Here is an 85454-nt window from a genome sequence, read left to right on the forward strand (position 1 = left end):
GTTAACTAACTTAGGTATAACAAACGAAGTTGTCAACTAAATCCAGTACAGTACAATCCTTACGTAGAAACTGTAGTGTCCCGCCTTAGAAACTCTCGTTTCCTGCCGTGGAAACTGTAATTTCTAATGCCGGAAACGACAGTTCCCCGCTTGGAAACGGGAAGTTAATGTATACAATAAACTTTTGCCCTCCTAGAGAATTGGCTTATGTAAGGTTTATACTGTGTGGCAGATACTTTATCTGCAACCTATCTGCCGCAGGTATCTGCAACGCTCCAACTATTTATCAACTAGTGCATTACACGCGTTTGGTTGCAGGTGGCAGATGTTTTCATGTTTTTTCAACTTTATAGTAGGAGGATTACGCATCAAAATTATACTCACAACCGTAAGTCATAAAACAGATTCACCTCTGTGCCCTCTGTGTACTCTGTGGTGAAAACAGTGCAGACATGAATAAGATTCACTTCTGCGGCCTATATGGTGAATAAATTCAGAACGTTATAGGAAAGTAAAAGAATAACTTCCACGCGAGTGAAGGTTTTCTTTTACTTTTCTTTTTTTATAATAGTTGAAATCATAAAGTAGCTTACTTTTGTTCTTTCTCTTATATTATATAATCTAAAATAACTAGTGATGCAAAAAATGAATAAAAATGGATTTAGCCAATGTGCCGGAGCGTACATTGAGCGTTTGCGAAAAGAAGGGCGATATTCTACCGCTCATGTTTATAAGAATGCTCTTTTTTCTTTTAGTAAGTTTTGTGGAACAGGTAACATATCGTTCAGGCAAGTCACCCGGGAATGTTTACGATGCTATGGACAGCATCTTTACGAGTCCGGGTTAAAACTCAATACGGTTTCTACTTATATGCGTATGTTACGTAGTATCTATAATCGGGGAGTAGAAGCGGGAAGTGCCCCTTATGTTCCCCGGTTGTTTCATGATGTCTATACAGGCGTGGATATCCGGCAAAAGAAAGCATTGCCTGTGACCGAATTGCACAAACTACTGTATGAAGACCCGAAATCCGAACGTTTGCGTCGTACGCAGACGATTGCAGCTCTGATGTTTCAGTTTTGTGGAATGTCATTTGCGGATTTGGCGCATTTGGAGAAATCGGCTTTAGACCGGAATGTGCTTCAATATAACCGTATCAAGACTAAAACACCTATAAGCCTGGAAATTCTGGAAAGTGCAAAAGAGATGATGAATCAGCTTCGAAGCAATAAAACTGCTCTTCCTGATTGTCCCGACTATTTATTCGATATTCTGCATGGTGATAAGAAGCGGAAAGATGAAAAAGCATATAAAGAATATCAGTCTGCTCTTCGTCGTTTTAATAATTCTTTGAAGGATTTGGCGAGAGTGTTGCGCTTGAATTCGCCCGTCACTTCATATACCTTCCGACATTCTTGGGCCACTACTGCTAAGTATCGCGGAGTTCCGATTGAAATGATTAGTGAATCGTTGGGACACAAATCTATTAAAACCACACAAATATATCTGAAAGGCTTTGGATTAAGAGAACGCACAGAAGTAAATAGAAAGAATTTATCTTACGTTAGAAATTACAATGTAAGTAGGTAATAGATAGGCAAAACTTTAATAATCAGTATTTAAATGTATCTGTTACTTCTTAGGTAACGGAATCAAATGTGACGCAAAGATATACAAAAATATAAATAGCAAACAAATATTCCCCCATTTTTTTTCGTTTTATCTGATGCATACGGCAAAAAAAAATCCGAACATGAGATAATCATATCTTCATGCCCTCTGATTTATATGTCCTGTCTTAAAAAGAATTTTCCCCTTCGCCAAAGGCAAAAACTCTTCTATTACTGTAATTGTCGATGTTTTTCTCTATTCTCATTCCGATTGGTCTTGGTTGTGTGTTTACTGTTACCTAAGAAGTAACAGAATTATATAAGGTAAAAATAGTGGATTAATCAAAAAAGTTTTGAGAATATCTCTATTTAAAAGTATAACATACAAATAAAGATGAAACAAACTAAAGCGGCTTTTAGGAATAAGCCATTTATTTCGTTAAAAGGTAGTATTCTATTTCTGATACTCATTCCGATGAGCGGTCTGGTTCACGCGCAATATTCCATGGGAACAACGGGGCAGTTGATGATACCTACCGCTGAAATGCAGGAGACCGGTACATTTATGGGAGGAGTCAATTTCTTGCCCGAGCAAGTTACTCCATCGGTTTTCAGTTTTCCTACCATGAACTATTTTGTAGATATGACTCTTTTCTCTTTTATCGAATTCACTTACCGGATGACATTACTCAAAATGACAACCGGTACAGGCAGAACGGGTTATCATAATCAGGACCGTTCTAATACGATTCGTATTCGTCCGCTAAAAGAAAGTCGCTATTTCCCAGCTGTTGTGATTGGTGGAGATGATCTTTTGACGGAGAAGAAGACTCCGTATTGGGGAGCTTATTATGGTGTGTTGACAAAGACTATCGGGTTTCGTTCGGGAGACCAATTGGCTGTAACGGCCGGATGGTATATTCATCAAGGTGATTGTCGTGTATTTAATAAAGGACCTTTCGGAGGTGTCCGCTATACGCCTTCTTTTTGCAAAGAATTGAAGTTGATGGTGGAATATGATACGCGTGGATGGAATATGGGTGCTGCCATGCGCTTTTGGAAGCATTTGTCCGTCAATGTGTTTACTCGTGAATTTACATGTGTTTCCGCCGGTCTGCGGTATGAATGTACATTAATGCATTAAAAGAAGATGAAAAGGATTGTTAGTGTGACCGCTGTTTTTCTCTGTGGTATTTCTTTGTTACAGGCACAGCCTGTTCGTGTGAGTGAGACACTGAAAGAGTTGGATATGGAGAATATTTCAGTTGTGGAGAAAAGGGACACGATAACTGCGGCTTTTGAGACCTCTGCTTATAGAGGTATTTATAATGGAATCGGTATTGCCATACGCCATTTGGTTATTATACCGGAAATACCGACTTTGCAGCTACTTATATTAGATAATGCCTTACCACAATTATGCATAACCATCCCTGCAGAATTGATTCAAAAATATCAGTCCGGTGAATGTGCGTTGGATGAAGTGTATCGTAAGATGGGGATAACTACTTCTACCGAAACTGCTGTACGGCAGCTGAAAGGCGTAAAACGAAAAGAAAGTTCTTTCGGTAAGGTCGATTTGGTAGTATATCCCAACGTGATGTTAGTCAATAATGTAACTTATAAGTTGTATAAAGCGGCTCTCGAGTTGCAACCTGCCGTGGAAATGCAATTATGGAAAGGCGCCTCGCTACGGATGCAGGTTTCTTTGCCTATTGTAAGTAATGAAGATGGCAAGTGGAACTGCGTTCGCCTGGGATACATGACTTTTCGTCAGGATTTTCGCTTGGCTAATCATTGGAAAGGATACCTCACAGGCGGTAGTTTCTCGAATGACCGTCAAGGACTTGCAGCAGGCATCGGCTATTTTTCAGCAAATGGTCGGTGGACGGTAGAAGGTGGAGGAGGAATAACCGGCTCTGCTCATTTCTATGGTAGCGAATGGAAAATGAGTCAATGGAAAAGAGTCAATGGACAAATTAGTGTAGGATATTATATTCCGGAAGTGAATACCTTGGTGAAAGTAGAAGGAGATCGCTTTATTTATGGCGATTATGGAGTACGCGGAACTCTTTCACGCTACTTCGGCGAATATATTGTAGGTATATATGGTATGTATACAAATGGAGCAACGAATGCAGGATTCAACTTTTCTATTCCATTACCGGGAAAGAAACGCAGGCGACATCTGCTACAGGTAATGCTTCCCGAATATTTTGCTTTTCAGTATGATATGCGTAGCGGAAATGAATATGCCCATCGTTCGTTGGGCGAAAGTTATAGTGTTGAACCTAAGTCGGCAGAGAATTCACATTTCTGGCAGCCGGATTATATTCGATATTATTTGATTAAAACGAGTGAGAAGTGAAACATGATTGATATTTTAACTAGTATTTTTAACAAATTTGAAACATTATGAAAAGTGTAAAATGGTTTTATGTGGGTGCCATGGCAATAGCCTTGGGTATGTTAACTTTTGCGACAGTAGCCTGTCACGATGATGATGACGATCCGAAACCGGCAGAAGGGGAAGTAATTGAAACTCCAAAACCGGTAGTGGAGTATTACATTATGGGTACGGTGACTTCCGGAGGAACAGCAATGAATGGGGTAAAGGTAAAAGTGGGTAGTAAAAATTACACAACCGACTCGAATGGTAAGTTCTCTGTTACAGAAAGTGCTACAGGTACTTATAGTATTGAAGCGTCTTCTAATGGATATCTTTCACAAAAAACGTCAGTTGTCATTGCAGACAATGCGGAGAATCGTAGTGTGGTAACGGTAGCTTTGGCTTTGACAAAGGAGAGTCCGAAAGAGACTGTGTCGATAACGGCAGCAGAAGAAACTAAGGTAGAGGATAAGAGTGAATCGAATCTGGCAATTGAAGAGCCGGGAGAAGTTGCTCCGGAAGAAGTGGTAGAGGATAAACCACTCGTGAAAGTCGAATTGGCAATACCGGCAGGTGCAATTGAGGCAACAGGAGACAATGCAGAAATTGTTAAAGATGGTAAAGTAGACATCAGTGTAACAACCTTTGTTCCTGCTCCAGAAGAAGTGACTACTGAAGTGAAGGCTGAGGACGTGAATCAAGATGTAGCTAAAAGCATACCTTTAGCTGCTGCTAAATTTGAACCGTCTGGGTTGAAATTTACAAAAAAGGTTACGATTTCTATTCCTAACCCTATCCCTGGAATAACATTCGCTGATGCTGATATGATACTTACTTATCAGAATCCAGATACAGGAGAATGGGGAGATGCAAAAGATAATAAGGGAAATGTAATTAAAAATATATCTTCTACTACAGAAAATGGAGCTGTCACTGCATATACAGCCGATGTCGATCACTTCTCTGCTTATGCTATAGAGAATAAAGTATACAGCAAGATTAGTAATGAAACTGTGACAACTAATATTCTAGGACAAGCTAGTCGTGATAATAGCGAGAATGCTAAAGCGGTGACTGGCATTGAATTGAAATATAAGGAAAAGTCTGGTTGGGACTATGATAAGAATGATGCTGCTCTTGTTGCTGAAGTAAAATCGCAATTAGGAGCTGGTGCTAGTGCTGAAGATACAAAAACGGTGAATGCAATGGTTGCTTTCATGAAAACTCGTATGTTCTCATTAATGGGATCGGTATCTGGCATTACGGAAACTGAACGTGTTTATAACACTGTAAATGTAAACGGATACACCACTATGAGTTATACTTGCTATGCAAAAGCTCGTACTACCACATTGACGGCTAATGTAAAGTTTAATGGTCAAAACAAGACGGTTTCGATTACAGCAACTCGTTATACCGGAACGGATCATCAATATAAGACGGTTACTTATAATCCGACACATAGCGGCGGTAAGGGTGGTAGTATTTAAGATGTTTTATAGTAAGGGGCTTGGATTCGTTTGTAGCATTGAATCCCTGCCTTAGCCGATTAGGAAAAAGTACAGAGGTACATCTTTACCTAATCGGGGCCACGCATCAGATTTTATTTTGATGCACATTTCCCTGAATATCAACTGTCTGTGAAGATCGTTGATATGATTTGAAACGATTCATTGAATCGATATGTAATATTTTTAATAAAACCCTTTTGAATATGTTCCTTTTTTAATAAACCCTTTGGGGCATGTTCATATAGAGTATAGAGGGAGGAGATCACTGTGAAGCGGTCTCCTCTTTTGCTTTTTGAAAATATTGTATTACGCGAAGTAGTATTGCTAAAATCTGTCTTCCTTGGAGTGTTATTATATTCTTTTTGACTAGATTTGACTAGAAGTAATACCCTAAATTCACAAAACAACTTCCTTTGTCCGTCTGATTGGAGTATCCCAACGATATTTCCAATGGTCCGAAGATGCTGTCCATTCCATAACCTGCACTAACACCGAATAATTGCTTGCCTTTCAATATATCGAAGAAATTACTATCCGTTAGCCCGTAGTTACCCGTCAGCGTGAGATAATGAATGGCTCCCATACGTTGTCTGAACTTAATAGACGCAATCATGATGGTGTTATCCATCAATTCCAGATTGGTGACCCCGGCAAATGGTAATTGCTGTGGAATATAGAAACCGGGTACGTCACCGCCAATGGCATTTTGCAGCGGATAAGGAAAATCTCTTCCGATCAGGATACGTCCATAAATGGAAGGAATGACGGAGAAACGGCGGGTCACAGGGATGACACTTGCCCACGAAGCATTCAATGCTGAAAATGGAGCATGGTCGTTGTATTGTGCCATGTTATCCGTATAAAGCGAATAGGCAGCTCTGAAGTCACTTCCTTTAGAAGGGAAGCGTCCTTTATCGTATGTATTATATTGCACTTGGGCAAAATAACTTAGAAAATGTTCCGATTCCACTTTCAGATCGGAGATTTCAGGTTTCTTGAACAGGAAATCTTTGTACTTGTAGTATTCAAAACGCAGACCGAGTCCGAAGCGGAAATTCTTGTACCATACATCGGAGAAACCGAATTCTGCCAGATGATATTTATACGTTGTATTATAGGCACGGTCACCTTCCTCGTAAATGTTGATATCGTTGTATTGGAACATATACGAGAAGTTGAAATTACGTTGCTGCATCGGTTCTAGCGTATAGTCTATGCGGGCAGCATATCGTTTACCCAATCGACCGGTAAGAGCCAGGCGGGAAGGAATATGAGTTTTGAGGTCTGCCGTTGCATTCACCAACAAAGACGCGATTTCTTCCGAATCGAAACGGATGCCCAGATTGATTCTTCTTTCGTATTTTTCCTGCAACAGGAAGTTGAGGTGATAACCTTCAGGAGTCTCTTTCAATGTATAGCTGGCACTGGAATAGGATTGGCTGCCACGTAATTGATACAAGGCCTGTTCTATTTGTTGAGTGGTAATGTCACTGTTTTCTTTCAGATTACATTTCTTCATCAGCCATTTTTTATCATCCACCTCTACACCGGAAAATGAGATGTCCGTCACATAAACTGTGCGTGCATTGGAAAGAGAAGAATAAGGGCCATGTTGCTTCGGAGTATAATCTTCGGCTATTCCTATCTTCTTTTTCAAGGCAAGCAACGAATTCCATTGTTCTTTAGCCGCTTCTTCGCCTCTTCGCATCAGAGTGTCGATGGCTGCCGGGGTAAAACTGGCAGATGAATATCCCTCCACATTGACACGGATATAAGTGTCTGTGAGGTCTACATTCTTTTCGTGGTTAGACTGGCAGGTGATGTCTACAATCTGTCCCAGAATATCGGGGACGCTGTTGAGCTTGTCAGCCTTCTTCAAAGCATTCTGCACGTCTACTCCGATAATAATATCGGCTCCCATGGCTTTCACAACATCTGCCGGATAGTTGTTTACAATGCCGCCGTCCACTAATACCATGCTGTCTTGCCGTACCGGAGTGAATACACCCGGAATAGCCATACTGGCACGCATAGCGGTTGAGAGTATTCCGTCATGGAATACAATTTGCTCTCCATTGACAACATTGGCTGCCACACAAGCAAAAGGAATGGGAAGTTTATTGAAGTCGATGGAGTCATGATACCCCACAGTGAGATCTGAAAATAGGTTAGCCAGATTTTGCCCTTTCATGAGTCCTCCGGCAGCAGCATCCTTGGGAGTTTTGGTGAAAGGGATAGAGACTGTATATTTTTCAGACCGCTCACGATCAGTCAATGACATGGCACTTCGTTTGATACGGTCGCTCAACAGGAATGTCCAATCTTGTTTTCGTACCATGCTGTCCAATTGTTCCGTAGTATAACCGATGGCATACAGACCACCTACGATAGCTCCCATACTGGTGCCGGCTATATAGTCAATAGGAATTCCGGCTTCCTCAATTACTTTCAGTGCTTTGATGTGTGCCATTCCTTTGGCACCGCCACCGCTTAGAACGACACCTACCTTTTTCCTTTGCTCTTGAGAATGCAAAGAAAAAGGCAATAAGATGCCAATTGATAAAACTAATGTTGAAAAGATTTGTTTTTTCATTAGGATGTGGTCTAGTGTTGATGTTTAATATAATACAAATGTAGAGCATAATTTGTTTAGTTGTTGAAATAGGAACTAAAAAAAATGTTCCAAAAGTCGGAAATGTGGATTTTTTCTACACCATACAGTGAATTTCCACACTTTCTGCAAAACGAAGAAATATCTAATGCTTTGATTTTAAGCAAATAATGCAGCTAACGCATTTTTGGTATATGAGTTGTAAATAAGGATATAGAACAAACATAAGTTAAATTAAATAATAAGATTCGATATGAGATTATTCTTTTCGAAACATGAGTTGAAACTGAGGAGAAAGAGAACCATTGCTGCTATTATATGTATGGTAGTTGTGTTGGGTGTGTACTGGATACTGACCCGACCTCAGAAGGCTGCGCCGGAAATGCCGACAGTCATTGTTGAACCGGTAGTGAAAGACGACGTAGAGATATACGGGGAATATGTGGGGCGTATTCGTGCCCAACAGTTCGTCGAGGTACGTGCCCGTGTGGAAGGTTATCTGGAAAATATGCTTTTTGCCGAAGGTACATATGTCAATAAGAATCAGGTTTTGTTTGTAATCAACCAGGACCAGTATCGTGCCAAAGCAGATAAAGCCAGAGCACAATTGAAAAAAGACGAAGCGCAGGCTTTGAAAGCGGAACGTGATTTAAAACGTATCCGTCCGTTGTTTGAACAGAACGCTGCAAGCCAGTTGGACTTGGATAATGCGGAAGCTGCATATGAAAGTGCCGAGGCAACGGTAGCCATGAGCGAGGCGGATTTGGCACAGGCTGAACTGGAATTGGGTTATACCATTGTTCGTTCGCCCTTATCGGGACACATTAGTGAAAGAAATGTGGACTTGGGTACATTAGTCGGTCCCGGAGGAAAATCATTGCTTGCTACCATTGTGAAGAGTGATACAGTGTTGGTGGATTTCAGTATGACAGCACTCGATTATTTGAAGAGTAAAGAAAGAAACATTAATTTGGGACAGCAGGATTCCACCCGTTCCTGGCAGCCGAATATTACCATTACATTGGCGGATAATACCGTCTATCCATTTAAAGGATATGTGGATTTTGCCGAACCGCAAGTCGATCCTCAAACCGGAACTTTCTCTGTACGTGCAGAAATGCCGAATCCGAAACAAGTATTGTTGCCGGGACAATTTACAAAGGTAAAGTTGTTGCTGGATGTTCGTGAAGGTGCACTGGTTGTTCCGATGAAAGCCGTTACCATCGAAAAGGGTGGAGCATATATTTATACCATGCGCAAAGATAATGCGGTAGAGAAACGTTTTATCGAATTAGGACCGGAAGTCGGGAATAATGTGGTGGTAGAAAGAGGACTGGCAGAAGGAGAAATGGTGGTTGTAGAAGGGTTCCATAAGTTGACTCCGGGCATGAAAGTACGGGTCAGTGATCCGGAAGCCGAAGCTGGGGACAGTATAACTACGACAAAAAATGAAGTGACCGGAGTAAAAGAAAACACTACCGGAACGAAGGATAACGCGAAAGGAGAATAAACGATGAAAGTTACTTTTTTTATAGATAGGCCGGTCTTCTCGGCTGTAATCTCCATCGTGATTGTGATTGTCGGCATTATTGGTCTGACGATGCTTCCGGTGGATCAATATCCGCAGATTACCCCTCCGGTGGTGAAGATCAGCGCATCCTATCCGGGTGCCAGCGCACTTACCGTGTCGCAGGCGGTAGCCACTCCGATTGAGCAGGAAATCAATGGTACGCCGGGTATGCTTTATATGGAATCAAACAGTTCTAACTCCGGAGGTTTTTCGGCAACGGTCACTTTTGACGTATCTGCCGATCCGGATTTGGCAGCTGTTGAGATTCAGAACCGTGTGAAACTGGCGGAATCCCGTCTGCCGGCGGAAGTCATTCAGAATGGTATTTCGGTAGAAAAACAGGCTCCCAGTCAGTTGATGACGCTTTGTTTGACTTCTACTGATCCGAAGTTCGACGAAATTTATTTGAGTAACTTTGCTACTATCAATGTGCTCGATGTAATTCGCCGTATTCCTGGGGTTGGACGTGTATCTAATATCGGTAGCCGCTATTATGCGATGCAGATATGGGCGCAACCCGATAAGTTGGCAAACTTTGGACTGACCGTGCAGGATTTACAGAATGCATTGAAGGATCAGAACCGTGAATCAGCGGCCGGTGTATTGGGACAACAACCGGTGCAGGGACTGGATATTACCATTCCTATTACGACTCAAGGACGTTTGTCTACCGTAGGGCAGTTTGAAGATATTGTAGTGCGTGCCAATGCCAACGGATCTATTATCAGGTTGAAAGACGTGGCGCGTGTATCGTTGGAGGCTTCTTCTTATAACACGGAAAGTGGTATCAACGGCGAGAATGCCGCTGTTCTTGGCATTTATATGTTGCCGGGAGCAAATGCGATGGAAGTAGCCGAGAGAGTAAAAGAGGCTATGGATGAGATTAGCAAGAATTTTCCGGAAGGATTGAGCTATGAGATTCCGTTCGATATGACGACTTATATTTCCGAATCTATTCATGAAGTATATAAGACGTTGTTTGAAGCGTTGGTATTAGTTGTATTGGTGGTTTATCTATCCTTGCAAAGCTGGCGTGCAACGTTGATTCCGGTAGTGGCGGTGCCTATTTCATTGATCGGTACTTTCGGATTCATGTTGATTTTCGGTTTCTCGCTGAATATACTGACATTACTAGGATTGATTCTTGCCATCGGTATTGTTGTGGATGATGCGATTGTGGTGGTGGAAGGCGTAGAACATATCATGGAAACGGAACATCTAAGCCCATACGAAGCAACGAAGAAAGCGATGAACGGACTTGCTAGTGCTTTGATTGCCACATCACTGGTATTGGCGGCAGTGTTCGTTCCGGTTAGTTTTTTAAGTGGGATTACAGGGCAGTTGTATCGCCAGTTTACGGTGACGATTGTGGTGTCCGTACTTATTTCTACGGTAGTGGCTCTGACATTGAGCCCGGTGATGTGTTCATTGATTCTGAAGCCGGATAACGGAAAGAAAAAGAATATCGTTTTCCGGAAGATTAATGAATGGCTGGGTATCGGTAGCAATAAATATGTGGCTGCTGTGACTCGTACGATCAAGCATCCTCGCCGGGTTTTGAGTGCTTTTGGTATGGTGTTGATCGCTATTATGCTGATTCACCGCATTATTCCGACCAGTTTCTTGCCTGTAGAAGACCAGGGATATTTCAAAATTGAATTGGAACTGCCGGAAGGAGCTACTTTGGAACGTACCCGTATCGTAACAGAACGTGCCATTGCTTATTTGGAGAAGAATCCATATATCGAATATATACAGAATGTAACGGGAAGTAGTCCGCGTGTCGGAAGTAACCAGGGACGTGCTGAACTGACGGTGATCCTGAAACCTTGGGAAGAGCGGAAGAGTACCACTATTGAGAAGATTATGGATACGGTGGAAAAACATTTGAGGGAATATCCCGAATGTAAAGTCTATCTGTCCACTCCTCCGGTTATTCCGGGACTGGGTAGCTCGGGAGGTTTTGAAATGCAATTGGAAGCTCGTGGAGAAGCCACTTTCGATAATTTGGTAGACGCGGCAGATACATTAATGTACTACGCATCCAAACGCAAAGAGCTGGCTGGTCTGTCATCTTCTTTGCAGTCGGAAATACCACAACTCTATTTCGATGTAGACCGTGACAAAGTAAAGATGCTGGGTGTGCCACTGGCTGATGTGTTCTCTACCATGAAGGCTTATACCGGTTCGGTGTATGTGAACGACTTTAATATGTTCAACCGTATATATAAGGTTTACATTCAGGCGGAAGCTCCTTACCGGGAACACAAAGACAATATCAATCTGTTCTTCGTGAAAGCCTCCAATGGAGCGATGGTACCGTTGACTTCTTTAGGAAATGCCTCCTATACCACAGGACCGGGAAGCATTAAACGTTTCAATATGTTTACTACGGCCGTTATTCGTGGAGCAGCTGCGCAAGGATATAGTTCCGGACAGGCAATGGAGATCATGGAGCAGATTGCCCGTGACCATCTTCCCGATAATATCGGTCTTGAATGGAGTGGCCTTTCTTATCAGGAGAAGCAGGCGGGAGGTCAGACAGGTATGGTGATGGCATTGGTATTCCTGTTCGTTTTCCTTTTCCTTGCTGCGCAATACGAAAGTTGGACAGTGCCTATTGCCGTGTTGCTTTCTTTACCTGTTGCCGCTTTGGGGGCCTATTTAGGAGTCTGGGTTTGCGGATTGGAGAACGACGTCTATTTCCAGATTGGTCTGGTAATGTTGGTGGGACTTGCCGCTAAGAACGCGATTTTGATTGTAGAGTTTGCAAAAGTACAGGTAGATAAAGGTGAAGACCTGGTGCAGTCGGCTATCTATGCAGCCAAATTGCGTTTCCGTCCGATTTTGATGACTTCTCTCGCATTCGTACTCGGTATGCTTCCGATGGTATTGGCAAGCGGTCCGGGGTCGGCAAGCCGGCAGGCAATCGGTACAGGTGTATTTTTCGGAATGATATTTGCCATTGTATTCGGTATCATTCTTGTGCCGTTCTTCTTTGTGATGGTGTATAAAACAAAGTCGAAAATTTTAAAACATAAGAAATAATGAAACGAAAGAAACTATATATTGCTATCCTGTTACTTGCCGGAGTCTTGACTTCCTGCAAGGTAGGGAAAAGTTATGTCCGTCCTGATCTTCATTTGCCCGACAGCTTGGAAAGAGCGCAAGACTCGATCAGCTTCGGCGACCAGGACTGGAGGGATATTTATACGGATGCTACCTTGAGAAGCCTGATAGAACGTGCACTGGATCATAACAAGGATATGTTGATTGCCGCTGCCCGTGTGAAAGAAATGGCAGCACAGAAACGTATTTCCACCGCTGCGTTACTTCCGGATATCAAAGGAAAAGTAACGGCAGAACGTGAACTCGAAAATCATGGAGGAGATGCTTTCAAGAGATCAGAGACCTTTGAAGCACAATTTCTCGTTTCATGGGAACTCGATCTTTGGGGAAATCTGCGCTGGGCACGTTCGGCCAGTATTGCCGAATATCTGCAATCTATCGAGGCGCAACGCGCATTGCGGATGACGATTGTTGCTGAAGTGGCACAGGCTTACTATGAATTGGTTGCTTTAGATACAGAACTGGACATCGTAAAGCAAACATTAAAAGCCCGTGAAGAAGGAGTACGTCTGGCACGTATCCGGTTTGCCGGCGGATTGACTTCCGAGACTTCCTATCGACAGGCACAGGTGGAATTGGCGCGTACGGCAACTTTGGTTCCTGACCTCGAACGTAAAATCTCCCTGAAAGAAAACGATATTGCTTATCTTGCCGGTGAATATCCTAATAAGATAGCCCGTTCCCGTTTGCTTCAGGAATTCAACTCTCCAGAAACACTTCCTGTTGGGTTGCCGTCTACATTATTGGAACGTCGTCCCGACATCCGTCAGGCAGAGCAGAAATTGATTGCTGCCAATGCGAAAGTGGGAGTGGCTTATACAAATATGTTCCCGCGTCTTGCCCTGACAGGTGGTTTCGGTAGTGAAAGTACTTCTTTGTCGGAACTCCTGAAATCTCCATACGCAGTGATGGAAGGAGCTTTGCTGACTCCGATTTTTGGTTGGGGAAAGAATCGTGCGGCATTGAAAGCAAAAAAGGCAGCTTATGAGGCTGAAGTACATAGTTATGAAAAAGCCGTACTGGAAGCTTTCAAGGAAACACGCAATGCGATTGTCAACTTCAACAAGATCAAGGAAGTGTACGAACTTCGTGCCAATCTGGAACGTTCGGCCAAGAGCTACATGGACCTGGCACAACTGCAATACATCAATGGGGTTATTAATTATCTGGACGTATTGGATGCCCAACGTGGATATTTTGATGCACAGATTGGGTTGAGTAATGCTATCCGTGACGAGTTGATTGCGGTAGTTCAACTCTATAAGGCTCTTGGTGGAGGCTGGGAACAAAATCCCTAGAATTATCATATCGATTCACTCATTGAAGAAAACGTAAAGGCTATCTCCTACACCGGGAGGTAGCCTTAATTTTTCTTTCTTCTTCCTTTTGTCTTAAAAACAACAACAGAAGAATTTTCATAATTCGGAAAAAAGTGCGAAATTTGCAACGCTTTTCAAGTTTGACAAGAAACTTACTAACACCTTTAAATAAAAAAATTAAAGAAAATGACTAAAAGTGCATTGCAAATCGCAAGGGCTGCTTACCAGCCCAAACTTCCGAAAGCATTGGCATCAGGAGCTGTTAAGGCTGTAGCAGGTGCTGCTACTCAATCTGTAGCCGATCAGGAAGCTATCAAAGCATTATTCCCGAACACGTATGGAATGCCGTTGATTACATTCGAAGCTGGTGAAGCTGTTGCTCTTCCCGCTATGAACGTAGGTGTAATTCTTTCCGGTGGTCAGGCTCCGGGCGGACACAATGTAATCTCCGGTTTGTTCGACGGTATCAAGAAATTGAACCCGGAAAACAAATTATATGGTTTTATCCTGGGTCCTGGTGGTCTGGTAGATCACAACTATATGGAACTGACTGCTGATATTATCGACGAATACCGTAACACAGGTGGTTTCGATATCATCGGTTCCGGACGTACGAAGCTGGAAGCTGAAAGCCAGTTCGAAAAGGGATATGAAATCATCAAAGAACTTGGCATCAAAGCATTGGTTATCATTGGTGGTGACGACTCTAATACAAACGCTTGTGTATTAGCTGAATACTATGCTGCTAAGAAGTATGGTGTACAGGTAATCGGTTGCCCGAAAACAATCGACGGTGACTTGAAGAACGATATGATTGAAACTTCTTTCGGTTTCGATACAGCATGTAAGACTTATGCAGAAGTAATCGGTAACATCCAACGTGACTGTAACTCTGCACGTAAATACTGGCACTTCATCAAGTTGATGGGTCGTTCGGCTTCTCACATCGCACTGGAATGTGCTTTGCAGGTACAGCCTAACGTGTGTATCGTGTCTGAAGAAGTAGAAGCTAAAGATATGTCTTTGGACGATGTAGTGACTTACATCGCTAAAGTGGTAGCTGACCGTGCCGCACAGGGAAACAACTTCGGTACTGTATTGATTCCGGAAGGATTGGTAGAATTCATTCCTGCCATGAAACGCCTGATTGCTGAATTGAACGACTTCCTGGCTGCTAATGCTGAAGAATTCGGTCAGATTAAGAAATCTCACCAACGTGATTATATCATCCGTAAACTTTCTCCGGAAAACTCTGCTATCTACGCAAGTCTGCCGGAAGGTGTTGCCCGCCAGTTGACTTTGGATCGTGACCCGCACGGAAACGTTCAGGTATCACTGATCGAAACAGAAAAACTGTTGTCTGAAATGGTAGCTACTAAGTTGGCTGCATGGAAAGAAGAAGGCAAGTATGTTGGTAAATTTGCTGCTCAACACCACTTCTTCGGTTATGAAGGACGTTGTGCTGCTCCGTCAAACTTTGACGCTGACTATTGCTACTCTCTGGGTTACACAGCCTCTATGTTGATTGCTAACGGTAAGACTGGTTATATGTCTTCTGTACGCAACACAACTGCTCCTGCTGCCGAATGGATTGCTGGTGGTGTGCCTATCACTATGATGATGAATATGGAACGTCGCCACGGTGAAATGAAACCGGTTATCCAGAAAGCATTGGTGAAACTGGATGGCGCTCCTTTCAAGGCATTTGCTGCGCAACGTGATCGTTGGGCTATCGAAACGGATTATGTATATCCGGGTCCGATCCAGTACTTCGGTCCTACAGAAGTTTGCGACCAGGCAACTAAGACTTTGCAGCTGGAACAAGCTAAATAAATACACTTCAGAGCAGTTGTTGATGTAACAGTTGCAATAACAGCTGCAATGAAAGATTCTTTCAGGCACGGATTACACGGACTACACGGTTTATAAGAAATAACTAAAAAACCGTGTTAATTCGCGTAATCCGTGCCTATCTCTAAAAACATTGATCGTTTAAAGTAAATGCCGCAACGCAACAACCCGATGTCTGCCGTACAGAAGAAAAGAACCGTTTCCACTACCAAGAAAAAGGGAACGACCTCTTCTTCCAAAACTTCCCGTACCTCAAAAAAGGAACAGATGAAGCATCGAACTGTGATGCCTGTCTGGATTCGTAACATTTTGGCAGTGATGATTGTTGGTTGTTTTTCCATTGCTTTCTATTATTTCTTTATCCGTCCTTATGCTTATCGATGGAAACCTTGCCATGGCTTAAAGGAATACGGAGTTTGTATCCCTGATGGATATGATATTCATGGTATTGACATTTCTCACTACCAGGGAAAGATTGACTGGAAAAGACTGTTGCAGAATAAAGAGACGGCTACTCCTTTGCATTTCGTTTTTATGAAAGCTACAGAAGGAGGAGATCATAACGACACAACCTTTGAGGCGAACTTCGCCAATGCCCGTAACCATGGATTTATCCGTGGTGCTTATCATTTTTATATTCCTGGTACGGATGCTTTGAAACAGGCGGACTTCTTTATTCGTACGGTGAAACTGGACACGGGTGATTTACCTCCCGTACTTGATGTGGAAGTGACCGGGCGGAAGGAAAAAAAGGAATTGCAGCAAGGCATTAAACGCTGGCTAGACCGGGTGGAATCTCATTATGGAGTGAAACCTATTCTTTATACTTCTTATAAATTTAAAACCCGTTATCTGGACGATTCCATCTTCAATACATACCCTTACTGGATTGCCCATTATTATGTTGACTCTGTAAAGTATCAGGGGAAATGGGACTTTTGGCAACATACTGATGTAGGAAGTGTTCCCGGTATCAAAGAAGACGTAGACCTGAACGTGTTCAATGGCTCGTTAGAGGAACTTAAAAAGCTGACAATTAAGTAACAGGTATTTCTTTTCCCAACAACTTATCTCTTCTCTCATTTGTTATAATCGTATTATTACTAAAAAAGATACGATTATGAACTTTGATATAGCTATTATTGGTGGTGGTCCTGCCGGGTACACAGCTGCCGAACGGGCAGGGGCCAACGGATTAAAAGCCGTTCTTTTTGAGAAAAAGGCAATGGGTGGAGTGTGTCTCAATGAGGGGTGTATTCCTACTAAAACTTTGTTATATTCTGCTAAAATACTGGATAGCATCAAAAGTGCTTCCAAATATGGCGTTTCTGCCGAATCTCCTTCGTTCGATTTATCCAAGATTATGAGCCGCAAAGACAAAACAGTGAAAATGTTGACGGGTGGCGTGAAGATGACTGTGAATTCTTACGGAGTGACGATCGTGGAGAAAGAAGCTTTTATAGAAGGAGAGAACGAGGGGATGATCCGCATCACCTGTGATGGAGAAACCTATTCCGTGAAATACTTGCTGGTATGTACCGGTTCCGATACAGTGATTCCTCCCATACCGGGATTGTCGGGAGTCAGTTATTGGACTTCCAAGGAGGCGTTGGAGATAAAAGAACTTCCCAAAACGCTGGTTATTATTGGCGGTGGAGTGATCGGGATGGAATTTGCTTCTTTCTTTAACAGCATGGGAGTAAAGGTGCATGTGGTAGAAATGATGCCGGAGATTTTGGGAGCGATGGATAAGGAAACGAGCGGTATGCTTCGCGCCGAATATGCCAAACGGGGAGTCACTTTCTATTTGAATACGAAAGTAGTGGAAGTGAACGCTCATGGAGTCGTGATAGAAAAAGAAGGAAAAGTTTCCACTATTGAAGCGGAGAAAATCTTGCTTAGTGTAGGCCGTAAGGCAAATTTATCCAGAGTGGGGCTGGACAAGCTGAATATAGAATTGCATCGGAACGGGGTCAAAGTAGATGAACATCTGTTGACTTCGCATCCCCGTGTATATGCTTGTGGGGATATTACAGGTTATTCTTTATTGGCACATACCGCTATTCGTGAAGCGGAAGTCGCTATCAATCATATCTTGGGAGTGGAAGACCGGATGAATTACGATTGTGTTCCGGGAGTTGTTTATACCAATCCCGAAGTGGCAGGAGTGGGAAAGACAGAAGAAGAACTGATAAAATCAGGACTTTCTTACCGTGTGTCCAAATTGCCGATGGCTTATTCCGGTCGGTTTGTAGCCGAGAATGAACAGGGAAACGGCCTTTGTAAACTGATTCAGGATGAAGAAGGGAAGATCATCGGTTGCCACATATTGGGAAATCCGGCGTCAGAACTTATTGTGATCGCAGGTATTGCTATTCAGAGAGGCTATACGGTGGAAGAATTTCAGAAGACTGTATTCCCGCATCCTACGGTCGGAGAGATTTATCACGAGATTATGTTTTAACTCTTATTCTGTCTGACCTATGATTCGATGTATCTATACTCCGTTTACTGATATTTACTTTCACTTGGCTGCAGAAGAATATCTGTTGAAGCAGGGAAATGAAGACATTTTCATGCTTTGGCAGGACACTCCTTCTGTGGTAATAGGGAAGCATCAGCGGTTACGGTCGGAAGTCGATCAGGAATGGGCGGAACGGGAGCAGGTACATGTTGCCCGTCGTTTTTCCGGTGGGGGAGCAGTGTACCATGATTTGGGCAATGTCAATCTGACTTTTATAGAAACGACTCCCCGCTTGCCGGAGTTTGTCACGTATTTGCAGCGGACGTTGGATTTCCTGAACTCTATGGGACTGATGGCAACAGGAGGCGAACGATTGGGGATTTATCTGAATGGATTGAAAATATCAGGAAGTGCGCAATGCCTGTACAAGGATCGGGTATTGTATCATTGCACGCTATTGTATGATACGGACCTTACAGCGTTGCATCAAGCATTGAATCCGGAACCGATGGTCGATGATGAAACGTTGTCGTCTGTATATGCTGTTCCTTCCGTTCGGAGTGAGGTAACTAATATTCGCAGGCATTTGTCGGTGGGGACTGTCACTGATTTTAAAGGAAAGGCTTTTCAGTATTTCAGTAAGTCGCAATCTGTCAGTGCTTTCACTAAGGAGGAGATAGAAGCCATCAATCAGCTCCGGGAAGAGAAATATATTCAGAAAGAGTGGATATATAGCCGTTGATGTACAGTTTGTACCGATTGGCATCCGGTTAAAATTTACTTAACTTAAAACTTTCTATTTCAGCCCATTGTTGTAATATATCTAAGGTTGAATAATAAAATTATTGTCTATGTCAAAATTCGAAATAAAAATGCCTAAGTTAGGCGAGAGTATAACCGAAGGGACCATTGTCTCTTGGTCTGTAAAGGTGGGTGACATGATTCAGGAAGACGATGTGCTTTTTGAAGTGAATACTGCTAAAGTAAGTGCAGAAATCCCTTCTCCCGTAGCGGGAAAAGTGGTGGAGATTTTATATAAGGAAGGTGACACCGTTGCTGTAGGAACAGTTGTCGCTATTATTGATTTGGATGGCGAAGAATCATCCGGTACGGAGCCGGCAAGCGAAGGTGCCACAAACGAAGGAGCTGATGCCAGTCAGGTTGCCGCTGATGTTTCCGGAACATCACAATCAGCAGCAGACATTGCTAAGAGTCAATCAGTGAATACTGCATCAACCCCCGTTGATACATCGAAACCCGTTGCTGTTGAGGAAGAACGTTGGTATTCTCCTGTTGTGATTCAGTTGGCGCGGGAAGCTAAGATTCCGAAAGAAGAGTTGGATGCTATACAAGGTACAGGTTATGAAGGGCGATTGAGTAAGAAAGATATAAAAGACTATATTGAAAAGAAAAAAAGAGGCGATATGGCTGAACCGAAGCCGACCTCTGCTGTTGCTGCTCCGGCTGCAAACAAACCGTCGGTGGTTGTTGCTCCCGAACCGATAACTCCGAAAACGTCTCCGGCTGCATCTGCCCCTGCTGCACAGTCGGCTGCTACTTCATCCAAATCGTCTGCTCCTGTTGCCATGCCTGGAGTTGAAGTGAAAGAGATGGATCGTGTTCGCCGGATTATTGCCGACCACATGGTTATGTCTAAGAAAGTATCTCCTCATGTAACCAATGTGGTAGAAGTAGACGTCACCAAACTGGTGCGTTGGCGCGAAAAGAATAAAGATGCTTTCTTCCGTCGCGAAGGAGTGAAGTTGACTTATATGCCTGTGATAACCGAGGCCGTAGCGAAAGCATTGGCAGCCTATCCTCAAGTGAATGTGTCGGTAGACGGATATAACATCCTCTTTAAGAAACATATCAATGTAGGTATTGCCGTCTCTCTGAATGATGGAAATCTGATTGTGCCTGTGGTGCATGACGCCGATCGTTTGAATCTGAACGGCCTGGCAGTTGCCATTGACTCTTTAGCCCTGAAAGCAAGGGATAATAAATTAATGCCGGAAGATATTGATGGCGGTACATTTACTATTACCAATTTCGGAACGTTCAAGAGCCTGTTCGGTACACCGATTATTAATCAGCCGCAGGTTGCTATTTTGGGAGTAGGGTATATCGAGAAGAAACCTGCTGTGATAGAAACACCGGAAGGCGATACGATTGCCATCCGTCATAAAATGTATCTGTCTTTGTCTTACGACCATCGGGTAGTAGATGGAATGTTGGGAGGTAACTTCCTCCACTTTATAGCCGACTACCTCGAAAACTGGCAAGGCTGATAACTGATTGTTTCACTCATTAAGAACTTCATTCACTATGAAAAAGAAATATGATATAAAAACGACAGATGTAGAAACCCTGAAAAAGTGGTATCATCTGATGACATTGGGGCGTGCTTTGGATGAAAAAGCACCGTCATACCTGCTGCAATCTTTGGGTTGGTCTTATCATGCTCCTTACGCGGGGCATGATGGTATTCAGCTTGCCATCGGTCAGGTATTCACTTTGGGCGAAGACTTCCTGTTTCCTTACTACCGCGATATGCTGACTGTACTTTCTGCCGGAATGACTCCGGAAGAAATCATCCTGAATGGTATCTCGAAAGCGACAGACCCGGGTAGCGGCGGACGTCACATGTCGAACCATTTCGCCAAACCGGAATGGCACATCGAAAACATTTCTTCCGCTACGGGAACGCATGACCTTCATGCGGCAGGTGTGGCGCGGGCAATGGTATATTATGGACATAAAGGAGTCGCCATCACTTCTCACGGAGAATCTGCCACTTCCGAAGGATTTGTATATGAGGCTATCAATGGCGCCAGCCTTGAACGTCTTCCTGTGATTTTTGTGATACAGGACAACGGATATGGTATCTCTGTCCCTAAATCGGAACAGACAGCCAACCGCAAAGTAGCCGAGAACTTCTCCGGTTTCAAGAACCTGAAAATCATCTATTGCAATGGAAAAGATGTATTCGATTCGATGAATGCCATGACCGAAGCTCACGAATATGCAAGGGAAACCCGTAACCCGGTGATTGTGCAGGCCAATTGTGTTCGTATCGGTTCCCATTCCAACTCGGATAAACATACCCTGTACCGGGATGAGAACGAACTGGAATACGTAAAAGATGCCGATCCGCTAATGAAATTCCGCCGGATGTTGTTGCGTTACAAACGCCTGACGGAGGAAGAGTTGCAACAGATCGAAGCTGACGCAAAGAAAGAACTGTCGGCTGCCAACCGAAAAGCGTTGGCTGCTCCCGATCCTGATCCTAAGAGCATCTACGATTTTGTGATGCCCGAACCTTATCAACCGCAAAAGTACAAAGAAGGTACTCATGAAGCAGAGGGCGAAAAGACCTTCCTGGTAAATGCCATTAACGAGACATTGAAAGCCGAATTCCGCTACAATCCCGATACGTTTATCTGGGGACAGGACGTAGCAAACAGAGAGAAAGGCGGTGTGTTTAATGTCACCAAAGGGATGCAGCAGGAATTCGGCGAAGCCCGTGTGTTCAGTGCGCCGATTGCCGAAGATTATATTGTAGGCACTGCCAACGGAATGAGCCGCTTTGATCCTAAAATCCATGTCGTGATAGAGGGAGCGGAGTTTGCTGATTACTTCTGGCCTGCCGTAGAACAATATGTAGAATGTACGCATGAGTATTGGCGCAGCAATGGTAAGTTTGCCCCGAATATAACGCTGCGGTTGGCTTCCGGAGGTTATATCGGTGGAGGGCTGTATCACTCTCAAAATATAGAAGGAGCTTTGACTACATTGCCGGGAGCACGAATTGTCTGCCCTTCTTTTGCCGATGATGCAGCCGGATTGTTACGTACTAGTATGCGCTCTAAGGGATTTACTTTGTTTCTTGAACCGAAAGCATTGTATAATTCGGTAGAAGCCGCCACCGTGGTGCCGGAAGACTTTGAAGTACCTTTCGGAAAAGCACGTATCCGCCGTGAGGGTACGGATTTGAGTATTATCACATACGGAAATACGACCCATTTCTGTCTGCATGCCGCCGAACGATTGGAGAAAGAGGGTGGTTGGAAAGTAGAAGTGATCGATATTCGTTCTCTGATTCCGCTGGATAAAGAGGCAATATTTGAATCGGTCAAGAAGACCAGCAAAGCATTGGTTGTACATGAAGATAAAGTATTCTCCGGTTTCGGTGCGGAGCTTGCAGCAATGATTGGTGAGGAAATGTTCCGTTATCTCGACGGACCGGTGCAGCGTGTCGGTTCTACGTTTACTCCCGTCGGTTTCAATCCGATACTGGAAAAAGAAATTTTGCCGGACGAAGCTAAGATATACGAAGCTGCACGGAAATTATTGGAATATTAAAAGATAAGAATGATGAAAAAGATAGGTTTGTTTTATGCTACCAAAGCCGAAAGAACGAGTTGGGTGGCAGAGAAAATACAGAAAGAGTTTGGTGAAGACAAGATAGAAGTAGTGCCTATCGAGCAGGCCTGGCAGAATGATTTTGCTGCTTATGACTGCTTCATTGTGGGTGCTTCCACTTGGTTTGACGGGGAACTTCCTACTTATTGGGACGAACTGTTGCCGGAACTCCGGACAATGAAATTGAAAGGTAAGAAGGTTGCTATCTTCGGTTTGGGAGATCAGATACGCTATCCGGAGAATTTTGCGGATGGAATCGGGTTGCTGGCAGAAGTCTTTGAAGAGGATGAGGCTACCTTGGTCGGTTTTACTTCTTCCGAAGGTTACACTTTCGAACGTTCAAAGGCTTTACGTGGCGAGCAGTGGTGCGGGTTGGTTGTCGATTTGGATAATCAGTCCGAACAGGCGGAAAAGAAAATCAAAGCATGGTGCCAACAAGTCAAAAAAGAGTTCGCGTAACGACTTTATTTCTCTTTATAAGATAGTGACGCTATCCGATGCAAATAGTGACGGTATATGCTATGGATAGCGTCACTATCCCAAGCGTATACCGTCACTATATTTTTTCTGCATTAATCTGGAGTCTAACGCTTGTTTATAGCGTATATCGACTGCGATTTTTGCTTGCTTTCTTATATCTTTTAATGATAAGGGAGCTTTCTCTTTTAAAGATATTTGTTGGCTCTTATCCTTTATAAATAAATTTCACTTCTGCCCAACGGTTCTTCTCTTTATAATGAACGAAAGTCAGTCCGTTCTTCTCGGCTTCTTCGCGGATGGCGGCAATGTCGTCTATATAAAATCCACTCATATAGAGTTCGGAATTCGTATGCATACAGGCAACATATTGCTTCATGTCATTCAGTAATATATTCCGGTTGATGTTGGCGATGATAACGTCGAAAGGTCCTTTTCCTACAAGCGACGAGGCATCTCCTTGTGATACGGCAATATCGTCTACGTGGTTCAATTCGATGTTTTCGATGGAGTTTCGTACGCACCATTCATCAATGTCGATGGCCGTACAGGGACGTGCGCCCCGCATACGTGCGAGGATGGCGAGAATCGAAGTTCCGCAGCCCATATCGAGCAGGGATTTATCTTTCAGTTCGCTGTCCAATAATTCTTCAATGATGAGGCTGGTAGTTTCGTGGTGTCCTGTTCCGAAGGCCATTTGAGGATTGATGACAATGTCATATTCCGCTTTGGGGACATCTTGGTGGAAAGTGCTGTGGATCACACATCGGTTTCCGATAATGATGGGTTGGAAGAAATTCTTTTCCCATTCCTCGTTCCAGTCCTTGTCTTCCGCTTCGGTATATGTATAAGTAATATCCGTATCGGGTAGGGGAAACTCGTTGATGGCAATCTTGATGGCGTTTTCATCACACAATGTCTGTTGGATATATGCGGTCAGTCCGCCTTCACACTCAACAAAACTTTCAAATCCTACTTCACCCAGTATGGCAGCCAGTACGTCATTGACGGTTTCGGTACAAGGCTGGGTGCGGAATGTGAACTCAAAATACTTCATAATTGTTTTTAATGCTGGTGAATAATGTGCAAAGATACAGCAATCCGGGTATAGAAAGTCAAGTTTGCCTGAACTTTATGCCGGTGAGCGTTGTATCTTCTACAAAGATAGTTAGAAATAGGGATTTCCCTATTATCCTTTGGGGAAAATCTCCCCCGGACGAAAAATCTCTTCCTTATCTTTGTAACGTGAATAAGTTTAAGTAATTACATAAACCGAGATGATATGAAAAAGATTGTTTATTTCTTGCTATTTGCCTTGTGCCTTCCGATAGGTATCTTTGCACAAAGCGTTGATGACGACCTTTACTTCGTACCTTCTAAAGACAAACAGGAGAAGAAAGAAACTCCAGTTAAGAAGGAACCGAAGAAACAGGTGACGACTAACATCTATACTTCACCGGGTACTACAGTGGTTGTTCAGGACCGTAAGGGAAGAACACGGGATGTGGATGAATATAACCGCCGTTACGATGCACGTGAAAATGAATTCGTAATGGATAATGATACCTTATATATAAAAGAAAAATCTAATCCGGATTTGGACGGAGAATGGGTGACGGGCGAATTCAATGGTACAACAGACGACTATGAATACGCTGAACGTATCATCCGTTTCCGCAATCCGCGTTTTGCTATCAGTATCAGCAGTCCGTTGTACTGGGATGTAGTTTACGGTCCGAATTCATGGGACTGGAACGTATATACCGATGGTATGTATGCTTATGCATTCCCGACGTTCAGTAACCCGCTTTGGTGGGATTGGCGTTATGGCTCTTACGGCTGGGGATGGAACTATGGCTGGGGATGGAATCGTCCTTACTACTCTTGGGGATATTACCCCGGTTATTGGGGCGGCGGCTACTGGGGTGGCTGGTATGGCGGTGGATATTGGGGACATCATCACCACTGGCATGGTGGTCCTAGCTGGGGCTGGGGCGGAGGTGGAAGCGGTCGTTGGACAGGTCCTACCTATACAAACCGTCGTTCTTCTGGACAAAGCAGTTACAGAAACTCGTCTCGTCAGTATGGTTCAAGTGTAACCCGATCAGGTAGTGGCTCTTCAGTTCGTTCTTCCGGTGCATCTTCTTCTTATAGTAGAGGAGAAAGCTCTGCAAGACGTGTAGTAGGTACTCGTACTTCAGGCAGTTCTGTTAATCGAGTAGAAGGTTCATCACGTCGTAGTAGCAGTACTTATTCCCGCCCGAGTAGCACACGGAGTAGTGGTGGAGCAAGTTCTACTTATTCTCGTTCTTCATCAAGCTCGAGAAGTACTACTGGTAGCAGCACAAGATCATCCTCTTATAGTCGTGGAAGTTCAACAGCCCCGCGCAGTAGTTATTCCGGCGAGAGCCGAAGTTCTTCATCTTCTTATGGAACTTCTCGTTCCTCTTCTTCTTCACGGAGTTATTCACCGGCTTCTTCCGGTAGTAGTTCACGTGGTAGCTATTCTTCCGGTGGCGGTGGTTCTACCAGATCTTCTGGTGGGGGTGGCGGCTCTTCCCGTAGTAGCAGAAGATAGGAAGTCAGGTGTTTAATTAAATGGAATGAAAGGTATGAAAAAGATATTTACTCTAGCTGTATTGGGGTTGTTGGCATCAACAACTCCGGTTGTAGCACAAACAGTTTATGATGGTGCCAAACTGACCGGAAAAGATTTAAACGGAACTGCTCGTTTTGTAGGTATGGGTGGTGCCATGGGAGCTTTAGGTGGAGATATATCCACTATGGGCACGAATCCTGCCGGCATTGGACTATTCCGTAGTAGTGATGTGATGACCTCTTTCGGGTTTTCAGCCTATGGAACCGAAAGTAAATACTTGGATAACAAACTGAATTCAGATAAGTCAAGAGCCTCTTTTGATAATATCGGTTTCGTATTTGCTTCAAAGATCGGGAATAATACTCCTTTGCGCTTTGTGAATTTTGGATTTAATTATCATAAAGCAAAGTCATTCTATAAGAATATGGATATGAAGGGCAACCTGGGCGACTATTCCCAAACTTTCCTCATGGCTTCGCAAGCTGGAGGCATTGAGGGATGGGGCGACAATCCTTATGATGATCCGAATATTGGCTGGCTCTCTGTTTTAGGATATGATGGTTGGGTAATAACAGATATAACGACGGATAAGATTAATCCTGCAACAGGTAAGCCTAATAATATTTATACTGATAAGGACGGAAACCCAATTAATAATTTTAAGGGTGAGCCTTTGTATGTTTCACCGGGAGATTATAGAGGAATGTTCCCTTATGGAAATGCTAATTTTCGTTCTGAAGAGCGCGGTGGTATTGACCAATATGATTTTAATGTTTCGTTCAATATCAATGACCGGGTGTATTTAGGATTGACTCTTGGTGCATATTCTGTTGATTACAGTAAGTACACATATTATGAAGAAGTCTATGAAAGTAATGAAGGGTATGACTTGCAAAGTTGGAATAAGATTACGGGGTCCGGTTTTGATGTAAAATTCGGAGCAATCATTCGTCCATTCGAATATTCACCTTTCCGTATTGGATTGGCAGTTCATACTCCGACCTTTTATAGTTTAGATTATAAGACAAGTGCGCAAATTGCGTCAGATGTGATTAATGAGGAAACTGGAGAGATGAGTGGTGATGTAGTAAAGACTTGGGATCATGTTCCCGGGAAAGCTGACATGATTCGTTCATTCAATTTCCAGACTCCATGGACTTACAATGTAAGTTTGGGATATACAGTAGGTAAGAGTCTTGCTTTAGGAGCTGAATACGAATATCAGGATTATTCTTCTATGAAGTTTAAGGATCCGGATGGTTACTCTTCTTCTTTTGAGTTTGAGAATAGCACGACACCCATGTTGAAGGGAGTTAATACAGTTCGTTTAGGTTTGGAATATAAGGTTATTCCGGAGTTCGCTCTTCGGGCAGGTTATAATTATACTACGGCTGCTTTCCATCAGGATGCTTTCAAGGATCTGCCGTATAACTCTATTCAGACAGATACAGACTTTGCTAACTCTAAATCAATGAGTAATTATACATTGGGTATTGGCTATCGTGGATCAATGTTTTATGCTGATTTGGCTTATAAGTTCTCTACATATAAAGAAAACTTCTATCCGTTTGTGAATGGATTTACAGATGAAGATGGTAGTACAGTCATTGGTTCACCGGAAGCAACGAAAGTTACGAATACACGCAGTCAAGTGTTGTTTACCGTAGGTATGCGTTTCTAACCTAAAAAAGACAGTTTTCAATTTCAATAATAACTTTTGTGTGTAAAAAATCCCTGGAATGCTGAGTGTCTACAGCGGTTCCGGGGATTTTTATTAGTATCACTTTTTATTCTTCAGTCTTATCTGAATAGTGGAGTTCGTTCGTCAATGATTCCGCGTCTTGCGTACATTTTTACCGCAACAGGAGTTCCGGCTTCTATGGTAATGTCCTCCTCTGCGATGATAGGTTCTTCTTTACCGTCCTCCAGGATAACCGTTCCTATTTTCTCGCCGGCTTTGATGATCTGTGGAATCAAGTTAGTCAAGATACCTTCAGATACTTTCCGGATATCAATGTATTCCGGTTTTGCATTGGGGTCAGCTTCGATTTTACCGCTGAACAGGTCTTGCACACCTTTGTTTTTCAAGAACAGTTTAACGATTGCTCTACCTTCGTACGGCTGGTTGTTCTCGTCGAGCAGAACGACGGGCGTTGTCATTCTCTTGAATGTAAGAGCAACATTCTTAGAACCTTTGTTGGCTTGGGCTGTACCGAACAAATATTCTAAGCCACCCTTGATTTCACGATAGCGGCTGCTCAATGATCTGGTAGTAGCAGCTTCGTCGGTCAATTCAGGATAATGAGCATAGAAAGTAACCGTTTCCGAATCGGTGTCTGCTTCGTTCCAAGTCTGGCTATCCATGCCTATGGCAAACGGATGATAATCCTGCTCGGCAACGGACATGGAGATGACATCTCCGGCAGCGAAATTGCTCTTTAACGGAAGTGTCAGACTACTGCTGTTACGAGTAAGAGCATTGTTGATACTTTGGTCAATAGAAGTAGAAAAGTCGATCACTCCTTTACTGGGATCTTGCAGTTCTTCTTGCTGTTGACAACTGAACAGGCATACTGATGCCATAACAAATAAAAGGCTTTTTCTTTTCATTTGAGGGTAATTAATAGGTTAATAATAGTGAGAGGTTTTCTAATATTCTACTCTGTCTTCTTTGGCCACCCAGGCTTTGAAGGCAGTAAGGGCTTCATTATGTAGTAGGATTTCGGAAGGCAGCTTTCTGTCTTCAGGTTTCAGTTGCAGTTCGTCATAGATAAAAGAGTCGTCGAAGCCGATGTTCTTGGCATCGGTCTTGTTGTTTCCATAGTACATCTTGTCCAGGCGTGCCCAATAAATAGCACCCAGGCACATGGGGCAAGGTTCGCAGGAAGTATAGATTTCGTATCCGCTAAGATCAAATGTTCCGAGTTTGGCAGCTGCGGCACGTATAGCGCTCACCTCGGCGTGAGCCGTAGGATCACAAGATGCAGTGACACGATTAACTCCTGTTGCAACTATTTCTCCGTCTTTCGTGGCAATCACAGCACCGAAAGGACCTCCACCATTTTCAACATTTTCTTTTGAAAGCTCGATCGCTTTTCTCATTAAAGCTTCTTTAGTCATGGCACAAAAAATATATTGTTAGTTTCATTTCTTCTTTGCTTCTTTCTACAAAGATAGAAAAAACTAACAATATACAATGGGATGTCCCTATTTATTTTTTAACAATACCGGCAGAATCCGGAAAAAGAAGGAACTTTTTTTTGCTTTTTTTAGGGTTATAGCTTACCTAAGATCTTGTCCATTACCCAGTTAGTCAACGTTGCGCTTTCGCCGTCACAAGAGCAAACCGACTTACCCAATAAGTGGTCTACTACAGCTTGGATAAGAGGCTGTTGCACGTGTTCCGGGTTGCCGATACAGATTTCTTCCCGTCCTTTCTCGGTATGTAGTCCGATAGGTTCGTAAGTAAAGACGGAGAAGCAAATCATTCCTTTGTCACCGATAATCTCTATGCGGTCTTCGCGGGCAGAATCATGGGCTACGAAGCACCAGGAACCACTACCCACCAGTCCGTTGTCAAATTGGAAACAGGCGCTTAATGTATCTTCGGCAGGATAAAGCCCGCCGCGATTACTCTTGTAACCGCTTGCTTCGAGGATGCAACCGAACATATCCTGCAACAAATCAATCTGATGCGGAGCAAGGTCGTAGAAGTAGCCGCCTCCGGCAATATCAGCCTGCACACGCCAGGGAAGATTATCACGATTGTAATCCAGATCGCGTGGCGGCTGGGCAAAACGAATTTGTACATTGATAACGTTGCCGATCGTCCCGTTCTCTACTAATTCCTTTACTTTCTGGAAATAAGGAAGATAACGGCGATAGTATGCTACGAAACAGGGAACTCCCGTTTCATTGGATATACGGTTGATTCGGGTACATTCTTCATACGTCACCGCCATTGGCTTCTCAATATAGGCCGGTTTACCCGCTTTCATGGACATAATGGCATACGTAGCGTGTGAAGAAGGAGGAGTGGCGATATAGACAGCGTTTACTTCCGGATCATCTATCAGCTCCTGTGCATCGTCATACCATTTCTTGATTCCTCTCTCTTTGGCATACGCTTTCGCTTTCGCGCCGTCACGACTCATCACGGCTACGACTTCCGAATGTTCTACTTTCTGGAAAGCGGGACCGCTTTTCGTCTTGGTTACTTCTCCGCAACCAATGAAGCCCCATTTGATAATCTTTTCACTCATAATATAATATACCTATTGTGTCTGTTCTAACAAACCCCAAAGATAAAGCTATTTTTTGTCAAGAGCAACTTTATTGATTATTAACTTAGCGGGGACAGTTGGAAAACAGACATTATGTTTTGTTTCAACAGAAGCTCTGTTTTATCGGAACAGAGGCTCTGTTTCAGGCAAACAGAACGTCTGTTTGAGGCGGATATATACTTCATTTCGGTAAGAAGCAAGGTGAACACTGCTGATCCTCCGGCTGAAGAACCATAACCACCGGGCAAAGCGCAAGGAAAAGCCGGGGCGGGGAGAGGTTTTTCCCGGCTGGATAAAAAGAAAGGAGAGAATCGCGATTCCCTCCTTTGCATGTAGTTTAATTAAAACTACTTTATCATTAACTCTGTAAAGATACAACATTCGAAAGCGAAAGTCAAGTCTTTGGGAGTTTATTTCTGGAAATAGACATGAATATATCTATCTTACATTCTGTTTTTGATTGTTTTCTTCTGAACTGTAAAATGATAAGGTTATTCTTTATCATAGTACTTTTTATAAATCTTCTGGTATTCTTTCTCCTTTTGGAATTTATCCAGCCATGCATTCAAACTATCGAGTAAAGCGGGTGATTGTTTGCTGACTGCCCATGAGTAGAATTGTGTAAAGCTGATGGCTGTATTTATATCTATCTGCGGGATGGAATCGGCGGCCGCGCGTGCGATGCTTTCGTCACAAACGGCATAGTCGATATCCCCATGAGCTACCATTGAGATTAATTGTTCGGAACCGTATTTCTCTATTTCTTTGATATAAATGGTATCGCCGATTTCATTACCTAGATTCTGAATACGCAGAATAGAAGGAGACCCTTTTACTACGTGAAGTGTCCGCCCGGCCAAGTCCAGCTGGCTACGGATATGGAGTGAGTCGTTTTCTCCGTTTTCTTTCCGTTGCACGAGCACTTGCTTGTTGAGCGTGATGGGAGAGGTGAGGAGCAGAGAGTCTTTCAGTTCGCTGGTAGCTAATATACCGCAGGCAATTACGTCGTAACGTCCCTCGCTTAATCCTTCCAGCCGTTCTTCAAAACTCATCAGGGGTGTTATTTCGGTTTTCAATCCCTTGTCATGGGCAAAAGCCTGTATCAGCTCGTAATGAAAACCGGAAACGGTATCGCCGTCCACGTAGAAACTGATCGAGTTATATTCAGTCGCTACACGCAATATACCTTCTTTGGCAATGGCTGCATAATCACGCGGGTGTCCTGACGGCTTTTCCTGATTACTGCATTGGCGGATAGAAAAGATGATTGCCAATACAATGATTACGGGCACTAAATATCTGGCCAGTCTCAATTTGGGGCGTGTTACCATAAGCCATATAGATTTTGTTAATCATAGAAATTCCATGAAAGACCGAATTTCAGTACACGCGGGTTGATAGGATAGTGAGGAGCCAAGAAGTAATTCGGGCTGCTCATACCTTGATTCACGTGATACATCATTACATAGAAACGTGTACGCTTTAGGTGTAAGTTTGCGTATACATTCACGATCGGATAACCTCCTATCTCTACCTGGTCATTTTCCGGTTGCAAATAGAAGTTTTGGATAGCCGGCATATAAGCGGGTGCATTGTATTTACTGAAATAACGCACGTCGGCACCCAATTGTACACTAAGCACTTTCTTTGCCAGCTTGAACTGCATATAGAAATTGTGATACAGCGAAAGATCAGGCAAAGGCAATACGGTCTGGTCGCTGGACTTTTGCCAGGTTACTTCATTATCTAAATGGAAGATTCCCAATTTGAAGTCCTGATTAAGACTTGCTGACAACACCTGTATACTTCCGCTTTTCTGTTCCGGCACTGCTTGTTGGTTGAAATAAGTGTAGTTCTTTATGTTTTCAACTCCTGCCTTCAAACGTGTTCTCCAACGTGCAATGCTTAATTCTCCTTCAATACGGGTACGAAATTCTTTGTCCATATCATTGTCCCACATGAAGTGTTTGGAATGATAATGACGCATATAGAAAGGCGCAAGCTTATTGCTGACTTCACCACGGGCTATAAGGCTCACAGTGTCTTTCCATAACGGAAAGTTAAGGTCGATATCTCCTTTTACATTGAATTGTCCGATTGCTTTTCCGGCGAGTCCCACTTCACCAATGGCATGGTAATGAAGTACATTTCCTTCACGTTTGGATAATTCGCCTCCAACAAATATTTCATTTTCATTGTATTTGTCGGGCAACGGATTCCCCTCCATATTCATAAGAGTATACTTGCTGATTTTATAGGAAGCAAATGCCGTGAGTCCGGCTTTGGCATATTTATTGAATCCTTCGAGTAGAGCAATACCTATGGTATTCTTGATACCCATATAGGTAGTACTGTCTCTGGCAATCGGATTATCCGGTTCCAAATAGGTGTTTTGATAATAGTTCTTTTCACGCATGTCATCATCAGAGTTGAAACTATGACGTGCACGCTCTACCTGAATGGTATGTATAAAACTAGTGACCGGCACAAACTCTTGTTTGGCGGGAGTAGTGTCATTTTCGGCCTGCGGTATGTCGCGGCTGAATCCCAGATTGTAACGTTGGGTCAGGAATACATAAAAGTCATGATTACGGTTGGTTGTGGCGCTTAGTACAGTCGGGATATTGGTTGATTCATATTCTCTTTGGCCTTGTGCCATCTCTTCAGGAGCAGTGATGTATCGGTCGTCCTCAATACCTCCGTTTTCATTTGTTTTGAGATAATTGTTGCTGTATATAGCTTGCATCTGATAGCGGTCGCCGATATAACTACCGAAAATTGCCGCATTGAAATAAGCCGTATTTTGGTTATTATAATATCCTCGTCCGTACAAGTAATCTATGTTAAAACCGAAAGCCAGCTTCTTGTTTATATTGACAGAGAAATAAGACTTAAAGCGTTCTTCTCCGTTTATTTTATTACCGGCTTTATGATACGTCAGATTGGTATAAGGTACGTTACTATTGGTGAAATTGAACTCCGTAGGACGAATAAAGAAACTGGAGAAAGGCTCCATAAAGATAGTCGGTTCCGGATCACGACGTTCAAAGAAGATGCGTGACATACGGGGAGAACCCATATTGGCCAGATAATTATAATGTCCGGTAAGTCCTTCGGTAAGATTTGAATTCTGGAAGTGGTGATAAACAGTATCCGCCGGGATGATAGTCCGGTCGCCCAACTGATTATTAATACGCCACATATATAATTTCGGAGGTAACCCCTGTACTTCTACATTTGCACTATCCAGTCTGTCCGGAATCATGGCAGGGTCCACCTGGTTACCGTATTGGTCGTATCCGTTCTCGTCCACTCTCTGGCGACCATTATCGAACTGTGCATGGACAGTTGTCAAACCTATAACGGAAAAGATTATATATAATAGTAAGATTCGTCTCATAATTGGAGGCAAAGATACTTACTTTAATTGATTTAATGATAATGGATAATTGAAAATTATGTTGCATACGTACTATACGTAGCTAATAATTATCAATTATCCATTGTACATTATCTGTTAATTAAACCTCACGGATTAACTCCATACCTTTCTTGATAGCTTCCTCGTTCATAGGAATCAAGTGATGGTGGCGTTCCGGCAGGGTTTTCTTAAGTCCTTTGATAACATTCTCCAACGTTACGATGGGGCGAAGCTTCAATAATCCGCCAAGTACGATCATGTTGAATGCTTTGGCATTGTTCATCTCGTTGGCTGCATCCATTGCGTCGATACGATATACCTTAATATCCTTACGGGTAGGAGGGTTGATAATTCCGTAACCGTCATAAATCAGGATACCGCCGGGTTTCACTTTGCTTTCAAACTTCTCGAGTGAAGGCTGATTCAGAATGATGGCAGCGTCGTATTTACTAAGAATCGGTGAGGATATTTTGTCATCGCTTACAATAACTGTAACGTTGGCTGTTCCACCTCGTTGTTCGGGACCATAAGCGGGCATCCAGGTCACTTCTTTGCCTTCCATCAAACCGGAATATGCCAGAATCTTACCCATAGACAATACGCCTTGTCCACCGAATCCTGCTATAATTATTTCTTCTTTCATTGTTCTGTTGACTTTTAGCGTTATTCTTTATCTTTTAAATCACCCAGCGGATAGAATGGGAACATGTGTTCTTCCATCCATTTGTTCGCCTTCTCCGGAGTCATCTTCCAGCCTGAACTACAAGTGGAAACGATTTCTACCAGATTGGAACCTTTACCGTTCATGGAGTTCTCAAAAGCCTTGCGGATTGCCTTCTTAGCCTTGCGGATAGCCGGTACGGATTGTACGGACTGACGGGTTACGTAAGCAGTTCCTTCCAGTTGGGCTGCGATTTCAGTAATCTTCAATGGGTAACCGTGAAGTTCAACGTCACGTCCGTAAGGACAAGTCGAACTCTTCATGCCTACTAGTGTAGTCGGTGCCATCTGACCGCCTGTCATACCGTAGATCGCATTATTGATAAAGATAATCGTGATGTTCTCACCACGGTTCAAAGCGTGGATTGTTTCGGCTGTACCGATACAAGCCAAGTCACCGTCACCCTGATAAGTGAAAACAAGACGGTCCGGCCACAGGCGTTTCACAGCAGTTGCCACAGCAGGAGCACGTCCGTGTGCTGCTTCCTGCCAGTCAATATCGAGATAGTTGTAGGCAAACACTGCACATCCCACCGGAGAGATTCCCACAGTTTTATCTTCCATACCCATTTCCTCAATGACTTCGGCAATGAGTTTGTGTACCACACCGTGACTGCAACCCGGGCAGTAGTGCATGGCGTTATCGTTCATCAGAGTCGGTTTTTTGTAAACCAGATTCTCGGGTTTGATTATTTCTTCTTTAGTCATAACTTCATCTCCTTATCTGTTGGTGAACCGTATAAAAAACTCCATCAGCTTGACAAAGATTGCCGCGCCGCATACGTAGATAAACATTTTGAAATCATCTTTTGCTACAAAGTAGGTGATGATGGCTGCAACAGCCAATATCATAAATAGGATGTTCAGTACGTTTCTTATTTTATCGGGATTCATTGTTTCGTTATTTGATTATTTTTTCTTTCAAGGCAGTTACAATTTCATCCGGATCGGGAACGATGCCACCTAGACGTCCGAAATGTTCTACCTTTACTTTACCGTTAACAGCGAGACGGACATCTTCAATCATCTGTCCGGCATTTAGTTCCGTAACGAGCATACCTTTTACTTTATCAGCGTATGCAGCAATCGCTTTGGTTGGGAACGGCCACAGTGTAATCGGGCGAAGGATACCTACTTTAATTCCTTTTTCACGGGCTAGTTCCATTGCTTTCTGGCCAATACGTGCCATTGAACCGAAAGCGATAATCAAATACTCTGCATCTTCGCAGTTGATCTCTTCGAAGCGTACTTCATTTTCTTCAATTTCACGATATTTAGCTTGAAAACGGAGGTTGTTGATTTCCATGGCTTCCGGTTTCAATTCGAGGGAAGTGATAATATTCGGTTTGCGGTCTTTTGCTTTTCCGGTAGCAGCCCATGGACATTGTTCAATTACTTCTGCTTCCGTGCGGCGTGGCTTTTGTGCAGGAAGAACAACCTTTTCCATCATCTGACCGATCACACCGTCGGCAAGGATAATAGCCGGATTACGGTATTTGAAGGCCAGTTCGAATCCTAATGCTACGAAATCCGCCATTTCCTGTACGGATGCCGGAGCGAGGGCAATCAGTTTGTAGTCTCCATGACCACCACCTTTCACTGTCTGGAAGTAGTCAGCCTGGCTGGGTTGGATAGTTCCCAATCCGGGACCGCCACGCATTACATTCACAATCAGACAAGGAAGTTCGGCACCGGCCAAATAAGAGATTCCTTCTTGTTTCAAGCTCACACCCGGACTTGAAGATGAGGTCATAACCTTCTTTCCGCTACCTGCACCTCCATATACCATATTGATAGCTGCCACTTCACTTTCCGCCTGGAGTACTACCATGCCGGTTGTTTCCCACGGTTTCAGTTCGGCAAGCGTTTCCAACACTTCCGATTGGGGAGTAATAGGATAACCGAAGTAACCGTCGGCACCGCAACGGATAGCTGCGTGGGCGATGGCTTCGTTTCCTTTCATTAATACAACTTCTTCTGCCATATTCTTTTCTTTTATTCTACTTTTACTTTATACACTGAAATACATCCGTCCGGACAAACCGTTGCACACGAGCTGCATCCGTTACAGGTATCTTCCTTCACTTGCCAGGCATAGTTATAGCCTTTCATGTTTACCTCTTTATTGAGGGCGATTACATCGAGCGGACACGCCACTACACACAGGTTGCATCCTTTGCAACGCTCCGTGTCGACTACGATTGCTCCTTTGATTTTTGCCATAATCTTTATTTTATTACGTTATCTTTGAGTACGGTTATTGATTATACATCTCTTTTATTGATTGAACATATCCTTGTGGTAGAAGTTGAGGATATCTATTGCCATCTTCCTGGCCTGAACGGCAGGACTGTCCGGATTGAGCTCGATGGCATACTGGTAGTTGTCCAGTGCCTGCTTCCAATCTCCTTTCTTTCGGTAGGCATTTCCCCGTAAATAGTAAAGAGTATCTTTCTCTTTTTCGACAGAACTGTCCTGGAGAAGCTGGTCCAATTGCTTAATCGCTGTGTCCACATCCCCCTGATTGATAAGCTCTTTTAGGTTGTCTATTTGCTCCATTTCTTTTCGTCTTTCGGGATTCTGAAACGCAAAGATAGTTTTTATTTATGTAAACAGGGCAAATGAGGACGGAAATTTGCAACGTTTTGAGTTTATTGCATATTGTATAGTAGAGGTGGAATTTGCCTTTTTCTTGACATATCCGTAACTTTATTAATCAAAAAACGATATGAATCAGGAGTTATTATTGTTTTTGGAGTTGTAGTTTATTCATTATTTATATCCATGTCTAATCACTTTATATGGTTGAACTATTGTCAACAATATTCTGTGGCTTATCGAAATTAAGATAAATAGCCTTGCCTAAAAAGTCGTCAAAAGAGGGTGCTATATACTTAATAGAAGCTATATCTAAATCTCCTAAATCTACCCTATATATACTATTGTTTGGCAGGTGGAAAATATATCCAATATCACCATCCATGCCAAATGCTAAATACTCTTTTTGAAGATATTTGTGTATTCCATAGTCATTATTGTAAGCAACAATATCTTCAATAGCCCATATATAGATGTAGTTATCTCCTAATTTACCCTCGCCACCATTGCTCCATAACAGAAATCTTTTGTACTGATAGGGCAAGGTTGTATTTAGAAGTTTTTCTACGTCTTCAATAGACGCTGTATTTGCACCATTCTTTATTATACCATTTACTTTCTATTACTTCCATATTGATTTTGTTGTACTACTGTTAATGTGTTTCAGCTAACTGCTGTTTCCTCGTTTATTTTTTTATTTTGATAAATGTTAATCTCAGACGGATCATTTCTTTTAGGACAATTTACCCGTTTGTTACTGATATTATTTCGCTTGCTATTATTTTTCTTTGTTGCTTATTTATGTCCGAAGAGCAGTGGATGCAATTCATGGCATCCACTGCATATAGTTTTGTAGTATGCTTGGAAAGCGGTACACCTATTCTTTTTAATACTGGTTTAATCACTTCATAAATGATACTTATATCTGCATTACTGGTGATTCCCTGCTTTTTAACAAAATCTATTATGCAGTTCAATCTGCATATATATTCTTTATACTCCACATATTGATTTTCTTTTAAGATATAGTGCAATATGATTTTACTTTGCTTTTCGCAGATTCTTGCCGCTTGCTGTATCGATTGGCACATAAAATCTTTTTCTTCTTTTGTGGTAGTTTGAAACCACAAATCATTCTTACCCAATATTTCACCTATTCGTAAGTAACAATCCTGTGGCAATAATATAGGTGAATACATCGCCCATGTATATGACAATGCTGTATAAAATGAAACAGTTTTTCTTCTGTCTTGATACAAAGAAGAAGACTCAATACCTACACAGACTATTAAGCCATTATCCATTTCTTTATAAAAGACTTTATTGCGGTCTTTATTGTATGGCAATGGCAAATAGCCCATTGATAGCAGTTGATTATTTATAAAATCATTCTTTTTCATTTTATTATTGCACTATCGGTAATGGTTTGCGGCTTGCTGCCGTTTATGTGGTACAGGTGCTTGTTAGTAGCATCATTCCATTTTATACATTTTTTTCTCCCAACCTTTTAATTCTTGAAGAACAGGTTTAGGATTTTGTAATATCTGATTAAGAAATTCTATAAAGTTGGGTGCTAATACTTCTGTTTCAGGCGTTTCGTAATCAAAGAGAAGGATTTCACCTTCTTTATTCTCATCATCTGTCAATTTAAGAGCTATCACGCCATAATCAGAATATCGACCTATTGCAAAATACCCTTTGTTAAGAATTTCTTCTTGCAGTTCCTCATTATTTTCAATTAAGATTTTATTCCATGAATGAATGGGCTTTGGATATAGACGAACATCTAAATCCCAAAATATTTCATAAAAGTGTTTGTATTTCAAGTAGATCTTATATGAAAGCGGAAGAATAACATTTAATTTACTTTCTAATTTGGAAATATCCTCGTCTGAAATTTGATTATCTATCGCTTTCCATACATGGTCTTTTTCCGTAATAATGTCCACCATATAATTAGTATGTTCCGGTTGAGTGACATATATCTTAACCGATTTCCCTTGTGGTATAATATTATCAAATGTGTCCTGCATTTCAGGCTCTATGTGTTCTTCATAAGAAGGGACATACATAAGATATTCTCTGTGTTCTTGCACAAAGCCCCAACATTCATCTACATATTTTCTTATTACTTCTTCCATATTTATTTTTTCTAAATATTTTTTCACTCCGTTCTTGTCTATTTGATTACAATATTGGAGAATTTTACGCTGTACACTTCAACTCTTTATTCTGATCTTTCACATACATTCTGAAAATTCACCAATAACACTTGTATTACATATAACTTTTAGACGATATATCCTTCACTGATACTTCTTCTGCTTTCATTAACTAGTTCCATTTTTTGTTTCATACCTTGAAACGAATGGTTTCCCGTAGTGAAACAGTTTGTTTCTCGGTGTGAAACGAATCGTTTCACCCTTTGAAACTTTTAGTTTCTAGCGCTTGAAACAAAAAGTTTCAGCAGGCTGGAAACTGGTTAGAACGCGGCTTTACCAATTATACTCATCCGTGTAACTGTCAAAGACCGGTTCTTCGGTGATACCTTTCCGGTGAAAAAGTTGGCGGATATAGTTTTGATCTGCGGGGCTTAGGAAGCGTTCTTCGCGATAAAAGCGATAGTAAAGCGTTTTTCCGAAATGTCCGATCAGTTGTTGCTTGATATTTGTTCCGTCCTTATAAGGTACGTTGTCCAGCAGGTGGCTGATACCCCATGCCACATGTATCTTTTCTGCGTTTTGGAAGTGGGGACAGTCAATGCCGGTGGCCGGAATACACATTGGGTTTACGATGCTGATGTAGGACGTGTCAGCGGTAGTGAGAAGTGCAGCCACCCGACGCAGGCAGTTACAAGCTTTCGGACATTGCTCGTTGTAGCAGCGGGCGTAGTTGAAAGGGACTGTTTTGTTTTTTAATTTATTGTCGTTCATTTTATATTGTATATTACATACATAATTGACAAAGGTAGTGCTTTTATTGTGGAAAGGTACAGTTTGAAAAAGAAAAAACGTGAAAGGATGGGTGAAGGGAACACCCTTCACCCATAAACTGCTTATAGATAGGATAATACAAGGAAAAGTGAAGGGTGAAGAGATTGTTCATTATAACTCTTCGCATACCCGCATTTCCATACCTTTATATACCACTACAATCTTGTGTAGTTGCGTGGAGCCAATAGCTTGTTTCACCGTGTCTGTGTCGGCATAGCGATTGGCCTGGGCGATGGCTTCTTGACGCAATTCCTCCACACGGTTTTCAGAATCGCGATATTTGGCGTATTTTAACTCAACGATGTAGCTGTGTTTCATGTCAGAATATATGTCCAACATGGGACAGAGGAAAATATCGACGTAACCCGCTTGTGTATCTTGCTCGGAGATAGGACGGTAGAAGCGGTTTTGCGCAGTCATGGCCAAGGTGAAGCCGTGAACGAAGAATTCGCCCTTTTGCTTGTCACGCTGGGATGCATAACGTTTCAGGCAGTCGGCAATGTAACCGAAATAGGCTTGCCAGTTGCCATCATAGGCGAGCTGGCTTGAAAGTTCGCTCTTTTCGTAGCTGCTGAAATTCAAATCTGCGTCGTTGTAGGTATTCAGCAAATAAGTGTAGAGCTGCTCTTGAACCACCAGGTTCGGAATGGTCAGTTTGGTCTTGCCTTTATCTATTCCGCTAATGGTCAACATTCCGAAATAGTATAGCAGGCTTATAAAATTGTCAGGATTGGTGATGTTGACAGCAGGGAAACCTTTCTTCAGTTCGCCAGTGATATAACCTTGACTCACTAAAGTTTGAATGACGGAAGCATCGTGTGCAAACTCCTTATCCTTTCGAATGAGCATACGCAGCTTTTCATAGTCGATACGTATATTATCTTCTATCATTTCTCGTGGCGCTTTGCCGTTATCTATGTAATTCTTCACGAAGTAGAGCACCATGTTGGAGTTGTACATGGTAGTTTCACCGTAACAATCCTGCGCGAAGCAATAATTGTCGTACCATGGTTTCATTATTTCTATCAGTTCGTCAACAGTATGGCGGAAAGGACTGTTCGTTGAATAATAAGTCAGCATTTCGCGCACTTCTTCTTCGGTGAACCCCATCATTTGGTTAAATTGGGGGGTAAGTGAGTAATTCGTGCCGATGTTGAAGCCACTCGTCAGGTCATCCATCGTTACGGGGCTTACGCCGGTGATGAAACAACGCTCTATGCTGGAATAAGTTCCTGCCTTCACCTTATTGAAGAAAGCACGCAGATAACCTTCGCCATGCGTTTCATCAGTGTAGCGGTGCAAGCTTTTGGCATCAGAAAGGATGGCGTTGGTGAAGTGGTCGTATTCGTCAATGAAGAGATACATTTTCTGTCCGGCACGTTCGCACTCCGAAACCAAATAGTCCAGTTGGTTGACAGCCCCGTCCTTTTCGTCCAATCGTTCTCTGATACCTTGTGGCAGGAGGTCGGAATAGACTTCACAGAAGAAGTCGAAGCGAATTTGGCAATGTGCATCCAGTCCTTTTCGATAATCGTTCAGTTCGCTGGTGATGCCTGAAAAGTTGAGGTAAAGCACCAGATAGCTGTTGCGGTTTGCTGTGGGATGCTTCCCGATGTAGAGGTCGCCAAATAAGTCGTCGAACTTATCGCGGGTACGCACATCGTAGTAGTGTTGCAGTACGTTCAGCGTGAGGCTTTTGCCGAAGCGGCGAGGACGGATGAAGAAAAAGAACCGGTCTGCCTGCTCTATCATAGGAATGAAGCGGGTTTTGTCTACATAATAATAGTCTTCGCGGCGGATGACTGCGAAGTTCATCATACCGTAAGGTAAACGCTTTCTGTTGGGTACTATATATTCCATTGGATCCATTTCATGTCCTCCTGCTGATTTCTTATTTAACAACTTGCTTATTAATAGCGTTAACGACACAAAGATAGTAAAAGTTCTTGTTGGGTACGAGGCATCCTCAAAAAAGTATTGGAAAAACTCATTCACACTAAGAACTGCAGCCCTGGCAAAGCTATTTTGAAACAGCAGTGAAGGGGTGGAAATAATTCTCGGGGTTAGCTTGTATTTACTGAAAGATACTGTATTTTTGTGCAGAACTAAAAAAAGAACAGACTATGTTGGACATTATTTTGATCGTAATTAGTGCCCTTTGTATGATAGCCGGGTTAGCAGGTTGTATTCTGCCGTTTCTTCCCGGTCCGCCTATTGCTTATGTGGGGTTGGTTATTCTGCACTTCACGGATAAGGTACAATATTCTACGACACAATTAATCGTATGGCTATTGATTGTAGCTGTTTTGCAGGTATTGGATTATTTCACTCCGATGCTGGGAAGTAAATATAGTGGCGGTAGTAAATGGGGTAATTGGGGATGTATCATAGGAACTCTTGTCGGTCTTCTTTTCTTGCCTTGGGGGATTATTCTCGGTCCGTTTCTAGGAGCGGTGATTGGTGAACTATTAGGAAATAAAGAGTTCTCGCAGGCACTCAAATCAGGTGTGGGCTCTTTACTCGGATTTATATTCGGAACTTTACTGAAGTTCGTTGTCTGCGGTTATTTTTGCTATCAATTTATCATAGGTCTTATTCGGTAACCTATTTGATGTTGTAAAACATTCCTAAGAATAACCTATCTATTGCTTTTACATAGAGTACTAAATCGATGTGTGTTCGTCTTTATTGAAGTAGCACATTGAGGTAGTACCATGAAAAAGACTTTTATTTATCTTTCTTTTATCATTTTCTTGGGGTGCTTTCCCTCGCTTTTTGCGGGAGAAATTTATGTATCCCTGCAGGGGAATGATAAGAATCCCGGGACAAAGGAAGCCCCGTTTAATACATTAAACCGGGCAATCAAGCAGGCTCGTGAATGGCGTAGACTGAATCGGCCGGAAGTAGCCGGAGGAATTTATATTCGTTTGGAAGAGGGTGTTTATGCCCAGCGCAATTCTCTATTTCTTCGTCCAGAAGATAGTGGGACACCCGATTCTCCAACAGTGATTTGTGCAGTAGATGGTGCTCATCCTGTGATTAGTGGTGGAGTTGCTGTTACGGGGTGGAAGCGTGGATGTAATCATCCGGCAATTCCTGAAAAGCTAAGGCAGAAGATATGGTCGGCAGAGGCTCCCCTAATAGGAAATAGAAGAGTAGAAACCCGGCAAATGTGGGTGAACGGTCATAAAGTTCAAAGAGCTGCGCAATTTCCTGACGGAGGATTGGAACGAATGATTGACTTCAATCCGGAAGAGCAGACAATAACGATCCCCGTTTCTCAAAGTGTAAATCCGGAAAGACTTCAAAATGCCGGTCAACTGGAAATGATTGTCCATCAACGCTGGGCGATTGCTATTTTGCGCGTGAAAAGTATAGACGTGAAAGACGGACAAGCTGTAGTTCGCTTCCATGAACCTGAAAGTCACCTGGAGTTTGCGCATCCCTGGCCGCAACCCGTCATCGGAGGAGAGAAAGGAAATTCTTCCTTTTGCCTGACCAATGCACTGGAATTGCTGGACCAACCCGGTGAATGGTTCCAGGAATATCCTTCCGGCACGATTTACTATTATCCGCAGGCGAGCGAAAATATGGAAACAGCTGAAGTGATTATCCCTGCCTTGGAAACTTTAGTGACCATAGACGGTACATTGTCTCGTCCGGTAAAACATATACAATTTAACGGAATTACTTTTGAGCATACCTCCTGGATGCGTCCTTCTTATCAGGGACACGTCACTCTGCAAGGGGGATTTCCTTTATTGGATGCCTATAAACTACAAGAACCGGGGCTTCCGGAAAAAGCGGAACTGGAGAACCAAGCTTGGATCACCCGTCCCGAAACAGCGATACGTGTAAGAGGTGCCGAGCATATTGATTTCAAGCATTGCACCTTCCATCATTTATCGTCCACCGGACTGGATTATGAATGGGCCGTTACTGCATCGAGTGTCGAAGATTGTCAATTTACGGATATTGGAGGAACGGCTTTACTGGTCGGTGCATTTCCGGACGGAGGATTGGAGACGCACATTCCTTTTATTCCTGCTGACGTACGGGAATTATGTTCCCATATTACTATCAGAAACAATTTCATCAGTAATGTGACTAATGAGGACTGGGGATGTGTAGGTATCGGCGCCGGATATGTCAGAAACATGGATATTTCTCATAATGAAGTCTGCCATCTGAACTATTCAGGGATTTGTGTAGGCTGGGGATGGACATCGCTGGAGAGCGGAATGTGCAACAACCGGATAGAAGCAAACTATGTACATCACTTTGCCCGTCGGCTATACGATGCAGGCGGTCTGTATACTCTTTCCAACCAGCCGGGTTCCGTCATGCGAAATAATCGGATCGAACATTTAATCGAGGCACCCTACGCTACGAATGACCGGGCTTTTTATATCTATCTGGATGAAGCTACGGACGGATATACAATGGAGAACAACTGGTGTCCCGCTGAACGTTTTGATTCGAACCGCCCCGGGAAAAAGAACGTGTGGAAGAATAACGGGCCTCAAGTGGCGGACAGTATTAAGTACAAAGCTGGAAGAATAAAGCAAGATTGAAACAAATTAATGGATTAACATAGTCATCAATGTACTAGTATAGCAATCAATAAACTAGCGTAATAATCATTAGAACTAGACTAATATGGCAACCATTCAAACTAATATGATAATTATAGTAATCAATAAACGATATTTAATCAATAAAATAGATGAAACCAACGAACTACCACTTATTTGATTTCCTTGATTTCGATACCGAGCTATCAAGGAATGAGTCGCTTTGGAAAGCATACAAGCCAACGGCTGTTTATGAAAAGGAAGGAGATATTTACGTAACAGTTCCCTTTCAGAAGCAAAAGCTGGCTAACGATATGATGGCGGATACCGATGTTCCCCAGGAGGAATATACGTTAATCATCCGTCAGTATAACATCGGCATCACCCGCCTGTTTCTTGGCTTCGGTGATTATGTACTGACAGATGAGTCGGAAATGCTACAATTCAGTGACCGGATTCAGAAAGTGCCCCTGTTTATAAAAGAACAAAAAGGAAAATGGATTCTTTCGACGGAAGACGGAACGAAGCGTGCCGTTATCAATGTGGAAGAGCCTCTATTAGACCGATGGAGCGAATTGCTTCCCGACCCTCAAGAAACGCTTGACATCACTTTATACCCTGATGGAAAGCGTGAAATCCGCTTGTCAGCCTACGACCATTTTTCGCCTCCCCGTTACGATGCGTTACCTGTTGCCTTTTGCAAACGCGATGGTCGGAAAGAACGGGCAACGCTTTCTTTTGAATGTAAGCCCGATGAATGTTTTGCCGGAACCGGAGAACGTTTCTTTAAAATGGACTTGAGCGGACAGACTTTCTTCCTGAAAAACCAAGATGGGCAAGGAGTCAATAACCGGCGTACTTATAAGAATATCCCCTTCTATCTATCCAGCCGAATGTACGGAACATTCTACCATACATGTGCTCATAGCAAGCTCTCACTGGCCGGACATTCCACCCGTTCCGTCCAGTTTCTAAGCGACCAGGCATTGTTGGATGTATTTGTAATAGGCGGTGATACGATGGAAGATATTCTTCGCGGTTATCGTGACCTGACCGGCTATCCGTCTATGCCTCCTCTTTGGAGTTTTGGCGTTTGGATGAGCCGTATGACTTATTTCAGTGCCGATGAAGTAGACGAAATATGCGACCACATGCGTACCGAACACTATCCCTGTGATGTAATTCATCTGGATACGGGCTGGTTCCGTACCGATTGGCTCTGCGAATGGAAATTCAATGAAGAACGGTTCCCCGATCCGAAAGGATTCATCGGGCGGTTGAAAAAGAACGGCTATCGTGTCTCTTTATGGCAACTTCCATACGTTGCAGAAAATGCAGAGCAGATTGATGAAGCCAGAGCCAATGATTATATAGCCCCATTGACCAAACAACAAGCGACCGATGGTTCCAACTTCTCCGCCCTGGATTATGCCGGAACAATCGACTTTACTTATCCGAAAGCAACCGAATGGTACAAAGGACTATTGAAACAACTCCTGGATATGGGAGTAACCTGTATCAAAACCGATTTCGGTGAAAACATTCACATGGACGCCCTCTATAAAGGTATGAAGCCGGAATTGTTGAACAACCTGTATGCCCTGCTTTATCAAAAGGCCGCTTACGAAATTACGAAAGAAGTGACAGGTGACGGTATTGTCTGGGCACGTTCCGCATGGGCGGGATGCCAGCGTTATCCTTTGCATTGGGGAGGCGATTCCTGTAGCTCTTGGGATGGAATGGCAGGTTCTCTGAAAGGCGGTCTGCATTTCGGTCTGTCGGGATTTGCTTTTTGGAGCCATGATGTTCCCGGCTTCCATACATTGCCCAATTTTATGAACTCGGTAGTAGCAGATGATGTGTACATGCGCTGGACTCAATTCGGCGTATTCACATCGCATATCCGTTATCACGGAACCAATAAGCGTGAACCCTGGCACTATCCGGCCATAGCTCCGTTGGTGAAAAAGTGGTGGAAATTGCGTTATTCGCTCATTCCATACATCGTAGAACAAAGTAAACTAGCCATAGAAAGCGGCTATCCGCTCTTGCAGGCACTCATTCTGCATCATCCGGAAGATAAACTTTGTTGGCATATAGATGATGAATACTATTTCGGCAATGATTTCCTGGTAGCTCCGGTGATGAACAGCGAGAACTGTCGGGATATCTATCTTCCCGAAGGAAAATGGGTGAACTTCTTTACGGGAGAACGTCTGGAAGGAGCATGCTGGCTGAAAGACGTATACGTTCCATTGGAAGAAATGCCCGTATATGTGCGTGAAAATGCCGTGATCCCCATCTATCCGGAAGACGTGGACTGTACGGATGAAATGGATTTAAGCAAAAGCATAGCTCTACGTATAGATAATGATTATAAAGGATTTTGGAATAGATAAATAGAAATAACTCAAGTTTTGTAAGTAGCCTGAAAGGCTTACATAATATAGCGTAGAGTGATACCTTACGCTATATACCAAGAGGCTTTCAACCTAATAAATTACTTCCGAAACTTAAGTAGAATAAATAAAAATGGCAGAGTATGAAAACATGGAAGAGTAATTTAGAAGAAACAAAACAACGTTATATAAATTGGTGGAACCATAAAGGAATCATTCTCAATATGTGGGAGCACTTCCAGGAAGGAGTGCAACCACATGCAGAGATAATGCCTCCCGCACCGGCAAAAGATTTGTCGCAAAAATGGTTCGACCCTCAATGGAGAGCTGAATATCTGGACTGGTACGTAGCGCACAGCAGTCTGAAAGCGGATATTCTTCCGGTTGCGAATACCCAACTGGGTCCCGGTTCTCTAGCCGCCATCTTAGGCGGAGTGTTTGAAGGCGGGGAAGACACCATTTGGATTCATCCCAACCCGGATTTCACCGATGAAATAGTCTTTAACCCTGAACACCCGAACTGGATTCTTCATAAAGAACTCCTGAAAGCCTGCAAAGCGAAAGCCAACGGACACTACTTTGTCGGTATGCCCGACCTGATGGAAGGACTGGATGTTCTGGCCGCACTGAAAGGAACGGATAGGGTATTATTGGACACAGTGATGCAGCCCGAAATCTTGGAACAACAGATGCAGCAAATCAACGACATCTACTTCAAAGTATTTGATGAACTATACGACATCATCCGTGAAGGCGACGAGATGGCTTTCTGTTATTTCTCGTCCTGGGCTCCCGGAAAGATGAGTAAACTGCAAAGTGATATTTCGACCATGATTAGTCAGGATGATTATCGCCGGTTTGTGCAACCTTTTATTCGTGAACAATGTCAGAAGATTGATTATACCCTTTATCATCTGGATGGAGTGGGAGCTATGCATCACCTGCCTGCCTTGCTTGAAATTGAAGAATTGAATGCGATTCAATGGACTCCCGGAGTGGGCGAACCACAAGGAGGATCTCCCAAATGGTACGATCTGTATAAGAAGATTCTGGCAGGCGGAAAGAGCGTGATGGCTTGCTGGGTGACATTAGACGAACTAAAACCCCTATTGGATCATATCGGCGCGGACGGTGTACATTTGGAAATGGATTTCCATAACGAAAAGGAAGTGGAACAGGCCATGCGGATTGTCGAAGAATATACCGGTTCTTCTACCGCTGTAAATACCAATGAACATCAACAGGATGCCGACTTGGCAGCTACCGGACAGGAACGTATTTGTATACGGGAAGAACAACACCAGGAAGAGGATAAACTGAAACCTCTGTATGAAGCCATTGTTGCCGGGAAACTGGAACCTGCGGTTGAAATCACCCGGCAAGCCATTGCGGAAGGAGTAGCTCCCCAAATGATTATCAATAATTATATGATTAAAGCAATGGGCGAAGTGGGACAACGTTTCCAGGATGGAAAAGCTTTTGTTCCTCAACTGTTGATGGCAGGACGTGCCATGAAAGGGGCTTTGGAGCTACTGAAACCTTTATTGGCAGGAAGTGCTTCCACTACAATAGGTAAGATTGTCATCGGTACAGTGAAAGGAGATCTCCATGATATTGGTAAAAACCTGGTGGCTTCCATGCTGGAGGGTTGCGGCTTTGAAGTCATTAATATTGGTATTGATGTGACTTGTGACAAGTTTGTGGAAGCTGTGAAGGAAAACCATGCTGACATCTTGTGCATGAGCGCATTGCTGACTACTACCATGACGTATATGAAAGAGGTTATCCAGGCATTGGAAGAGGCCGGTATTCGTAATCAAGTGAAAGTGATGATTGGCGGAGCACCCGTCAGTCAGGGGTTTGCTGACGAAATCGGTGCGGACGGATATAGTGATAATGCGAATACAGCCGTAGCAGTTGCCAAAGAACTGATTGGAAATAAAAAATAGAATAAAAAGGCACGGATTACACGGATAAACACGGCTTTTAATTACATAGCCTATTAAAACCGTGAAATCCATGTAATCTTTGCCTAAAGAAAATTAGATTTAAACTTACGTTACTTATTTAATACTTGAATTATGCATGTGAAATTCTTAGAGACATTAGATTGGAGTATTCTGATTGCCTACTTCCTTATTTTGATAGCTATTGGTATATGGGCAAGTTCTAAACGAAAAAAGGGGAGTAGTCTTTTCCTTGCGGAGAATTCGTTGAGATGGTATCATATCGGTTTCTCCATGTGGGGGACGAATGTCGGACCTTCCATGTTGATAGCTTCCGCAAGTGCCGGATTTACTACTGGTATTGTTTCGGGGAATTATGCCTGGTATGCATTTGTCTTTATATGTCTGCTTGCTTTTGTCTTTGCTCCCCGATATTTGGGTAGTCGCATTACGACATTGCCCGAATTTATGGGAAAACGTTTCGGACAATCTACCCGTAACATCCTTGCCTGGTATACCATTATTACCATTCTTATTTCATGGCTTGCATTGACTTTATTTGCCGGTGGAGTCCTGATCCGTCAAGTCTTCGATATTCCTATGTGGCAATCAGCATTGCTGTTACTTGTCATCTCCGCTTTCTTTACAATGCTCGGCGGACTGAAAGCTGTGGCCTACACGAATGTATATCAAATGATACTGTTGATTGTAGTATCAGCCACACTGGCTATCATGGGAATCTATAAAGTGGGCGGTGTAGGCGCACTGGTGGACGCCGTTCCGGCGGATTACTGGAATCTTTTCCGTTCGAATGACGACCCGGCTTTTCCCTGGCTACCTATTATCCTGGGTTATCCTATTATGGGAGTTTGGTTTTGGTGTACGGATCAGTCGATGGTGCAACCGGTTCTTGCTGCCAAGAATCTCAAAGAAGGACAGATGGGAACCAACTTTACCGGATGGTTGAAAATATTAGATGTACCTCTTTACATTCTTCCCGGCATTATCTGCCTCGCTTTATTCCCACAATTGGAGAATCCCGATGAGGCTTACATGACAATGGTGACTCATTTGTTCCCGACAGGAATGGTCGGCTTGGTATTGGCTGTATTGACGGCAGCATTGGTAAGTACTGTCGGCTCTGCTTTGAATGCATTAAGTACGGTATTCACGATGGATATCTATGTGAAGAAAATCCGACCGCAGGCCAAGCAGAAAGAGATTATCAGAGTGGGACAAGTGGTTACGGTAGTCGGTGCACTGATCTCTGTGATAATAACCATAGCGATCGACAGCATCAAGGGACTGAATCTATTTAATGTTTTCCAGTCTGTACTGGGATTTATAGCTCCTCCGATGGCAGCCGTATTTCTCTTTGGCGTGTTCTGGAAACGCACCACTACTCTGGCAGCTAATATGGCTCTGACATTGGGAACAGTGTTCAGTATCGGAGTAGGAATCTTGTATTTATGGGTGTTTCCGGCAGAACAATATGATGCATGGCCTCATTTTATGCTGCTTTCCTTCTACTTATTCGTTATCATCGGAATAGGCATGATAGTAGTCAGCCTGTGGGATAAATCTCCGCAACTGGGAACCTTGAATATGGAAAAGATAGAGGACAAACCTGCACGAATTGTTCTTATCCTATGGGGATTACTTATTGTGACTATGATCGGGCTTTACATCTTCTTCAATGGCCACTAGCTTTTATTCACCACGGAGGACGCAGAGGACACAGAGTCTTTTGTTATTAGATAATAATCTCCGTGTCCTCTGCGTCCTCTGTGGTGAAACTATTTTCTGCGAAAACAATTCTCATACGTACACAGCCCGCAAGTATATTCCAGCTTACGGATATGAGAACTATTGCAATCTTACTCAAACTTTATCATATCAGCTAACTGAACGAAGTAATCATTTGACCAAATATCCAATTCTTTGGGATTTTTGACAAAAGGCAGCACGTCACTCTTTACCTGATTGATGTTTGCCGAGGATAATCTGTCTTTCAATTGGGCCACAAATGAATCTTTATCAATTTCTTTATTGTTGAATTGGCGGACACGTTCGGCTAGATGAACGAAGTCAAGAGGAACATTGTGGCGGATATACCATTCAAAGTCGTACCAGTCCCGACCTTTTACCCTGTTTTTCCAAGTACGATATACCAGTGCGTGCATTTTTCCGGCAAATAAATCCGGAAGAACAAAACAACGGGTCATAAAGGAATGTGGTTGTAAAAGCAATTTCTGCTCTGTCCGAAACTTCAAAGGAGGGTGGGTGTCAACCTCTATCTTGATTTTTATGGATTTATCTGTCTGAAAAGAGACATCATAAACATCGGTATTGTCTTTTAAAAAGGCAGATTCCACCTTTCCAAAGCTTGCCTTATCTTTCTTCTTAATATCCACCAGCCTGCCAACGATTGCAAACTCATCTATAATGGGTTGAAAATATTTTGTGAAATCAAATTTATCATCAGGAATCAAAAGAGAAAAATCCATGTCCTCACTGAAACGCTGAAGGCCATGGAAAATCCGAAGGCAAGTACCACCATAGAAGGTGGCCACACCAAAGAAACCACCATTATAAAGACCGGCAAGTATCACTTGTTGGTTTACTTCAAAAATAGCATTACGCTTCTTTTGCTCAGTAGACAAGTCGTATGCAGAAAGCATATTATCATAAATCTCATTTTTCATTTTTTCATTAATTTAAGTAGTGTTTTTATCGATTCGGCTTTTTTGCCAATCTCAATATACTTTTCAAATATGCTTGTGTTCATCTGCTTGAAATCTTCTATTTCCATCCGGATATCTTCTGCCAAATAAACTTCCGCGTCCTTCAGATAGCGAAGATTCACATTAGGGGAATTAGCTATCAAATCACATAACGCCTTTTCGGGAGTAGCTATAACAAAAGCATATCCATCCTGTTTGATACTTGACAGGCCAATAGAAAAGGTTTCTCTTGGCATATAAATATATTCGAATCTTCCTATCGGAGTATCAAAATCTCTGGAATGTTTCAGGGTCATTGATTGCGTGGTATATACTGCTTCAGGTATCAGCCCGTAATAGCGTAGAGCCGACGACAGGGAAACGTATGAGGGAGCATAAAGATGATTGGCTATCAATTCCGTAGACAATGCCTTTCCTGTTATTTCCGGGTTGCATACATATAAGCCTCTCTTGAGACGGATGATTTCTCCGTCCCTCTCAAGTAACCTGACTTTCTGATTTCCTCCTTTAAGATGCGGATAAAGTGATTCCAGCATGGGCGTCGTCACAGGTATATTGCCTAATCTTGATAATACATTGTTCATACTACAAAGGTAGTAATTTTCTGAATAATAAAATATATATAATATGTTTTTCTGTTCAATTTATATCTATTTTTAGAAGGGCAAAGCAAGAAGTGTATGTAAACCAAATTTAGAATAATTTGTTTACGTCCTATTTTTCCTCTGTGTCCTCTGCGTCCTCTGTGGTGAAACTATTTTCTGCGAAAACAATTCTCGTACGTACACAACCCGCAAGTATATTCTAGCTTACGGACATGAGAACCCACTCCAATAATACCACTTACAGATTTGATGGGAATCATCAGGCTGGAATCTGTCAACTGAATACCACAGGGCGAAGCGACCGGAAATAAGGAGAATAGTTTTTGTTGTTCCGATACGTGCCATCCGCAATAACCGGGGCTGTATCTGTTAGTGTGCTTCCAACCTCTCTTTTCGATAAATGTAGCCAACTCCTCTTCCATGCAATCAGCAGTCTTTTCTGCAATGATGCTCCCCAATGAGTCTGCTATATATACTTTCACCATGTCGTCCTCTTGCTGAAGCAGATGTTGAAACTTCTCAAATTCAACTCCCGCAGTGGCGGTAAAAAAGGCAAAGGCTTCCGAACCCCGTAGTTGGCGGGCAATGGTTTTACCGATTGTGAGAACCGTATCTTTTACAGTCAGTGTTGCTTTTTCAATGTTAAGCAGTCCGTCAGTGAGGAAAAAGAAAAAACGGGGACGAAGAAGGGGAGTGATACGGTCAAGTAACGTATTTATTTCTTCTATGACCATTCCATCCGGCATAGAATCTTTATATCCCATCGCCTCGTAAATATCGGACGATGGGATTTGCAGTTTCTGGTAAGTAAGTTCCTGTTCAACCATTATTGAACTCTTCCAATGCGGTATAAAGTGCGTCTATATTAACAGAAGGCGTATGTGGCGGAATATCACAACCACTTGACAATACGAAGTTCGGATATGCACGGGTAGCCTCCAATAGTTGCAAAGTCGCTTCCTTCATAGTCTCCGGACCTGCCATCTTGAAAAGGCTCACCGGGTCCAGATTTCCCATTGCCAGTGCATCGGCCGGAACCTCTTTCAACGCTTCCTCCATCTTAATTTTATTCCCGAAGTGATAAGCAGCTGCACCGGTATAAACCATCGCTTGCGTGCAATTCCCTGTGTTTCCGCAATTATGAAGTACTACGGCAAAGTGATTATCCTGTACCTTCTCTATTATTTCTTTCACGAATAAAGAAGAATATTGCAGGCAATCTTCGTTGGATAACAGTCCTGCAGCAGGTTCAGCCATGACTACACCGTTCACACCAGTTGCTTTCAATGCCATGCAATAGCGGGTGATGAAGTCACTGCATTTTCTTAATAACGTATTGGCTGCATCGGGATTAATATAAATCAGCATCATGATCTCCGACATATCATACAAACGTCCGGCCAGCGAATAAGGACCGATGCAACCGGCAAAAACCGGACGGTCTGTAACATTTCTGGCTGTCAGCATATTTGCTTTAAGGTATTCAGGGATTCTTCCTTTATTCAATGCCGGAACTTCCAGCTTTTCAATAGCAGCTTCATCCGCCAGTAAACGGCCGGACACACTGGGCACCTCATTTTCCGGAAAGATAATCTCTGCCCCGAAAGCTTCCGCTTCTACCGTCAGATCCATGATAACGGTTGCTGCCGCAGCCGGATACTTGTCACAAAGAGCTTTGATAGCCTCATAATGAACCTGTCCGTTTGTTACCGCATCATGCACCGTTTTCCCGATAAATTCGATACCCGGATGTGTCATGATCGGAATTGCAATCGTTTCCTTACGCTGGATCGTTTGGCTGATCCATTCTTTCATATTCAGTTTACCCATAATTTCAGTTTTTAATATCGTCTTGTAATAAAGACGAAGTTGCCCTTCTTTTGTAATCTCGTATATGATAAAATCTGATACCGGTATAAAAATAAAGCTGCTCTTCTTTCTGAAGGGCAGCTTTACACCTATTTGATTTATCTTCGAGCTTTATTTTACCGGAATCTTATCAATACGATTCTGATGACGGCCACCGTCAAATTTGGTAGAGAAGAACTCTGTCAAAATCATGTCCGCTTCTTCAGTGCTGATGAAGCGTCCCGGCATAACCAGTACATTAGCGTCATTGTGCTGACGAGCTAGGTGTGCGATTTCTGCATTCCAGCAGAGAGCAGCACGAACCCCTTGGTGCTTGTTCAGCGTCATATTGATTCCGTTTCCACTGCCGCAGATAGCGATACCGGGATAACATTCTCCCGATTCCACTGCAAGAGCCAGCGGATGAGCATAATCCGGATAGTCTACGCTTGCGGTAGAGTTAGTTCCGAAATCCTTGTAAGCCCAGCCTTTTGCTTCCAGCCAGCCGCGAACATATTCTTTCAGTTCAAAACCGGCATGGTCGCATGCTAATCCGATTGTTTTCATTAGAGCATTGCTTTTACTTGGTTATATACGTTCTCGGCAGTAAATCCAAGTTTCTCATCCAATACTTTATAAGGAGCAGAGAAACCGAAAGATTCCAATCCCCAAACTTTACCGTGGCAACCTACCAGACCTTGAAGAGTGACAGGCAGGCCGGCAGTCATACCGAAAATCTTCGCATCTGCCGGAAGGATAGCTTCCTGATATTCTTTCGGTTGGTTGCGGAACAGACCTTCAGACGGAGCAGATACAATGCGTACCTTCACGCCATCTTTGCGAAGCAACTCTGTGCCGGCTACCAATGTAGACACTTCAGAACCTGAAGCTACCAGGATAACATCCGGATTTTCGTCGGAACCTGCTACGATATAAGCACCCTTGGCTGCTTGTTCGTAATCTGTTCCTGCCGGTAAATTGACAATATTCTGGCGAGAGAAGATCAATCCTGTCGGAGTAGACATATTTTCCATAGCAAGTTTCCAAGCGATGGTTGTCTCTTCTGCATCAGCCGGACGAAGTACCAACATAGAGTTGTGTCCCTTATGATTTTTCAGTTTTTCCATCAGGCGGATTTGTGCTTCCTGTTCTACCGGTTCGTGAGTAGGACCGTCTTCACCTACGCGGAATGCGTCGTGTGTCCAGATGAATTTCACCGGTTGTTCCATCAAAGCAGCCATACGTACGGCAGGTTTCATGTAATCGGAGAATACGAAGAATGTACCGCAAGCAGCGATCACACCACCGTGGAGAGACATACCGATACAGATACAAGCCATTGACAATTCAGATACACCTGCTTGGAAGAATGCTCCGCTGAAATCACCTTTCTTGAAAGAATGAGTCTTTTTCAGGAAACCGTCAGTCTTGTCAGAGTTAGAAAGGTCGGCCGAAGCAACGATCATGTTTTCTACCTGTGTAGCAAGTGCGCCCAATACGGTTGCAGATGCAGCACGAGTAGCGCTACCTGCTTTCTGTTCGATAGCAGCCCAGTCCACTTTCGGAGCTTTGCCCGAGAAGAAGAGTTCCAGTTTTGCTGCCAGTTCCGGGTTTGCTTTCGCCCATGCAGCTTTCTTTGCATACTTTTCAGCAACGATCTTCTTCAGTTCTTCTGCACGTTTTGCATACAGTTCGGCTACTTCCGGGAATATAACAAACGGGTTAGTAGGATCACCACCCAGATTCTTGATTGTATTTACATAAGCGTCGCCACCGAGAGGAGCACCGTGTGTAGCGCAGTTAGCTTCATAGCTGCTGCCGTCTGCCTTGCGTGCACCTTTACCCATTACGGTTTTACCGATAATCAGTGTCGGACGTTCTTTTTCAGCTTGTGCTTCTTTGATTGCCACACGGATTTCGTCAGGATCATTACCGTTGATATTAAGTACGTTCCATCCCCATGCTTCATATTTCATGGCAGTGTCTTCAACGGTTACGTCTTTCGTTTCTGTAGAAAGCTGAATATCGTTGGAGTCATAGAACATAATCAGGTTGTCCAATCCCAGTGCACCGGCAATACGTCCGGAACCTTGAGAGATTTCTTCCTGAATACCACCGTCAGAGATGTAAGCGTAAATGGTCTGATTCATCACCTCGTCGAAACGGGCTTTCAAGAATTTGGCAGCGATAGCAGCACCTACTGCAAAAGTGTGTCCCTGTCCCAGCGGACCGGAAGTATTTTCGATGCCACGCATGATGTCCACTTCAGGATGTCCCGGAGTAGGGCTTCCCCATTGACGGAATTCTTTCAGCTCGTCCAGCGTGAATTTTCCTGTCAATGCCAACGTAGAATAAAGCATCGGAGACATGTGGCCCGGGTCGAGGAAGAAGCGGTCACGTCCTTCCCAACGGGGATTTTCAGGATCGTATACTAGAAACTCAGAGAAGAGTACATTTACAAAATCAGCACCACCCATGGCGCCACCCGGGTGACCGGAATTGGCTTTCTCAACCATTGAAGCAGCAAGAATACGGATGTTATCCGCTGCACGATTCATAAGTTTGTTATCGTTCATATCATTAAAATTTAATTGATTTCTGTCAGATTGTTCGCAAAGATAACTCTTTATGTGGATTTAACAATCCAAAAGAGCTATCTTTTTTATCGACAATTTTACGGTCTTCTTGTTTGTGATACAATAAGTAATTGCTCTAAAATTACTGTAACTCTAAAGTAACAATGGACTTAGCAGGAAGTTTTACCTTCATTGTACCTTTATTGATTTTTACCTCTTTGAAAGGTGCCGGTTTTACAATATTAGGTTTTTCAAAAGAATTGTAATCGGTCAGTTTGGAAGCGGTCAGAATCTCTCCAATAGCTTTCTTGGCTTTCGTATCACTCAGATTGATGGTGATTTCCTGCGCTTCATCAGCATCTACATTGGAAAGAGAAATATGGATCACCCCATCTTTGTTTTTGGAAGCTGTGGCGCTCACCATCGGTACAGTGCGGTTATCACGTACACTTATCTTTTCGCAAGTCAGGTCGATAGGAAGATAAGTGGCATCCTGGTGTACTTTATACATCTTGAAGACATAATAAGTAGGCGTTAACACCATTTCTTTGTCTTTCGTCAGAATCATCGATTGAAGTACGTTGACAATTTGTGCGATATTTGCCATCTTCAGGCGGTCTGTATATTTGTGGAATACATCAAGACTTAAAGAAGCCACGAAAGCATCACGCAACGTGTTCTGCTGATACAGATGTCCTTTGATGGTTCCGGGTTCCTCATCCCACCAGGTTCCCCATTCGTCCAGTAAAAGAGCGATTTTCTTGTCCTTGTCATATTTGTCCATGATGGTACAATGTTTCTTGAGTACATCTTCCACTTCCAGACATTTGCCCATCGTCCAGTAATAATCATCCTTGTTGAATTGAGTGGCTGATCCTTTGCTGCCACTCCATCCGGTTACGGTATAATAGTGCAGAGAAAGACCGTCCATCCGGTGTCCTACGCGATTCATCAATACATCTGTCCATTTGTAATCATAGTCACTTGCGCCACTGGCAATCTTGAACAGACGGTTGCCGTCATAATTGCGGCAATAAGTAGAATAACGACGATATAAGTCTGCGTAATATTCCGGACGCATACTGCCACCGCATCCCCAGCTTTCATTTCCTACGCCGAGATATTTCAATTTCCATGCTTTGTCGCGACCATTCTTACGGCGAAGGTTGGCCATAGGCGAGTCTCCATCAGAAGTCATATATTCTACCCATTTGGCAAGCTCTTCCACTGTGCCGCTACCTACATTTCCACTCACGTATGGTTCGCAACCCAGCATTTCGCAAAGATTCAAAAACTCGTGCGTTCCGAAACTGTTGTCTTCAATGGTTCCGCCCCAGTTGTTGTTCACCATCTTCGGACGGTTCTCTTTCGGACCAATGCCGTCCATCCAGTGGTATTCATCGGCAAAGCATCCGCCCGGCCAGCGAAGAACGGGAACGGACAAGTCTTTCAGTGCATTGAATACGTCTGTGCGATATCCCTTGATATTAGGAATATCCGAGTTTTCGCCTACCCAAAGACCGCCGTAGATACATGAACCCAGGTGTTCGGCAAACTGGCCGTAAATTTCCTTCGGTATGATTTCTTTGCCTTGGTCGGCATGTACGGTTATGGTAGCACTCTTTTGTGCAGAAAGAGATACAGATGCTGCCAGAAAAGCCGTGCTGACTAATAGTTTTGCTTTCATAAATGGTATTTGTTTAATGATTATTTTTTACCACAGATTACGCAGATTATCACAGATTGATTTTATTCTGACTACTATCATGTTATAACCCATAAATAATCTGTGTTAATCCGTGTAATCTGTGGTGACTTCTATTTTAGTAAACGAACTTCATAAACGGCAGACGTCCATTCCGTCCCGTTAGGGATAAAACGTATCGGACAACTACCCATATTCAGTTTTTGAGGCAGAACGTATGAAAGGGTTATGAAACCGTCTTTATCCGCTTCACTGATAGTCGGATGAACAGCCAATTTTTCGTTATTCAGAAGAATAGCCACTTTATTGCGGTCATCTTTCCGTACCGTAATCAGGAGGCGGCTTGCTTCTTCTTTCACTTTCAGCTGATAGCCGAACCAACCTTTGGCGCGACGGAAATGCCGGTCTTTATTCGTTCCTGTTTCTGCCTGCTCATACTGGATGCCATGGTCAGACTCCGGTTGCTGTTCACCGGGGAAGATAAGGTCAATGGTTTGATTAGCCAATTCCGTTGCTTTTCGTTCAGCCGTTGCCATCTCTTCCTGGATCGCTTTAAACTGCTCTTCGCTTGCCTGCCGGAAATAAACGGCATAACGGGAATTGTGCAGGCGGAAGAACGGAACGAGTTCCAATGCCTTGTCTTGTGCAGGATAAACCTCTCCGTTATAGCTGAAAGTAATCCGGCTATTCTGTTCTTTCTGAAGAGACTTGCAGATTGAATCTGGATTTCCTATCAGCATCGGAACTTCTTGCAAAGGAATTTGTTTGCCATGAGCGATATGTCCGCCACGGCTGTCATCGGCATATAAACCATCAAGATGTTCAGTGCCTGTGGAAGCTGCAAGAACGATTGGACCATATAAGAAAGCATAATAATCTTTCTTGTCGGGAATCTGTTCCACGCTGACTTTCATAGGCAAGTGGAAAGTAATGACATCCCCTTTTTTCCATTTGCGGGAGAGAGGAAGATATTGGTTACCTTTTGCCATAACGAATATTTTTCTTTTTCCATTGATGTTGACGCTATATCCTTTGGATTGGTTCGCCCATTCCGGAATACGTATCATTAAAGTACGTTTTTTCTTAGGCGCTTCATCTATTCGCAAAGTTACCTTGTCGTCATCGGGGAAACGGGTTTCCTGTGTCAAAATAATGCCTTGCTCTTTCCAGGTCAGTTGTGAAGGAATGAAGAGATTGACATAAAGAGTGTCTTTCCGATACGCATAGATAAATTCGCCGTATTTGGTATGGTTCTCCAAGCCTGAACCTACACAGCACCACATGGATGTTTCCGGTTGTGAGTACACACGATAGTGTCCCGGACGCATAGGAGTGAAGTAGACAAATCCACCTTTATCCGGCTCTTGTGACGCTAGAATATGATTGTAAAGCGCACGTTCGTAATAGTTTACGTAGTTGGGATCAGGTTCGTTTGTTTGATTCGGATTGTGAGAATTCTGATAAAGCATTTTAGTAAGACGGAGCATGTTGTAAGTATTACAGGTCTCCGGTCCTTGAACGTCGTTCAGCATGGACGTGAAGTTATCCGACGGATGGAAATGTTCGCGGACGCTATTTCCTCCGATGCAGACAGAACGGTGATTGACTACCGTGTTCCAGAAAAAGCGGGCGGCATGATCCCATTCTGCAGCATGATTCCAAGTCTTGTCGTCTTGTGACACTTCGGCTATTCGCTTGTAGCCGATCACTTTTGGAATCTGTGTGTTGGCGTGCATTCCCGTCAATTTGTCTTCCTCTTTGATAAGCGGGTCTAAGATAAGCTTGTGAGAGAAACGGCGTGCCAGTTCCAGATACTTCTTGTCGCCTGTGATTTCGGCCACGTCAGCGAACGTTTCGTTTAATCCGCCATGTTCGCTACGAAGCATATCCTGCATTTGTTCGTCGCTCAAGCCGGAAGTGATATCGATCATCCAATCTGTAAAAGCGATAAGCATTTGGCGTGCAAGGTCGCTTCCTGCATAGAGGTATGCATCCCGCAATCCGGCGTAAGTCTTATGTATGTTGTATAGAGGCACCCATTTGCCGTTAAGGTCGAAACCTCCGGCACGGATCTTTCCTGCTTTTATATCTTTCCAAAGTTGAAGGCTTCCCGGAGTTCCTCCGATGAATCCTGTGCCGACAGTTTGCTGTGCCCGGTTCAACTCATTCAGCATGTAGTTGAGGCGATTATAGACTGCGGTATCTCCGGTGGCGGCATACATCATGGAAAGTGCGGATAAATAATGTCCGCCGATATGTCCGTCCAATCCGGTATTTTCCCAATTGGTGTAGCTGGGGGCTTTAGGCTGTAACCCTGCTTCGCGGAGAAAAGGAGCGAGCAGACGGTCGGGATCTAATGCAAGTATGTAATGTAAATCAGTCTGTTGAGCTTGCAGAAACGGACTATCCAATAGTTTCACATTCTGTAAAGGGAAGTAAGACACTTGTGGGGCGTTTTGAGCTTTGCCCAGTAAGGTGGACAGGACAAGTGCAAGTATGAACGAGGTGGTTTTCATGATAATAGTCTCCCCATCTCCCTCTCCAAAAGAGGAGAGGGGTGGAGATAATTAATGTTTGTACTTAGTTAGAATTGACTCTTGATAAACAGCGATTTATCGACAATCTTTGATGAACAACAATGGATTGCCGACTGTCAATTATTTAAATTTGACTGCTGCCTCTTCGATAGGCAATCCTGCCTTATAGTTTTCGATGTATGTATTGAAGCCGGCTACATCTTCGGGCGTAGGTGATACCTCGATACCCGCGTCACCGACAAATACACTTTCATCCAGAAAATCGGCAAGAGATTGTTTCTTTTCATTGTTCACGAGGTAAGAACCTAACAGGGCAATACCCCAGGCACCACCTTCGCCGGCTGTTTCCATCACAGAAATAGGCGAGTTGATAGCTGCAGCAAGTATTCTTTGACCTACTCCTTTGGTTCTGAATAATCCTCCGTGACCAGTAATTCTGTCCACTTTGATTTTTTCTTCGTTGAACAGGATATCGTTGCCAATCTTGAGTACTCCTACTGAAGCATACAGGTGAGTCCGCATAAAGTTTGCCAGGTTGAATTTGTCATTTGCCGAACGTACAAACAACGGTCTTCCGTCAGCAAATCCAGTTACAGGTTCGCCTGAAATATAATTGTATGAAAGCAAACCTCCGCAATCGGTATCACCGGTGAGCGCAATATTGTAAAGTTTGCTATAGATTTCATCCATATTTACAGGTATGCCCAGAAGCTCCTGATATTCCTTGAACAGGTTGACCCATGCGTTGAGATCAGAAGTACAGTTGTTGCAATGCACCATGGCTACCAGACTTCCGTCAGGAGTGGTCACCATGTCAATCATTTCGTATGGCTTCGACAAATCTTTCTCCAATACGATCATAGAGAATGAAGAAGTACCTGCCGATACATTTCCGGTGCGTTGTTTGACTGCATTGGTTGCCACCATTCCGGTACCTGCGTCTCCTTCCGGCGGACAAACCGGTATTCCTGCCTTCAAATGACCCGATACATCGAGCTTTTTACTTCCTTCCGGAGTAAGGACACCAGCATTTTCACCTGCCGACAATACTTTAGGCAGAATATCTTCCAGTTTCCAGCTATATTCTTTCGGAGCAATCAATTTATCGAACTTAGCCACCATTTCAGCCGAATAGTTGTGGGTTGTCGGATCGATAGGGAGCATACCCGATGCGTCACCGATACCCAATACCTTTTCGCCAGTTATCTGCCAATGCACATAACCTGCCAGAGTAGTCAGGAAATCAATGTCATTCACATGTGCTTCATTGTCCAGGATAGCCTGGTACAAATGAGAAATGCTCCATCGCAGCGGAATGTTGTAGACAAACAGTTCTGATAAGGCTGCTGCTGCCCGACCTGTATTCGTATTTCTCCAAGTGCGGAAAGGCACGAGGATTTCTTCTTTTTTATTGAACGTCATATAACCATGCATCATGGCGCTGACACCGATAGCAGCCAGCGTCTCAATCTCTATGCCATATAAGTTCTTTACGTTAGCGCGAAGGTCAGCATAGCAATCTTGCAGTCCCGACCAGATAGCTTCAATATTATAAGTCCAAAGTCCGTCAACTAACTGGTTTTCCCAAGTGTGGCTACCTTGAGCAATAGGCTTGTTTTCTTGGTCAATCAAAACTGCTTTAATTCGTGTTGACCCCAGTTCTATACCAAGAATGGCTTTGCCTGCTTCGATGGTTGATTTTGCATCTAATTTCATGTTGAAATCAATATTTTAAGGTATAACGATAATGATAGAAAAAATCAAGTTTCGCAGGTACTTAATAATTGGATTAAGCTCTTGCGAAACTTGAGAGATCGGCTTTTTAGCAAAGCGCTTTATTCAACATGTAATACACTTCGTTCATGCGCAGTTCTTTCTTGAAGCAGCTGATCGTAGTATCCTTGTTGATATGTACCATTTCGATACCTGCGATTTCAGCATAATCTTCCCAATATTCTGCTGTCAGGTCGTAAGAGAAGCAAGAGTGGTGAGTTCCACCAGCCAGGATCCATGCACCTGCACCTACTTCGAGGTTAGGCATCGGAATCCAGAGAGCAGAAGCAACCGGCAACTTAGGCAGCGGTTTCGGTTCGATACATTCCACATCGTTCACAATCAGACGGAAGCGGTTACCCATATCTACTACTGTAGCAGTGCATCCTGCGCCTGTCTTTGAAGTAAATACCAATCTTGCTGTCTGGCTTTTGCGGATACCTATACCGAGGAAGTGTACTTCCAGGCGAGGTTTGTTGGCTGCGATAAGCGGGCAGATTTCCAACATGTGTGACTGCAGGATAGAGCTGTTGGCACCGTCGAAGTTCAGTGTATAGTCTTCCAAGAATGAACAACCTTTGGGAAGTCCCTGATTCATTACCCATACCGTACGGTAAAGAGCAGCCGATTTCCAGTCTCCTTCAGCGCCGAATCCGTAACCTTCCGCCATCAGACGTTGTGAAGCAAGCCCCGGGATCTGATCGAAACCATTGTATTCGATGTCGCCCAAATCGTCGAAGTTGGTCGTAAATCCTTTAGCACCTTTAGCTTTCAGGATAGCACGCATGGCAAGTTCTGCTTTAGCGGCATTCCATACTTTTTGATAAGCTTCAGTCGATTTGTCTTCCAAAGAAGCATCGTGGTCGTATTCTTTGAAGTAGGTAGCTACCAACGTATCTACATCTTCATTCTTGATTTCTTTGTGGTATTCCATCAATTCGCTTACCGGGCAATAATCTACATGGTAACCCATACGTTGTTCAGCTTCCACTTTATCACCGTCGGTTACAGCTACATTGTTCATCTGGTCGCCGAAACGGATAATCAGCATATCTTGTGAGTCTGCCCAACCGGCACAAACACGCATCCAGACAGCGATCTTGTGCAAAGTGTCTTCCTCTTTCCAGTAACCTACCACTACTTTACGACGGATGCGCATACGGGTACAGATATGTCCGAATTCGCGGTCACCGTGAGCAGACTGGTTCAGGTTCATGAAGTCCATGTCCATTGTATCCCAAGGAATTTCCTTGTTGAACTGTGTGTGCAGGTGTAACAATGGTTTCTTCAACTGTTGCAGACCATGAATCCACATCTTAGCAGGAGAGAAAGTATGCATCCAAGTGATTACACCGATACATTTTTCATCGTTATTGGCTGCTTTGAATACAGTTTCCACTTCTTTAGAAGAGTTGGCAGTACCTTTGTATACCACCTTGACAGGGAGTTTACCGGATTCATTCAGTCCGTTTACCATTTCATTAGAATGTGCGTCTACTGCGATTACTGCGTCACCTCCGTACAGAAGCTGTGCTCCTGTTACGAACCATACTTCATATTGATCAAATACGTTATTCATAATGTTATTGCTTTAATTTTTAATATTTGTTTTTTTAATTGTTACTGTCCATAATAAGCATTCGGACCATGCTTGCGGCTGAAATGTTTTTCTACCAGCAATGGGTTCATTGTTAAATTCGGGTTTACCGCATAAGCGATACTTGCCATTTTGGCTACCTGTTCCATTACCACGGCGTTGTGTACAGCATCGTGCGCATCTTTTCCCCAAGAGAAAGGACCGTGATTCTTCACCAATACTCCCGGTGTATGTACAGGATTCAATCCTTCAAAACGTTTCACTATCACATTACCGGTTTCCAGTTCGTAAGCGCCTTTCACTTCCGCTTCCGTCATATCTGCCGTGCAGGGAATGGCGTCATGGAAATAATCCGCGTGAGTCGTTCCGATGTTCGGAATGTCGCATCCCGCCTGTGCCCAGGCAGTCGCATAAGTAGAGTGGGTGTGTACCACTCCGCCAATCTCCGGAAATGCTTTGTAAAGTACTACGTGAGTAGGAGTATCCGAGGATGGCTTCAGTCGTCCTTCAACGACCTTGCCATCCAAATCCACTACTACCATATCTTCGGCTTTCATATCATCATAACTTACACCACTGGGTTTGATTACTACCAATCCGCTTTCACGGTCGATAGCAGAGACATTGCCCCAGGTAAAGATGACTAATCCATGCTTTACCAATTCAAGATTGGCATGAAATACTTTTTCTTTTAGTTCTTCCAGCATAATGATTATATTTTAAATTTCGGGTCTTTGCGGTAAGCCTTGCCGTTGAACTTATACAAGGCAGCGCCCCGTTTGGAACCCAGTTTATCAATTTTATCAGTCTTTTCTATATAATCCATTTCAGCCACTCTTTTACGGAAGTTCCGTTTATCCATTGTTTCACCGTAAATGGCCTCATATAAACTTTGTAATTGGGATAATGTAAAGAGTTTCGGAAGCAGATTGAATCCGATAGGTTCTACGGATGCTTTCTGTTTCATCAGTTCCCGTGCTTTTTCTACCATTTCAGGATGGTCGAAGATAAGCGGGGGAAGTTCGTTCATATTCACCCAGTAAGCATTGTGCTTCTGAACCAGTTTTCGGTCATACTCATTGATGTTAATCAATGCATAGTAAGCCACGGAGATAACCCGTTCACCCGGATCGCGGTCGATTGCTCCGAAAGTTCCTACCTGTTCCATGTAAACGTTTTCCAGTCCGGTAAGCTCATGCAATACACGTTTGGCGGCATCATCCACACTTTCATTGTTTTGCACAAATCCTCCCATCAGTGACCATTCACCCATTGCCGGCTCGAAGTTTCTCTTCAACAATAGCAAGCTGATTTCCCCTTCGTTGAAACCAAAGATGATACAGTCGATGCCGACATAAAAGGTGGGATTCGAGCTATAATAAGCCTCCCCCCGGTTCTTTCCAAAAGAGAGGGAGTTTGAGCTTATCATTGACTCTTGTGAATTATCTTTATCCATTTAGATTGTGATTTTAGTTATAATAAACCAGTCTTTCCGTTGGCAAGACTATTTTTAGCTTCCTTCAACCTTTCCCAAAGAGAAGATTGAAGGAAGGGCTTATTTTTTACCAGAAATACCAGTAGAAAGCACCTGTAATAGCCAGGATAATTACAGTATGAATAATATCCCAGTGATTCCAGCTAGCACGTGTAGCAGCTTTTTGTTCTTTGGTAGCCGTACCGAATACCAGTCCCTGAATCTTTTCTGCAGTCGGAGCTTTGGTTGCCAGGCTGACTACGATTACTACAATAATGCAGAACAAGAACATCCATCCACAGAAGAATAACCAATTCATATCATAGAACAAATATTTGAATGTAGAATCTGCTACTTCACCTGCATTGCTATAATATACTTTTGCACCGAGGCGAGTTAAACCGATTACCATACCAGCAATCAATCCCCACATACCACCCTGGGCGGAAGTACGTTTCCAACAGATACCCAGTAAGAAAGCCGCAGCGATACCTGGTGCCAGTACGGATTGAACGTCCTGCAAATAAGTATAAAGTACATCGCCTACACTACGCATGATAGGAATCCAGAGAATACCTAAAATAACGATTACAACCGTTGCAACCTGACCGATACCTACCAGTTTCTTCTCCGGAGTTTCCGGTCTGAAACGTTTGTAGAAGTCGATAGTAAACAGCATGGCTGACGAGTTAAACAGAGATGCAAGAGAACTCATCAAGGCGGCAAGAATACCACATACTACCAAACCTTTCACACCGGCAGGAAGTAATTTGGCTACTAATGTCGGGAAAGCGGCATCAGCATTTGCTGTTCCGTTGGCCAGCATCGGCAAGAAACCTTCGCCACCGGCACCGATATATTTTTGATGTAATGCAAATGCGATCATACCAGGAATCAAGAAAAGGAATACAGGCAACAATTTCAGATAAGCACCGAAAATAGTACCACGACGAGCTTCCATTTCATTTTTACCTGAAAGTACACGTTGAACGATGAACTGGTCGGTACACCAGTACCAGAAACCGATAATAGCCGAACCGATCAAAGCGCCCAACCAAGGGAAGTTTGCATCATCATTGCTACGGATCAGGTTAGTCATTGTATCACCGTAATCATTTACGGTAACAGCCCCACAGACTCTCATCATTTCGTCCCATCCACCTAATTCTTTGAAGCCGAGTACCAGAATTATTAATGATCCTAGCAGTAGGATAGGGGTTTGAAGAACAGAAGTGTAAAGAACTGATTTCATACCACCGAAGATCGTATAAAGTGCAGTTAACACTACCAGACCGATAGCTGCAATCCAGAAGAAATCAATTCCCCAAAGCTCTTTGATACCGAATACTTGTTGGAATACAAGACCACCGGCATATACAGTCACAGCTACTTTGGTTAACACATAACTTACCAAAGAGATGACCGACAGGATGGTACGTGATTGAGGATTATAGCGGCGTTCCAGAAATTCCGGCATTGTATATACCATGCTTCGTGTGTAGAAGGGTACAAACACCCATCCCAGAATCAAGATCATCCATCCCTGAATTTCCCAGTGTGCCATAGCCATACCACTGGATGCACCGGCTCCTGCCAGTCCGATCAAGTGTTCCGAACCGATGTTGGATGCGAAAATAGAGGCACCGATCGCAAGCCATGTTGCGTCGCGTCCGCCCAAGAAATAATCTGCCGAGTCATTTTGTTTTTGTCTGACTACCCAAACAATAATACCGATCAGAGCCAGAAAAAAGACTCCGATTACTAGCCAATCTAATGCTTCCACAATAAATATGATTTATGAGTTAATATTATTTCTCTACAGAGAATTTGAAAATACATTCACTATTATAAGTTTGTCCCGGTTCCAGTACAACAGAAGGCCAGTCTGCCTTGTTAGGGCTGTCAGGATAATGTTGTGTCTCCAGACACACAGAAGCACGTTGGTTGTAAACGATGCCTTTCTTTCCGGTTACGGTTCCGTCGAGGAAGTTTCCTGTGTAAACCTGTACACCCGGTTCGTTGGTATATACTTCCAGAGTAATACCGCTTTCAGGTGAGGTGAGTTTTGCAGCAACTTGCGAAAGATCTCCCTTTGTGTTGAGTACCCAGTTGTGGTCATATCCTTTTCCGTTCTTCAGTTGAACGAAATCGTAGTTGTCGATCTCTTTGCCTATAGCTTTCGGAGTGGTGAAGTCCATCGGAGTGTCTTTCACAGGAGCGATTTCGCCTGTAGTCATAAAGGTACTGTCTACCGGAGTATAGTAGTCTGCGTTCACATACAATATATTGTCGGTTGAAGCTTTTGACGGATCACCAGCCAGGTTGAAGTAAGAGTGGTTGGTCATATTGATGATCGTCTTTTTATCGGTAGTTGCGCTATATTTGATGTCGATAGCGTTGTCTTCAGTCAGTTTGTAAGTCACTTTAGCTGTCACATTACCCGGGAAGTTTTCGTCTCCGTCCGGTGAGACAAGTGTCAGTTCCAGCGTTGTCGGATCAATCAGATTAGCTTCATAAACTTTGTATTGCCAACCTTTCGGGCCTCCGTGCAGGCAGTGGCCGAAATTGTTTTGCGGCAGTTGGATCGTGTCGCCGTCCAATGCGAAACGTCCTTGGTTGATACGGTTTGCATAGCGTCCGATAGAAGCACCGAAGTCGCTGGGTACATTAATATAGTCAGCAATGCTGTCAAAACCTAAAACTACATCTTGCATTTTACCGTTCTTGTCGGGTACCATGACAGACACGATACGTCCTCCGAAGTTAGTGATGCATACTTCCATGCCTGCCTTGTTCTTTAAGGTGTAAAGAGCTGTTTTGGCATTGTTCACTTCTGTTTGAAATTTTACCGGGTCAAGACCGGACAAGGTCAGCTCGGAAGCCGGCTTGTTATTGCACGCAACCAGCATCAGCGCGGCAAATCCTGCAAGTAGAAAATGTTTTTTCATGGCTTTATTTTTAATGTAAATGAGATATTTATCTTATTTTGGGTGTAAAAGTAACACTTTTGTTTGGTGTATCAAATACACTCTTGTATGTTATGCAGCATAAACGGTATATTTTATGATTTCCCATACACCTTATTATATATATAAATGTACGCTTTCCATCCGTTTATTTTTCATATAATAGAGCGGGTTAATAGGTATTTTTTGATCTGGTTTCGTATTATAAATATCAGATACGGATGGAAAATTGTGCAAATGAATGGAATTTGATCCTTTTTGACCGATATACACCTGTTAATGATAAAATCGGGTACGGGGAAAATAGAGAATCTGATTATCTTTGCATTTTAACTATATATAATTTTTTATTGAGAACCATGAGAAGATACGCAAATTTATTGGCAGTATTAGCCTTGTCTACTAACCTTGCGCTTCATGCGCAAACTAATGAGTTGGTGATACAGACGAAGAAGCTGGGTGCAGAAATCCAACCTACTATGTACGGACTCTTTTTTGAGGACATCAACTATGCTGCCGACGGCGGACTTTATGCCGAACTGGTGAAGAATCGTTCCTTTGAATTTCCACAACACCTGATGGGATGGAAAACGTATGGAAAAGTATCCTTAATGAATGATGGCCCTTTTGAACGCAATCCGCATTACGTGCGCCTTTCTAACCCCGGACATGCACATAAACATACCGGATTGGATAACGAAGGTTTCTTTGGTATCGGTGTCAAGAAGGGGGAGGAGTATCGCTTCTCCGTTTGGGCGCGTTTGCCGCAAGGAAGTACGAAAGAAACATTGAGAATCGAACTTGTAGATACCCAATCAATGGGCGAACGTCAGGCGCTTGTCGCAGGGAATCTTACGATTGATTCTAAGGACTGGAAAAAATACCAGATAATCTTGAAGCCCGGCAGTACTCATCCGAAATCCGTACTTCGTATTTTCCTTACTTCCAAAGGAACAGTAGATTTGGAGCACGTCTCTCTTTTCCCGGTTGATACTTGGAAGGGACACGAAAATGGTCTTCGTAAAGATTTGGCACAAGCATTGGCGGATATTCATCCCGGAGTCTTTCGCTTTCCCGGTGGTTGCATTGTAGAAGGTACCGACCTGGAGACTCGTTACGACTGGAAAAAATCAGTTGGCCCGGTAGAGAACCGTCCCTTAAATGAAAATCGTTGGCAGTATACTTTTACTCACCGATTCTTCCCTGATTATTATCAAAGCTATGGATTGGGATTCTACGAATATTTCCTGCTGTCTGAAGAAATGGGTGCGGCACCTCTGCCGATTCTGAATTGCGGACTTTCCTGCCAATATCAGAATAATGATCCGAAAGCTCACGTAGCCGTTTGTGATTTGGATAACTATATTCAGGATGCACTCGATCTGATTGAGTTTGCTAATGGAGACGTGAATACCAAATGGGGAAAGGTACGTGCCGATATGGGACATCCTGCACCGTTTAACCTGAAGTTTGTCGGTATCGGTAACGAACAATGGGGAAAAGAATATCCCGAACGTCTCGAACCGTTTATCAAAGCCATTCGTAAAGCTCACCCGGAAATTAAAATAGTAGGTAGCTCCGGTCCGAATTCCGAAGGAAAAGAATTTGATTACTTGTGGCCTGAAATGAAACGTCTGAAAGCCGATTTGGTGGATGAACATTTCTATCGTCCCGAAAGTTGGTTCCTGGCACAAGGTGCCCGCTATGACAACTACGATCGTAAAGGTCCGAAAGTCTTTGCCGGCGAATATGCCTGCCATGGAAAAGGAAAGAAATGGAACCATTATCATGCTGCTTTGCTCGAAGCTGCTTTCATGACCGGATTGGAACGTAATGCTGACATCGTTCACATGGCCACCTATGCTCCGCTTTTCGCTCATGTGGAAGGATGGCAATGGCGTCCTGATATGATTTGGTTCGATAACCTGAACTCTGTGCGTACCACTAGCTATTATGTACAACAACTGTATGCACAAAACAAAGGAACAAATGTTCTTCCCCTTACCATGAACAAGAAAAATGTAACGGGAGCCGAAGGACAGAACGGACTCTTTGCCAGTGCTGTTTACGATAAGGATAAGAATGAACTGATTGTAAAGGTTGCCAATACTTCCGCCACAATACAGCCAATTTCCTTGAATTTTGAAGGATTGAAAAAACAAGATGTACTGTCTGATGGCCGTTGTATCAAACTTCGTTCGATTGATTTGGATAAGGATAATACACTTGAGCAACCTTTTGCCATCGTTCCGCAGGAAACTCCGGTATCTATTGAAGGCAACGTGTTTACTACCGAACTGGAACCCACTACGTTCGCGGTATATAAGTTCACGAAGAAATAAGTAGAACTAATTAGATGTTATTAGACCAATAGGTTCTAGATTTTTGTTAATTGTAAAAAGTAAGGGCGGCTCCCATCACGGAAGCCGCCCTTCTTGATGTATAGTTATGTTATGATCATAATAACTTTTCAGGATGAGTTAGTTCTTCTACTAGCTCATATACAGTAGTACAAGGCTTGTGAGCCGCATAATCTGTTCCCGAAAATGATTCTCTTAAGCGTTGAGCGTGTTTGATAGCTAATGATTCATCTCCTATACGTTGTAATATGTCGAAAGTTTCCGGTGATTTCTTTTTATATCGGTAGTTTGAATCATTTGTTCTATTTTGTATTTCCCTTTCTATTTTCTCAATGTATTGAGAACGGGATATGCCGGTATCCAAATATTGAAAATGTAGATAATACCAAAGTTCGAATGACTCATTAGACCATGCGCAAAGAATATGATTCTTTTTTGCAAGCTGTATGGCGTCATTGAAATCATTAAAGTCATCCTTATCAAAAACAGCCCATACCCTGTCAAACTCTTTATTTGATTTATCACGAATAGCTATGGTTTCTTTGATAAGACTGACTGTACCTTGTCCCTTACCTTCAATTGTAACCTCACGGATATCCGAATAACGGTCTTTTATTAAAGCCTTGAAATAGTTAGGTTCAGTTCTTTCACCTTCACATACGATAAGGAAACTAACAGATACATTGCGTACTGCTACTTTTCTTCTTTTATCCAGTTTTGCCTGTCTTTGTTCTCTTTTTATTTCCTCAAACCGATGTTTCGGCAGCAGTCTACTCATTGTGTATTAATCTTTAATATATGGAATTGCGCCGTAACGTCCGTTGATATAATCTTTTTCAAAACTACGGTCTTTCCGAATCTTGTTTCCTTCCGGTTCTCTGAATTCTGCTAATGAATAGAGGTCGGTAGCTTCCGAATGATCTTTTTCCGTAAACCAAATCTGATCCCTACGGAATGTTTTTACATTCAGTAAATTGGTGTCGTGGGTAGCAAATATTAGTTGAGCTCCCTTGGGATTTGTTTTTGGATTGTTGAAAAGTTTAATAATATGTTGAGTCAGTAATGGATGGAGCTTGGAATCGAGTTCGTCTATAACTAGTAGACCTCCCAACGCCAATTGACCAATAACTAAGGCGGCCAAATCGAATAGTTTGTTAGTACCCGATGACTCATGCTCTTTCATGGAAAAGCGGGTTTCTCCAATGACTTCTTCCTGTTCATTATACAAATTATGTATGGTGTATGCTTTTACTTCTTTTGCCAACTTTTCATCTTCGGGAAGTTCAAATCTGTTAAACCCTACATTCATAGATTTCAAGAAATCTTGAATCTCTTGTTGAAAGCTAAGTTCTGGATTTTTATTATTACACATATCATTTGTAAATACAGACCAAGATTCATGGTCGATACCTGATATTACCCAGATACAGTCAATTTTATGAATAATTTTTTTGGCAATTTCACCGTTAAAAGAATCAATTGTAGATAAAAATAGTCCATTGTCACGTACCTTTTCTTCCAAACCTTTGCCTTCATTATACTCGTCAGCTATTCCGATTCCTTCTTCTGTACGAACAAATAAGCATTTTTCCTTTTTTGCTTTTCCCTCTTTTATATATAACCACTCTTCATAAACCTTCAGATTGTCTGCGGTAAAGCCATACGTATATGTTTGGTTATCTATCAGTATTTCTATTTCAAAAAATGATGGTTCTTGAGTTGATTTTTGGTTTAATAAGAAAGGAGTAATATTTAATTTATCTGTAGAACTCATTTTAGAAGAATAGTTGACTATCTCTCCAAATTTGCCAATCGCTTTTAAAAAGTTACTTTTTCCACTTGAGTTAGCTCCATAAATAACAGCTGATGGAAGTAGTCTATATCCTTCTTTTTCTATAACAGATTCATTCAATTCTTTAATAGCGGTAGCTTCCATGCTCAAAACCTTTTTGTCTTTGAACGAACGATAGTTGCCTACTGTAAAATTGATTATCATATTGTTTTTATATTAAGTTGTCTATTCTATAGAACATGGCAAAGATACGAATAGTTTTAGATAATTCTCTTAAAATGAGAAAAATTCTCATTTTAAGAGAATAGAGTTGAGATTGTGTGTTATTATGCCGTGTAAAAAATAAGGGCGGCTCCTATCACGGAAGCCGCCCTTCTTACTTATTTAATAACGAATAAATTCTTATTCCAGTCTACGAGAACCGTCACCGATTACTACGTCATACACTTTCGGGCTTCTGCCGAATTTAGCTTTGAAAGCAGCTTTTGTTTTTTCAACGAAGTTGTCATACAACTCATCCTTAACAAGGTTGATCGTACAACCACCGAAGCCACCACCCATTACGCGTGAACCGGTTACACCGTATTCTTTAGCGCAGTCATTCAGGAAGTCGAGTTCTTCGCAGCTTACTTCGTACAGCTTGCTCATGCCGTGATGAGTTTCGTACATCTTCTGGCCAACAGTTTCGTAATCATCCTTCTCCAATGCCTCGCAAACATCGAGTACACGTTGGATTTCTTCAATTACATATTCTGCACGCATATAGTCTTCAGCGCTGATATCAGCTTTCGCTTCTTCCAGCATAGCCATCGTACAGTCGCGCAGGAATTCTACGTGCGGATGTTTTTTCTGGATAGCGGCAACAGCAGCTTCACAGCTTTGGCGACGCTTGTTGTAAGCAGAAGAAGCCAATTCGTGTTTAACCACTGAATCCATCAGAACCAGACGATAGCCTTCCGGATGGAATGGGAAATACTGATATTCCAGTGAACGGCAATCCAGACGGATCAAGCTGCCTGCTTTACCGAACACAGAAGCAAACTGGTCCATGATACCGCAGTTCACACCGCAGTAGTTATGTTCTGTTGCCTGGCCCACTTTAGCCAATTCAAATTTATCTATTTTGTTTTCACCGAACAGTTCGTTCAATGCGAAAGCATACGTACTTTCCAAAGCAGCAGAAGAAGACATACCTGCACCCAGAGGCACATCACCTGCAAAAGCAGTATTAAATCCCTTCACGTCAACGCCACGTTTAATCATTTCACGGCATACACCGAAAATATATCTTGCCCAGCTGGCACGTGGAGCATCCTCTTCGTTCAGACCAAATTCTACATAGTCTTTCAAGTCGATAGAGTAAGCTTTAACCTTATCAGTACCGTTTGGTTTGATTTCAGCAATCATGCCTTTGTCTACGGCTCCCGGAAATACGAATCCACCGTTGTAGTCAGTGTGTTCACCGATCAGGTTGATACGGCCCGGAGAAGCATATAAAAATCCAGTAGTTCCGTCAAAGTGTTTAATGAAGCGACTTCTTACGTATTCTGTATCCATGATATTTATATTTTAAAGGTGAATAATAATAATATAGAGAATTATGATTTCTGATTTCTGAATTATGAATTGCTCATAGCTCATAATTCAGAATTCAGAAATCAGAAATCGAAATTTATTCCACAGGAATATCCTTGTTTACATTTTTGCAACCTACCAGGCCGTAGAACAGCAGGTAAGCAAGTGCGGCGATGATAACCCAGTAACTAGGCATGAAACCGGCGATGTCAGCCACCCAACCTTGGATAACAGGCAGGATACCTCCACCACAAACCAGTACCATAAACAGACCGGAAGCAGCAGCCAGATATTTTCCTAATCCTTCTACTGCAAGGTTGAAAATACCACCCCACATGATAGAAGTACAAAGACCTACTAATACCAAATACATAGCGTTGATAGGTACTTCAGCAAAACCGAATGACAAACCGCCGGTAGCACTCTGTTGAAGTACAGGCAGGTTAACCAATGTTCCGGTAGAAGAGAAGATAGCAAGGAATACTAAAATCAAACCCAGTGCAGATGTAAACGTAAGCATCGCTTTACTGGAAATCTTAGCACCGAGTGATGCGCCTGCCAGACGGCCGATCAACATTAAGAACCAATAAGTTCCTACCACGAAACCTGAAATAGTAGAAGCGATACCTGCTCCGCCTTTTTCTACAGGGTCTGTCAGGAATAGATTCAAAGTACCCGGTACACCAACTTCAATACCTACATATACAAAGATTGCAATAGCTCCCAAGATGAAATGACGGAACTTTAAAGCACCCTTCATCAATTTGCCGATAGGTTCTGTTGCAGCATTGGCATTAGGTTCGGGGATTTGTACAAACAGAAGTACGAAGAATGCGAAAGCGAACACAGCCATAGCAGTGTACATCACAGGGAATATTTGAGAAATAGTAGCTTTTTCGATAGATCCGGCGATCAGGATACCTACAAACATCGGAGTAATGGTAGCCATTACAGAGTTGAAAGATCCACCTACCTGGATAAGCTGGTTACCTTTGTTACCTTCACCACCCAGTTTGTTCAACATCGGGTTTACAACAGTGTTAAGCAAACACATAGAGAAACCTGCTACGAATGCACCAATCAAATAAACGGCAAATGCCATTTCCGGGCTTGAATGACCGGATAAGAATTGGATACCTACGCCAATGAAACCGATAGCTACTGCGATCAGTGCTGTTTTCTTATAACCCACGCGTTGCAACAGGATACCGCTCGGAATACCCATTACTGCGTATGCAATAAAGTTTCCGAAGTTTCCCAGCATACCTAATGCGTTTGATACGTCAAACTGGTTTTTCAACACGATACCCATAGGAGCAGCGAGGTTGGTAACAAATGAAATCATACCAAAAAGGAAAATCATCGTAATGATTGCAATGATTTTACCGTTCTTTTTTTCTTGTGTCATGGTTCAAAAAAAATGTTAGTTTATAAAATTAGGTTAGTTGTTTTTTCAAATCTTATTCTTCTACTGCAAACTTGTAGACAGTGATCTGTTGGTATTCATCACCCGGCAGCAAAGTAGCCGATGGGAAATGCGGTTTGTTCGGGGTATCCGGGAAACACTGTGCTTCAAAGCAGATAGCGCTTCTTGCAGGGAATGTAGCTCCGTGTGCGCCTTCAAATCCATTCAGCCAGTTGCCTGTATAGAGTTGCACGCCGGCTTCGGTGGTATACACTTCCATGATACGGCCGCTTTTTGGGTCTTTGCAAGTAGCAGCCAGGTCTAGTGAGCCGCTCTCTATCTTGTTCAGTACATAGCAGTGGTCGTAACCGGCACCGAAAATCAGTTGCTGGAATTTGTCATTGATACGTTCGCCTACGGTATGCGGAGTGCGGAAATCCATCGGAGTACCCTCTACTTTGGCAATTTCGCCTGTTGGGATAGAAACTTCGTCGATAGGCGTATAGAAATCAGCGTTGATAGTAACGATGTGGTCGTTGACGGTAGGAGTAGGAGTGGAGATACCGGCGAGGTTGAAGAAACCGTGGTTAGTCAGATTTACGACTGTGGCTTTGTCGGTTGTTGCGCGGTATTCGATAGTCAGTGCGTTTACTTCGTTTTCCAGGCGGTAGGTCATTTCTACTTCCAGGTTGCCAGGGAATCCTTCTTCGCCATCGGCAGAAACATAGTTGAATTGCACTGTGCTCTCGTCAAGTTGTATAGCGTCCCATACACGAGCGTGGAAACCGGTAGGTCCTCCGTGCAGGGAGTTAGGTCCGTTGTTGATTGTGAGTTCATGTTCTTCGCCGAACAGAGTGAATTTCCCTTTGGCGATGCGGTTGCCGTAGCGTCCGATAGTAGTGCTTAGGAAAGGTTCCGGGCTGTTGATGACGTGGTCGATGCTGTCGTGTCCGAGGATTACATTGGCATACTTACCGTTTTTGTCCGGTACCATGATAGAAAGAATGGCGCATCCGTAATTTGTTACAGCTACTTCCATTCCCTTTGTGTTTTTGAGGATAAATAAATCAGTTTTCTTATCATTTATATCCTTTTGGAAATCTTTCCGGCTGAGCCCTGATAGATTCCCTTCTGTTGGGAATGTGTTATTCATGTCTGGTATTATTAAAATTTCCTGCAAATAAAGGGAAATTCTTTCTTTCTCACAAATTATTCCGACTAAATATAGTAGATGCTTTAGGAAAGTTTAGCTTTATTACTTCATCTTCTTCGGATATAAAAGCAAAAGATTATTTCTTAAATGAATTTTCATCCTTCTTTTCTTAAAAACTGAACAATTTTTTGTATGTTTGTTCCCGGATTGTAACAATCCGAGCGAATTTAATCTAAGTTTATAACAAGAAAAACTAAAATGTATCCATTAAAATTCGAACCTATTCTGAAGCAGACGCTTTGGGGGGGCGACAAAATTATTCCGTTCAAGCATTTGAACTCTGACTTGAAAGGAGTAGGAGAAAGCTGGGAGATTTCCGGTGTTGAGGACAATGAATCCGTAGTGGCTAATGGCCCGGATAAAGGTTTAACCTTAGCCGATATGGTAAGAAAGTATCGTGAGGAACTGGTTGGTGAAGCGAATTATGCCCGTTTCGGCAACAAATTTCCGTTGCTCATTAAGTTCATCGACGCTAAACAGGATTTGTCAATCCAGGTACACCCAACAGATGAGTTGGCGAAGAAACGCCATAATTCGATGGGAAAAACCGAGATGTGGTATGTGGTAGATGCCGACAAAGGAGCTAAATTGCGTTCAGGATTCTCTGAACAGATTACCCCGAAAGAATATAAAGAACGCGTGTTGAACAATACGATTACCGACGTATTGCAGGAATATGAGATCCATCCGGGTGATGTGTTTTTCCTTCCTGCCGGACGCGTACACAGCATCGGGGCAGGTTCTTTCATCGCCGAGATTCAGCAAACCTCTGATATTACTTATCGTATTTACGACTTCAACCGTAAAGATGCGAATGGCAAAACCCGCGAACTTCACACCGACTTAGCCCGTGAAGCCATCAACTACGAAGTGTTGGATGACTATCGCACTAAATACGAACCGTTGAAGGACGAACCGGTAGAACTGGTTGCCTGCACCTACTTCACGACTTCTCTGTATGACATGACTGAAGAAATCAGTTGCGACTATTCCGAACTCGATTCATTCGTGATCTTTATCTGTATGGAAGGATCCTGCAAGATGAGAGACAATGAAGGCAATGAGCTGACTGTTAGTGCCGGAGAATCTATTTTGTTGCCTGCAACTACACAAGACATCACAATCACTCCTGAAGGAGGAAATGTGAAATTGTTGGAAACATACGTATAAGAGATTATTATACAGAATTAAAGTCATCCGACTTTGCTCCATTCTAGTGATGGACAAAGCCGGATGACTTTTTTTATTACCAATAGAGTAAAAACGGCAGGAAAGTCTTTAACTATATTTATCAAAAACTTTGCGTTGAACACACAAAAAGATTCGTTCTTTTGCCACTTGCCAAGTGGCATAATATATAAAATAACTAGTGATGCAAATGATGAACAAAAATGGATTTAGCCGGTGTGCGGAATTCTACATCGGTCGTTTGCGAAAGGAGGGACGGCATTCTACGGCGCATGTCTACAAGAATGCCCTCTTCTCTTTCAGCAAATTTTGCGGCACGTCTAACGTGTCGTTCAGACAGATCACCCGTGAGCGTTTACGGCGTTACGGTCAGTATCTTTATGAGTGTGGCTTGAAGCCCAATACGATTTCTACGTATATGCGTATGCTTCGTAGTATCTATAACCGTGGAGTGGAAGCGGGCAGTGCGCCATACGTGCCGCGACTGTTTCATGATGTCTATACAGGTGTGGATGTCCGCCAGAAAAAGGCTCTGCCTGCTACGGAATTGCATAAGCTTCTGTATGAAGATCCCAAAACGGAGCGTTTACGCCGTACGCAAGCTATCGCTGCTCTGATGTTTCAGTTTTGTGGAATGTCATTTGCCGATTTAGCCCATTTGGAGAAGTCGGCTTTGAATCAGAATGTGTTGCGATACAATCGTATCAAAACCAAAACTCCGATGAGCGTGGAAGTGCTGAATACTGCAAAGGAAATGATTAACCAGCTCCGTAGTAAGGAAAGTTCTCACCCCGATTGTCCGGATTATCTGTTTGATATTCTTCGTGGGGATAAGAAACGGAAAGATGAAAGAGGTTATCGGGAATATCAGTCCGCTCTTCGTCGATTTAATAATAATCTGAAGGACTTGGCAAGAACCTTACATTTGCAATCTCCTGTCACTTCCTATACGCTTCGTCATTCCTGGGCAACGACTGCGAAGTATCGGGGAGTCTCCATTGAAATGATTAGTGAATCATTGGGCCATAAATCTATAAAAACCACACAAATCTATTTGAAAGGCTTTGAGCTTAAAGAACGTACGGAGGTAAATAAAGGGAATTTATCTTACGTAAGAAACTGCTGTGTAGGCAGAAATAAAAGCGTAAAGTTTTAATAATCAGAACTGATATATGTGTGTTACTTCTTAGGTAACGGAACTTAAATTTGACGCAAAGATAGACAAAAACATAAATAGTAAGCAAATATTCTTCCATTTTTTTTCGTTTTATCTAAAATATAGGAAAAAAACTATCCGAACATGAAATAAGATTATTTTCATGCCCTATACTTTTTATTGCCTAATCTCTGGATTCTTCCCGTTGAGTATTAGGCTGTTTCCTTCTTATGCCCTATTTCTATATGTGATTTCCATTTTTTGTTGAGATGTGTGCCTTGTGTATGTATTGTCCGTTACCTAAGAAGTAACGGAAGAACATGAGGTAAAAAAACATGATTTTAACAAAGCCGAAATCAATTAGTGCTGGGCCTAGCGATGGGACAGGGGAAGGCGTAGCACACTCTAAACGCTGGTATGTTGCTCTGGTTCGTATGCATCACGAGAAGAAAGTAGCCGAACGTTTAGATAAAATAGGGATTGAGAATTTTGTTCCTGTTCAGCAGGAAATTCATCAGTGGAGTGACCGACGCAAGATGGTTGAGTCTGTCCTTCTTCCAATGATGGTGTTTGTACACGTTAATCCGAAAGAACGCAAAGAAGTTCTAAGTTTTTCTACAGTGAGCCGTTATATGGTGATGCGTGGTGAGAGCTCTCCAGCGGTGATTCCAGATGAGCAGATGGCTCGTTTTCGTTTCATGCTCGACTATTCAGAGGAAGCTATTTGTATGAACAGCTCTCCTTTGGCACGTGGTGAGAAGGTTCGTGTTGTGAAAGGACCTCTAACCGGGCTGGTTGGTGAACTGGTTAATGTAGATGGCAAAAGCAAGATTGCCGTCCGGCTGAATATGCTGGGATGCGCTTGCGTGAATATGCCTATTGGTTATGTCGAAGCTATCTGCGAGAAAAACTAGTACTCGTCATCATTTATCCACAAATTACATGAATATGAAGTTTTCTTGTGCTTTTGCACTGATATTCTCTTTCTTCTTCTTTTCAGCTTGTCAATCCTATAAAAAAGTACCTTATTTGCAGGATGCGGAGGTTTTGAAACAGGTGAATACGCAAGTTTCCCCTGTTCAGGACGCCAGGTTGATACCGGGAGATGAGGTTTCCATTCTTGTTTCTACTTCCGATCCGGTTGTTTCGCAGCCATTCAATGCACAAGGCAGTACCTTTTTGTTGGATGACCAGGGAAATATCAATTATCCGGTTTTAGGTAAACTCCCTTTAAACGGATTAACGAGCCGAGAAGCTGAAAACCTGATAACGGAGCGACTGAAATCTTACGTGAAAGAAAGACCTACGGTAGTAGTCCGCATGTCCGGTTTTAAAGTTTCGGTTTTGGGAGAAGTGGCGTCTCCGGGTGTTTATCCGGTGGTGAATGAGCAGATCAATGTACTCGAAGCCCTTGCTATGGCAGGAGATTTGACCATTTATGGTGTTCGTGATAATGTGAAACTAATCCGCGAAGACAAGAACGGGCATAAACAGTTTGTTACACTCAATCTGAACGACGCGGATTTGTTATTATCTCCTTACTATCAGTTGCAACAGAATGACATCCTATATGTCACTCCCAATAAAACCAAAGCACAGAGCGCGGACATCGGAACAAGTACCACGATGTGGATTTCGGGATTTTCCATCTTAGTGTCTATTGCCAGTCTGCTGGTCAATATACTTAGATGATCCTTACAACTCTCCATATTCTTTGATACAGTTAAAACACGGACATTCCTTCATCGGATTTAAATCATGATGGCCTACAATCAATGCTTTGGGGAATCTTTTCCTCAATTCGCGGAGCAAAGCGAGCAAGGAACCTCGTTGCGCCAATGTACGTGTGTCTTGGGGACGTCCGGCAATATCCAGCCCTCCTTCGTAACAAATACCTATCGAATGGGTGTTATGGTCACGGCAGTGTGCCCCGACCTTTTCCAGAGGACGGCCCTGGCAAATTTCTCCATCGCGGGTGATGTAGAAATGGTAACCAATGTCACGGAACCCGCGGTGTTGGATATGATCTTGTCGGCAAGCCTCCGCCGAAAGGGATTTTCCTTCCGGCGTGGCACTGCAATGAATGATAATCAGCGTGATGGTGCGCATGGGCTACATACAACTTTGTACTCCGATCAAGCCTCCGATAGCGGTGGCAACGGTGATAATCACTTTGATAATGAAGCTCCATACGGAGCGGGGAGAAGATGAATTACTCATAAATAAGAGGTTTTAAATAAATTAATAATATTCCCTTAGGCAGCCGGGTCAGGCGCTTCACCGCTTCCGCCCGGATTTGGATTCGGCGTATTGCCTGAATCGGAATCTCCACCAGGGGTAGTTGGTTTCTGATACTCCGCTTGCTGCTTCAGTTGACTGTCGAGTTTCAGGTTGGTAGTCGACAAATTACCGGTGGCACGAGCTTTCAGGCGCATACCAGTGATGTTTTTCTCTAACGAAAAATCTTCCAGTGTTTCAGCCGCCTTACTTCGGATGCCTACCCCAAAGATGGCAAGGTCGTCGATTTTCACGCATTTGCCGTCGAGCAGCAATTCTTTGATGCAGTCTACCATGTCAGAAAGTACACCTTTGATGACACCACCGGAATACGGTGAATTGTGTTTCGACATGTGTTCGGCAAGCTTGGCCAAATCAAACGTCTCGTCGCTTACCGCACGGGCGAACCACTTGCCTGCATTCAGGCCTTTCTGCTGTTGGTTTTGATAAATTTTGTAACGAATCATAAAACAATAAATTAAAGGGTTAAACATATTGTCCGGGGATTCTTTTCCCTTCTGACAATACAAAGATACTACCCTGAAACATCGATAAATCAATTGTTTGCGATTGCACACGATTGTTGTCAATTATATGTCGTAATGGTCGTTTATTCAATGGAAAAGCGTTGGTTATGTGGTACTATTTTGTTATTTTTGTAACTGTAAATCAAAATTTTATCCATTATGACCGAATTCAAAATACGTGCCTATGGGCGCATGGAACTGGCGCAACTTTATTCTCCGACACTTACCGACATTGCTGCTTATCGAAAAATGAAGAAATGGATCTCTTTATGTCCCGGACTTCTGCAACGTCTGTACGACTTGGGGTACGAATCAAAGCGTCGCTCATTCACACCGTTGGAGGTGAGAGTGATTGTGGACGCTTTGGGAGAACCTTGAAGAAGTTGAGAATTGAGAGTTGAGAGTTGAAAAATGAAAGTGGGAGATGGAGAGAGGAATAGAGGCGGTTTGTGTGGGATAAAGCGGCGCTTTATGGTTGCTAAACCTATGCTTTACGAACGCTAAAGCGATGCTTTATTAAAATACAAGAAATACACTTTTACCCCCCTCTCCCTAACACACGCACACGTGCGTGCGCGTATAGATGCCTTTATCGTCTGCGTTGGTAAACAATCCTTTTTTAATCAGACGATTTAGCCAGCCGAAAGCGGTATTAGGTTTGATTTTCATGATTGTAGCCTGCTCCAACAACTGTGCACGCGTGAATTGGTTGCCCATTGCTTCGAAAAGTGCATCCCGGTCGGCATTGGCTCTATGCTTGACTTCTGTGGAGGGAAGAAAAGACAAGATATGCGTGGCATGACGATAAAGCGGAGTTACGAGCTCCAGGACCGCTTTAAAATCTTCAGCGGTGATCGTTACATCCCAACGGGTGATAATGCCGTCTTTGATATTATCAGTGGCAATCTCCTTATCAGGAGTAAGCAGATGGATAGAAGAATTTTTGAATTGGTAAGGTTGATCACATTCCAATGCACGTATCATAGCTACTTCTGCCATGATACGGCACGTGTTGACAGCCAGTCGGGCGATGGAACTGCTCATTTCGTTGTCGTTGGCAAGTCCCGAACGGAAGAACAAATCGGAAAAGAGAGTGTTGAACTCTTGCTTTTGCTCGTCGGTGAGCCGGAGCGTATGGACTCCATGTGTTTTCATCAGGTCGAGTTGCTTTTTCCATTCCAGGCCTATGTCTGTGAAGATAGCTTCCAGATCGGCTTCACCACTTTCAAACTGATTGATCCATGCCCATATACCATGCATGTAATAAAACAGTTGGCGCGAGAACAAACCGTTCTCTGTCGAGGGAATAAGTGGTTTCACTTGTGCGGGCGTACCGGAAAGCAGGACGGACAGATAGCTTTTCTTTACTTCCCGGTATTCCTGGTCGGTACGCCGGTTGTACGACAAACGGTCATGGTCGAACGCTTTGCGGAGCGTGTCGCTCCAGTGTCCGTATTCCGAGCCGATGGCAGCAGAAATAGTATCTGCTTCCGTTTCGCAGATAAGTCCCGTGCCGTTGGCATCCATGATATTTTGCAGAATACCTGTTCCGGTGTTATTGCCCGAGATGAGAAACATTCTGTTTTTGGGCATTTGGGGAGCTTCCACTTTGCTACGCTCTTTTCCCATGACGTCGTAGGCGGCTTTCTCTTTTTTGTAAGCCTTGACCTCTGCCGCTACTTGCTGGCGGATCTCGTCATGGATAGGTTCGACGAGCAGACGGATAAGCGAAAGAATTCCCTTACCCGAGGCAGAAGGAGCCACGATAAAACTTTGCAGACAAGGAGACTGGAGTTTGCCGGCGTATGGACATCTCACATATCGTTCCATGCTGGCACCTATGGCAGTCAATGCTCCGAGCAGCATGACGTCACGCTGCGTAGGGCTGGTGGCATAGCTCATGATGAGCAAGAGGATTTTCGGCCAGTCCGCTTCGGGGAAAGTGGGCAATGGCTGGTTCGGGTCACTACCGTTCAGCAGCTCTTCGGATTCGTCCGGTTCGTCATTCTCCACCTTATTATATACGTGTGCGTGTGTGAGAACTTTGGATGGTGTATTTTCCGTATTTCTACGGTTGTTCATAACTTCCGTATTACAGAGTTTCACATTGGCCATCTCGGCAAGATGGAAAGCCGTACCCAGGTGCACTTCCCCATGCCGGGTAGTGAGAGCATTGGAGAATATCCGTTCGGCATGTTCACGTTGGTACTTGGCGGACGTCCGGCACAAACGGTGGAAAAACTCGCGTCCCGCTTCTCCGCAATCCGTTGCGATGGCAAACGCCAGTTGTACATATTCAGCATAGGTAGGAGCAATATCCGCTCCTGCAGTTTCAACCGCTTCAGTGAGGCGGCGTAAAGATTCAATATCAGTCATTATTTTGATTTATGATTTATAATTTATGATTTATGGTTATTCGTTGGTGGCTCTAAATAATGCTCCCGGGTCATGGCAAAGGAAGCAGGATCTCACAATGTCTTTACCGGAAAAGTCCACGCCTTTTTTCTTTTCTCCGAAAGGAGGAGGTGTTCCTGTACCATAGATCATCACAGTGTATAACATTGCTAACTTCATTTTTTCCGTAATACAGTTTGCGTCATCGGCCATGGGTAAATGATTATAGGGTATGAAGGCTTTTACGCCCCGTCCGCTAGGACTGATAAACGTGAGCACAGGGTGGAGAAGAGGATCATTGAACAACGTCTTACGCATCTCCACTGCTTCCTGATAGGAGGTGAGATAGTCTATATCTACTACTGTTAGGAGGGAAGGATCTATGAGGCATTTGCTGCTGCGACGCGAGAATGTACCACAGGGAGTCACGTATGGTAATAGTGATGCTTTTGCCGTCCGTATATCTTCGGAGTTGCGTACTTGTTCGGTCAGAACTTTGAGATTCTCGTTGCAGGTAATCATTTGAAAGACTTGCTCTACGGAGACTTCGCAGCAGGGAATAAGCGTAGGAGGAGTAACTAATTGTCCGTGTTCGTCTTTAATGGGCGCAATGGGAGGCATGAAATAAGACATTCTAAAATCGTTTGTCATAACGTATCTAATTATTTGATTATCGCCTTGAATTTTCAAAACGCGGGGCGAAGGTAGGAATAGCTTTTAAATCAACTGTTCTGACATATCAGAACAGTTATAGGTAGAATCATGTATTATTTAATAACTTTAACAATTAACAGAATTACAGTAACTACTCAGGTATAAAGTCATATTGATACTTCTCACTGTTCAAGAACAGCAA

69 protein-coding genes are annotated in these 85454 nt (G+C 43.1%); 27 read left to right on the forward strand and 42 right to left on the reverse strand.

Annotation, left to right across the window (positions count from 1 at the left end; genetic code table 11):
• Positions 1–636 precede the first annotated feature (636 nt).
• The 4 genes from KTR06_RS13685 (at position 637) to KTR06_RS13700 (ending at position 5489) form a co-directional block, all read left to right on the forward strand.
• A complete protein-coding gene (locus tag KTR06_RS13685; RefSeq protein ID WP_141409107.1) occupies positions 637–1590 on the forward strand; it encodes a tyrosine-type DNA invertase cluster 3b in 954 nt (317 codons plus the stop codon).
• A gap of 414 nt (positions 1591–2004) precedes the next feature.
• Complete coding sequence (locus KTR06_RS13690) at positions 2005–2754, forward strand: YjbH domain-containing protein (RefSeq protein WP_004325599.1); 750 nt, start codon at positions 2005–2007, stop codon at positions 2752–2754.
• 6 nt (positions 2755–2760) lie between these two features.
• Positions 2761–3978 carry a YjbH domain-containing protein gene (locus KTR06_RS13695; protein WP_141409108.1) on the forward strand — a complete coding sequence of 406 codons (1218 nt, stop codon included), beginning with the start codon at positions 2761–2763 and terminating at the stop codon, positions 3976–3978.
• Positions 3979–4025: 47 nt separating this feature from the next.
• Positions 4026–5489 (forward strand): carboxypeptidase-like regulatory domain-containing protein, encoded by a 1464-nt coding sequence (locus KTR06_RS13700; RefSeq protein WP_118408096.1) that lies wholly within the window; start codon positions 4026–4028, stop codon positions 5487–5489.
• 397 nt (positions 5490–5886) lie between these two features.
• Here KTR06_RS13700 and KTR06_RS13705 read toward each other — a convergent pair whose 3' ends face one another.
• A complete protein-coding gene (locus tag KTR06_RS13705) occupies positions 5887–8103 on the reverse strand; it encodes a patatin-like phospholipase family protein (RefSeq protein ID WP_008021830.1) in 2217 nt (738 codons plus the stop codon).
• A 271-nt stretch (positions 8104–8374) separates the two neighbouring features.
• Here KTR06_RS13705 and KTR06_RS13710 point away from each other — a divergent pair, with 271 nt between their 5' ends.
• From KTR06_RS13710 to KTR06_RS13755, 10 genes are all read left to right on the forward strand, one after another.
• Complete coding sequence (locus KTR06_RS13710; RefSeq protein ID WP_008021831.1) at positions 8375–9631, forward strand: efflux RND transporter periplasmic adaptor subunit; 1257 nt, start codon at positions 8375–8377, stop codon at positions 9629–9631.
• A 3-nt stretch (positions 9632–9634) separates the two neighbouring features.
• Positions 9635–12739: an efflux RND transporter permease subunit gene (locus KTR06_RS13715; RefSeq protein WP_004325605.1), complete on the forward strand. Its 3105-nt coding sequence runs from the start codon at positions 9635–9637 to the stop codon at positions 12737–12739.
• The gene (locus KTR06_RS13720) at positions 12739–14118 is read left to right on the forward strand and encodes an efflux transporter outer membrane subunit (RefSeq protein WP_004314974.1); all 1380 of its coding nucleotides are present in this window, start codon (positions 12739–12741) and stop codon (positions 14116–14118) included. The genes KTR06_RS13715 and KTR06_RS13720 overlap by 1 nt, the downstream gene beginning before the upstream one ends.
• Positions 14119–14325: 207 nt before the next feature.
• Positions 14326–15972 carry a diphosphate--fructose-6-phosphate 1-phosphotransferase gene (locus KTR06_RS13725; protein ID WP_049703049.1) on the forward strand — a complete coding sequence of 549 codons (1647 nt, stop codon included), beginning with the start codon at positions 14326–14328 and terminating at the stop codon, positions 15970–15972.
• A gap of 168 nt (positions 15973–16140) precedes the next feature.
• Positions 16141–17034, forward strand: coding sequence for a glycoside hydrolase family 25 protein (locus KTR06_RS13730; protein ID WP_120070219.1), 894 nt, complete (start codon positions 16141–16143; stop codon positions 17032–17034).
• A 76-nt stretch (positions 17035–17110) separates the two neighbouring features.
• Positions 17111–18454 carry a dihydrolipoyl dehydrogenase gene (gene lpdA, locus KTR06_RS13735; RefSeq protein WP_141409109.1) on the forward strand — a complete coding sequence of 448 codons (1344 nt, stop codon included), beginning with the start codon at positions 17111–17113 and terminating at the stop codon, positions 18452–18454.
• A 19-nt stretch (positions 18455–18473) separates the two neighbouring features.
• Positions 18474–19196, forward strand: a complete 723-nt coding sequence (locus KTR06_RS13740; RefSeq protein ID WP_141409110.1) for a lipoate--protein ligase family protein — start codon at positions 18474–18476, stop codon at positions 19194–19196.
• A 109-nt stretch (positions 19197–19305) separates the two neighbouring features.
• Positions 19306–20742: a dihydrolipoamide acetyltransferase family protein gene (locus KTR06_RS13745; RefSeq protein ID WP_151923068.1), complete on the forward strand. Its 1437-nt coding sequence runs from the start codon at positions 19306–19308 to the stop codon at positions 20740–20742.
• A 37-nt stretch (positions 20743–20779) separates the two neighbouring features.
• Positions 20780–22816, forward strand: a complete 2037-nt coding sequence (locus tag KTR06_RS13750; protein WP_008774897.1) for a thiamine pyrophosphate-dependent enzyme — start codon at positions 20780–20782, stop codon at positions 22814–22816.
• Between the two features lie 12 nt (positions 22817–22828).
• A complete protein-coding gene (locus KTR06_RS13755; protein ID WP_118408101.1) occupies positions 22829–23335 on the forward strand; it encodes a flavodoxin in 507 nt (168 codons plus the stop codon).
• 226 nt (positions 23336–23561) lie between these two features.
• On the opposite strand, the gene prmA is transcribed toward KTR06_RS13755, so the two are convergent.
• Positions 23562–24410: a 50S ribosomal protein L11 methyltransferase gene (gene prmA, locus KTR06_RS13760; protein WP_004314966.1), complete on the reverse strand. Its 849-nt coding sequence runs from the start codon at positions 24408–24410 to the stop codon at positions 23562–23564.
• A gap of 225 nt (positions 24411–24635) precedes the next feature.
• Here prmA and KTR06_RS13765 point away from each other — a divergent pair, with 225 nt between their 5' ends.
• Both KTR06_RS13765 and KTR06_RS13770 read left to right on the forward strand, forming a co-directional pair.
• Positions 24636–25931, forward strand: coding sequence for a hypothetical protein (locus KTR06_RS13765; RefSeq protein WP_217290429.1), 1296 nt, complete (start codon positions 24636–24638; stop codon positions 25929–25931).
• 34 nt (positions 25932–25965) lie between these two features.
• Entirely contained in the window at positions 25966–27633 is a 1668-nt protein-coding gene (locus tag KTR06_RS13770; RefSeq protein ID WP_217290430.1) for an outer membrane protein transport protein, read from the forward strand.
• A 119-nt stretch (positions 27634–27752) separates the two neighbouring features.
• Here the strand turns inward: KTR06_RS13770 and KTR06_RS13775 are convergent, their stop codons facing one another.
• The 16 genes from KTR06_RS13775 to KTR06_RS13850 form a co-directional block, all read right to left on the reverse strand.
• A complete protein-coding gene (locus KTR06_RS13775; RefSeq protein ID WP_217290431.1) occupies positions 27753–28562 on the reverse strand; it encodes a fimbrillin family protein in 810 nt (269 codons plus the stop codon).
• A 39-nt stretch (positions 28563–28601) separates the two neighbouring features.
• A complete protein-coding gene (locus KTR06_RS13780; RefSeq protein WP_004314961.1) occupies positions 28602–29072 on the reverse strand; it encodes a nucleoside deaminase in 471 nt (156 codons plus the stop codon).
• Between the two features lie 155 nt (positions 29073–29227).
• A complete protein-coding gene (locus tag KTR06_RS13785; protein WP_004325616.1) occupies positions 29228–30214 on the reverse strand; it encodes a Gfo/Idh/MocA family protein in 987 nt (328 codons plus the stop codon).
• Positions 30215–30726: 512 nt separating this feature from the next.
• A complete protein-coding gene (locus KTR06_RS13790) occupies positions 30727–31566 on the reverse strand; it encodes a transporter substrate-binding domain-containing protein (RefSeq protein WP_217290432.1) in 840 nt (279 codons plus the stop codon).
• Between the two features lie 17 nt (positions 31567–31583).
• Positions 31584–33635 (reverse strand): putative porin, encoded by a 2052-nt coding sequence (locus KTR06_RS13795; RefSeq protein ID WP_217290433.1) that lies wholly within the window; start codon positions 33633–33635, stop codon positions 31584–31586.
• Positions 33636–33756: 121 nt separating this feature from the next.
• Positions 33757–34299, reverse strand: coding sequence for a 2-oxoacid:acceptor oxidoreductase family protein (locus KTR06_RS13800; RefSeq protein WP_004297415.1), 543 nt, complete (start codon positions 34297–34299; stop codon positions 33757–33759).
• Between the two features lie 20 nt (positions 34300–34319).
• On the reverse strand, positions 34320–35084 hold the full coding sequence (locus tag KTR06_RS13805; protein WP_004297416.1) for a thiamine pyrophosphate-dependent enzyme: 765 nt from the start codon (positions 35082–35084) through the stop codon (positions 34320–34322).
• A 12-nt stretch (positions 35085–35096) separates the two neighbouring features.
• Complete coding sequence (locus tag KTR06_RS13810; RefSeq protein WP_004297417.1) at positions 35097–35270, reverse strand: hypothetical protein; 174 nt, start codon at positions 35268–35270, stop codon at positions 35097–35099.
• A gap of 7 nt (positions 35271–35277) precedes the next feature.
• Positions 35278–36360 (reverse strand): 3-methyl-2-oxobutanoate dehydrogenase subunit VorB, encoded by a 1083-nt coding sequence (locus KTR06_RS13815; protein ID WP_004297418.1) that lies wholly within the window; start codon positions 36358–36360, stop codon positions 35278–35280.
• An 11-nt stretch (positions 36361–36371) separates the two neighbouring features.
• A complete protein-coding gene (locus KTR06_RS13820) occupies positions 36372–36599 on the reverse strand; it encodes a ferredoxin family protein (protein WP_004297419.1) in 228 nt (75 codons plus the stop codon).
• A gap of 54 nt (positions 36600–36653) precedes the next feature.
• Entirely contained in the window at positions 36654–36935 is a 282-nt protein-coding gene (locus tag KTR06_RS13825; protein ID WP_004325629.1) for a tol-pal system YbgF family protein, read from the reverse strand.
• A 238-nt stretch (positions 36936–37173) separates the two neighbouring features.
• The gene (locus KTR06_RS13830) at positions 37174–37581 is read right to left on the reverse strand and encodes an SMI1/KNR4 family protein (RefSeq protein WP_081354150.1); all 408 of its coding nucleotides are present in this window, start codon (positions 37579–37581) and stop codon (positions 37174–37176) included.
• Between the two features lie 136 nt (positions 37582–37717).
• Positions 37718–38374 carry a hypothetical protein gene (locus KTR06_RS13835; RefSeq protein ID WP_015531589.1) on the reverse strand — a complete coding sequence of 219 codons (657 nt, stop codon included), beginning with the start codon at positions 38372–38374 and terminating at the stop codon, positions 37718–37720.
• Positions 38375–38446: 72 nt separating this feature from the next.
• The gene (locus KTR06_RS13840; protein ID WP_015531590.1) at positions 38447–39115 is read right to left on the reverse strand and encodes an SMI1/KNR4 family protein; all 669 of its coding nucleotides are present in this window, start codon (positions 39113–39115) and stop codon (positions 38447–38449) included.
• Between the two features lie 354 nt (positions 39116–39469).
• The gene (locus KTR06_RS13845; RefSeq protein ID WP_008644027.1) at positions 39470–39907 is read right to left on the reverse strand and encodes a DUF6078 family protein; all 438 of its coding nucleotides are present in this window, start codon (positions 39905–39907) and stop codon (positions 39470–39472) included.
• Between the two features lie 171 nt (positions 39908–40078).
• The gene (locus KTR06_RS13850; protein WP_371745218.1) at positions 40079–41836 is read right to left on the reverse strand and encodes an AAA family ATPase; all 1758 of its coding nucleotides are present in this window, start codon (positions 41834–41836) and stop codon (positions 40079–40081) included.
• A 254-nt stretch (positions 41837–42090) separates the two neighbouring features.
• On the opposite strand from KTR06_RS13850, the gene KTR06_RS13855 reads away from it, so the two are divergent.
• The 5 genes from KTR06_RS13855 to KTR06_RS13875 all read left to right on the forward strand — a co-directional run bounded on the left by KTR06_RS13855 (position 42091) and on the right by KTR06_RS13875 (position 50593).
• On the forward strand, positions 42091–42570 hold the full coding sequence (locus KTR06_RS13855; protein WP_008021882.1) for a DUF456 domain-containing protein: 480 nt from the start codon (positions 42091–42093) through the stop codon (positions 42568–42570).
• A gap of 111 nt (positions 42571–42681) precedes the next feature.
• Positions 42682–44541 (forward strand): right-handed parallel beta-helix repeat-containing protein, encoded by a 1860-nt coding sequence (locus tag KTR06_RS13860; protein ID WP_217290435.1) that lies wholly within the window; start codon positions 42682–42684, stop codon positions 44539–44541.
• Between the two features lie 152 nt (positions 44542–44693).
• Positions 44694–46940: an alpha-xylosidase gene (locus tag KTR06_RS13865; protein ID WP_217290436.1), complete on the forward strand. Its 2247-nt coding sequence runs from the start codon at positions 44694–44696 to the stop codon at positions 46938–46940.
• Positions 46941–47083: 143 nt separating this feature from the next.
• Positions 47084–48889 carry a corrinoid protein gene (locus KTR06_RS13870; protein ID WP_195580762.1) on the forward strand — a complete coding sequence of 602 codons (1806 nt, stop codon included), beginning with the start codon at positions 47084–47086 and terminating at the stop codon, positions 48887–48889.
• 132 nt (positions 48890–49021) lie between these two features.
• The gene (locus KTR06_RS13875; RefSeq protein ID WP_120070921.1) at positions 49022–50593 is read left to right on the forward strand and encodes a sodium:solute symporter; all 1572 of its coding nucleotides are present in this window, start codon (positions 49022–49024) and stop codon (positions 50591–50593) included.
• A 170-nt stretch (positions 50594–50763) separates the two neighbouring features.
• Here the strand turns inward: KTR06_RS13875 and KTR06_RS13880 are convergent, their stop codons facing one another.
• The 14 genes from KTR06_RS13880 to KTR06_RS13945 all read right to left on the reverse strand — a co-directional run bounded on the left by KTR06_RS13880 (position 50764) and on the right by KTR06_RS13945 (position 68693).
• The gene (locus KTR06_RS13880; RefSeq protein WP_009041102.1) at positions 50764–51591 is read right to left on the reverse strand and encodes a nucleotidyl transferase AbiEii/AbiGii toxin family protein; all 828 of its coding nucleotides are present in this window, start codon (positions 51589–51591) and stop codon (positions 50764–50766) included.
• A complete protein-coding gene (locus KTR06_RS13885) occupies positions 51588–52214 on the reverse strand; it encodes a hypothetical protein (protein ID WP_120070919.1) in 627 nt (208 codons plus the stop codon). Before KTR06_RS13885 ends, KTR06_RS13880 begins: the two co-directional genes overlap by 4 nt.
• A 170-nt stretch (positions 52215–52384) precedes the next feature.
• Complete coding sequence (locus tag KTR06_RS13890) at positions 52385–53062, reverse strand: vitamin B12 dependent-methionine synthase activation domain-containing protein (RefSeq protein WP_128859350.1); 678 nt, start codon at positions 53060–53062, stop codon at positions 52385–52387.
• Entirely contained in the window at positions 53055–54065 is a 1011-nt protein-coding gene (locus tag KTR06_RS13895; protein ID WP_128859351.1) for a uroporphyrinogen decarboxylase family protein, read from the reverse strand. Before KTR06_RS13895 ends, KTR06_RS13890 begins: the two co-directional genes overlap by 8 nt.
• Before the next feature lie 150 nt (positions 54066–54215).
• Complete coding sequence (rpiB, locus tag KTR06_RS13900; protein ID WP_004297448.1) at positions 54216–54650, reverse strand: ribose 5-phosphate isomerase B; 435 nt, start codon at positions 54648–54650, stop codon at positions 54216–54218.
• Entirely contained in the window at positions 54650–56659 is a 2010-nt protein-coding gene (locus KTR06_RS13905) for a transketolase (protein WP_128859352.1), read from the reverse strand. The genes rpiB and KTR06_RS13905 overlap by 1 nt, the downstream gene beginning before the upstream one ends.
• Positions 56660–56801: 142 nt before the next feature.
• The gene (locus tag KTR06_RS13910; protein ID WP_128859353.1) at positions 56802–58346 is read right to left on the reverse strand and encodes an alpha-N-arabinofuranosidase; all 1545 of its coding nucleotides are present in this window, start codon (positions 58344–58346) and stop codon (positions 56802–56804) included.
• Positions 58347–58477: 131 nt separating this feature from the next.
• Positions 58478–60880 carry a glycoside hydrolase family 127 protein gene (locus KTR06_RS13915; protein WP_217290437.1) on the reverse strand — a complete coding sequence of 801 codons (2403 nt, stop codon included), beginning with the start codon at positions 60878–60880 and terminating at the stop codon, positions 58478–58480.
• Positions 60881–61021: 141 nt separating this feature from the next.
• Complete coding sequence (locus KTR06_RS13920; protein ID WP_217290438.1) at positions 61022–62617, reverse strand: xylulokinase; 1596 nt, start codon at positions 62615–62617, stop codon at positions 61022–61024.
• 106 nt (positions 62618–62723) lie between these two features.
• Complete coding sequence (gene araA / locus KTR06_RS13925) at positions 62724–64253, reverse strand: L-arabinose isomerase (protein ID WP_120070904.1); 1530 nt, start codon at positions 64251–64253, stop codon at positions 62724–62726.
• A 41-nt stretch (positions 64254–64294) separates the two neighbouring features.
• A complete protein-coding gene (locus KTR06_RS13930) occupies positions 64295–64978 on the reverse strand; it encodes an L-ribulose-5-phosphate 4-epimerase (RefSeq protein WP_004309172.1) in 684 nt (227 codons plus the stop codon).
• A gap of 5 nt (positions 64979–64983) precedes the next feature.
• Positions 64984–65700 carry an NUDIX domain-containing protein gene (locus KTR06_RS13935; RefSeq protein ID WP_008770909.1) on the reverse strand — a complete coding sequence of 239 codons (717 nt, stop codon included), beginning with the start codon at positions 65698–65700 and terminating at the stop codon, positions 64984–64986.
• A gap of 133 nt (positions 65701–65833) precedes the next feature.
• Positions 65834–67528, reverse strand: coding sequence for a sodium:solute symporter (locus KTR06_RS13940; protein ID WP_004314122.1), 1695 nt, complete (start codon positions 67526–67528; stop codon positions 65834–65836).
• Positions 67529–67553: 25 nt separating this feature from the next.
• Positions 67554–68693, reverse strand: coding sequence for an aldose epimerase family protein (locus KTR06_RS13945; RefSeq protein ID WP_008774877.1), 1140 nt, complete (start codon positions 68691–68693; stop codon positions 67554–67556).
• Positions 68694–69070: 377 nt separating this feature from the next.
• Here KTR06_RS13945 and KTR06_RS13950 point away from each other — a divergent pair, with 377 nt between their 5' ends.
• Positions 69071–71053, forward strand: coding sequence for an alpha-L-arabinofuranosidase C-terminal domain-containing protein (locus tag KTR06_RS13950; RefSeq protein WP_008018113.1), 1983 nt, complete (start codon positions 69071–69073; stop codon positions 71051–71053).
• A gap of 115 nt (positions 71054–71168) precedes the next feature.
• Here the strand turns inward: KTR06_RS13950 and KTR06_RS13955 are convergent, their stop codons facing one another.
• From KTR06_RS13955 to KTR06_RS13975, 5 genes are all read right to left on the reverse strand, one after another.
• Positions 71169–71849 (reverse strand): RloB family protein, encoded by a 681-nt coding sequence (locus KTR06_RS13955; RefSeq protein ID WP_004314125.1) that lies wholly within the window; start codon positions 71847–71849, stop codon positions 71169–71171.
• Positions 71850–71855: 6 nt separating this feature from the next.
• The gene (locus tag KTR06_RS13960) at positions 71856–73007 is read right to left on the reverse strand and encodes an ATP/GTP-binding protein (protein WP_225449765.1); all 1152 of its coding nucleotides are present in this window, start codon (positions 73005–73007) and stop codon (positions 71856–71858) included.
• Positions 73008–73265: 258 nt separating this feature from the next.
• Positions 73266–74420 carry a galactokinase gene (gene galK / locus KTR06_RS13965; RefSeq protein WP_004314127.1) on the reverse strand — a complete coding sequence of 385 codons (1155 nt, stop codon included), beginning with the start codon at positions 74418–74420 and terminating at the stop codon, positions 73266–73268.
• A 115-nt stretch (positions 74421–74535) separates the two neighbouring features.
• Positions 74536–75846, reverse strand: coding sequence for an MFS transporter (locus KTR06_RS13970; protein ID WP_004307295.1), 1311 nt, complete (start codon positions 75844–75846; stop codon positions 74536–74538).
• A gap of 52 nt (positions 75847–75898) precedes the next feature.
• Positions 75899–76996: an aldose epimerase family protein gene (locus KTR06_RS13975; RefSeq protein ID WP_008021915.1), complete on the reverse strand. Its 1098-nt coding sequence runs from the start codon at positions 76994–76996 to the stop codon at positions 75899–75901.
• Positions 76997–77254: 258 nt separating this feature from the next.
• Between KTR06_RS13975 and KTR06_RS13980 the strand changes: the two genes are divergently transcribed.
• From KTR06_RS13980 to KTR06_RS13995, 4 genes are all read left to right on the forward strand, one after another.
• Complete coding sequence (locus KTR06_RS13980; protein WP_004313588.1) at positions 77255–78226, forward strand: type I phosphomannose isomerase catalytic subunit; 972 nt, start codon at positions 77255–77257, stop codon at positions 78224–78226.
• Between the two features lie 208 nt (positions 78227–78434).
• The gene (locus tag KTR06_RS13985; RefSeq protein WP_121960530.1) at positions 78435–79400 is read left to right on the forward strand and encodes a tyrosine-type DNA invertase cluster 3b; all 966 of its coding nucleotides are present in this window, start codon (positions 78435–78437) and stop codon (positions 79398–79400) included.
• Between the two features lie 335 nt (positions 79401–79735).
• Positions 79736–80314: a UpxY family transcription antiterminator gene (locus KTR06_RS13990; RefSeq protein WP_008018120.1), complete on the forward strand. Its 579-nt coding sequence runs from the start codon at positions 79736–79738 to the stop codon at positions 80312–80314.
• Between the two features lie 28 nt (positions 80315–80342).
• Positions 80343–81092 carry a polysaccharide biosynthesis/export family protein gene (locus tag KTR06_RS13995; RefSeq protein ID WP_015531610.1) on the forward strand — a complete coding sequence of 250 codons (750 nt, stop codon included), beginning with the start codon at positions 80343–80345 and terminating at the stop codon, positions 81090–81092.
• 3 nt (positions 81093–81095) lie between these two features.
• Here KTR06_RS13995 and KTR06_RS14000 read toward each other — a convergent pair whose 3' ends face one another.
• From KTR06_RS14000 to KTR06_RS14010, 3 genes are read right to left on the reverse strand one after another with little or no spacing between them, the layout of a single operon-like run.
• A complete protein-coding gene (locus KTR06_RS14000; RefSeq protein WP_008021925.1) occupies positions 81096–81509 on the reverse strand; it encodes an N-acetylmuramoyl-L-alanine amidase in 414 nt (137 codons plus the stop codon).
• A 3-nt stretch (positions 81510–81512) separates the two neighbouring features.
• Positions 81513–81620 (reverse strand): smalltalk protein, encoded by a 108-nt coding sequence (locus KTR06_RS14005; protein WP_004297473.1) that lies wholly within the window; start codon positions 81618–81620, stop codon positions 81513–81515.
• Positions 81621–81655: 35 nt separating this feature from the next.
• Entirely contained in the window at positions 81656–82144 is a 489-nt protein-coding gene (locus KTR06_RS14010; protein ID WP_008770913.1) for a DNA-binding protein, read from the reverse strand.
• 219 nt (positions 82145–82363) lie between these two features.
• Here KTR06_RS14010 and KTR06_RS14015 point away from each other — a divergent pair, with 219 nt between their 5' ends.
• Positions 82364–82582, forward strand: coding sequence for a DUF4248 domain-containing protein (locus tag KTR06_RS14015; protein ID WP_004313208.1), 219 nt, complete (start codon positions 82364–82366; stop codon positions 82580–82582).
• A 174-nt stretch (positions 82583–82756) separates the two neighbouring features.
• On the opposite strand, the gene KTR06_RS14020 is transcribed toward KTR06_RS14015, so the two are convergent.
• Both KTR06_RS14020 and KTR06_RS14025 read right to left on the reverse strand, forming a co-directional pair.
• The gene (locus tag KTR06_RS14020; RefSeq protein ID WP_217290439.1) at positions 82757–84580 is read right to left on the reverse strand and encodes a DUF3987 domain-containing protein; all 1824 of its coding nucleotides are present in this window, start codon (positions 84578–84580) and stop codon (positions 82757–82759) included.
• A gap of 36 nt (positions 84581–84616) precedes the next feature.
• A complete protein-coding gene (locus KTR06_RS14025; RefSeq protein WP_061448687.1) occupies positions 84617–85249 on the reverse strand; it encodes a BT4734/BF3469 family protein in 633 nt (210 codons plus the stop codon).
• Between the last annotated feature and the right edge of the window lie 205 nt (positions 85250–85454).

This window comes from Bacteroides sp. MSK.20.12 (assembly GCF_019052435.1).
Lineage (GTDB): Bacteria > Bacteroidota > Bacteroidia > Bacteroidales > Bacteroidaceae > Bacteroides > Bacteroides xylanisolvens.

Excerpts from the sequence above, each read along its gene's own strand:
- KTR06_RS13685 (WP_141409107.1), top strand. The coding sequence starts at position 637 with ATGCAAAAAATGAATAAAAATGGATTTAGCCAATGTGCCGGAGCGTAC.
- KTR06_RS13690 (WP_004325599.1), top strand. The coding sequence starts at position 2,005 with ATGAAACAAACTAAAGCGGCTTTTAGGAATAAGCCATTTATTTCGTTA.
- KTR06_RS13695 (WP_141409108.1), top strand. The coding sequence starts at position 2,761 with ATGAAAAGGATTGTTAGTGTGACCGCTGTTTTTCTCTGTGGTATTTCT.
- KTR06_RS13700 (WP_118408096.1), top strand. The coding sequence starts at position 4,026 with ATGAAAAGTGTAAAATGGTTTTATGTGGGTGCCATGGCAATAGCCTTG.
- KTR06_RS13705 (WP_008021830.1), bottom strand. The coding sequence starts at position 8,103 with ATGAAAAAACAAATCTTTTCAACATTAGTTTTATCAATTGGCATCTTA.
- KTR06_RS13710 (WP_008021831.1), top strand. The coding sequence starts at position 8,375 with ATGAGATTATTCTTTTCGAAACATGAGTTGAAACTGAGGAGAAAGAGA.
- KTR06_RS13715 (WP_004325605.1), top strand. The coding sequence starts at position 9,635 with ATGAAAGTTACTTTTTTTATAGATAGGCCGGTCTTCTCGGCTGTAATC.
- KTR06_RS13720 (WP_004314974.1), top strand. The coding sequence starts at position 12,739 with ATGAAACGAAAGAAACTATATATTGCTATCCTGTTACTTGCCGGAGTC.
- KTR06_RS13725 (WP_049703049.1), top strand. The coding sequence starts at position 14,326 with ATGACTAAAAGTGCATTGCAAATCGCAAGGGCTGCTTACCAGCCCAAA.
- KTR06_RS13730 (WP_120070219.1), top strand. The coding sequence starts at position 16,141 with ATGCCGCAACGCAACAACCCGATGTCTGCCGTACAGAAGAAAAGAACC.
- lpdA (WP_141409109.1), top strand. The coding sequence starts at position 17,111 with ATGAACTTTGATATAGCTATTATTGGTGGTGGTCCTGCCGGGTACACA.
- KTR06_RS13740 (WP_141409110.1), top strand. The coding sequence starts at position 18,474 with ATGATTCGATGTATCTATACTCCGTTTACTGATATTTACTTTCACTTG.
- KTR06_RS13745 (WP_151923068.1), top strand. The coding sequence starts at position 19,306 with ATGTCAAAATTCGAAATAAAAATGCCTAAGTTAGGCGAGAGTATAACC.
- KTR06_RS13750 (WP_008774897.1), top strand. The coding sequence starts at position 20,780 with ATGAAAAAGAAATATGATATAAAAACGACAGATGTAGAAACCCTGAAA.
- KTR06_RS13755 (WP_118408101.1), top strand. The coding sequence starts at position 22,829 with ATGAAAAAGATAGGTTTGTTTTATGCTACCAAAGCCGAAAGAACGAGT.
- prmA (WP_004314966.1), bottom strand. The coding sequence starts at position 24,410 with ATGAAGTATTTTGAGTTCACATTCCGCACCCAGCCTTGTACCGAAACC.
- KTR06_RS13765 (WP_217290429.1), top strand. The coding sequence starts at position 24,636 with ATGAAAAAGATTGTTTATTTCTTGCTATTTGCCTTGTGCCTTCCGATA.
- KTR06_RS13770 (WP_217290430.1), top strand. The coding sequence starts at position 25,966 with ATGAAAAAGATATTTACTCTAGCTGTATTGGGGTTGTTGGCATCAACA.
- KTR06_RS13775 (WP_217290431.1), bottom strand. The coding sequence starts at position 28,562 with ATGAAAAGAAAAAGCCTTTTATTTGTTATGGCATCAGTATGCCTGTTC.
- KTR06_RS13780 (WP_004314961.1), bottom strand. The coding sequence starts at position 29,072 with ATGACTAAAGAAGCTTTAATGAGAAAAGCGATCGAGCTTTCAAAAGAA.
- KTR06_RS13785 (WP_004325616.1), bottom strand. The coding sequence starts at position 30,214 with ATGAGTGAAAAGATTATCAAATGGGGCTTCATTGGTTGCGGAGAAGTA.
- KTR06_RS13790 (WP_217290432.1), bottom strand. The coding sequence starts at position 31,566 with ATGGTAACACGCCCCAAATTGAGACTGGCCAGATATTTAGTGCCCGTA.
- KTR06_RS13795 (WP_217290433.1), bottom strand. The coding sequence starts at position 33,635 with ATGAGACGAATCTTACTATTATATATAATCTTTTCCGTTATAGGTTTG.
- KTR06_RS13800 (WP_004297415.1), bottom strand. The coding sequence starts at position 34,299 with ATGAAAGAAGAAATAATTATAGCAGGATTCGGTGGACAAGGCGTATTG.
- KTR06_RS13805 (WP_004297416.1), bottom strand. The coding sequence starts at position 35,084 with ATGACTAAAGAAGAAATAATCAAACCCGAGAATCTGGTTTACAAAAAA.
- KTR06_RS13810 (WP_004297417.1), bottom strand. The coding sequence starts at position 35,270 with ATGAATCCCGATAAAATAAGAAACGTACTGAACATCCTATTTATGATA.
- KTR06_RS13815 (WP_004297418.1), bottom strand. The coding sequence starts at position 36,360 with ATGGCAGAAGAAGTTGTATTAATGAAAGGAAACGAAGCCATCGCCCAC.
- KTR06_RS13820 (WP_004297419.1), bottom strand. The coding sequence starts at position 36,599 with ATGGCAAAAATCAAAGGAGCAATCGTAGTCGACACGGAGCGTTGCAAA.
- KTR06_RS13825 (WP_004325629.1), bottom strand. The coding sequence starts at position 36,935 with ATGGAGCAAATAGACAACCTAAAAGAGCTTATCAATCAGGGGGATGTG.
- KTR06_RS13835 (WP_015531589.1), bottom strand. The coding sequence starts at position 38,374 with ATGAAAAAGAATGATTTTATAAATAATCAACTGCTATCAATGGGCTAT.
- KTR06_RS13840 (WP_015531590.1), bottom strand. The coding sequence starts at position 39,115 with ATGGAAGAAGTAATAAGAAAATATGTAGATGAATGTTGGGGCTTTGTG.
- KTR06_RS13845 (WP_008644027.1), bottom strand. The coding sequence starts at position 39,907 with ATGAACGACAATAAATTAAAAAACAAAACAGTCCCTTTCAACTACGCC.
- KTR06_RS13850 (WP_371745218.1), bottom strand. The coding sequence starts at position 41,836 with ATGGATCCAATGGAATATATAGTACCCAACAGAAAGCGTTTACCTTAC.
- KTR06_RS13855 (WP_008021882.1), top strand. The coding sequence starts at position 42,091 with ATGTTGGACATTATTTTGATCGTAATTAGTGCCCTTTGTATGATAGCC.
- KTR06_RS13860 (WP_217290435.1), top strand. The coding sequence starts at position 42,682 with ATGAAAAAGACTTTTATTTATCTTTCTTTTATCATTTTCTTGGGGTGC.
- KTR06_RS13865 (WP_217290436.1), top strand. The coding sequence starts at position 44,694 with ATGAAACCAACGAACTACCACTTATTTGATTTCCTTGATTTCGATACC.
- KTR06_RS13870 (WP_195580762.1), top strand. The coding sequence starts at position 47,084 with ATGAAAACATGGAAGAGTAATTTAGAAGAAACAAAACAACGTTATATA.
- KTR06_RS13875 (WP_120070921.1), top strand. The coding sequence starts at position 49,022 with ATGCATGTGAAATTCTTAGAGACATTAGATTGGAGTATTCTGATTGCC.
- KTR06_RS13880 (WP_009041102.1), bottom strand. The coding sequence starts at position 51,591 with ATGAAAAATGAGATTTATGATAATATGCTTTCTGCATACGACTTGTCT.
- KTR06_RS13885 (WP_120070919.1), bottom strand. The coding sequence starts at position 52,214 with ATGAACAATGTATTATCAAGATTAGGCAATATACCTGTGACGACGCCC.
- KTR06_RS13890 (WP_128859350.1), bottom strand. The coding sequence starts at position 53,062 with ATGGTTGAACAGGAACTTACTTACCAGAAACTGCAAATCCCATCGTCC.
- KTR06_RS13895 (WP_128859351.1), bottom strand. The coding sequence starts at position 54,065 with ATGGGTAAACTGAATATGAAAGAATGGATCAGCCAAACGATCCAGCGT.
- rpiB (WP_004297448.1), bottom strand. The coding sequence starts at position 54,650 with ATGAAAACAATCGGATTAGCATGCGACCATGCCGGTTTTGAACTGAAA.
- KTR06_RS13905 (WP_128859352.1), bottom strand. The coding sequence starts at position 56,659 with ATGAACGATAACAAACTTATGAATCGTGCAGCGGATAACATCCGTATT.
- KTR06_RS13910 (WP_128859353.1), bottom strand. The coding sequence starts at position 58,346 with ATGAAAGCAAAACTATTAGTCAGCACGGCTTTTCTGGCAGCATCTGTA.
- KTR06_RS13915 (WP_217290437.1), bottom strand. The coding sequence starts at position 60,880 with ATGAAAACCACCTCGTTCATACTTGCACTTGTCCTGTCCACCTTACTG.
- KTR06_RS13920 (WP_217290438.1), bottom strand. The coding sequence starts at position 62,617 with ATGAAATTAGATGCAAAATCAACCATCGAAGCAGGCAAAGCCATTCTT.
- araA (WP_120070904.1), bottom strand. The coding sequence starts at position 64,253 with ATGAATAACGTATTTGATCAATATGAAGTATGGTTCGTAACAGGAGCA.
- KTR06_RS13930 (WP_004309172.1), bottom strand. The coding sequence starts at position 64,978 with ATGCTGGAAGAACTAAAAGAAAAAGTATTTCATGCCAATCTTGAATTG.
- KTR06_RS13935 (WP_008770909.1), bottom strand. The coding sequence starts at position 65,700 with ATGATAAGCTCAAACTCCCTCTCTTTTGGAAAGAACCGGGGGGAGGCT.
- KTR06_RS13945 (WP_008774877.1), bottom strand. The coding sequence starts at position 68,693 with ATGAAAAAACATTTTCTACTTGCAGGATTTGCCGCGCTGATGCTGGTT.
- KTR06_RS13950 (WP_008018113.1), top strand. The coding sequence starts at position 69,071 with ATGAGAAGATACGCAAATTTATTGGCAGTATTAGCCTTGTCTACTAAC.
- KTR06_RS13955 (WP_004314125.1), bottom strand. The coding sequence starts at position 71,849 with ATGAGTAGACTGCTGCCGAAACATCGGTTTGAGGAAATAAAAAGAGAA.
- KTR06_RS13960 (WP_225449765.1), bottom strand. The coding sequence starts at position 73,007 with ATGGAAGCTACCGCTATTAAAGAATTGAATGAATCTGTTATAGAAAAA.
- galK (WP_004314127.1), bottom strand. The coding sequence starts at position 74,420 with ATGGATACAGAATACGTAAGAAGTCGCTTCATTAAACACTTTGACGGA.
- KTR06_RS13970 (WP_004307295.1), bottom strand. The coding sequence starts at position 75,846 with ATGACACAAGAAAAAAAGAACGGTAAAATCATTGCAATCATTACGATG.
- KTR06_RS13975 (WP_008021915.1), bottom strand. The coding sequence starts at position 76,996 with ATGAATAACACATTCCCAACAGAAGGGAATCTATCAGGGCTCAGCCGG.
- KTR06_RS13980 (WP_004313588.1), top strand. The coding sequence starts at position 77,255 with ATGTATCCATTAAAATTCGAACCTATTCTGAAGCAGACGCTTTGGGGG.
- KTR06_RS13985 (WP_121960530.1), top strand. The coding sequence starts at position 78,435 with ATGATGAACAAAAATGGATTTAGCCGGTGTGCGGAATTCTACATCGGT.
- KTR06_RS13990 (WP_008018120.1), top strand. The coding sequence starts at position 79,736 with ATGATTTTAACAAAGCCGAAATCAATTAGTGCTGGGCCTAGCGATGGG.
- KTR06_RS13995 (WP_015531610.1), top strand. The coding sequence starts at position 80,343 with ATGAATATGAAGTTTTCTTGTGCTTTTGCACTGATATTCTCTTTCTTC.
- KTR06_RS14000 (WP_008021925.1), bottom strand. The coding sequence starts at position 81,509 with ATGCGCACCATCACGCTGATTATCATTCATTGCAGTGCCACGCCGGAA.
- KTR06_RS14005 (WP_004297473.1), bottom strand. The coding sequence starts at position 81,620 with ATGAGTAATTCATCTTCTCCCCGCTCCGTATGGAGCTTCATTATCAAA.
- KTR06_RS14010 (WP_008770913.1), bottom strand. The coding sequence starts at position 82,144 with ATGATTCGTTACAAAATTTATCAAAACCAACAGCAGAAAGGCCTGAAT.
- KTR06_RS14015 (WP_004313208.1), top strand. The coding sequence starts at position 82,364 with ATGACCGAATTCAAAATACGTGCCTATGGGCGCATGGAACTGGCGCAA.
- KTR06_RS14020 (WP_217290439.1), bottom strand. The coding sequence starts at position 84,580 with ATGACTGATATTGAATCTTTACGCCGCCTCACTGAAGCGGTTGAAACT.
- KTR06_RS14025 (WP_061448687.1), bottom strand. The coding sequence starts at position 85,249 with ATGACAAACGATTTTAGAATGTCTTATTTCATGCCTCCCATTGCGCCC.